The sequence below is a fragment of the Arthrospira sp. PCC 9901 genome (assembly GCF_059013425.1).
This window is the reverse complement of record NZ_CP102296.1, coordinates 1,211,100-1,326,442: the sequence shown is the minus strand read 5'-3', so window position 1 is coordinate 1,326,442 and position 115,343 is coordinate 1,211,100. Positions and strand designations below refer to the sequence as shown.

The window sequence follows — 115,343 nt, the reverse complement described above, 5'->3', positions numbered from 1 at the left end:
TCATGAATCACCATTAAAAAATGTACCTGGTCTCTTGATAAACCAAACCAACTTTTCCCCAATCGGTAAGCTACCCCCGTAAATACCGTCACAAATAGTGGTAGCATCACAATCGGAGCCATCGTGCTATGCAGTTTCCTAAAGTTCCCCAGATTCACAATATTAATAACCCACTGATACATTTACGCGACATTTATCCGGCTATTGCCGGACAATGCGACGATAGCACTATTACCCGTTAAGGTAACAGAGGCGGTATCCCGCAAAGCTTTTAGAAAGATTCCCAAAGCACCGTTCCAGTCCCTGGGTAGAGTGAACCCGCACTCAGGACATCGGAACACTTTTGAGCCACCTAGCTGGGAATGCACATGACCACAGTGAGTACAGGTTTTGCTGGTGTATTCTTCCGTCACATCTACAACTGTGGTTCCAGTTATTTCCCCTTGATGTCTCAGGGTTAGTTTGAATCGATAATGCGCCCATGTCAGCATGGTGCGGGCAGTCTTGGATTTGATTAGACGCTTCACCTTGGCAACCATGTTGGAAGTCTCGAAGGTCGGCAGAAAAATTATACTGTAGTTATGAGTCAAGTAGTGAGCAATTTGTTTGTGGGCTTCATCAACTAGATTGCGGATTTTGGTTCTCATTCGTTGAGCCGCTTGCCTCATCCGTCGCCTCCTTGAACGACAGGGTTCCTTGGCGATTCGGCTCATCAAATCATCCAAATGTTGACATAGCCTAGTAATGCGTCCTATATCCCCGGAGCCCAATTCCAGAAATCGTGAACCATCAAACCCAGTTATGAAAGTTCGCACACCCGGGTCTAATGCAATCACGCCAGTAGCGTCAGTTGGGGTAACGGCAACTGGTTCAGGGAAAATCGCCAACCATCGACCTTTGGTAAACACCAACTGAGTCCCTTGCCCGCAAGTTTTAGGGATGGGTTCGGAAACCATGAAAGTTAATCCTTTCGTTAGTCTTGGATAACAACTCCCTGAAGAGAAATTAGTATTATTGAACTTAATCCCTTGAGAGCTGTCACGACAACTTCTAAACCTGGCATCAGGACTGGCGGTCAAAGCCTGATAGGCATCAAAGATGGCATTTTGCCGAATGTGGCAGGGTGTTTCTTTGACCCATTCGGGTAAGTCACTCTGCATCACTTTATTGCGTAATTTCAGTTTACTTAGTCGTTTACCACTCCTAGATAATGCAATTGCTTGGTTGTAGCAATACCGACAAGCAGCCAGCCATTGGCGCCAGACTTGATTTAGCTCCGGGCTGGGGTAAATCCGGATCTTCTTTGACCTGAGTTTTGTATTTACTCCGTCCGTATAATCGGGAACTGAAGCAGTGGAGGATGGCGAGGATGTCCTCAACCATTTCTGGTTCTGGACTGAGACTTGTCTGGTTGAGAACCATGAGTGAACACCTGTTTTGCTCACAGAGCCATCGAAACAAGTCAAATCCCCATATTGCCAATCAGTCTTTGTGGGCAACGACAACCATGCCGACATCTCCTGACAAATGATGTCCCAGTAAGGCCAGCATTTTCTTTCCCTTGAAGTCGAGCCCGCCTCCGATTTCTGAGACGACTTCTGCTTCGGGGTAGAGGTTGGACAGTGCGGCCACCTGTCGGTTGAGGTCGGACTGCTGGGCGCGGCTACTAACTCTGGCATAGATAACGACTTTGCGTTTGTCACTGCCTGATTTGGCAGCAGTATATCACTCAACGTTTTATCGTCGTTGCCCAGCGGGGGTTCTGATGGTCTCGATTGAGCCATTGTCGTCCCATCTGCGGAGTGTTCTTTCATGGACTCCAAGGATTTGGGCGGCTTCCTTGGGTTTGACATATCTGGCAATAGGTTTATCCTCAACCCTTCTCGCTTATTATACCGTATTGCCCTAAAATATTAACCGAATTTGTGATTAAATCATGCTCCCTATTAATAATCTATACTAAGCCCCATTCGGCATTATTTACCCACAGATACGCACCTTACAGCCTGTTCAGAAATCATCTGATCACCTCTCAAAGTCCCTCTCCCTCTCTGGCAGAGGGATTTAGGGTGAGGGCAATGTATTAAGCGACTGGTGAACAAGCTGTAATGTTACCACAATATTTCTATATCACACTCATATACATATAATATCGATTTTGTCAATACCCTGTTGGTCTTTTCTTGAAAGGCCTGTAATAATTAACTTTTCAGAGTTCCCATGAATATGTCAAACTGTTGTGGTCTAAGATTTGATCAAAAGAACTATGCCCACTCTCGGTGTAAATATTGACCACATTGCCACAATTAGACAAGCCCGGCGGACAGTGGAACCGGATCCAGTAGCAGCGGCGGCGATCGCAGAACTAGCGGGAGCAGACGGGATTACAGTACATTTGCGCGAAGATCGCCGTCATATCCAAGATAGAGATGTGCGACTGTTACGGGAAACCGTGAGAACTCACCTAAACCTGGAAATGGCCGCCACAGATGAAATGGTAGCGATCGCCCTAGATATTAAACCCGACTACATAACCTTAGTACCCGAACGCCGGGAAGAAGTCACCACCGAAGGAGGATTAGATATCCTGGGTCAACTACAGCGGATGTCAGAAGTAGTCAGCACCCTGCAAAATGCAGGAATCCCCGTAAGTTTATTTATCGATCCTAACCCCGCCCAAATCGAAGCCTCAGCCACAGTTAAAGCCCAATTCATCGAACTACATACAGGTTGTTACTGCGAAGCCAAGGGAGTCCAACAGCAAAAGGAACTCGAGATTTTAGCCCAAGGATGTAAATTAGCCCTAGAAGCCGGACTGCGAGTTAATGCGGGTCACGGCTTGACTTATTGGAATGTGCAACCTGTAGCCCGCTTAGAAGGTATGGAAGAACTCAACATTGGTCATACAATAATAAGTCGGGCAGTTCTTGTCGGTTTAGATAAAGCCGTGCGGGAAATGAAACAGGCTATCCTGGGTTAACGGGAAAGTTACAGTCAGCCCAGTTGTTCTTTAGTTAATTGTAGGTGACAAACAAATGGCAACTTATTATTATCTCCTAGCTAGTAAAGACTTTGTGATCGAGGAACCTATTGAGGAAGTGCTCAAGGAACGTCGGCGCAATTATCAAGAACAGGAGAAAGAGATCGATTTTTGGTTAGTAATTGAGCCAGGATTTTTGGAAGCGCCCGAAATGGCCGAAGTCCAAGCTAAATGTCCTAAACCAGCGGCGGCGTTGGTTTCTACTAACCCTCAGTTTATTACTTGGCTGAAATTGCGACTTGAGCACGTGATTACCGGACAATTTGAAGCGCCTTCAGCTACTATCCCTGATGCGATCGCGTCTCTGGCTACTGCTGGCTAAAAATCCTGATTACCTGTGGTCGCTCAATATACTACTATTTCAGGCTATAGGGGCGGGTTCTCAGATCATGTGGTTGAAATCAGGATTGTCTAAAGAAACCGCCCCTACGCTCAGAAAATCTCAATTCGGGTACAATAGCTGCAAAATCGATCGCAAAAGTTGTTATAGCTATGGTTAAACTTAGGTTGAGGCGATGGTTAACTAGGATTAGTTCTGTAGGGGTGGTTCTGCTTACCATAGGTTTCAGTGCTAAACCCAGCTTTGGTCAAGCCTCCTGTGTTCCCCCTCGACCCGGTGAGTATTTGCTGTTAATCACCAGCAACACCCCCGAGACACAAGCACTAGCGCGTCAAGTCCTACCTAGCAACATAGAAAGCCAGGTGTGTCGCTATCTCAATGATATTGTCACCAGAGTTGGCGGTTTTGATGACGTCCTAATTGCCGAAGACTGGGCGGCTTATTTCAAGGAAACAGCCGGTTTATCCACCCATGTGGTTAAATCTGATGCAGCAGTAACTCCTAGACCCGAACCACGTCCCCCTGTCGGTCCTTCTGGTCCTAGCAGTGATTTGGGTAGCCAACCCCTAGGCATGGGTTATGCGATCATGGTAGACTATTTCAATCAGCCAGAAATTGCGGCTAGACTTGAGGCAACTATGGGGAGAAGAATTCCCATAGTTTCCTATAATCGGCGCTTCTATTTACTGGTAGAACATACCGCCGAGCCCAATAGTGCCATGGAAGTTTTCCGCCGTCTCAATGATCAGGGATTTTGGTCAATCATGGTTGATAGCAGTCGGGTGAAAATTGAGCGACCTAACTTAGCTATTGGAGATTAAAGTCCGATATGGCAGCTAATAGGTAAGTTCTGCTAAAGCTGCGATCGCTATTCCCAAACTCAAGCCCACAATCACCTGAAAGGGGGTATGTCCGAGTAATTCCTTGAGGCGGTCCTCATTAAATTGGGGATGCTCTTGGAATAACTCGTCCATAATCTGATTAAGAATGCGAGCCTGTTTCCCTGCTGCTTGTCGGACACCCGCCGCATCATACATAACAATAATAGCAAATACCACAGCGATCGCAAACTCCGGGCTACCCCACCCGATCACCTGACCAACACTGGCGGCTAAAGCACCCACAAAGGCTGAGTGAGAACTAGGCATTCCCCCAGTAGTCACCAGAACCCGCAGATTAATTTTTCCATGCTGTATCAATTCGATCGCCAGTTTAGACGCTTGGGCGAACAGACAAGCAAACAGTGCCACTAACAGCACCCGGTTGTCCAATATGTGACCAAATTCTTGCATGGGGTTGAACACCTCGCTTTAAAAGTTAGTGACTGCGATAGGTAATAAAATCAGCGATCGCCGCCAGAGCGCAACCACCGTCTCCAAAAGCCTTTAATTCAGCCTTAGCCTCCTCCACCAGTTGTTGAGCTTTCGCCCGTGACTTTTCCAAGCCCCATAAACTAGGATAGGTAGCCTTTTGAGCTTCCAGATCCTTGCCTGCGGTTTTACCCAACTCCGACGAGGGTACGGTAATATCGAGAATATCATCGACAATTTGAAACGCCAAGCCAATATTTTTAGCATAGCGAGAGAGTCTCTCCAGGTCAGTTTCATTAGCACCCGCCAAAATCGCACCAGAGACCACACAGGCTTCTAATAAAGCCCCAGTTTTGTGGGTATGGATAAAAGTTAGAGTTTCCTCAGATATATCTGATAAACCCTCCGATGCTAAATCTACCACCTGACCGCCCACCAATCCAGTCGCCCCCACCGCACGACCCAGGCGACCGATTACCTGTAGGACTCTTTCCGGGGGTACACCTTGAGTTTGGGTAGCCACGAACTCAAAAGCATAACTTAGCAATCCATCTCCCGCTAAAATAGCAATATCCTCGCCATAGACCTTGTGGTTAGTCAATTTCCCACGCCGATAATCATCATTATCCATTGCTGGTAGATCATCGTGAATTAAAGACATCGTATGAATCATCTCTAGGGCGCAGGCTGTCGGCATTGCCATTTCCACTGTACCCCCAAGCAGTTCACAGGTAGCCAAACATAAAGTAGGTCGCAGCCGTTTTCCCCCAGCCATGAGGGAATAGCGCATCGACTCATAAATTTTTTCGGGGTAGGTGACAGCAATAGCAGCATCTAGCGCCGCTTCCACTAATTCCTTTTTTTGGCTAAGATAAGTCGATAGGTCAAATGGTCTGTCTGACCCGGATAAATCCATGTTTTCTGTGACTACCATACCGTCGGTGTTGATATCTGTCATAATTAGGGGCAAACCCCACAGCCCAACCAGCCAAAGTCTGATAGCGGTTTATAGGGACAAGTAGGGCAGTAATCGGTGAACATCAGTTTTTATTGTACGGGTCTTTTGACACCATGCGCGATCGCGAATCCCGTTAATCACATCATCGAGTCGATCAGATGCGTTTTTGATAACTTTCCACCGTATTCTGTAACAGCATAGCCACAGTCATCGGACCGATACCACCCGGTACAGGGGTAATATATCCCGCTATGGGTTCAGCCGCCTGGAAGTCTACATCTCCTACTAACCGCGATTTTCCGTTAGCATCTTCTAAGCGGTTAATTCCCACATCAATCACTACCGCCCCCGGTTTGATACAATTCGCTCCCACCATCTCGGGACGACCTACCGCCGCGATCAGAATATCAGCTTCCGATGCGATCGCTTCTAGGTTTTCCGTCCGAGAGTGGGCTACAGTTACTGTACAATTAGCCTCTAGTAACATCAAAGCCATGGGTTTCCCCACTAAGATACTCCGTCCTAGCACTACCGCTCGTTTTCCCGCTAATGGGATTTGATATTCTTCTAATAGACGCATTACCCCCGCTGGAGTACAACTGCGTAACCCCTTTTCCCCTCTCACTAATCCCCCTAAGTTCATCGGGTGCAACCCGTCTGCGTCCTTGTGCGCTGCTATCTCATACAGCAAACTCACAGCGTCTAGGTGTTCTGGTAACGGCAGTTGTACTAGAATACCATCAACCCGATCATCTTCGTTTAAATTGGCGATCGCCTCTTTAAGTTCTTCCTGGCTTGTATCAGCCGGGAAATGTTGACCAAACGATGCTATTCCTACCCGTTCACAGGATTTCTCTTTGTTGCGGACATAAACGGCGCTGGCGGGGTTATCTCCTACCATTAACACTGCTAAACCTGGAGGTCGTCCCCTTTGCGGTTCTAGGGTTTTAATTTTTTCCCTCAATTGCGATTGAATTTTTTGGGCTGTTGTCTTACCGTCTAATAAATTAGCCATCACAATATATCCAACAATTCCAAGCCAGTATATCTTCCCAGAAATTTGTCCCCTTTTTATACAAAATGACTACATTTGCCATTCTCCTACCCCCACGCTTTGCTAACCGCTTCCATATTCTCTTGATTCTACTATCCCTAACACCAGGGATGATTGGCTGTCGCCAAATTATTGAGTCTACCACTCAATTTACTCGCCAAACTACTAAAATTGAGGCGATCGCACAACAGCGCCAAGTTGGGTCTAAAATCTACATAGAGGGGACTGTCGCTAACCTGGCTCCCTTTGTCGGCGCTGGTGCGTATCAGCTTCAAGACTCCACCGCCACTATCTGGGTTTTTACTACCCAACCTCTACCTTCTGTCGGTGAACAAATGTTCATCCGGGGTCAGGTTAATTATGAACAAATTACTGTCGAAGGACTCCCCGGTTTAGATATTGGTGATTTCTATATTCAAGAATTGGAAAGAATCACCGACAATCAATCAATCAATAATCCACCATCCAACTCCCTTATGTTAACTTTTGTAACGAAAAGTTAAGAATTGTTACAAAAATCGACTTCATTGGGGAGGGTGTAGCTTTTTTGCTCGGCTCATGATATCATTTTAGATAATGGGAATATACGCATTTTTAAAATTTGTGGATATATTTCCATTATTCAGCAATATGTCAATATAATACCATCAATTCCCGGAACTTGTCAACCCCCTCGGTTGGTCTGGGGGGACATTTTTAAAAATTGACTAAAAAATCAACTTAGTAGAAATGGAGAACCCCCCGTCAAAGGTAGGTTATAGGTTATAGGTCAACGGGGGGGAATCAGTTAAGGAACAACTAAGACAGGACAGGGAGAGAGATTAATCACACGGTTAGTGATACTGTCAGCAACACCTTCTTCTGTAAGTCCAGTGCCGCGACTACCCATCACAATCAGATCAGCATCAATCTCATCAGCCACATCACAGATAGTAAAAGCAGGTTTACCTTCACGTTCAATGAGTTTGGCATCAATCCCTAGCTTAGAGAAGATACCATGAGCCTCCTGTAAAAGTTGGCTCACCGTATCAGGGGAAGTCATCGGTTCAGAATGGGGAGGTTCCCCGTCTGGTTCTTTTGGTTCAACAACAGCGAGAAGATAGAGGTTAGACTGATAGGTTTGGACAATATTAATGACCCTTTCAGCCGCCTCGCGGGCTTCCCGACTTTGATCTATAGCAAATAAAACGGTCTTAAACATATCTCGCATCTCCAAGACGCGGACTTAGGTAGAATGTTTACGGTGAACGATTTGATGGCTGGTAGGCCAGCGGGTTGGTAACAACCTAGGGGCCATTTAACCAATAACCCTCACCGTTCCCATTTAATTTCGATTAAACCAGAATAAACGATCAACGAGGTTAATCCTGTGGCTAAAAAAACTGTAGCAAATCTGTCAGCATCAGAACTATCCGGTAAGAAAGTGCTGGTGCGTGCTGACTTTAACGTACCCCTTGATAATGGCTCTATTAGTGATGATACCAGGATTCGGGCGGCTCTGCCTACCATTCAAGATCTGACCTCTAAAGGGGCTAAAGTGATTCTGAGCAGCCACTTTGGCCGTCCCAAAGGTCAAGTAGTTGAATCAATGCGCTTAACTCCTGTGGCGGCGCGTTTGTCGGAACTTTTGGGCAAAACCGTTAAGAAATGTGACGATTGCATTGGAGAGGAAGTCGCCGTAGCAGTGGGGGCCATGAGTGATGGCGATGTGCTGTTACTGGAAAATGTTCGCTTCCATGCAGCCGAAGAGAAAAATGATCCGGAATTTGCCAAGCAGTTGGCTTCGGTAGCGGATCTGTATGTAAATGATGCTTTTGGTACTGCACACCGCGCCCATGCTTCCACTGAAGGGGTGACTAAATATCTGAGTCCCTGTGTGGCGGGTTATTTGATTGAGAAGGAATTGCAGTTCCTCCAAGGGGCGATTGAAAGCCCTCAACGTCCCCTAGCAGCGATTATTGGTGGTTCTAAGGTATCTAGCAAAATTGGTGTCATTGAAGCGTTACTTGACAAATGCGACAAGTTGTTGCTAGGTGGCGGCATGATTTTCACATTCTACAAAGCCAGGGGGCTGAGTGTGGGTAATTCCCTGGTGGAAGAAGATAAGCTGGAGTTGGCTAAGTCCCTGGAAGCGAAGGCGAAAGAAAAAGGGGTAACTATGTTGTTACCTACAGATGTGGTTCTGGCTGATAAGTTTGCGGCTGATGCTGATTCTCAAACTGTTAGCGTTGAAGCAATTCCTGATGGTTGGATGGGATTGGATATTGGCCCTGATTCGGTTAAGGTTTTCCAAGAAGCCTTGGGAGACTGCAAAACTGTCCTCTGGAATGGTCCCATGGGAGTGTTTGAGTTTGAGAAGTTTGCGGCGGGTACTCGGGCGATCGCTCAAACTTTGGCAGAACTAACCAGCACCGGTACTACTACAATTATCGGTGGCGGCGACTCGGTGGCTGCTGTGGAACAATTGAATTTGGGTGAAAAGATGAGCCACATTTCTACAGGTGGTGGGGCTAGTCTGGAACTCCTCGAAGGGAAGCAACTTCCCGGTATTGTGGCTTTAGATGATGCCTAATTGCCGTTGGTAAAAGGATTTTGGGGTAAGTCTGTAAGTGCGATCGCTTACCCCAACACACCTATTTAGAACTGACCCACCGCGTTGAAAATGCTTGTGGAGTCGGTAGTCGCGGGAGTTTCAAGAGTAATTGAGTGCTATAGTAAAGTTGAAAGAAGCAAGAATCCCCCGTTAGATGGCTCTAGCAATTAACGGCGGAAGTGTCAAACTATAAAATATCCCATTACTTCAACGAGGTGGGAAGTGGGTGTCTAATGGTCTAGCTGGGTTCGCTTACTGGGTGGATGAACTCAAAAGTAGGAAGCCAGAGACAGCGGTGGTGAGTTTGTGCAACTTGTCTTCAGATTCTAGGAAGTTTGAGGAAGTGCCCCAAGGAAGTCGCAAGACTTAGCGGCGGGTAGCTTAATACTGAGGATAATTTCTTTGAGTGTGGGGGAGAAGCAACGGAGGGGACTAAAATGCTTCAGTTCCATAACATCCTCAGATCGAAACTGGGACGCTACCTAACTATCAATATGGTTGCGCTTCTGGTCTATCTGGGGCTAATCTGGATCACCATTGAGACTTTAATGCTCAATGCCATGGAAGCCATTTTCTGGCCAGCCGCAGGGTGGTCTTTAGTGGTTTTAATCTGGTGGGGGGGTAAATGTTGGCCGGGAATTGTTCTCGGTGCTTTGTTTTCTAATTATTGGCTGACGGGTCACTCCGGTTATCTGGGATTAATTTGGACTCTGGGAACCCTCCTAGAAGCTGGCGCGGGTTGGTGGATGTTAAAAAGGATCGGTTTCTCTCCGGCTTTAGCCCGCCTCAAGGATGTACTGGGACTAGCTATTCTAGCTGGAGCCCTCTCGAGTCTGATTAATTCTACTATTACTCCGATCGCATTATTAATCGCTGGAGAAATTAAACCCGATACATTCGCTGATATTTGGGTAACATGGTGGCTGGGAGATACCATTGGCGTTCTGCTATTAGCCCCGGCACTTATGACTTGGGCCTATCGATTTCGGATTAAATATCAACAGACCAGAGACTTGCAGGAGTCAACTGGCAATTATTGGAGTTGGCTATTACCAGAAAGCTGGGAAATTCTCAAAAACCCCAAGCAACAGCTATGGCTGCCTAAATTATTGAGCTATCTGGAAATAGCCATCTGGTTCCTACTATTTTCGGCTTTGAATTGGTTTGTATTCTGTTCCAGAACCCGCGTTCTCACTATTCACTACCCCCTAGAGTACCTGCCATTTCCACTATTGGTCTGGGCTTCCCTGCGTTTTGGTCAGCGAGGAACTGCGATCGCTCACTTATTAACGGCAACATTTGCCGTCTGGGGTGTCCTACGGGGTAGCGGTCCTTTTATGAGCAACCTTAACGAAAATCCCCAGGTCTTTTCTCTACAAGCCTTTATTTTGGTGATGACTGTCACCGGTTTATTTTTGGCGGGTGCGGTGGAAGAACGACAAACTGTAGAAGCCTCTCTACGTTCGGGGGAAGCTAGTTTAGCTACCGCTCAACGTATTGCTAAGTTAGGACACTGGGAATTAGATATCCCACAACTAACCTGTACTTGGTCTGATCAGTTGTACCGCATTTTTGGCGTTAATCCTCAGCAAGTGACTCCCAGCATTGATAGCTTGATGCAATATATCCATCATCAGGATCGCCCACGGGTGGAAAATGCTATTTCTCAAGCTATCTCAGAGCAAGTTCCCTATTCTATAGATTATCGGATTGCACGCCCTGACGGCCAAGAACGATTTGTGGTTGAACAGGCGATCGTTACTCCTACCCATATTACTAGCACTGTTCAGGATATCACGGAACGCAAACGAGCGGAAATGGCTTTAAGAGCTAGTGAGGAAAGGTTTTCGCGGGTGTTTAAGGCTAGTCCCATTGGTATTAGTATTACTACTGTTGAAGAAGGCCGATTTGTGGATGTCAATGATAGTTTTCTTCAGCAATTGGGGTGGAGTCGAGAACAGGTCATTGACCGCACTTTTGAGGATTTGGAAATGTGGGATGCTGAACAGATTAACCCCATTTTACAAAGGATTACTAATGGCGATCGCCTCAGTAATTTAACCGTTCAAGTTCGCCATAAATCGGGAACAATTCGAGATTGGTTAATGGCTATTGAACCTATCCAACTAGAAAATACTCCCTGTTTGCTTATTCTGGCTAGTGATATCACTGAACATAAGCAGGCTGAGGAACTCCGTAGAGCTAAAGAAGCTGCTGAACAAGCTAACCAAGCTAAAAGCCTATTTTTAGCTAACATGAGTCATGAACTTCGCACTCCCTTAAATGCTATTCTCGGCTACAGTGAATTACTACAAGAAGACGCTGAAGACCTCGGCCAGGAGGAGTTTGTGGCGGACTTGAAAAATATCCACGTTGCTGGTCAACATCTCCTCACCTTAATTAGTGATATTCTCGACTTTTCCAAGATTGAAGCTGGTCGGATGAATTTTCACTTGGAAAAATGTCAAATTAATACCTTGCTTTGGGAAGTGGAAACTACGATCGCACCATTAGCAGACAAAAATCAAAATCAATTTATCCTAGAGGTTGCGCCCGGCCTTGACTTGATGTATACTGATTTAACTAAGGTGAGACAGTCACTGCTTAATCTGTTAAGTAATGCCTGTAAATTTACCGAACAAGGACAGGTGACTTTACGAGTATGGAAACAGTTAATTCCCGCTACAGATTTACCGGATTTGCCCATTTATCACTCCCGAGAATCTCCCCAAGAAGACCAAGAAGAACTCTCAGAAATTCCCTTTATCTTTTTTGAAGTTCAGGATACTGGAATTGGGATGAATGAGCGACAACTAGCAACTGTTTTTAGTCCCTTTACCCAAGCTGATGAAAGCACAACCCGTAAATATGGGGGGACCGGTTTAGGACTTTCTATCACCCATAAATTATGTCAGATGATGGGTGGTGATCTCTGGGTGGAAAGTCAGTCAAACAAAGGGTCAACCTTCACCATGCGATTGCCTCAATATATGTATCAGGGACAAAATAAAACTTGAACATTTCACTTAACTATTAATCCACTATTAACTATTTTCCCCGATTATGACAATTCAATGGTATCCTGGTCATATTGCTAAAGCCGAACGCACCCTCACAGAACAACTTAAACGAGTTGATGTGGTCCTAGAAGTTCGCGATGCTCGTATTCCCTTGGCTACTCACCATCCTAAAGTATCTCAATGGGTATCCCAAAAGCCACGATTATTGATTATTAACCGCCAAGATATGATTCCTCCCCATATACAACAACAATGGCAACAGTGGTTTGAGGAACACCAGGAAATCCCCTATTTTACCAATGCTCAACAGGGAGATGGGGTCGATGCGGTAGTACGCGCTACTAAACAAGCTGGGGAACAGTTGAATCAAAAACGTCAGCAACGGGGAATGTTACCCCGACCTGTCCGGGCTGGGGTGATTGGATTTCCTAATGTCGGTAAGTCGGCTTTGATTAATCGACTTTTGGGGCGGCGAGTTGTGGAAAGCGCTCGACGGGCTGGGGTGACACGAAAGTTACAGTGGGTCAGGATTTCTAAGCAAATTGAATTGTTGGATGCGCCGGGGGTCATTCCTAGCCGCATTGAAAATCAACAGGATGCCCTCAAGTTGGCGATTTGTGAGGATATTGGTGAGGCGGGTTATGATAACCAACGGGTGGCTGCGGGTATGGTCGATTTGTTTCAAGATCTCCAAATTCACGATAAACTGACCGATCGCTATTCTCTGCCGATCGCTTCGGAAACTGGAGAGTCTTATCTACAAGCCTTGGCTGATCAACGCTTTCAAGGAGATTTGGAACGCACCGCACGACAACTACTTAATGATTTTCGCAAGGGCTTATTAGGCGCGATCGCTTTGGAAATTCCACCATCTTGATTTTACTCAGTTTGACAGCACATACCATAAATCACCGGTTTTGTCAAGTCGCCGATTTTCGATCGCTCCGAATTTCCCCAAAACTCGTGCATCGCTAAACTTGAAATTCCTACTGCGATCGTCTAAAGCTCACCATATAATCGTCTTTTGGGGCTATATTTTGCTTAGTTCACGTAAAACTCCTGGGAGGGTTGGAAGCTCCGTGATTGATCGCGGAGAGGAAAACCGACTCAAGCGGCTGACCGCCGCCAGCACCCCCTTGCGGGGTGGAGGGGTATGGTTGCCCCTCCATGGAGCTATGGTTGGCTCCGACTCCCTTGCGGGGTAATGTTTGCGCTTGCGCTAACGCGCACGCTGCGCGAACGCTAATGTTCAGAGTCGGTACTTTCCAAATCGCACTGTCTTAACCCCTTAGGACTGTTTAACGATTTGGTTCATGAGCCGGGAACTAGCACGCATTCCAGGGTAGGAACTTTAACTCTTGCTCTGAACGTAGCCAGTTAAGGCTTAAGCTGGTCAGCTACCTGAAAGCGGGGGGCAGGAAGCCCCCGTGCTTCAGCCGGGGGTGCTGACATAAACCCCAGTCGATTTTCATTTACATAAATCTACCACAACCCCCATTCTGTCGTCAACTATTTGATAATCACTAGCAATAAAAATGTCATAAATATTTACAATCTTTTAAATATTAAAACTATTTGCAAATTTAAAATTAGCAAAACTTATCATCGCCCGGCTTTTTGGGGAAGGGGGGTTGACAATTTGGGGGAAAGTCGGATATACTTATATTATAATGGGAATCTATCCTCAAAAAAAATATATACAAATATTTTAATTGTATTATATATAACCTATAATATCAGAAAATAGAGGATAATGTCAACCCCTTTTGAATAGAAAAATCGGGTTATTATGAATGATAGTGTATGATAAGTACAATTTGCCCTAGTCGATAATTTGAGTGTGGTGTGATGAAACCGATTTACATTTTAGGTGCAGGTCCAGCGGGGTTAGCTGCGGCTTATACTCTCACCAGTCAGGGAATTCCTGTAGTAGTAGTAGAAAGAGATAAGCGGGTGGGGGGACTAGCGAAAAGTATCGAGTATGAAGGGTTTATTCTCGATTTCGGACCCCATCGATTTTTCACCAAATTATCGCCTGTGGTGAAACTCTGGAATCAAGTATTAGGAAAAGACCAGGTAACAGTTAATCGACTTACCCGCATTTATTACGGGGGAAAATACTTTAGTTATCCTCTCCAAGCCAAACAGGTGCTTTCCGCGTTGGGGTTATTAGAGACAGTTAAAATACTTTCGTCTTATGTGAAAGTGCGTTTATTTCCCAAACCCCAGCCAGAGAATTTTTCCGAGTGGGTGATTGGTAAATTTGGGAGACGGCTGTTTGAGATTTTCTTTGAAAGTTACACCGAGAAACTTTGGGGAATTCCTTGTACAGAAATTAGCGCCGACTGGGCGGCACAAAGAATTAAGGGTTTGTCCTTATATAAAGCGGTGGTTAATGCCTTATTGGGAAATGATGGTAAAGTCAAAACCTTGATTGACCAATTCCAATTTCCTCGGTTGGGTTCTGGTCAACTTTATGATAAAATAGCTGATTATTTAAATCAGCATCAGCAGCCTTTATTACTGAATACCGAAGTGATTGAGGTACATCATAATGATGGTGAGGCTACCCATGTGACTGTCCGCAACCGTGAGACTAAAGAAGTGCAAACTTTTCCCTGTGGGGGGGTGATTTCTTCTATTCCGTTAACTTTATTGGTGGAAGAGTTGAAAACAGCACCGCCTCAGCCAGTGATAGAATCAGCGCGATCGCTTAAATTTCGGAATACCATTTTAGTCTATTTAATTATTGATGATGGTCATTTATTCCCCGATAACTGGCTATATATTAACGACCCCAGGGTGAAATTAGGAAGGGTGACAAATTTTGCTAATTGGTCGCCGGAAATGTTACCCAATAATCATCAAACTCCCCTCTGTTGTGAGTATTGGTGTAACTTTGATGATCAGTTATGGAATTGTCCAGAGGAAGACCTGCGACAAATGGCGCAAGCCGACCTGATTAAAATTGGATTACTCCAAAAGCAGCAGGTTTCTGGGGGGTTTGTTGTGCGTTTACCTCGGACTTATCCGATATATGCCGGAAATTATAAAGCCTCTTTAGCAACCATTGAGGAGTATTTTAAAGGCTTCCAGAATTTGCAGTTGGTCGGTCGATATGGTGCATTTAAGTATAACAATCAAGACCATAGCCTCTTGATGGGAATTTTGGCGGCGGAAAATGTCATGACCCCCGGAAAACATAACCTCTGGAATGTCAATAGTGATAGTGAATATGTCGAGGAAGCCGAAGCCGACACCCCCACCACAGTGGCGGCGGTTTCCCGAAAATCTCGCCGTCGTCAGGCGATCGCTACTTTGCGACAGTTTGGCGGTTATTTACTCACCGGGGGAAGTGCGACAGTTGTAGATGTTTTGGTGTTTTCTCTTCTTACCCAGGCGGGAGTTTGGTATGTTTACGCCTTGGGAATTAGTTACTTTTTGGGATTAAGTACCAATTTCTGGTTAAGTCGTCGGTTTGTGTTTGGTATTTACTGGCGTAATTGGTTGATGCAATATGGGGTATTTGCGACAGTCGCCTTAAATAGCTTATTGGCGAATTTGGGGTTATTACAATTGTTGATTAATGAATTGGGATGGTCTCCTACCCCTGCTAGACTCGTAAGCGCCGCCTGTGTAGCCTTAATTAGTTTTACCGGACATAAGCTATATTCCTTTTCGTCTGGCGATCGCGTTTCCAGTTGGGAGTCTTAGGTAAAAATGAGCGATCGCAAATTTACCCCGTCACCAAGTTTAGCCGTAGTCCTGATAATTACCCTTACCAGTTGGATGATTTTTGTTCCCCTGGTCAACCCCATTGCTATCCCTCTCGGAAACAATACCACCGGGGTAATTTCCCAAGCCAGCATTGAGAATATCAGTCCCTATACAGATTATCTCAAATATCTGATTTTGCTATTTACTCCCCCCCTGCTAACTCTGATAGTTTCGCAATTCGGGAAAATATCGCTGGGAGAATATCTCCATTCTGTCATTAACATTACCGCCAAAACTCTCAGCCAAAATTGGTTTTTAGCAACCGTTACCGGAATTTTACTCTTAGCTTGGGTCATTAATATTCCTTTCAATCAGTTTCCAATTACCTCCCTTTTGCGGGACTCCTTCCACGAGGGAGAGTTTTTAGGATTTTGGCCGAATTTCTCCCAACTGGAAAAGCCATTTATTAATACCGTCTTAATTCATGGCTATGGTATGGATGTTTTACCCACAGAAATAGCCATGAGGTTGATTAGCAATGATAATGGAATTGTATTGACTCGGCTATTTGTTAATCTCCAAAATGCACTCACTGCTGTAGGCTATTTTTGGATTTTGTGGGAAATCACCGGGTTAGTAGGATTAAAAAAGTCAAAATTACCCATTTTTTTACTCTTCTGTTTATTCGCGTGTATTTTTGATGGCATTTTCTTCAAGTTTGACGGAAGGCGAGGGACTTGGTTTGTCTTTCAACTCGCCATCACTCTACGTTATTTTCGCCTATTTCTACCCTGGGAAAAGCCAGAAGAATTAAAATCTAATCATGTCCAAGATAACCGCCATTTTCATAGCCGACAAGCCATAATTTTATCCCTGTTGGTGGGGTTGTCTATTCCTGGGGGTTTTTTATATGTGTATGACCGCGCCATATATTTCCTAGCCGTTTATTTGATTACCTGTATCATCAGCCTATTTTTACCTTCCCCAATTCGCAAGACTTGGTTAACTGTAACTTCCACCGGGGTAGTAGTTTCCTTCACGGCGATCGCCATTTTTTTAGGACTAGATCAAGTCAATGCGATCGCCTCTCAAATCGCCTACTGGGGAAAATATGGTCGCTACATCTCCTTCATTCCCCTTCCCCCCTTCCAAATGACCTTTATCTCTCAAAAATTCTGGCTATCTATTCTCATTCAAGCCGGAGTTTTAACCTATCTCACCTGGGACTTAATCAGCCATAAATTCCAACTAAAACCCTTTGTCCGCAAACATTTATTTACCCTAATTCTCCTATCCGCCGCCGGCGTTTATATGAGAATAACCTTAGACCGCAGTGATTTAGGTCATGCTTATCACGGCGCAATGATGACAGCATTGTTAAGTGTATATTTATTACTCTTGGCTTATCGGCGATATCTGGAAAATCCCCTACATAAATTAACCCTAACTTTGCCGCAAAAGCTGAGTATAGGCGTGTTATTGATATTTATTCTGACCTCAGAATCTGGTTTTAATGTCCTGGAAGCATCCCAGAAACTCTCGCGCCTCCCAGCCGCTATCTCTATCCCTGATGCTGAATTACTCAAACCCGATTATTTAGAAGCCAAAAATGTCATGTCAGCCGAAATAGCCAATCAATCCTGTTTTTTTAATGTCACATCAGAGGGATTGTGGTATTATCTATATAATAAGCCATCCTGTTCTAAATATAGCTATGTTCTGTATGCCAAACCTACCGTCGCCCAAAACCGGGTAATTGAAGACTTGGAAACGACCCAACCGCCCATAATTTTATTAACTAATGATGTCTGGTTTCAAAACCCCTGGGATGAAGTCTTAAAAGCCGATTCAGCCTCTCTAATTTATCAATACATTTTACAACAATATCGCCCTCACAAATTCGTCCAATCCCATTGGTTTTGGCGACGGAGTGATATGCCCCCAACTTTCGCCACTACCAACCAATTTAATGGCGCAATTGATGTCATTCCAGAATCACCAATTCGGGTAGGTCAACCCTCAGTTTTAACCGGGTGGGGAGTAATTCCCGAAACCCGAAAACCTGCTGATGCTGTTTATCTCAGTGTCGGGGAGAATAACCAGTTAATTGCTGTGGGAGAAGTAAATATTCCTCGCTGGGATGTTGCTAGTGTTTTAGGAATTCGTGAATATGCACAATCTGGCTGGAGGCTAAGGATTCCCACCGCTAGTTTACCCTCTGGCGAAATATCTTTAAAGGTTTGGGCTTATAATTCCGAAAACCACCAGCTAACCCAAATTGGAGAAGCCATTGATATCATTAAACTGAGTCAGGATGGGGCGAGGACCTGATGAGTCCGGTCAATTACCCCATATCTATGGAAGATTCAGCCAATCAATTGACAAAAACTCCACATCTGGGGTTATAGTATAAATCCCCTAAATCCCAATTGATTGTATAGGCAGTGTGGGGTGTGCCTAATTTCCTGGAGATATAGTGAATCATCTGATAGAATGGAACGCAAGCTGCGTTGACCCAGAGCTAACTCAATTGAATGTTATCCCCCTAGAAGGCGATCGCCCTTTAGATTATCTGCTGTATGCCGACAACCTACCCAGACGCAATGGTGGTCGAGTATGCGATCGCATTCTTAAACGCTATAGTCATGTTAACCAAGGGGGCTGGTGGTGTTCAGGTGTCGATATCTTAACCGGAAACGAGGATCTGTGGGGATGCTTCAAACCCGCCAAACCTCGCCTTAGCAGTCACAGCAATAAACCCATAAAATACGAACATCCTCCCCAAACCGCCACCGGAATTTTCGCCTTGCGAGTCTCCCAATCAATTTGGGAAGCGATCGCCCATCGTCACAGTTTAACCATTTCCCCCGAAGCCATACAACCAGACCGCGCCGATTTAGGATTTTGGGAGTGGGTCATTGATCATCACGAAATTCCCATCTGTATCACCGAAGGCGCAAAAAAAGCCGGATCACTACTTACTGCTGGATACCCAGCCATAGCCCTTCCCGGTATTAACGGCGGCTATCGAGTCCCGCGAGACCAATGGGGAAACCGCATCGGAAAATCTCAGTTAATTCCAGAATTACAAAAACTAGCCAGCAAAGGTCGCCAAATCTATATTGTCTTTGATAGCGATACCAAACCTAACACCATCAAAGCCGTAGACGCAGCTATCCGCCAAATGGGATATCTTCTCAGCCGCAGAGGTTGCCATACTAAAGTCATTACCTGGAAACCCCAATTAGGGAAAGGTGTTGATGATCTCATTGCGACCCAAGGAGTAGAAGCCCTACATCAAGCCTATCAAGCCGCTACACCCCTGGAAACCTGGCGCGCCATCTCCCACTCACGCTTGACCTATTCCGCCGATTTAAACCTCAATTGTCCCTATCTCCCAGAGGATTTAGCTATCCCTCAAGCCTCCCAATTGGTGGCGATTAAATCCCCCAAAGGTAGCGGGAAAACTAGACTCCTAGAAAATCTCGTTAAACAAGCCAGCGATAAAGGTCAGTCTGTCCTGGTTATCGGTCATCGTATCCGCTTAGTAGAATCTCTCTGTCAGCGGTTTGGTTTAAACTATATGAAAGCCGGAATGGGGACGGTTATCAGTCGTCCTGGGGAGGGTTATGGATTATGTATTGATTCCCTGCATCCCTCTTCCTCCCTGGGTTTTAACCCCAATAATTGGTCTAATACTTTGGTGATTTTTGATGAAGTTGAACAGATAATTTGGCATGGTCTAAATTCCGACACCTGTCGCCAATATCGAGTCGCTATATTGCGATCGCTAAAAGTTTTATTGCAAAATGTCTTCATGTCCAATGGTCGGGTAGTTATCGCTGATGCTGACCTCAGTGATACTACTATTGATTATCTCAAAGCCTTATCGGGAATTCCCCTAACTCCCTTTATTATCGAAAACCATTTTCGACCTGCTGCTGATCAGGCTTGGAATGTTTATCACTATGGCGGTCATACTCCTAAACAATTAGTTAAAGACCTAGAAAATCATCTCGCTAATGGCGGTCGTCCCTTTGTGTGTTTGTCCGCCCAAAAGTTAGCTAGTAAGTGGGGGACTTCTACCTTAGAAGCCTATTTTAAAGCCCAATTTCCTCAACTGAAAATCCTCCGTATTGATTCCCAGTCTTTGGCTGACCCTCATCATCCCGCCTACGGTTGCATCAACCGACTTAATCATATTTTAGCAGATTATGATCTGGTTTTGGCTTCCCCTGCTATTGAAACTGGGGTGAGTATTGATTTAAAAGGTCATTTTACCTCCGTATGGGGTATCGCCCAAGGGGTTCAATCTGAAAATTCTGTGCGTCAGGCTTTGGCTAGAATTCGCGAAAATATACCTCGCCATTTGTGGATAGCTTCCCACGGTTTAAATAGGTTGGGAAATGGCGCTTTATCTATGGCTTCCCTGCTGAGTTGTAGCCATCGCTTAACTCAGTTAAACATTCGTTTATTACAACAGTCAGATTTTGATGATTTTGATGATTTGGAAATGGGGTTTCAAGCTGAGTCTTTAATGTGTTGGGCTAAAATTGCCGTCCGGTTTAATGCTACTATGACCCGCTATCGGGAATCTGTATTGGCTGGCTTGGAAGCTGAAGGTCATCAATTATCACCCGTTTCTCCCCCTTGCGAAACTTCTGATTCTGATTTGGTGGCTGACCATCACCTTAAACCTAGTTTAACTGATTTGATTGACGCTGTGCGCGATCGCAATTATCAGACCGAATGCTGGGCTATATCTAACGCTACAGATTTAAGTGATTTGGCATATCATGTTTTGCAAAAAAAAGTGTTTAAAACTCCTGCTGAAAGTCAATCTTTACGCAAACATCAGTTAAAATTGCGCTATGGTATTCCCGTTAATCCTGAATTGATAACTAAGGATGACCAGGGATGGTATGAAAAATTAAAATTGCATTATTTCTTAACTGTGGGTCGCCCTTTCCTGTCCGCGAGAGATGCGCGAATAGCACAGGATTTGGGACAACGAGGAAAAGGTAGTTTATTTGGTCCTGATTTTAACCGATCGCAATTAGGCGCGGTCGTCGCTACTCTGGAATTATTACGCTTTCCTACTTTATTACAACAGGAAAATCGGGAGTTTAAAAATACTGATCCTGATTTACAGCAAATGGCGAAGCTGGCTTTAGGCGATCGCACTGCTATTAAGTCTATTATCGGAATAGGGTTAGCACCACGATCTACCCCCATTATGGTATTAAGTCGCTTTCTTGATCAAATTGGCTATGGCTTAAAATGCGATCGTCTCGAAACTTATGCCAAAAAACGACATCGGGTCTATCAATTACTTATCCCTGATGATGACAGAAATCTTGTCTTTCAACAATGGTTGAATCATTCTGGGGGTTGACAACTGTTGTCGAGTCGTGATAAGCTATTGACATATAGTTTATAGCACAATGGATAATTTGCTAAAAAAATAAAATTCTCAATATTCCCATTATTAAAAATAATACCACGAGCCACCTACAAAATCAACCCCCCCAGTGCCAAAAAGCCGTTTTTTCTAACACTTCTTAATTTTTTGTTACATAAATTAACACAATAGCCGATATAGAGACAGGGGGTGGTTTGTGTATGGGGTGAGATCAACCGCCAATTCCCAAGCGACTGGCTAAGGTAGGGGTAAGGGGAAAGAGGGTAATAATCATCATAAAGATAGCCAGGAGTCCCCAAGCGGCGCGGGTGTCGTCGGGTTCAGTGAGTTCATTAAGGCTAGGACGTTCGAGGTTACGCTGTAAAATCAGGATAACCGCCGCCCAATACAAAGCCAGGGGATTGACCAAAGAAGCGATCGCCAAAACAATAAAAGTAGCAAAAGTAGACCTTCCAGCGACTTTGCGCCCAAAGATAGACTGGATAATGCGACCACCATCTAACTGTCCGGCTGGCATTAAATTAATAGCAGTAATCACCAAGCCTAGCCAACCAATAATAGTCAAGGGATGAACATCGACAATACTTTGTTTGAGGGCGTTTCCGAGAATCAATTTGGAAAGTAGCCCGACCAAAACAGAACCCTGGAAAAAGCTAGTGGGAACTTGAAACAAACTACCTTGGTGGGAAAGTATCAATCCAGCCAATAGCATAAGTAGTGATAACAAACCCCCGGCGGCGGGTCCAGCTAGGGCGACATCAAATAAAACCTTCCGGTTGGGAAGTAGAGACTCAAATCGGTTAAAAGCGCCAAAGGTCCGATTTGTACAGTAGGAATGAAAAAGGGGAGACTAAATTTAACCTGGTGGCGGTTGGCGATAACTTGATGGGCGATTTCATGGGCGGCGAGAACCGATCCTATACCGATCGCAATAGGTAAGACTTCCCCATAACGCATAGGTTCACCAAAGAAGTCGAAGCCCAAAAGTAGACCCCCGGCTTGAAAAATAGTGGCGACTGTAATCACCAGTAAAACCAGGGCGAGGATTTTTTGTCCATCTGTAGCGGGTTGGGGGTCTTTGCTACTGGGAAGGACAATGACAACAGGTTTACCGTCAGGATTTTCGATTAAAAATAAACGGAAGCGATCGCCCATTTTTTCTTGAAGGCTGCGGCTGAGACGACCATGGACCTCTTCCGGGTCACTGCGAAGGTTCCCCTTAAAAATCACTCCCTCTTGATAGGGGAAAGTTTCCGTGGCGAAAAAGGTATCAATGCCAAAAATACCTTGGATAACTTTTAGGTCTTCTGGGTTGATAGCTGTAGTTTCAGTTTGGGGAGTCTCTGAAGTTTCCCGGCTGGTGTCGCTGAGGTTAACAGCTTCTGGGGTAGGAGTTTCCCCCTCTTGAGGAATCTGTGGGTTGTTGTCATCTAATTCTTCAGCCAGCGATCGCAGTTTTCGCCCCAAGTAAATGTAAATACCCGTGGCCGCGACGAATAACAGCAGAATGCTGACAAAGTTAATATAGATGCCAAAGGCAGTTAGCCCAAAAAATAATAGCCAGGGTCCCATCAGAGATACTGACTGTAGCCATGAGAGAATGCCAGCTTTTCCATAAGGTCTAGCGCGGTAGTACCCCCAAGTCAGAATCCCTAGGGAAATTAGTAAGATAAAAATTGTAGTGTTGTCCGATGCAATAAACATTCTCTTCCTTTTTGTCGAGTCCCAAAAATCAGGCGATCGCGTCTTGTAGTTCCTTTTAATACAATAACCGTTCTGAGAAACAAGACGAGAACCCACAACAGTCTAATTTGCTTCCGAGTCAGCCTCCGGCGAAGGTTCACGAGCATTTTTTTCGGTAAGTTCCCTCGCTTGTACCATATCGCGCCGGGTGGCTTCCCGTAGTTGTTCCCGCAGGGCTGGCATTACCGCTAACGCCCTAGTCCAGTCAGGAATTTGCGCCCCGGCTGGGTTGCGGAAATATTCGTCCCCGGCTTCTGCGATCACCTGTTCAAAGATTTCTACAGTCATTTCTTCCTGGTGGCGATCGTAGTGTAGGTTATTAAATCGGGCATCAAGAAAATATTGTCTCGTGTAGTCTTGTGCTTCTCGCCGAAATTTTACCCGCAAAGTATGGATTTGTTCCCGGCTAATGGTAACTCTTTCCGTTTCTACTAGGGTTCTGAGAATTGAACGGAAAATATCCCGGCACATCTTCCGCAGGCCTTCATTGCTGGATCTTCCCAGGCTTTGATGTTTATGGTCGAAAATCCCTAAGTCGATTTGGGCGATACGTTTATCGGCAACATTGCGGTAGACTTCTGCTAATAACCCGATTTCTAACCCCCAGTTACCCGGAATGCGAGTATTAAGGGCCAGGTCATCGGTCAGGGCAAATTCTCCCGACAGGGGGTAACGATAGGCGCTAAGATACCGGAGGTAATTGTTATAACCAAATACATCCATCATTGCTGTCAGTAACGGTGTCACAAACAGACGTACTACCCGACCATGAAAACCTAGGGGTTCCCCTCCTATGCGCGCGTAGTAGGCTTTATTGAAGGCCAAGCCTAAGTCCTTCTCCACTAGGGGAAATAACAATTTGAGCGGATAGGATTTATCATAGGTGGTAATATCTGCATCATGGAGAGCGATCGCTTCCGCTTGCAGGGATGCTAAACCTAGTCCTAGCCACACCGCTTGACCTTTACCTTTAAAACTCAATAGATCTAGCCCCTTTTCCCTTAATTTGTTCAAAAGTTGAGTTACCCGGGGTCCATTTTCCCAGATTACTAGGGTCGGTTGGGGCATGATTTCAAAAAATTGAACCGTATTGGCATATTCTTCTAGGGTGGTTGCTCGTACACATATTACAACAATTCTGACAAATTCACAGTCTTTTAAGCAATCGCGAATTTGAGTCAGTGCCGGTCTTGCTAGTTCTTCATACAACGCCGGAATTAGAACTGCTGTTGGGGAAATTTCACTGAGTTGGGTTAAGCGACCTTCTAATAATTCGAGGTCACAGCCAAAATCGTGGATTGTCGTAATTAATTCTTGTTTATAATCCATAAAAAAAAGCCCAACTCTCCAACCATTAGATGCTACTATTGTAGAATAGATGGTAACATTTTTATCTCGATATGGCTAGAATTCAGCGATACATTTTGCCCAGATCATAATCATTAAATATTGTTTAAGTTTCCACTGCAAATTCTTCCGGGTCAATCCCCCAGTTCACCCACTTAATCGCCGCCCTAGCTGAGGTCATATCTGGGGGAACCCGCAGGACATGAATTGATTTGGTACTCCCACAGGTCATTTGTAATAATAAAATTGGCTCGTTTTCCTGAGAGTTATCAATTTTCAATAAAGTATATTCCCGCCAATTATCTAATTCTATCGAATCGAGTTCTTGGCAAATTCTGCCATAACCTATCCCCTGAATTAGCACCCTTCTAATTTCCGCATTTGGTTCCGTTAATAACCATTGTGATTGCCATTGATTTGGGTGCAGTTTTCCGTATTTTTCCGGTAACCTTACCCCCTGATTGAAGTAGCAGCAAAATCCATCGGAAAATTCGATGGCGGCTTCTCCTTCGGCGTGGAGGCGATCGCTTTCATCCACACTATGACGGATTAACTCAACCCCCCATAGATAATCTTCTCGGAAAATCCAACCGTGATGGGCGTAGACCTGATAACCGTCCTCAAATACCATAGCGGGTTTGGCGATCGCGTGCAAGCGAGACCTGTTATCTGTTAACCTCGTGAAAGAATGAGGCTGATTAGCTTTTTCCCTAGCCGAGGCGATCGCCGCCCAAAATCTTTCCGATTCTAAAGGTTTTCGTAAAAACTGACAATAGCCATAAAAATATTGCGGTATATGTTCATCAATTGTACTGGGTTTAACCTCCATTAATACCAAAGGAATTTTCTGCCAATCTCTATGGCCTTGAATTTGCCAAAATAGCTTCATACCACTAACTTTCGGCAACGTCCAATCCAACATAATTAGCGAAAAACTCGCCCCTTCAGCCGCTAAAATCTCACTAGCCACTTGACCATCACGCGCCTCAATCACCTCCCCCGTCATCCTTTTGAGTAATTCATCTTTAATCAGACATCTCATCACTATACTGTCATCAATGAGTAGAATTTTCTCATCAGTTGTATTCATAAATTTTCATCAATTTAATCAACTACCCGCCGCCATCCCCTCGGTTCATACTCCCGTTGAATCGTTACTAGCCAGTCTCCCCGGGGAATAGCAATAGGATGGTGTTCCTCATGGGTGAGTATAGCCGTTTGGGAATAAACCCGTAAGCAGAGATTTGTACCCCACTGATAAAGTTCAGCTTCCCCTTGTGTAATGCGGTGAGTGTGTCCCGTGACTTCCCCCCTCGCTAATACTAAATCACAAAGCTTTTCTACAGATATCAAACTCAGATCAGGTAAGTCCTGGGTAGCTTGTAGAATTACGTCTCCTTGTCGCATTGATTTAATTGGTTTCATATTCCCAGCCATTCGGTGAGACATATCACATAATTATTAAAAAAACTGTAATCAATTTTACAAAATTTGAAGATAGTTGGCAAGTTATCAAGTATAACTAAGATATTTTGTTCAAATCAGACTTGCCGAAAAATCCAATTTGTAGTATAGCCTGATGGAATTGTCTAATTATCCATTATATCAGTGTTTGGGAAAAACACAAAGAAATAGTTAAGAATTATTTACCGGGAAAATAATCTGGTCAAAAAATATAAAAAATGTCATTTTTACCTTACAATTTGACGCTAGAAGAAATATGATAATAAATCAAATGGTGTGATCGATTGGTGGTTCAACGTCGCCATAGCTTGTCATTTATACCAAAAAGGTTTGATGATTTTTGATGGTAGAAATAATCAGATATTTTAGGGAATCAGGCGAAGAGTCAGCCAATTGATCCAAAAAAGGAAGTAGTCAATACAGATGCTACCAAAAACTGAGGGAAACCCTTGTTAAGCTAAAGCGATCGCATCTGTGTGAGACCAGAGAAGCCGTCAACACTAATCAAACAACTTTGGAGGTATAAAGCCATGATTGCCGTTAGTCGCACCAAAAGCAAACGATCTAGATTAAGCCTAGCGACTACAGAAGAGACATTCCCCGTCAGTTACTCCACCCTAGCCTGTGACGCTTTAGTTTCCAAGGTACTACCTAAGTATAGACTCGAAGCAGTCCAGAGTTGTGAATTTTGGCATCGAGGCTTGAGTGATATATATGTAATCGAAACATCGATCAGATCCTATATTCTCAGAGTGTCCCATCATCATTGGCGGTCTAGGTCAGAAACCGAATTCGAGTTAGACCTGTTGGACTTTCTGCGGAAACGAGATATTCCCGTTTCCCACCCGTTAAGGACTTGGGAGAATCAACTGTTAGTAGAAATTAATGCACCGGAGGGAAAACGATATGCAGCCCTGTTCACCTACGCATCAGGACAAATTCCCCTAGGAGACTTAAACCCTAGCCAGAGTCGCCAACTAGGTCAAACTGTCGCCCGTCTTCATCAGGTTTCTCGTCACTTCCATACAGACCATTACCGATCGCCACTAACCCTAGAATACCTCTTAGATCGTTCCGTAGAAGCGATCGCCCCCTTCCTACAATTGCGATCGTCTGACCTATCAGACTTACATAATACAGCAGAGACAATCCGGGCTAAACTAGCTGATTTCCCCAAAAACGCTGACCTATGGGGAATTTGTTGGGGAGACCCCCACAGTGGAAACGCCCATTTTACCAACTCAGGAGAGATCACCCTATTCGACTTTGATCAATGTGGCTATGGTTGGCGCATTTTTGACATCGCCAAATTTTTACAAGTTTCCCTACAAGCCGGGTTAGGACGTAGTAGCCGAGACGCTTTTATACAAGGATATCAAGATATTTACCCCCTCACTGATTGGGAAAAATATACCTTACCCGCCTTCACCCAAGTTGCCCAAATTTGGTCCTGGGCGATTAGCTTACAAAGCGCCAAAATGTACGACTATAGCCGCTTAAATCATGGTTACTTTTCCCGTTACCTACAACAGCTAAAACGCTTAGAATCCAAAGATTGGCAGCCTGGTTTTTAATTAGCTAGTTCATCGAGAACACTCAGTAGTTTAGGGACTGTCGCATTGGGTTCAAGAAACGAAAATAAATGGCGATATTGTAAGATTCCCTCACCGTCTAAAATAAATTGAGCCGGAAGAGGTGCGCCCAAGGCTTGACCTACATGATAAAGTCGGAAAATACCACAGCTAGAATCACTTAACAATGGCATTTTTAGACCTAAATCTTTAACCACGGTCTGGCTTTGTGCTGTGTCTGTACTGGTAATCATCAATATTTCAGCGCCACGCTCCACAAAAGCTGCATAATTTTCATTGAGAGCTTTTATGTGGGGGTAGCATAGGGGACAATACTGCTTTTCCGTAAAAATTCGCGTAAACGCCAGAATAACAGGCGTATTACCTCGGTATTCAGACAGACGCACTTTCCCATTATTCGTGATGTCTGGTAATTCAAAGTCTGGGGTCTTTTTCCCTAAGTGTAAAGTCCCAGTCGCCGGAATGGGTAAAAAGTTTCGGAAAAATCTTTGATTCAGTAACCCACTAAAGTCATTGGAAGTTAGCATCATCTCAATCTCATATCTACTCTGCTTGATTAGCTATCAATGTAATTCATAATTATGTTAACTTTTGTAACAAAATCTTAAGAAATGTTGCGAAAAATTTTTGTCTGGGGGGGTTCCTTGCTTTTTTGGGAAACCTGGGCTATACTTTTAGATAATGGTAATATTGGCAATTTTTTTAAAAGGACATATATATTAATTATGAAACTGTACACAAATATAGTATCATGACTTCGCAGCACCTGTCAAGCCTAGCGGCACAAGAATTCCCAGACAGCAGCAGAGGGTTAATCCGGTGGAATCAAAAATCCCAGAAAACCATGACCCCAGACATCAGATTTCTAGGCGGTTTCTGGTAGAATCAGTCCATGAGTTAGACGGAGCAGGATATGGCGGTCAAAAAGACCCTCTATCGGCTGGGAGTATTTGGAGCCTGCTATGTTGCAACCTGCACATTCCCCCCAGCCTTGGGTGTAGTGGGGTTACTCTCAGACCCAGAGGCTCAAGAGTTTTTAGGGGAAACTTGCAAGGCTATTGGCTCAGTTATAGCCGGAAATGTGGCGAATGAGTTAGGGGATGCCACGACCGGACATCCTGGGGTTTCTTTGAGAAACCACGATTTAATTCAAGCGGTTGGGAAAGCGATCGCCGCCATTATTACCGATAAAGCGGTTCCTAAGTTTAAGCATGATAGAAAGACTCGCCACCATCTTCTGAAGATTGCCGAAATCACCCCCGACAAATGGGTAGATTTATGGAGTCGTTGGCTAAATGAAGATACAGGAGAATCGGAAAAATATCCAGAACTGGGTGAGGGTAAACTCCCAGATATCCTGATTCCAAAGGGTGATAAAATCCTGGAATTGGAAGATTGGCAAGATATTTTTGCTCGGCTGAAGATGGCAGCCTGTCCGGGGGGAGGATTTCAGTTTCCTGATGGAGTTTCTGCCAAAGTTTCCCAACTGCTTCATGATGAATTCCCCAAAGCCTTCCGTGAAACCCTCAAGGAAGATTTTGCCGAAGATGGTAAGGCTTTCGCGGGGTTAATGTTGGATTTACTGACCGGGTTGCGGAGTGACTTGGCTCGGCTCAATGAACAGCAAAATGCTCAGTTTGAAAGTGTTTTAAGCCAATTGCTAAAACTCAAAAATGACGGCGAAGCGAGTCAAGCCTATCAGATTCAAGAGTTTGCCAAAATCCAAACATATTTTGATGACTTACAGCGTCAACTTGAGGGAAGCCAAGAACAACAACGGCAAACCCTGCGAGATATTTCCGAAAGGCTTGAGTCGAGTTATGGCAGTATTCGAGAGATTTTACAAACCATTCCCTTGCAACTAGAAGAACTTCAAGCAGGGGTTGACCAAGCGAATCAAGGAATTGAAGAAATCAAAGCTCTATTAAAATCATCGACCATCCTACCCGTTCCTGGGATGTTTGAAGATAGAAAACCTATGAATTTTGAAGGGATATCCCAACAAATTCTTCAGATATTGCGGGGGATTGGGTATGATAAAGATGTCGTAGAGTTTGCCCAGACTGAATTACCAGACGATGCTATTGTAGAGGATACTTTTTTGCCCTCTGAACTCAGCAGTTTGACCCAGATTTTGCGGTATCAATGCTTAGATAAATTCTTAAACTTATTGGAAAATCAGACATCCCAGAAAGAAGCCGATAATTTACCCCATCCCTTAGAGTCTTATGTGCTGGTTACTGTGGAGTCCCAGAAAAAGTCTGAGCAATTCATCGTCAACGCTTGGCTAGTGGAGGATAATTCCTTAATCCAAAATGACCCCAATACCGCGTTTAAGCCGCTGTTAGATGAACCTGGGGAATATGGGTTAAGTTGTACTCAGGCGGAGATTCAGAGTGTGTTAAATCAATGTCTCATAAAAGCCTTAAAGTTGCTGAGAGGAAAGCGGTATCATTTAACTATTGAAGTGTTTTTGCCCAAAGAGTTTCTCAGTACCGAAGTTGACCAATGGCAATTAGAATTTGACCCCATTGATAGTGAATTTTGTTGGGGAATGAGGTACGGACTGCGAGTGCGATCGCTCGAACGATTAAATCTCGATTATCTTGACAATTACCTAAATCAGTGGTATGAAAACTGGGGGAAAGTCAGCCAGATTTTAGACCAATATCCCCCGTTAGAAAGTTTTGAGAGCCTAGAAGACCTCCACAGCTTCAACTCTCGGCAACTGCCCCACCAATTAACCCAGAAAATAGGCTTAAAGCTGACTTGTCCCACCGCCTCTGAGCAGTTCCAGGTTTTAGTCAAAGCCATGTTACAAGCCGCAACACCGATCGCCCTTTGGCCCCGATGCCCTGATGCCAATTCCAACTATGCTGAGAGTATCAATCAACTCCTCACCTGTCGCCCTTTGCGTCAGTTAACCGAGTCAGTCCAAGAACTCCGCTCCGCCTCCCAGGGAAATAGCCCCGACCATCTCGGATGTCATTTGGGATTTCTCTGGGAAGATCCTTATCGTCTCACCCCTGAGATGATGATTGAACTGATGCAACCGGGAGAATAACCCGCCTAACCCCATGAACACCTGGAAAATCTTTCAAGGAAATCGTCACCCCCATGATGGGATTGAGAACTTACCGCCACCTCCAAGTTGGCGACAGTTTACTGGAGTAGAAGAGAGTCTGGTGGAAGAAATTGCCAAGCGCTGGAACCATTTTTTGCAGACCTTAGACTCAGAAACTCGTGACCAAAAACGGGGGAAAAGTTTTCGGATTCATAGCCCTGAGACCCAGGAGCAAAATCGGGTGGTGAATATGGTTAATGCTGCCTTATATCTGAGGCGACCCCTGTTAGTAACCGGGAAACCGGGAACGGGGAAAACCTCCTTAGCCTATGCGGTGGCTTATGAATTGAAACTGGGTCCGGTGTTGCCGTGGTATATTACGGCTCGTTCCACCTTGCAAGATGGACTCTATCGTTATGATGCGATCGCCCGTCTCCAGGACGTTCAAATGGGCGACAAAAGTAAAGATATCGGTCGTTACATCAGCCTCGGTCCATTAGGAACCGCCCTCTTACCCGCTCATCGTCCCAGAGTCCTACTCATCGACGAAATTGATAAAAGTGACATCAACCTCCCCAACGACCTCCTCAACCTCTTTGAAGAAGGGGAATTTACCATTCCCGAACTCGCCCGAATTAGCCCAGAGCAAAATCAAGTGGAAGTCACCACCGCTGATGGGATTTCAGTTCCCGTCCAAAATGGAAAAATTCGCTGCTCTAACTTTCCCTTGATTATCCTCACCAACAATGGAGAACGGGATTTTCCCCCAGCCTTTCTCCGGCGTTGTTTAAGACTAACCATGCCCTATGAACCCGATTCTGCCGCCTTAAAAGAAATTGTCGCAGCCCATTTAGGGGAAGATAGCCTCACCCAAGACCCCGCCAAAATTAATCAACTCATCGATCAGTTTATCAACCGTCGCAGCCAGGGCGACCTTGCCACCGACCAACTTTTAAATGCCATTTATATGGTGACGCGAGAGTTAAAACCGGAAGTCAGCGAAGAGAAAGAACTCGTAGAAATCTTGATGAAGTACCTTAACAGTTCAGAAGACTAATGAATCCCAACTTGGTTCAAGCCTTACAACAGGAATTTCAACTTTCCGCCAAAGATATTGCGGATATCTTTTGGCTGGCTTGCCACATTGACCAATATTCTGAATCTGTAACTTCCCCAGAGGAAGCCAGTGCTTCTCCTGGGGCTGAACCCTCTGCGGACAGCAGCAGTTCATCCCAACCGCCCACCGAACCCGCCCCTCAAACCCCAACCCCAGAGGATTCCGCCACAACCCCTCCAGAGAATCTCCCAGAAAACCAACCCCCTGCCCCTGTTACCCCAGCAACCCCCCAACCGCCGCAAGGGGAAATTGTCCCCAAACCGGAACCGAGTCAAACCGCCCCTGGTGGAGGGGGTTTACCGATTCGAGTTTCCGATGCCCCCTCACTTCGGGAACCTCTGACCTTAGCCAGAGCCTTAAAACCCCTGATGCGTCGAGTTTCTGGGGGACGAGATTGGGTGATTGATGAAGTTGCCACTAGCGAACAAATTGCCAGCCAAGGGATTTGGATTCCGGTTTTAAAACCTCGCCTAGAACCTTGGTTAGACTTAGATTTAGTCATTGAGGATTGTGTCTCGATGTTGCTTTGGCGGCATACCCTCCGAGACTTAGAAAAACTCCTCAAGAACTATGGAATTTTCCGAGATGTCCGAGTTTGGAGTTTGCTCACGGATAACCCGGAAGCGGTCAAAATTCGGCGGGGGATTGGGGCAACGGCGAAACATCAAGCCCCTCGCAGTCCCAAGGAATTAATCGACCCCACTGGGCGACGGTTAGTGATTGTGGTGAGTGATTGTGTCTCGAAAGTGTGGCGAGAGGGGAAAATGACTCCCATTTTAGACCTGTGGGGGAAACGGGGGTTGATGGCTATTTTGCAGATGCTGCCTGAATGGATGTGGAAAAGAAGCGGTTTAGGTTGGGAAGCGTTGGTGAGGTTACAGGGACTTAATCCCGGAGATTGGAATCAGAATTTAAAGGTTGATGAATTCCCTTTGTGGTGGGATGAGGAAGTCACTCATTCGGTGGTGAAGGTGCCGATTTTCACGTTAGAACCGGAATCGGTAGGGACTTGGGCGCGATTATTGGCGGGGAAAGGTAAAGTTTGGGCAGCGGGATATCTATTTAAGTATGCAGAACATCAAAGACGGAGGCAAAGACCCAATTCTGGCGGCGAATTAACGGCAGAAAAGCGGGTAAACGGGTTTCGGGCAACGGCTTCTCGGGTAGGGCGGAAATTAGCGGGGTTGTTGGCGGCAGCCCCTGTGATTACCTTACCTGTGGTGCGGTTGATTCAGGAAAATTTGTTAAAAGAGTCGTTGCCAGTCCATGTAGCCGAGGTGTTTTTGGGTGGGTTATTGCAGCCGATATCGGAGATTAATATCGATACTGACCCAGAGTTGGTGCAATATGATTTTATGCCGGGAGTCCGGGAGTTATTGTTAGAGTCGGTCCGGTGGATGAGACGGTGAGTGTGATTGATGAAATTTCTAGTCGTGTAGCGGAGAATTTGGGCTTGTCGGTAAAAGATTTTGGGGCGATTCTGAAAAATCCGCAACAGTTAGGGGAAGGGGCAGTTCAGGAGAATGCGATCGCTTTTGCCCGGGTAACGGCTCAGATTTTAAGGTCATTGGGAGGAGCATATATAGAGTATGCGGAACAGTTGGAATCCTCCTCTGTGGTTGAGGAACCGCCACCGGAAACCGAAGATTCGGAGCCTGAAGAGAATCAGCAAACGGCATTACTGCAATTTTGGGCGCAACTGCTGCAAGCGGAAATGCAGGGTGATACCGCAGCCGTCCATCAGGTGATGCGGGAAAATATAGGATTGATTGTTCCTGAATTAGGAGACATTATTGCCCAGTCAATACCGGAGCTTGTGGCTGAGAATCCCTACCAAGAAGAAGGGATAACCAGGTTAGTAGAAAATACCTGCATCAGTATTCAAGAATTCCCCTATGGTCGGTATGTAGAAGTGCAAGAGATTGCTATCCGGGGCTATGATGTGCTGTTGGCACTAAAGCCTGATAATCCAGCAAAGGCGCGAACCCTGACTAACCTCGGCAATGCCTGCCGGACTCAGGCAGAATTGGGTATGAATCTGGCTGCCAATCTCGAAAGGGCGATCGCCTACTACGATGAAGCCGCCTCTATTCAGCGGCGGTTGGGGTTAGACCTAGACCTCTCCAGAACCCTGACTAACCTCGGACTTGCCCGCCTCACCCAAGCGGAGATGGGCATCAACCCCACCGCCAATCTCGAAAGTGCGATCGCTGCCCACGATGAAGCCGCCTCTATTCAGCGGCGGTTGGGGTTAGACCTAGACCTCTCCAGAACCCTGACTAACCTCGGACTTGCCCACAGCACCCAAGCTAATATGGGCATCAACCCCGCTGCCAATCTGGAAAGTGCGCTCGCCGCCTACGATGAAGCTGCCCATATTCGGCGGCGGTTGGGGTTAGATAAAGACCTCTCCTCTACTCTGGCTAACCTAGGGAATGCCTACCGGACTCAGGCAGAATTGGGTATGAATCCGGCAGCGAATCTCGAAAGTGCGATCGCTGCCCACGATGAAGCCGCCTCTATTCAGCGGCGGTTGGGTTTAGACCTAGACCTCTCCAGAACCCTGACTAATCTCGGACTTGCCCACAGCACCCAAGCTAATATGGGCATTAACCCCGCCGCCAATCTGGAAAGGGCGATCGCCGCCTACGATGAAGCAGCAGAGATTCTGCGGCGGTTAGGGTTAGACAAAGACCTCTCCGAAACCCTGACTAACCTAGGGAATGCCTACCGGACTCAGGCAGAATTGGGTATGAATCCGGCAGCGAATCTCGAAAGGGCGATCGCTGCCTACGATGAAGCAGCAGCCATTCGGCGGCGGTTGGGGTTAGACAAAGACCTCTCAGTAACTCTGACCAACCTAAAAAATGCCCTAGGGATGTTAGGAGAAATACAAAGGAAGGGGGGGCGCTCGGAGGAGGCGGAGATACTCTACTGGCAATCTTTGGAAGTTCAAACCGAATTGGGCGATCGCCAAGGCATGGCAACCTCTTGGGGACAGTTGGGAGATATCCAGCGAAATCGCGGCAATTTCAAGGAGGCGGAGCGTCTGTATCGGCAATGTTTGGCAATTGAAACCGAATTGGGCGATCGCGCCGGGATGGCAACCTCTTGGGGAAAGTTGGGAGATATCTGGCAAACTTGCGGCAACTGGGATGAGGCAGAGAGACTCTACCAGCAATCTTTGGCATTATTTACAGAATTGGACGATCGCCAAGGGATAGCAACCTCTTGGGGAAAGTTGGGAGATATCCAGCGAAATCGGGGCAACTGGGATGAGGCGGAGCGTCTGTATCAGCAATCTTTGGCAATTGAAACCGAATTGGACGATCGCCAAGGGATAGCAACCTCTTGGGGACAGTTGGGAGATATCCAGCGAAATCGGGGCAACTGGGATGAGGCGGAGACACTCTACCGGGAATCTTTGGCATTATTTACAGAATTGGGCGATCGCTTGATGGTGGCAATCTCTTGGGGACAGTTGGGTTCTATCGAGTTCAATCGCGGCAACTGGAATCAGGCGGAGCGTCTGTATCAGCAATCTTTGGCATTATTTACAGAATTGGGCGATCGCTTGATGGTGGCAATCTCTTGGGGACAGTTGGGTTCTATCGAGTTCAATCGCGGCAACTGGAATCAGGCGGAGCGTCTGTATCGGCAATCTTTGCAATTGAGAATCGAATTGGGCGATCGCGCCGGGATGGCAGCCGTTTGGGGACAGTTGGGAGATATAGAGTTCAATCGCGGCAACTGGAATGAGGCGGAGCGTCTGTATCAGCAATCTTTGGGATTGAGAACCGAATTGGGCGATCGCTCCGGGATGGCAACCTCTTGGGGACAGTTGGGAGATATCCAGCGAAATCTCGGCAATTGGGATGAGGCGGAGCGTCTGTATCGGCAATCTTTGCAATTGAGAGCCGAATTGGGCGATCGCTCCGGGATGGCAGCCGTTTGGGGACAGTTGGGAGATATCCAGAAACTTCGGGGCAACTGGGATGAGGCGGAGCTTCTGTATCAACAATGTTTGGAATTGAGAACCGAATTGGGCGATCGCTACGGGATGGCAGTCGTTTGGGGACAGTTGGGAGATATCCAGCGAAATCGCGGCAACTGGGATGAGGCGGAGCGTCTGTTTCAGCAATCTTTGGCATTGAGAACCGAATTGGGCGATAAATCGGGGATGGGCTATGTTTACAATGAGCTTGCAGTTGTCCATAAACACTTCCACCGAATCCCAGAAGCTCTCGCCACCTGGAGAGCGGGTTTAGCCATTTGTCCCCCAAACAAATTTCCCATAGAAGCCTTGGCACTCGGTAGCGGATTAGGCAATACCGCCTTTGACCTCCAAAACTGGGAAATTGCCATCGAAGGCTACAATCAAGCCATCCTTGCCATCGAACAAAGCCGCTACTGGGCCTCCTCCGAAGCCACCAAACGCGAACTCATCGCCAACTCCTTCGATATCTATCAAAAAATGGTGCAAGCCTGCATCAACCACCAAGACTACGCCCAAGCCTTGCTCACTGTGGAACGCCGTAAATCCCGCACCCTGGTTGAACTCCTCGTCAGCGCCGACCGCTCCTACCCCACAAATGCCACGGACGAACAAAAACAACGCATCAGCGACCTGCGTCGTCAAATCGTCATGTACCAACAACAACTCGCCTTCACCCCCAGGGACACTCTCACCTCCACCACCGAAAACAACCCCAACCAACCCTCACCTGAAACCCTCATCCGGCAACAACTCGAAGCCGCTAACCAGCAATTGCAAGCCCTGCTCACGGAACTCGACGACTCCTACTTTAGCCTCACCCAAACAGTTTCCCTCGACTTCTCGGACTTACGCCGCCTCATCCCGCCCCAAACCGCCCTCATCGAGTGGTATCTCCCAAGCGAAGCCGACTCCGGATTTTACGCCTTCCTCGTCTCTCGCCGCCGAGACGAGCAAATCCAGATTACCCCCCACCACTTTAGCGCCGAGGACCGCCAACACCTGGACCAAGCCCTACAGGACTACCGCAGCGACTACAGACAACCCTCCTGGAATCAGCAACTCCCCCAACGCCTGGAAACCCTCAGCGCCGCACTGCAATTCCCCCACCTTCTGGCTGAATTATCCCAGATTAAACAGCTTATCCTTATTCCCCACCGGGAACTGCACTTCATCCCTCTCCACGCTCTCCCGGTCTCATCTTCTCCCCTCTCCCCCTTTGATGCCGGGGCTAAGGGAGTCTTCTTGCAAGACCTCTTCCCAAAAGGTGTGAGTTATGCCCTTAATTGCCAACTGCTGGCACTAGCCCAAAACCGCTCTTCACGCCCACACTTTAACCGCCTCTTTGCCATCCAAAACCCTACCGAAGACCTCCCATTCACCGATTTGGAAGTGGAAGCCATCCAATCTCTATTTAACTCCCACCAAGTCCTCAAACATAAGCAAGCCGAAAAAGTCGCCATTGATGCAGAAATTCTGAAAAACGCCGACTGTACTCACTTCGCTTGTCACGGTTTATTTAACTTTCAAAACCCCCTCCAATCGAGCCTTATCCTCGCTAACCCATTTTCCCCCCCCGAAGCTCCAGAGTCCCAACTCCGAAACGGGAACACTCTCGACCCCAGCAAATGCCTAACCCTCGAAGACATTTTCTTGCTTGACTTGAGCAACTGTCACCTCGTCACCCTTTCCGGCTGCGAAACGGGCATCGGTATCACTAACGTCACCTCTACCAGTGATGAATATATCAGTTTCGCCAGTGGATTTCTTGCGGCGGGTTCTGCCAATGTGGTCTGCTCCCTGTGGAGTCCACATGATTTATCCACTGCCATTTTAATAATTCGCTTTTATGAAACTCTCCACCAGCAGCCTGACTCATCAGTGGCTCTGGCGTTGCAGCAAAGTCAGCAATGGCTGCGAAAAGCCACAGTGGCACATTTGTTAGTCTGGGCTGATAGCTGTCCACTGATTAGTGAGTATTGGCAGGAGCAAATGAAAGACGCACTCACCCCTACTTTTGGTAAAAATGGGCTGGATGTTAAACCCTTTGAGTCTCCTTACCATTGGGCGGCTTTTGTGGCGATCGCTGGCCTGTCAGGATAATTATAGCCCTGGGCGTTGGGGTAGTTACGGGTTATCAACTCCCCAGTGCCAAAATCCTGCTGCGTGTGCGAATACATTGGGGGCAATTTTCGCCTCGACCTCCCCGTTAATCTTTGCAGAAGCGATCGCTTTTCCCTGGGAAGCTAATCCAGGGGATAATTGGCTTATGGCATAGGGGTTATGGGATAGGGGTTATGGGTTATGGCCTATGGCATAGGGGTTATGGCATAGGGGTTATGGGATAGGGCGATCGCAGTTGTGCTGAGTTGCCCTTGTCTGATGAATAGTTAGATATCCCCCCTCTACCTGATTGGGAAACTGGTTAAGATTGACAAGCCAAGCGCGTCTGTACTATCATAATAACCACGGTTCATATACCTGGATGAACCCTACTATATAAGATGGTATGACTAGGTAACAACAGAGGAGCAGCATGGAGTTATTCAGTATCGGTCACTCTAATCATGAGATAGATGCTTTTATCTCCCTGCTCCAAAAGCATCAAGTAACCGCTGTTGCTGATGTACGTTCACATCCCTACAGCCGATTCTTGTCACATTTCAATCGCTCATCCCTACAAGAGTTTCTCGCTAAAGAGGGAATTCAATATGTTTTTCTGGGACGGGAACTGGGTGCAAGACCTAGTAACCCCGACTGCTATATCAATGGTAAAGCCGTATATGAAAGAATTGCCCTCACAGATGCGTTTCACCAAGGAATTAAGCGACTTCAGAAAGGTTTGAAAAAACATAAGATTTCGCTGATGTGTGCTGAAAAAGATCCATTAACCTGTCACAGAGCCATCTTGGTCTGTCAGCACTTACGGGATTTGGATATCCCTATAAATCACATCCTCAAGAATGGTGATTTAGAATCTCATGAGCATTTGGAAGATAGAATGCTTGTCAAGCATGGTTTTAGGGATTTTGGCGATTCACAAGAAGTTCAGCTTTCCCTATTTTCCCCCCAAATTTTACCGACAAGAGAAGAATGCTTGAGCCAAGCTTATCGACTTCAGGGGGATGAGATTGCTTATGTCGAACCGGATAATAGCCATGAAAAATAAGGTTGATTTATTCACCATAGGTTTCACTAAAAAGAGCGCACAAAATTTCTTTGAAACTCTTAAAAAAGCAGGTGTTAAGACAGTTATAGACACTCGCCTAAATAACGTATCTCAATTGGCGGGATTCGCTAAAAGAGCCGACTTAGAGTATTTCTTGAAAACTATCAACGATATTGATTATGTGCATATTTTAGACTTGGCTCCCACCAAAGATATTCTTGATGAGTACAAAAAGAAAAAAGGAGATTGGTCGATATACGAGCAGAAATTTTTAACGCTGATGGAGGAGCGTCAAATCGAAAAAAAACTGTCCCCAGATTTAGCTCATGGAGCCTGTTTGCTTTGCAGTGAGGCTAAACCTCATAACTGTCATCGTCGCTTAGTTGCTGAATACTTAAACCAAAAATGGGGAAATATAAACATTCATCACCTATAAGTCGTAAGGATGATGTCAAAATTAATTTGTCTTGCTAATTCTCGGAAGAACAATGACCGTTGTATTGCTGGGATAGAAATATCTACAGGTAAATGGGTTCGTCCTGTGACTAGATTGGATGATGGTCGCATTCCGGTAAATATGTCTCAGATTAATGGAAGGCTTATCCAACCTCTGGATATCGTTGATATACCTCTAAGTGATACAGGAAATGGATATGAATACGAGAATAGACTGATTTTAAGGGGTTCCTGGAAGCACATTGGCAGAGTTAGCCCTATGGACGTAGTTTGTTATTGTGATGATGAAATTATTCATAGTCATTGTCATGATTGGCTGAATGCTATCCCCTATTCATACATATCTTCATTGCCTCGCCATCAAAGACGTACATTACAAATAGTCAAGGTTGACGGGTTTAAAACTTGGTGCAATAATTACGGGAAGTGGAAAGGGGAAATTCCTTTAGAGGGCGGTAACAGCTTGGTCTTAAACGTGACTGATCCAGAGCTTTGTACTAAACTAGACAATGACTATATTTTAAGTCCTGAATGTCTGGTGGTTCTTAGCCTTGCTCAACCTTGGCAAAAACCTAATTCTGATGATGAACTTCTATGTTACAGGCTAGTGGTTGCTGTTCTGGAACTGTAAATAAACCCGCCCCGGCAAAAACCAACTTTTTCCTCGCAGACAACATAGCCCAAGTCCGATGGACTCAGGCTATGCTTTGATCATATAGGCCAGCGATTTTATAAAAGGGGTGCTGGCGGTTTACTAAAGTAGTTAATTCTCATCAAACCATGAGATTGTGAAGATCTTGTGGAGGAAATCAAGAAATTTTCACCAAAATTTTGGCTATGGATCTGACGAAAATCACACGGGATGCCCGCAAGCCCTCGTCTTTCAAGGGAGGGTTAGGGCGACTCGCGGGTTTTAACCCGCGTTTATTTTTTAGGCTATAATGGCTGATACCAGCGCGTACAGTGTCAAAATGTTGGTGATCGAATACAAAGTCCAACCCAAGCCACATCAAGTCGAAGCCATTGATGAAGCAATACGGACAGCACAGTTTGTCGGCAATAAGGTGCTTCGTTATTGGATGGACAATCGTGGCATAGGTAAGGTTGACTTATTTCGATGCAACACAGCACTGCGGAAGGTGTTTGATTTGGTCAAGGATTTAAACTATCATGCTTGTCAAACGGCAGTTGAAAGGGTTCTCGGTGCCATTACTCGTTTTTACGAGAATTGCCAAAACCAGGTCAAGGGGAAGAAGGGGTATCCAAGATTCAAAAAACATTCTCGTTCGGTAGAATATAAAGTCTCTGGATGGAAACTATCAGACAATAAACGGCAGATCACTTTTACCGACCAAAAAGGTATTGGTAAGCTCAAGCTGATCGGCTCTAGGGATATTAATTACTATCAGCCTGAACAGATTAAGCGAGTGAGGATTATTAGACAAGCAGATGGATATTATGTTCAATTCTCCATCAAATTAGATCCTAGAGATACCATAACCCCTTTAACTCCTTAGGCCCAAAAACATTTAAGAGTAAGCAGACAGCGAGAAGAGTTTGTCAAAAGCGTGGCACTCCGTTTAGTCCAATCTAACGGTTTGGTAGTTTGTGAAGACTTGAATGTTCGAGGTATGGTTAGAAATCATCGTTTAGCCAAGTCGATAACCGATGCAGGATGGGCTACTTTTAAACGATGGCGAGGGTATTTTGGGGATAAGTATGGCAAATTGGTTATTGCTGTTCCACCCCATAATACTTCTCAGAATTGTTCTAATTGTGACCAAAGGGTAGAAAAGTCGTTATCTACTCGCACTCATGTCTGCCCTCATTGCAGATATACAGACTTCCGTGATAGAAACGCTGCTTTAAACATATTGCCAAAAGGATTAAGTATGGTGGGGCGCACCAAATCTCAAGCTTCAGAGATTTGCCCTCTAGTTTGGTTGGAGAAATCCTGCTAAATTATGGCAAGTCTATGAATGAAGAATCCCCGTCTATTTAGAGCGGGGAGCGTCAAAACAAGGGTAGTTGCTCAGGGAATTTTTGGGTAAGATTTGTTTGGGTTATGCCTAAACCCGCTGTGGGGACTGCGGATAAGTCATCATACCGGACGATTGATTCTGTGGGTTGCACCACGGCTACTGCTGGAAGTTTTAAGATCTCAACACGCTGAAAGCTCGGTGGCTTGGTAGCCCCGTCTCTTTAACGGGGAGGAAAAGCGACAGGCGTGCTTACGCCGGCGGGTGCTATGGTATCATATAACTGCCTTCTCTAAGACCCGAATGAAAGGGGCTTAACATCCCGTGAGGGCAGACTTGCATAATGCAGAAATGTCGGTAGCAAAGTGGTTTCATCGGCGAGAGGCAAAAGGGACATCGAAAAAAAGTAAAGGGAAGCCTTATGGCTACCTATAGGGGCGCTTTGACTACGCCTGTGAGAACTTTTGGTTCATTCCCGAATCTCCGTTGCTTTAGCGTGGAGAGAGTCAAATATTCACAAGAAGGATGGTTATTCGTATGCCAACTAAGTGCTGCCCCTCGTTTACTCCGGCAGCCAGCCCAGCTGAATACAGCTATGGCGGGGGTCTCTAGGAGGGAAAAAAGATGACGAATTTGAGTCTAATTAATTCCAACGGACAATCTGCATCTATCCCGTCAGACCAAAACGGGTGCTGTGACGATCGCACTTTAGAGCAACTGGATCTCGATAGCATTAACGATCGCCTCAAAAATGCTAATGCTACTGATATTGTGAAATGGGCTGCGGAAACTTTTGGGTCAGGGTTGTTGATGAGTACCAGTTTCGGTATCCAATCGGCTGTGATGCTACATCTAGTTACCCAGGTAGTTCCAGATATTCCGGTGATTTGGGTCGATACGGGTTATCTTCCCATTGAAACCTACCGCTTTGCTGAAGAATTGACTCAGCGCCTCCAACTCAATCTGAAAGTCTATCAATCTTCCCTGTCTCCGGCTAGGATGGAAGCACTTTATGGTCGTCTGTGGGAACAAAATGATCTCGAAGCCTTTAACCGCTATGACCAAATCCGCAAGGTTGAACCTATGCAACGGGCTTTAAATGAACTTGGGGCTACGGCTTGGTTGGCGGGACTTAGGGCTGATCAGACCGCACACCGCCAAACTTTGCGTTCTATTGATTACCAATCGGGTCGTTATAAGGTTTACCCGATTCTTAATTGGCATTCCCGCGATGTCTATCAATATCTAACCGCCCACGACCTCCCCTATCATCCCTATTTTGACCTCGGTTACACTACTGTTGGTGATTGGCATTCCAGTCGCCCGGTGACGGATAGTGATGAAAGCGATCGTGATACCCGGTTCCGGGGACTTAAACAAGAGTGCGGCTTACACCTTCCCCAAAGCGACGAAGAAGCCAAGAGCTTGGATTCTAGTTCCCTCTAACATAGTCCCGCCTGTTATGGTTACACCCAGGGCGATTCCCCGGTATCGGTCTATTCTGATAATTAGATTAACTTTTGTAACAAAAAATTAATAATTGTTACAAAAATTTCTGGTTGGGGGTCGCGTCTTGATTTTGGGGTGAGGCTGTGGTATTATTTATATAATGGGCAAATATACATTTTTTTTTTGACTAAAACATTCCAATTATGAAAAAAGAATATGTCAATATTATATGATGAGTCGCCAAAACTTGTCAACCCCCAGCGGTTAACGGGGAGCAATGGGGATTTGTACTTCACTATATTTTAAATAGGGGGGAGTCATGGGGGAATTATAAAACAAGCGTCTTGGGGGTCCAAAAATTTGATATTCGGGATGCTGTTGTAACCAGTCTTTCAATTTATCCAAATGTATTTGGTAGCTTTCCCAGGTATAAGGACCTTGAATCCCAATGCTAACGACGATCATTTCTGGGGTATCTGTTACGGTGACATCAGAATCAACAGTTTGGGGATTAATTTCGGGTTGAGAATATAAAAAAGACACATCAGCCGCCGATGTTTCTTCCCAGGAATCTTCCTGTAAATATCGCGCCTCGACGGGGGTTGTCATGGCGATATTATTAGTGCTAATATGTTGAAATAGGGGGTTGAATGCCATGCGGGTGGCGATGGTTAAATCTCCCTGATGACGGTAGGTAACAGCCCGATAATGGGGGTATTTTTTAACTTCAATAGTTCCAATGGCTGTGGGTTCTGGGAACCCTTTTGGTAAATCGGCTGGCATTTTTCTTAACTCCTAGATTCAACAATTATCTTTGATTGTACACGATCAGGCTCCCCAAGTGCTATCAATTGCTGTAAGTGATGTGGTGTAGGACAAAAATCAGATAATTGCTGTGGGTGATTTATGGTGATTTCGGGTTTATCTCGATACATAATAACCCGACCAGTAATATAAACATATCCTCGACCGAGACCAGCATATCGACGATTAATCAATCGGACAATGGGTGCATTTTTCTCGCTTTTGGCTTCTGGTATCCATAGCTTGATAATATGGTCTTTTGATCCGGTATGAATTAAGGCACTATTACCAATCCATTTGGTGATACCATCTTGTAAGTCACAAAATACAGTAATCCATTGTTGACTAGCGGCGGCGGCTAGAATTTCGGGATAATCAAAACGGACAGAAAGCACTCCGGCTGTTTTGCCATGATGGCGATAATCTTGAATGATACTATCCCTTAATGACCACCAACAGCTTAATAGTTCATAATCACGAAATGGCTTATTTTGAGGTAAATTACGATTCCAAATGATGAGATTATGGGATTGAGCGATCGCTTCTGCTTCCATCATTTGGCGGTGATAAAATTGCGATCGCCCATATTTAATATAATAGGGACTCCAACCTTCTTGAATTAGTCGCAAGTTATAATTATCATCGCCTTTATGAACATAACAAATCAAGCGACCATAGGTATCTCGGTATTTGTCTAAACAGACTTCTAAGGAATCATGACTATCAAATTCCAAATCAACTTGGGTTAAGGTTCCATCAGCTTCGGTGAAGTATTTTTTAGCCATAGCTGAAGCCTCTATTCCGGTTTGCGTGACAGGTTTAGAACCTTTAGCAAATGATTCCTCGGTATCAACACAATGCAATCGCAGAGGTTCTCGGCGACCATTTAGCAAGACTTTGATAGTATCTCCATCTACAACTTTAGTAACTTGTAGGTTGTTAATTCTAGTTCCCACTTTTCTATAAGTATACTGGTAATTTACAAGAGTCTTCTATAGCAGTTATTAACCTAGCTGAATTATGAAGTATTAAGGGATTGTTTCATGGGTATTAATCAGATTTTAACTTATCTAATCCCTCACTGCTAACCCCTCTCCCAATAGGGTAAGGGGAGTTTAGATGTAGATCAATCAGGAATTGCTATAGATTTTGTGTCCCTCCCAAATAAGCAAGCGATCGCCTCAGTTGGGGATACCAAAATGAGGTAAAGCTACTATTGAAGATAAACAATGATATCATAGATATGGGAAGGTTAAATCTTGAACAATGCAAAGTTTTATCACATAATTGTCAGATGTCCTTTCCCCAGTGTATATAGGTTTCCCTGGGTCTCTAGTTGATTCGGGGATGACCTGTAGGAAGCCCAACCCCTGTGATTAACGCTTAACCATGATTTAACTATGATATCCGCAACATTAGCTAATTTTGGTATTGTATTTGTCGGAAGTGTATTTTTACTAACAGCGATCGCCAAAATTATTGAACCTTGGAAATTCGCCCAACACATCGCCCAACTGAGGCTATTTACTTCTGGGTTAATTGAACCGATAACCATCACTTTTATAGGTGTTGAAGCGACCATAGGAACCGCGTTAATTTTCGGGGCGACACCCGCCATTATGATCCCGTTGAGTATCATAATTTTAATGGGTCTGTCGTGGTTAACTTATTGGAGTACATCGACGGGAAAAACGGAAAATTGTGGCTGTTATAATGGCTGTCTAAAAATCACCCCCAATCAAAGTTTACTGCTGAATTTATTATATATTATTTTCCTAGGTGTAGGTTTAATTGGCAACTATAACACAGGGACTATTTTATGGCGGTGGATGATTGTTATAGCGACGTTTTTAGTTAGCTATACAGCCGCCTCAGCTTCCCTAGCGTATTTAGATAGTCATGGCTATCCATTAATTGATTTAGCGCCGATTCAAGCTAACCGACCCTGGCAAAATCAATGGTTAGGAGAAGCGGTCGATTTAGACCTAAGTTTTGGTTCAAAATTAATCGTTTTTATGAGTCCCCGCTGTCCTCAGTGTAAGGACTGGTTACAGGTGTTAAAAATTGTCCATGATTGCCCGGAATTGCCTGATGTTTTAGGGGTTGTCGCGTTTACTAATTATGATGAAATGCGGTGGTTTGTTGATAGTTATCAACTCAATTTTTCGGTGGTCGCTTTAGATAGCGTAGCATACGATCGCCTAAAAATTGATACTGTCCCCACCGCTGTAATAGTGGAAGATGGTATCATCCGAGAAAAATGGGTGGCGGGAATGCCTGCATCATTTGTTCAACGCATTAAACAGGCGCTATCTGTAGCTTAAATAGGGAAAGCCACAGACTTAAGAATAGTTAAGGGTTGTTGTTGCTTTAGTTGTGCCAATTGTTGATGATTACCAACCAGTAGCGCCCCCGCAAACCCTAAAGAATTAACGGATATTTCGTCAAAACTTTCTTGCGATCGCGGTATAATTAACAGCCAATTTCGAGTCGCTAATAAGTTATAAGGTGTGGCGGGTTTCCCCTGATCATTAATTGAGATGTTCAGAAAATCCAAGGATTTTAAATACTCTGCCAAAGTCACTTGGGCGGCTAATTTATAATCAGTGACTAAACCGGGTTCAAATAATGATAAAGTATGGCGAAACTCAAAGGGGGGTATTTTACCGATTGAACCGGAAAAAATACTAGATGCGATCGCCTTTTCAATCGGTACATTTAAACCATTAGGAATTAGGGGAAACGGCACAAGTTGAAGGTGTTTATGGCGTTGACTAGCCCCCGCCTCTCGACCACCATTATAGAAGGCTAAACCGTCAATTTCGGTCAAAGCCAGCCACATAGCCTCAAAATCTTCTAAGGTTAGCAAACTATCCTGTTCTTGAAAATCCCGCGTTACTATCAACAGATGATAATCGACGACATTAAACTTATTAAGTAAACCCACATGAGTAGCTGATAAATTCTCGACAAATAAATCAGGGTCATAAGGTAAAAAAGGATTAAATTCTACCCCGGTGGCGGTCTGGGTTTTTTCCTGCTTTTCCTGGGCTGTAGCCTTACGTTGCAGATTATCTATCACCCTGACCAAAAAAGGGATTTCCGCCTGTTCAATGAGCTGATAATGGGTGCTAATAGGCTGTAATGCACCGACCTCTAAAGCCCGTGCGGTTTGCTGTTGAAGTTTTAACAGTAATGTCCCTGGTTCTAGCATGGTTAATTATGGACTCAGTAAGTAATCAGTAAGCCCACTAATTATATCAAGTTTTACCTGTAATTTTTTGCCTAATCACGGGTTGATTAATATCGATGATGTCATGGGGGAAGATATGGCGCAGAGTGATGAGTTAATCCGGGCTGAACATTGAGCAGTTGGTGAGTATTGATCAGATATTTGGGCGGAATGGTTGGGGGGAAAGATTGCCATAAAAATTAGTCATGGTATACTATTATTAGATAGTCTTAGATACTCTAATTATAGTATAGTCTATGATTTTAAACATGACAGCTATCAGTCCACAACTGAGGTTAAGTGAGGACAATTATCAAAGTCATATCCTGAGTATTGCACCCATGATGGATAGGACCGATCGCCATTTTCGTTACTTCATGCGACAAATTACCCGCCGTCCCCTACTGTATACAGAAATGGTGACAAGTGCTGCAATTATTAACGGCGATCGCCACAAATTACTGGACTTTTCACCAGAAGAAAAACCCCTCGCCTTACAGGTTGGGGGAGATGATCCTAATGAACTGGCGACCTGTGCTAAAATCGCCGAAGATTGGGGTTATGATGAGATTAACCTCAACGTAGGTTGTCCGAGTGCGCGGGTGCAAAATGGTAACTTTGGCGCTTGTTTAATGGCGGAACCGGAAAGAGTTGCTGAAGCTATCTCAGCCATGAAAAAAGCAGTTAATATTCCAGTAACAGTTAAGCATCGTATTGGTATCGATAATCGCGATCGCTATGAAGATATGGCCGCATTTGTGCGGGTGGTCGCCGCCTCTGGGTGTCAGCGTTTTACCGTTCACGCGCGCAAAGCATGGCTACAAGGATTAAGCCCCAAAGATAACCGAAATATACCCCCCCTGCGTTATGGAGATGTTCACCGTCTCAAGGCAGAATTTCCCGATTTGACAATTGAAATTAATGGAGGATTTACTACCCTTGAACAGGTGAAACAACAACTCACAAAAGTTGATGCGGTAATGATTGGTCGCGCCGCCTATGATAATCCCTATTTATTTGCGATCGCTGACCGAGAAATTTACGGCGAAAATATCAACCCACCCACCCGTCATCAAGTAGTAGAACAAATGCTTCCCTATATCGAAAATTGGTTAAGTCAGGGAGGGCGACTTAACAGCGTTGTCCGCCATATCCTACAACTTTTCGCTGGACAACCAGGGACTAAAGCCTGGAAGCGATATTTAAGCGAAAACGCACACCTTCCCGGCACTGGCGTGGAAGTAGTTAAAGCCGCTTTAGCCGAGGTTCCCTGACTCCCAAAAGCGATCGCACTTTTCAGTCAATATAAAAAGGCGATCGCCTCTTAAAAACAAATCTCACTGACCACTAGATCAACCTAGAAAAAACTGAAGATATTGCTATCTTCTAAACTCACATCAATCACCTGGTCTATGATACCAACCAGTCGGTCAGAACCCGCTATATAAATAGCTGTGCCATTATTAACCTCCGTTGGTGTCACCTCAAGTCGATAGTCATCAGGATTACCGATTAAAACAATGATATCTTGATTGATCTCGAAGTCACTTACTATGCTGTAACCTTCCCCCGGAAGCATTACAAAAGTATCATTTCCTTCCCCTCCCACGAGAGTATCAGCACCTTTTGCTCCTCCATATAGGATATCATTACCCTTGTCTCCAAACAAGATATTATTACCATCACCTGCTATCAAGGTATCATTACCCTGACCGCCATAAAGGGAATCATTACTGTTTCCTCCAAATAGCAGATCATCATCCTTATTTCCTAATAGGATATCATCACCACTACCAGCCACTAGGGTATCATTACCCCGACCACCAAACAGAGTATTATTTCCCTCGACACTATTCAGTAAATCATCACCTTGAAAGCCTAGTAAAGTTTCATCTGATGCTGTCCCAATAATTACATCATTATTGTCACTACCAAACCACTGATTGGGGAAAGGTTGAGTAATCGACCCATCATTACCTCCTGGTAAAACTTCCGGGATTTCTGGGATGAAATTATCCAAATTAATCAATTGATTAATTGCTTCTATCCCCAGTTGTCCTGTTTGTGTTGGTATTGACGTATCGTCAAAAGTCGGAAGTTGAATCGGAAAGAAAAGAGATTCTTCAAATGCTACAGGTTCCTGAAAAAACAGTCCCGGTTCTGGTTCCGGTTGCGGTTCTAATGCAATAGGTTCTGGTTCCGGTTCCGGTTGCGGTTCTAATGCAATAGGTTCCGGTTCTGGTTCCGGTTGCGGTTCTAATGCAATAGGTTCCGGTTCTGGTTCCGGTTGCGGTTCTAATGCAATAGGCTCGGTTTCCGGTTCCTCTTCTGTTCCCGAATCATCAACAATAGGCTCGGTTTCCGGTTCCTCTTCTGTTTCCGAATCATCAACAATAGGCTCGGTTTCCGGTTCCTCTTCTGTTTCCTCTTCTGTTTCCGAATCATCAACAATAGGCTCGGTTTCCGGTTCCTCTTCTGTTTCCTCTTCTGTTCCCGAATCATCAACAATAGGCTCGGTTTCCGGTTCCTCTTCTGTTTCCTCTTCTGTTCCCGAATCATCAACAATAGGCTCGGTTTCCGGTTCCTCTTCTGTTTCCTCTTCTGTTCCCGAATCATCAACAATAGGCTCGGTTTCCGGTTCCTCTTCTGTTTCCTCTTCTGTTCCCGAATCATCAACAATAGGCTCGGTTTCCGGTTCCTCTTCTGTTTCCTCTTCTGTTCCCGAATCATCAACAATAGGCTCGGTTTCCGGTTCCTCTTCTGTTTCCTCTTCTGTTCCCGAATCATCAACAATAGGCTCGGTTTCCGGTTCCTCTTCTGTTTCCTCTTCTGTTCCCGAATCATCAACAATAGGCTCGGTTTCCGGTTCCTCTTCTGTTTCCTCTTCTGTTCCCGAATCATCAACAATAGGCTCGGTTTCCGGTTCCTCTTCTGTTTCCTCTTCTGTTCCCGAATCATCAACAATAGGCTCGGTTTCCGGTTCCTCTTCTGTTTCCTCTTCTGTTCCCGAATCATCAACAATAGGCTCGGTTTCCGGTTCCTCTTCTGTTTCCTCTTCTGTTCCCGAATCATCAACAATAGGCTCGGTTTCCGGTTCCTCTTCTGTTTCCTCTTCTGTTCCCGAATCATCAACAATAGGCTCGGTTTCTAGTTCCGAATCGGGTTCGGTTTCTGTTTCCGAATCAGGAGCTAGTTGAGATTCATCAAAATCGGAAAATTCATCATCCATTGTAACTGTTCCTCCAAATTAATATAAAACTCCCGGTAGTACACTCGGGCTGAGGGTATTTGAATCGTCCATGCTATTTATATGGCCCAAATTTTACGATCGCACCCATACTAAAACCCCCAGAGACTAACCTGATTGATTCATAATCAGGTGTCTGCTTCTCAATTCAATTATAGAGCAGGGTTTCTGATGAGCTGGAAACTTTATCAAAAATTAACATATTGCCTAGATTTATTGCTATAATTGAGGGGCGATAGTTAACGGGACTGGCTCTGATTATGGGTGGGACTATAGGCACAAGGTTAGGGGTTTAAAAGGTTATGAATCAGGTTTGATAAATGTTTTAATTTAATCGGTTGAGTTAGATATTCATTGGCTCCCGCTTCTCGTAATTTTTCCGGTTCGCCAGTGTTTTCTACAGCAGTTAAGGCAATAATTGGTAAGTTAGTTAACTTGAGATTTTGGCGAATATATTTAATGGATGCTAAACCATCAAGCACAGGGATTTGAATATCCATTAAAATTAATTGGGGAGATTGGGATTTGATTAAAGCGATCGCCTCCTGTCCATTTCTAGCTATCAATAAACTATAGCCTTTAGCTTCCAGATAACTAGACAGTGTAATCAAATGAGCCTCGTTATCTACCGCCAGCATAATTAACGGAGATTTGGGATAATTAATCGCAGAATAAATCGGCAATTTTAAGTTATAATTATCATCTGTTTTGGAGATGATATTATTTGATGCTTCTTTAAAGGGCAAATAAACCGTAAAGCAGCTACCTTTACCCAGTTGACTGATCACCTGAACACAACCGCCATGTAATTCTATGATTTGTTTAACCAAAGCTAATCCCAGTCCGGTTCCACTATATTGACGATTGAGACTACTATCAATTTGGGTGAAAGGTAAAAACAGTGTATCTAAGTCATCGGGAGCAATCCCAATTCCGTTATCTATGACTGAGAAATAGATAGATTGAGGAGTGGAAATTGCCGGATTAGGAGATGGTTTTATGCCAACATTTAAGTTAATTTTACCAGCTTTATGGGTAAATTTTACCGCATTACTTAGCAAGTTAATCAGGACTTGACGCAGCCGCCGATTATCTACTTTGATGAAAGTTTTTTGTAATTGCTGGGGTATGTTACTCTCTATATTAATTTGTTTGGTAAATGCCAAGTGATTGACCAAAGTTAAACTAGAGTTACATAGTTCCTGCACTGATACTTCCGTTAGATATAGTTCGAGTTTCCCCGCCTCTATTTTGGAGAGATCCAGAATATCGCTAATTAATTCTAGTAAGTGTTTACCACTTTTTTCAATCATGGCGATCGCATGATGTTGATTAGGGTTCAATGTCCCTAATAGGCCTTCTTTTAACGCTTCCGACATCCCCAAAATCCCATTAAGAGGGGTACGCAGTTCATGGCTCATATTTGCCAAAAACTCATCTTTAAGGCGGGTAGCCCGGTCTAACTCGGCTACAGTTTTTTGCAATTGAATTTCCATCAATTTACGTTCACTGATGTCTACAACTACCCCATCCCAAAGAATATCGCCATTCGGTTGTTGTTCCGGTTGAGAAATTCCCTGTATCCATTTATTTTTACCAGATGGGGTAATCAATTTACCTTCCCAAGACCAGGTGTTTAAGGTGCTTGCAGATAGCAAAATTGAGGATTTAAGAGAGATAAAATCTTCCGGTTCAAACAGGTTAAATAACTCATTGGCATCTTGGATAATCCTATCAGCATCTAAACCAAAAATTTGTTGGCAGCGTTCACTCATATAGATAAAATCATGGGAGCCATCAGGATGCAAAACATATTGATATAAAACCCCCGGCATATTATTGGCAATGCGTGCAAATCTGTCCTCACTTTTCTTGATCGTGGCGGCGGATTTTTGGCGTTCACGAACTGCTGCTTGCTGTTCGCTAATATCCCGAATGACAAAAACTACCTCATGGTCACCACAGGGAGCCACCCGGACTTCTTCATGACGCAAAACCCCATCAATCACTACATCTTGTTCATAGGTTTGTAGGGTTTTGGTGGCTAGGGCTGTTTGCGTAACCTGACTATATTTCGCCGCAATAGGAGGGGGTAATAGTTCCATGATTGAGCGACCAATGGCTAATTTTATGTCAACTAAATTTCCGACATATTCGGAAGGATAAATAGCCATATATTCCCCTTTAATGCTCAGTCGAAATACTAGGTCAGGAATGGCTTGCAAAGTTGCCTTTAGTTGTTCTTGACTGCGTTGGAGGGCATTGTAGAAAGCCTTGCGCTGGGTAATATCATTGGAAATACCACAGAGGGCGTAGGGTTGCTGATTTTGGTCAAACAGGATAAACTTATGGGAGAGGAAAGTATAATTTTGGTCATGGATGGTCACCTCTTCCTCGATCTGATGGAAGTGACAAGATTCAATTACTATGCGGTCATGTTTTTCAAAAACATCAGCGACTTCGGGGAGATAAAAATCATGGTTAACTTTGCCAATGATATCTGCTAGAGTACAGTTAAATAATTTCAGAAATGCCCTGTTAACAAAGGTATGTCGTCCTTGTAAGTCTTTGACATAAATTACCGCCGGAGCAAAATTAAGCATTGCTTCTAACTTAGCTTCACTTTCTCTGAGGGCGGCGGTACGTTCTTCCACCCGCACTTCTAACTGTTGATTTAAGTCGGCTAAGGCTTGGGTAGTCCGATCGCGTTCAATAGCAATGGAGGCAATATGAGCGCTAAGGCTGAGAATTTCTAACTCTTGATTTTGGGGAGTGCGACAGGTCTTGAAATAAACGGTAAAAGTTCCTAAAACTTGCTGATCACTACCGATCGCCGGAGCCGACCAACAAGCACGCAATTGATGTTCTAGGGCTAAATGTCTGAAGTTTTGCCATAGGGGGTCTGTCGCAATATCAGCAACGATGACAATATCCCGACAAAAAGCAGCTTTTCCACAGGAACCAGCTTCGGGACCAATGATCATCCCATCTAAAGCCTGGGAGTAAGCCTTGGGCAAATTAGGGGCTGCGCCGTGGTGTAGTTTCCCGTGGCGATCGCATAGTAAAATCGAACAGAGTCCCCCCTGGAATTGCTTTTCCATTGACCGGGCTAGGGCATCAAGAATTTCGGGAAGCGGGTCTAACTTAGCCATGATAACTTCTGCTTTCTTGCTAAAGATGCTACGGTGAAATGGTGATTGTGCAAGCCTAGACCCCCTCCCTTATTTTAAGATAAACTGGCAATTTCTGCCAACTCCATCCATCTTTCTGTCGCCTGATCAATTTCCACTGTCAAGGACTCAACTTGCTGGTGTAACTCCTGCACCCGACTGACAGAAGTTGATGAGGCTTGGTAAAGTTCCGCCTCTAACTGCTGTTTTTTCTCCTCTAACTTAGCGATTTCTTTTTCCAGATTTTCATACTCTCGCTTTTCCTTAGAGGAAAGTTTGCGCCGCCCGTCTTTCCCCCAGGAATAGCGGGGGGATTTTTCCGGTTCTGGTTGGCTGGGGGTAGCCTCGACCTGCATTTGCTGTGACTGTGCTTTGGCGACTTCTTCCGCTTGTTTATAGTCCAAATAAACGGAATAATTACCGGGATATTGACGCAGGACTCCCTGAGACTCAAAGGCGAAAATCATATCGACGGTGCGATCTAAAAAATAGCGATCGTGAGACACGACGATCGCGCATCCATTAAACTCCTCTAAATACTCTTCCAACACCGAAAGAGTCTGCACATCTAAATCATTAGTCGGTTCATCTAAAATCAGAACATTGGGTGCTTCCATTAATACCCGTAACAGAAACAAACGCCGTTTTTCGCCGCCAGATAGCTTATTTAAGGGAGCATATTGTTGGGCGGGAGGAAATAGAAACCTCTCCAACATTTGGGAAGCGGTAATTTGGGTTCCGTCAGCGGTAGTCACATATTCTGCGACCTCTTTTAAATAATCAATAACCCGCTGATTTTCATTCATCGCTTCCAGCAGGTTATCACAATGTTGGTCAAAATAGCCAATATGAATAGTGCTGCCAATTTCCACAGTTCCCGAGTCCGGTTCAACCCGACCCGTAATTAAATCTAAAAGGGTAGATTTTCCGACTCCATTACTGCCAATAATTCCCACGCGGTCTTGGGGGTTAAATGTATAGGTAAAATCTTTAATTAAAGTTTTGTCATCATAGGATTTAGCAATATTCTTTAACTCAATTACCTTCTTACCAATGCGGCGACCGGGGGTCGAAATTTCGACTTTCCCGATGGTTGATTTAAACTCAACATCCTGCATTTCTTCAACTCGTTGAATCCGGGCTTTTTGCTTAGTGCTTCTGGCTTTGGGTCCTCGCTTTAACCATTCCAATTCTCGGCGCAAAACTCCTTTATGTTTATGTTGTTGGCTGACCGCTACATCTTCCATTTCGGCTTTTTTTTCCAAGTAATAGGAATAATTGCCGGAGTAGGTATATAAATCACCGCGATCGATTTCAATAATGCGGTTAGTGACCTTATCTAAAAAATAGCGATCGTGAGTAATTAAAAACAAAGCGCCCCGATAACTATTCAAATAATCCTGTAACCATTCCACAGACATAGCATCGAGATGGTTAGTCGGTTCATCCATTAATAAAACATCTGGTTCTCGCAATAGCGCCGCCGCCAAAGCAATACGTTTGCGATATCCTCCCGAAAGGCTGCCAATTTTGGCATCAAAATCCTCGATTCCCAATTTAGTTAAAATAATTTTTGCCTGAGTTTCCAATTCCCAAGCATTACTAGCATCCATGCGCTGCATAATTTCGGAAAAGCGAGTCATGAGGCTTTCATCATCGGGAAATTTAGCAATTTTTAAGGAAAGTTCCTCATATTCCTGAATCAGATGCAGTTTATCACCACTATCAGCAAAAACCTGTTCTAAAACGGTGTTATTTTCATCAAGTTCTGGTTGTTGCGGCAAATATATTAGTTTAATTTTCGGGTTAACCCAGAGTTGACCGCCATCAATATGTTCGCTACCTACAATCATTTTTAGTAGGGTGGATTTTCCAGAACCATTAGTTCCAATTAAACCCACTTTATCCATAACTCCTAAATTCAGGTTAGCATCCCTAAGAATTTCTTTAGTTCCGAAGTCTTTTTGAACTGATTGTAGAGTTAATATATTCATCTTTTAGCTAAGGGCTTTATTGGCAAATCTTAATAGTTGAAATAGGGGCGGATGCCCCTACTAGGAAATAACAACTGGGTGACAATGATTAGGATTTAGTTAGGTCGCCGACGTTAAATAAGAAGGGAACCTTACTTTTAGAATCACCCAAAATCAGGACTTTAGGCATTTGAGAACCCCCTTGTCGCCAAGCCTCGATCGCCTCTTTTTGCAGTACCAACTCACCGCCTTGAGCCTTGAGAGTTTCGGCTAATAAGCGTTGAGCTTCCGCCCGACCCTTAGCGCGGTTAATGTCGGCTTGGGCTTGTTGTTCAGCTTCTTTAGCGACATAGACAGCCCGCCGCGCCCGTTGTTCAGCGATTTGTTTTTCTTCAACGGCGCGAGCAAATTCAGGGGAGAAAGTCAGATCGACAACACTGGTATCTAAAACAATAATGCCATATTTATCTAATCGTGACACCAGAGCCTCGTCAAAATCTGCTTTCAGTTCCTCCCGTTGTGTAATTGCTTCCTCAATGGTACGTTTAGCGGCGGCAATTTTAAAAGATTCCTGAGTTTGGGGGGCGACAATTTTAGATACCACATTTTGCAGAGTACCTTGTTCCCGGCGGATCTGCACGACATTTACGGGGTCGAGGCGGAAGTTAATGGCAAAACTAGCGGAAAGTTGCTGTAGATCCTTGGTGGAACTTTGGGCGGGAACTTCAAACTTCTGGACGGTGACATCATAAATATCGACGGCGGAAATTATGGGAGGCTTAAAGTGTAACCCCTCTAGTAGTGCGCCATCCTGGGCTTTTCCGAGAATACTTAACACGGCGGCTTGACCAGGATTAATAATTACAAAAGAATTAAGCCCAATCAGAATAGCCAGTGCGACGATAATTCCCAGAACAATGGCTGGTAAACCCTGTTGGGGTTGTGCGCTTTTCAAAGTTATAACTCCTTAGTTATGAACGACAGTATAGAAGAGGCTGGAAAGCATCATCTTCTAGTTTAAAGGTTTTGCCGATTACCGACATGATTGACGATCGCGTGTAAGTTGTGGTTCTTGCCAATCGTAGGAATAATGGCTGATCGACTGAATTTGGGGAATAGCATTGATAATGTCGCGCATCTGATGTTCTAGGGGGGGGCGGTTTTTAATGGATTTGCCCCAGTCTCCGGCGATCGCTGGGATAATTTTAGTTCCCGGTTGGGCTTGGTTAGCAACAGTTTCCACTTGTTCAACTATACAGCTTGTGGTGCCACAAACTCCATAGGCCATGGGATGCCATTCGATCGCACTAGGGAACCGATCCCAAGGTTGCAGCCGGGAATCAAAACCCTGTTCCCCAACGCGACGGTTAGCCTCGGGGAAAAACACCGCCCCAGCCGGAATGCCGCGTGATTGTACTGGCTGGCTAAACATATTTAAAAAGTCCAGAATCCCCTGTTGGGCGTGAGCCACACTCAACCGCCACAATTGTTGATTAAAGGTATTTCCCAGGCTGGGAATACCACTGAGAGCGGGGAGGGTGGTTTCATCATGCCACAGGGGTGGTTTTTCTGGTGGCTGTGGTTCCTGTGGCTCTGCTGGTGTTGGCTCCGTTGGCTCAGGATACTTTTGATTGATCTGATTAACATCATTTTCGGTGACAAAACCCTGGCTAACATAGCGTTGTAGCAGTTCCCGTCCCCGGTCGTTGTTGGCTCGTTGCAGCAAGGCGGACAGGGAAGCATCCCCATAAATCCATAAATCCTTAACCCGGCTGGCTACTGATTGAGGTCCCAAACCCCTGGGATAGCGAACATAGTCAAACAGAACACCACTGGGGCGACGGCTAAGGACGGCATTCAGGAGGGTATTAAAATCTTGTCGTGCGGTGGGATTATAGGGGTCAACGAAACCCTGATTGATGTAGCTTTCCCCAAAATCGTTGCTGGCGGTGCCGTCTAAATTCGCGGTGACGGTGGTTTCCCCACTACCATTGACCGCAAGGACTCCGGCGCGGTTAGGTAGTAGGGTGTAGGTATAACCAAAGTTGAGCATAAACATCCAGGCGTAAACCTGTAGCCCCCGTTGTCTGCCTTTTTCGATGGTTTGCGCGAGGAGGTCTACTTGTTCCAAGCCAGGCGATCGCATCACTGACGGCCAAGGGGTGGGGTTATTGGCTGCGGGAAGTAACACCTGACCGTCATAAAATACTTCTAGGTAAACTTGGTTATAGCCTTTGTTGATGATGTCATCTAACAGCTTTTCGATGGCTCCGGGTTGGGCATCACAGCTATATAGTCTTAACCATAAGGCCTGATTTTGGGGGCGGCTTTGCTGACGACAGCGATATACAGCTTGGGCGTGTTGAATCAGGATCTGGTTATATTGCTGTTGGGCGTTGCTATCCCCCGATAGAGCGCTTTGGCGCAGGCTTTCTTTTTCGGCGATCGCCTCTGGGGAGAGGCGACAAAAGGCTATGGTTTGCGATCGCCCTGGGCTAGTGGCCAACAGGCTTAATAATATAGCCCCTAACATGGGTTTATAGAGACTCAGCAGACAGTGAAGCCAATTTAAGGCGATCGGTGATTTAGCCATAGCACATATACCACATAAAAGCAACTCTTAATCATTACAGATCAGATTGAGTTGCCTCGGTTAATTTCCCCATCAGGTTAGCCGGAGTTAAGCGCCCCGTTTCACAGCCGCTTCTACTTGTTTAAACTCCTGTTCTAGTCTTTGCTTGAGTTTATCAGGAACGGGACGGTTAGGGTAGGAACTGTAATGACCTGCTAGGGCATTTAAGGCAGTCCGCATAGTAGTAAAGGAACTGGAAGTAGAAACCGCTGGGTCTCGACGGTAGCGGGAAGCGAAACTATTAATCAGGGTCCGGGCTTCCGCCTGGGCGGCGGGCTTTTCTGGGGCATCTTCCGGTAAAGCGATCGCAGTTCTCAAACTATTGACAACTGCTAAGGTATCCTGGCTATAATTTCCTGTGAGGCCATCGGGTGAGTTACCACAGCCCACCAGGGCAACGGTAACGACCATCAGTAGGGCAACCAGACGAGAAACAAAGTATTTCATAAAAAGACTGTCAAAATAACCTAACTACAATCCTACCCTGAATTGCCAACAGCCACCCACATAGGTTACAAAGTGCAGGTACAGATACAACCGATAATGTCAGGTTGTGTTACCTAGAATAGCTATCACACCCTCGGCTTTCTTAGTTTTGTTTCCGGCTATTCGCCCATGGGATAATGTATTTGATGCCAGTGCCACAGAATCAATCCCTATTCACCATCTCCTAACTAAGCTAATGATTAGCCAAGACCTATTGTTCTCGAATTTGTCGTTATATAAGGCAATTGATCGACACCCGCTGACGGCTTCTCCTGAAACTCCCTTAATGGGGGTCATCTCCATGATCAGCCCACAGCCAAAAAGTGACTCTGACAGGGAAACCCAGCCACAGCGGAAAAGTTGCCTCCTAGCCGTAGAACAGGGAAAACTGGTCGGTTTAATTACGGAAAGGGATCTCGTGCGCCTGGCTACCCAATATCGCAGCTTTGACCATTTAACCTTAGCGGCGGTGATGACTCGTGATCTAGTCACCCTATCAATAGAACCCCATCAAGACATTTTTACTGCTATTACCCTGATGCGTCAACATCAGATTCGCCATCTTCCGGTTTTGTCGAAAACTGGTGAACTGCTGGGATTAATTTCCACACAAACCCTGCGCGAGTGTTTGCAGCCAGGGGATTTGTTCAAATTACGTCAAGTCGCCGAAGCCATGACGCGAGACGTGATCCATGCTACCCCTAACGCTTCTATTTTACATCTGGCTCAATTGATGGCGGAATATCGGGTTAGTTGTGTGGTCATTGCTGAACCCAAAATCGGGGATAGTTTCCTATGGCATCCTGTGGGAATAGTCACAGAAAGAGATATTGTCAAGTGTTCAGCCCTGCATCTTAATTTTGATCGGATGATGGCGGCTGACATTATGAGTAGCCCCCTATGGTGTTTGCACCCCACAGAAAATTTATGGGTAGCCCATGAACAAATGCAGCAACGGGGAGTCCGTCGGTTAGTGGTGTGTGATGAACAACAGCAGTTAGTGGGTATTTTGACTCAAACCAGTTTACTGCAAACTCTTAATCCCCTGGAACTTTATAATACCATTGAAGCCCTACAACAGCAGGTTAATAAATTACAATTTGAACGGATTAAACAGATGCAGAATGACCACAATCATACTCACCAAGAACTGCAAAAACAGCGAGATTTTACGGCGACTATATTAGATACTGTTCCGGCTTTAATTGTGGTTTGCAATACCCAAGGTTACATCGTTAAATTTAATCAAGCCTGTCGGACAATTACCGGATATTCTTGGCAAGAAGTTCAAGATAGACCGTTTTGGGAGATTTTATTAGTTCCTGAAGAAGTGAACAGCGTAAAAAAGGCGTTTGCGGATTTAACAGCGGGGAATTTTCCCAGTTATCATGAAAATTATTGGGTGACGAAAACAGGCGATCGCCGTTTAATTGCCTGGTCTAATACAATTTTATGTGATGATGATGGGCAAGTGGAATATATTATCGGCACGGGAAAAGATATTACGGAACGGAGACGGGCAGAAATTGAGTTAGAATCCCAGAAGGAAGCCTATCGTAAATTAGCATCATCCCTGGAAAAACAAGTAGAGTCAAAAACCGCTGAACTTTCCGGAATAAATGCTCAACTTAAAATCGAGATTAATCAGGGAAATCATATTCAAAAAAAGCTGATATCTGCCCAACAAAGATTAAATGATTTACTCAATTCAAGTTTGGCAATTATCTATAGCTGTGACCCGGAAACTATGCGGGTGACATTCATTAGTAGTAATGTGCAAAATGTCCTGGGATACACTCAGAAAGAATTCCAAGAAAGTGTCGAGTTTTGGGAAGAGAGAATTCATCCAGAAGACCGAGATTTTGCCTGGTCTAAAGTTCGTGAGGTTTTGACGAAAGGGACATCTTTTTATGAATATCGTTTTCGCCATGGGGATGGTAGCTATCGCTGGATGCAAGAACATCTAAGGTTAGTATTAGATGCGGCGGGAAAACCCAGAGAAGTGGTGGGCTATGGTTTTGATATTAGCGATCGCAAACAAGCAGAAATAGCAGCAGCGGAACGAGAGGCGATCTTGTCTAGTTTCTATAATAGCACCAGCATGATGATGGGTGTAGTAGAACTCCTAGATGGGGATATTATCCACATTTTTAGTAATAATGCAACGGCTGAATTTTGGGGTGTGAGTCCTGATGCTCTGAAAAATGCCCGGTGTAGTGAAATGGGTGTACCCGCCTCAATTATTGAGTTGTGGTGTCAACATTATCGGGAAAGTCAACAGCTTGGGAAACCGATTAAATTTGAGTATATTCACACCCTAAATGATGGGGAACATCACTTATCGGTTACGATTTCGCCTATCCTCAATTCGGGCTTAGACAAGTTGAGGTTTTGCTACATTGCTGAGGATATTACCCAAGCCAAAAAAACCGAATATCAATTATATAAAATTACTCAAGATTTGCTCAACTCTCAAAAAATAGCGGGTATTGGTACTTGGGAATATAATGTAAGTTCGGGTAAAATTACTTGGTCAGAAGAGGTGTTCCGGATTTATGGCATGGACCCGACCCAAGGGGAACCTACTTTAGCAGAATTACGAGAAAAAATGCACCCGGATGATCGCGATCGCCACGCGGAAGATGCCGAGCGATCGTTGACTTCTGGAGAACCTTTTTATACAGAATATCGTCTGGTTCGTCCCAGTGGAGAAATTCGTTATATTCAAGGTATGGGAGGGGTTGAATATGATGCAGAAGGGCAACCATTACGGTTATTTGGCTCGGTAATTGATATCACCGAAAAAAGACAAGCAGAGATGGCTTTAAGTGCTTCTGAGGCTAAATATCGCCGTCTGATTGAACAAATGCCAGCGGCTACCTATACGGCTAATTTAGATGACAAATTGAGCATACTTTATATTAGTCCTCAAATTGAGCGTTTGCTGGGTATTTCAGCCAGTGAGTGGTTAAAAAATAGTAAGGATTGGCTGGAGTTAGTGCATCCAGAAGATCGCGATCGCGTGTTGGAGGAAATCCGTCAAGGTATCGAAGAAAATCAAGGCTTTAGTGTTGAATATCGGATGTTTTCGCGATCGGGAAATGTGGTCTGGGTGCGTGATAACGGCAAAGTCGTCCTGGATAACCAAGGCAACCCCACATTCCTCCAGGGAATTATGATTGATATTAGTGACAAGAAAGAGGCAGAAATTGCCCTCCAAGAAAGCGAGGAAAAATTCCGTCAAATTGCTGAAACAGTCCGAGAAGTGTTTTTTATGACATCTTTTGATGGTAAAAAAATGCTGTATATTAATCCCGCTTACGAGAAAATTTGGGGGAAAAGTTGCGCCAGTCTCTACCAAAACCCTCAACATTGGATTAATTCCGTACATCCAGAAGATCTACAGCGCGTGATAGAAGCATATCAGCGCCAAGTTCAGGATAAGTTTGTTTTTGATGAGGAATACAGAATTATTCGCCCTGATAGTACAATTAGATGGGTAGCAGCGCGGGTTTTTCCAGTCACTGATAAATCAGGTACAATCTATCGTTTTGCGGGAATTGCCGAAGATATTACCTCCCGAAAACTGATGGTTGAACAAGTCAAAAACAGCGAGAAATTTATTCAGAAAGTTACTGATTATATTCCCAATGTTTTGTACATATTCGACATCATCAAAAAGCGCAATGTTTATATCAACCGCAATATTCAAGATATCCTAGGATACACCTACCAACAAATTCAAGAAACCGGAGGAACTTTACTCTATGAAATTCTCCATCCTGAAGATTTACCCATCATCGAAAAACACTTTCAAGATATGTCCAAAGCACAAGATGGTCAAATATATACCGTAGAATATCGCGTTCAAAAAGCCAATGGAGAATGGCGGTGGTTACTGAGTCGGGATCTCGTTTTTAGTCGCCATTCAGATGGACGGGTTCAAGAAATTTTAGGGACGGCGACAGATTTAACCGATCGCAAAGAAACCGAAGAAATATTACACACTACTTATCAGCATCTCAAGCAAAAAAATCGGGAAATGGAAATTGTCCGAAAAATGATTGAATTTCTGCAAGCCTGCGATGCAGTTGAGGAGGGATATGGGGCGATTGCGGAATTTCTCAAACAGCTTTTTCCCGATTTTTCTGGGGCGGTATTGGTAATAGATCCTGATAGCCCGGAATCGGATTTAGAAGTGGTTTCTACATTTGGTGAACTCCCACATCAGGAGATAAAATTTACTTTCAAAGACTGTTGGGCGTTACGAAGAGGAAAAATTCATACCGCCAGTGACCAGCAATCGGGTTTATTTTGTAATCATATAAATTCTGAACTGCTACCTAAATATTCTTTATGTATTCCCCTAATTGCCAAAACCAAAATTTGGGGATTATTATACATGATTACTGAATCGTCTTTCGTTAATATGGAGTCTTCCGAACAACTAGGGCGCACTGTTGCTGATCAGTTATCTTTGGCTTTATTCAACTTGAAACTTCAGGAACAATTACGCCTAGAAAGTATCCGAGATCCTTTGACTGGACTCTTTAACCGTCGCTATCTGCAAGAAACGCTCAATCAAGCCTTAGCCAAGGCTAACCGCAAAAATGAACCCTTATGTATTATCATGATAGATATTGACCATTTTAAACACTTTAATGATACGTTTGGTCATGAAGCTGGGGACTTAGTTTTGCAAGAAATTGCTCATTTTATCCAAACAAATATCAGAAGTTCTGATACGGCTTGCCGTTATGGGGGGGAAGAAATGACGTTAATTTTGCCAGAAACTACCCTAGAAATAGCGAGCGATCGCGCCCAGTTTTTATGTGAGGGAATTCGCGGATTAAAACTGCAACACCAAAACCGAGATCTCGGTCAAATTACGGCTTCTTTTGGGGTGGCTAGTTTCCCAGAACACGCCCAAACTTTAGATGATTTACTGAGACTAGCTGATGATGCTTTATATCTGGCAAAAAACCAAGGACGCGATCGCGTAGTAGTATGGGAGTTTCTCTAATCAAATAGCTGATAATCAGACCCTAACAACAACTTGATGGAGAACAACAAGACTCGTCGTTATTAATATTAGTGACGTGGTAATTCTCACCTTTAGTTAGTTTAGGGTCGCGGATGGCATTTTGCCGACAATCAAATTCTTTAGCATCCTTTAGATCAATATTTTGATAGGGAGGAATGGGGATAATATCGTCACTGTAGGGACTCCTAGTATAGATGTTAAAGGTTTTATCACAAACTGCCATAGGTTGACCTCGATAAAGGGTATGACCATCATCATCAACTACCTGTTTCCAAGGTCCTTTATAAATTACTGCTTGATGGCGTTCTAAACAAGGACGCTTCTTTCCCTTTGTAGGCGCAAACTGTTACAGACCGAAATTCAATGCCATCAATTACCTGCCAAGGTTCGGTCTGACGGGTTAAGATTTCGACCCCATAAAATCCGGCATTTTCAAACATTTGTAAAAATTCGTGTTCTTGAAAAGCGCCAGCAATGCAACCACTCCACAATTCTGGGTCGTTGATAATTGTTTCGGTGGGGGGTTCGTCACACACAATATCAGAAATAACCGCCCTTCCTCCGACTTTTAAGACTCGGTAAATCTCGGCAAATAGTTTCACTTTATCCTGAGATTTAACTAGGTTCAGCACGCAGTTAGACACGACTACATCCACAGTTTCATCAGGGATTAAGGGCTGGTCTTGGCGGAGGCGATCGCACATTGCCTCAAACCGGGATACATCTTCTATGGAGGTAATAGGATTATCATTTAACCAGGTTTGCGCTATAGCCAAATTTAGCCCCAAATCCTGGATTTTTCCCTTAACAAACTCAGTATTTTTATAGCCCAACTTATCGGAAATTTCATCTTGATACTTACAAGAAAGCGCCAGCATATCATCATTAAAATCAACCCCAATTACTCGCCCATCTTTGCCGACTTTTTGGGCGATAATATAGCAATTTTTACCAGCGCCAGACCCCAAATCTACCACCACTTCCCCAGAATTAATATATTGGGTGGGGTCGCCACAGCCATAGTCTTTCTCAACAATTTCTGATGGCAAAATCTCCAGATAATTACCATTATATGATGTCGGACAACACAGGGAAGGCTGAACATCTTTCGCCCCGGCTTTATAGCGTTCTAAAACTTCATTTTCTATATCATAGTTAACAGCAGTATTTGCCGATTTAGCTGGAGTCATGATTTAAGCATCCTTAGGTTGATGATATGGATCTATACACAGATAGGCTGTAATTCATGCCATAGCTTGATTATACTAGATCCGGTTAATTTCTGGGTTGGGGGGAATGCGCCAGCCACTATAGGTCTGACGCAGGAAATCAGAGTTATTTAATTCCCGAAAATGTCGAGATATCTAGGGAGTCGATACCTTGGAAAAACCCTAATAAACGGTTAGCAATTTTCGCCACGCCACCGACCACATTTGATTCAATATTTAACGGTAAAACCGGATCATGAAGGGATAGGCGCAATAAAAACCAGCCATCCTCGTCGGGGGACCCACAGGAAACCCGAACCCCCTCGTAGTTTTTGGGGACAATTTCCCAGTCGGTTTGTTGGGAGACAAACTGATTGAGTTTTTCAATGACGTTATTACCTAATGATTGAAAATCATCATTTTGAATAGTGATCCGCACTTCTTCACTCTCGGCGGGTTCCTGTAAATTGGCAATTAAATCGGTGAGAGATTTACCTTTTAGGTGGGTTTTAGCTAGTTCAATTAACAGCTTGCTAACTAAATATGCACCATCATCTAAAAAGTAGTTCTCTTTCATAGCACCATGACCGGAAGTTTCAATAGCCAGCCAAGATTCCTGTCCGCTTTCATTAAGTCGTATGGCTTCATTAATTACATTTTTGTAACCGCGCTTAAAGCGATGATGAACCCCTTTTAATTCCTGCTCGATAAAATGAGTTAAGCCATCGGAAGTAATGGAATCAGTGACGATCGCAGAACCGGGATGTTCTCGTAAAACTATCGCCGAAATTAAGGCAATTAGGCGATTTCGGTTAAGTTCTTTCCCCAACTGATCAACGGCTGCACCCCGATCTACATCGGTATCAAAAATAATCCCAAAATCGGCTTTATTGTCAATAACCGCTTGACAAATTGACTGCATAGCCGCTTGATTTTCCGGGTTGGGAACATGATTAGGGAATGTGCCATCAGGGTCTAAAAATTGGCTCCCTGTGGTATCAGCCCCTAGGGGTTTTAAGACTTTTTCGGCATAAAATCCCCCCGCACCATTGCCAGCATCAACGATTATTTTTAATCCAGTTAAAGGCTGTTCCAAGTTGGTGGGATGATTGACACCTTGGCGAATGGTATTAACTAATCCTTCGGCATAGACAGAAATAAAATCATGTTGTATAATAGAACCAGGGGTGGGAGAGTTGGCAAAATCGTTGAGTTTCGCTAACTCCAAAATCTCGGAAATATCCGACTTTCCTAGGCCTCCTTGGGGGGTAAAAAACTTTAAGCCATTACGGTTAAAGGGGAGGTGGCTGGCGGTTAACATAATTGCGCCATCACATTCCCAGCCGGGGGTAACGGTACTCATAAACATGGCGGGAGTTGAGGCGATCGCCAAATCATAAACCTGAGCCCCAGTTGATATAATTCCCTCCATAACTGCTTGACTTAGCACAGGTCCAGATAGACGACTATCTCTACCTACCGCCATAGTTAATTCTGCGGTATTTTTACCCAGTTTTTGGCTGACCCAACTCGCGAAGGCTTTACCTAAGATAGTGGCAATTTCAGGAGTTAGGTTAACTGGTTCATTGGCTACACCTGCTATGGCGACTCCTCGAATATCCGAGCCATTTTGTAGCTTTTTCCAGTCCCAATTAGCAACTTGAGCCATAGTTAATTTATCCGGAATTGATGACTATACTAGATGATCATACTATAACTAGCAAGTGGTTATCAAAAAGTTAATGAATAATTAACAATTAGCCCCGTTCCATTTTCCAGACCATATAAGTATTGCGGCTTTTTTCTTTAGCTTGATATAGGGCGGAATCTGCGGATTTTAACAGTTGTTCTGGGGAGGTATTAATAGATGGAATTATGCTAGAAATACCCTGGCTAACAGTAATGCGATCGCTCACCATAGAAGCACTATGGGGAATATTTAATTGTTGAATTGCCACCTGGATTCGCATAGCCACTTGTATAGCACCTTCGCAGTTAGTATTTGATAAAATAATGGCAAACTCTTCCCCCCCATAACGAGCCACTAAATCCCCCGGACGCATAGCTGATTCTTGGATAGCTTGAGCCACTCTAATTAAGCAATTATCACCCGCTAAATGTCCGTAAGTATCGTTATACTTTTTAAAGTAATCGACATCACACAGAATCAAGGATAAAGGCAACTTTTCCCGCTGCATACGCCGCCACTCCAGCCACAAAAATTCATTAAAATGGCGACGGTTTGCCACCTGAGTTAATCCATCTAAGCGCGCCAAACGGTCTAGTTTAAAATTAGCTTGTTTAAGTTGTTGATAAAGACCAGCCTGTTGCAGGGGAAAACTAAGTTGAGTAGCCACCGCTTGCATTAATTCCAAAATGCGGATTTGACAATGAGTAGTTTTCGTGGTATAAAATACGAGAATCGCCAAAACTTCATTAGATACTAAAATCGGTATACCAAACATAGATTTTAAACCCGCTTGCGTGGCTAAATCTGCCCGGTCATAAACCTGACGAGAACAAGTAGAAATTTCTGGCAGCCATTCCGGTTGTTTAGAGAGCCATATTTTGCCAGGGAAACCTTGTCCCATAGTAAATACACGCTGACTAGATACCTGTTGAAAGTGGCTAAATTCTGGTTGAATTTCTCCCAAAATTGGCACATACTCTAAGGTATGATTTTTATGATTAGGTATCCAGGCTTCTCCATACTCCCATAAAGTGTTATCACAGACAGTATCAATAACCGCACCGATCGCCTCTTTGAGAGTAGTAGATCGCCCAATTGCCCAAGTAGCCCTCAGCAATAGGCGCGTTTCCCTTTCCGATTCTTTTAGTTGTTGATTTTGCTCAATTAGAGTCTGATTTTTAGCTTCTAATTGTTTCTGAAGATAACGAAGAGTCAATTGATTATGAATGCGGGCGAGTGCCTCTTCAACCTGAAAGGGTTTAGTAATATAATCCACCCCGCCAACTTGAAAGGCTTTTAACTTATCAATTCCCTCATTTAAAGCCGTTAAAAAAATCACAGGGATATCCTGAGTTTCCGGGTTATTTTTGATAGACTGACACACCTGATAACCGTCCATTTCTGGCATCATAATATCAAGTATAATCAGGTCAGGTCGAAACCGAGTTAGGCTTCGCAGTGCCAATTTACCACTGGTAGCCAGTCGAACATCATACCCCTGTTGGCGGAGTATATTTTGCAGTAAACGCAGATTATCTGGAACATCATCAACCACTAAAATAGTGATTGGTATTGAATTAAGGTCAGAATTAATACTATTCATCTGAGATTTAAATCAGTCTGTACTTCCAGCATTTCCCAAATGCTTTCATAATCAAAATTTACCGCACATTGACGAAGTGCGATCGCCAATTCGGAAGCCTGGGGGGAAATTTCTTCAATCAGGCTATTGATTTCCGGTTCATTTAGAGTCATGACTGCATCAGCCAAAGCTGTCCGCCACCCCAAAGGCATTTCTGCCAGTTGATTAGCTATTTTATCAACATTTTTATCAATATTAGGGGAAATAGACTCAACCCCCTCGATAGTTTCCGTTGATTGATAGTCATTGCCGAAAAATTTAGTGATATATGCCATAATTTTAGGAACTTCTATAGGTTTATGAACAAACTCATCACAACCCGCCTCGATCGCCTCCCACCTTTCCTCTGCAAAAGCACTAGCAGTTAAGGCAATAATGATAGTTTTCTCCTGACTATCGGGAGATATACCTAGGTTTTGTTCCTGTCGGCGGATTTCCCTTGTCACCTCATAGCCATCAATTAGGGGTATTCTCAGATCCATCCAAATTAGATGGGGGCGAAAATTTTGCCAGATAGCGATCGCTTCTTCTCCATTGGTAGCCTGTTGAATTTCAAACCCCAGAGGTGATAGAATCTGGTGGAGTAATTGCCGATTATAATAATTATCCTCAACCATCAAAATCCGATGTTGACCACGCCGATTATTTACCCGAGGATAATCGTCTAATTTGGGCTGATGATTTTGATAAGTTTTAGCACCATTTTCCCGATGGTGATGTTCTCGGACTAGCACATTTAATTTAAATTTAAAAGTAGTGCCATTGCCGACCTCCGAGAAAATTTCCATCTCCGAACCCATTAGCTGTAGATATTTTTGACAAATAGTTAACCCCAATCCCGTACCTTCCTGGGAATCAATACCCGCCTTCGCTTGAAAAAATGGTTGATACAATTGCGCTATTTCCTCTGGAGTAATCCCCACCCCACTATCAGTCACAGCTATTTGCAAACGACAAATTTGTGGTGATGAAGAACTAAATTGATGGTCAGCCGTGATCACAATTCTACCCTGGCTGGTAAACTTAATAGCATTACCAATCAGATTAATCATGATTTGTCGCAATTTCAGGCGATCGCCACGAATATATCGGGGTAAATCGGGGGGATGCACAAAATCCAAATAGAGATTTTTCTGACTAGCTTTGAGGCTAAATAAATCTTTAAGTTCATCCAGCATTCGCCACAAATCAAAATCATCATTAGATACCGTAATCCGTCCGGCTTCAATTTTCGACAAATCTAGTATATCATTAATTAAACTCAGTAAATGTTCACCGCTACGCTGAATAATATTGAGATTATTATGCTGATGTTCCGTGAGATTATCACCATAATTAAGCAGTTGAGTAAATCCTAAAATTGCATTTAAGGGAGTCCTTAACTCATGACTCATATTAGTTAAAAAAGTAGTCTTAGCTTTGTTCGCCGCCTCAGCCACTTCTTTCGCCCTCACCAATTCTTCCTCAGCCTGTTTGCGATCGCTGATATCTAAAACCACTCCCTGCCATAAAATATCCCCATTGGGGCGTTTTTCCGGTCTAGCATTACCCAAAATCCAGCGAGTTTTTCCCGAGGGAAGAATATGTCGCCATTCATGGGAAAAAGAACTTAAATCCGCCAAACTATCCATAATCTTTTGAGAATAAGTCCGCACATCATCTGGATGAATTTGTTTAAGTAAAATTAAAGCATCAGCTAAAACCTGTTCCGGTTCCAGTTCAAATAATTCTCGACAGCCTTCGCTAATATATTCAAACCAGAATGAATTATCAGCACTAGCCACATAGCTATAAATAGCGCCAGGAATATTAGTAGCAATACTTTCTAATCTAGCCTGACTCGATTTCAGAGCTTCTTCCGTGCGACGGCGATCGCCAATATCAAGCACAATAGCCAGATGAGAAATAGCCTGACCCTGAGAATTATAAATTAGGGAAAAACTCCCCTGGGTCCAAATAGCCGTGCCATTTTTATGAAGGTAACGTTTTTCCAGAGAAACCGACTCAATTTCTCCTCGGTGTAATTGTTCTATTAAGGGGCGACATTTTGGTAAATCTTCAGGATGAGTCACCTGTTCAAAAGTTTTGTGATATAGTTCCTGTTGGCTATAACCTAATAAGTCACAAAAGCATTGATTAGCCCTAACAAATAAACCTGATTTAATATCAGCTTGATTAATTCCCACCGCCGCCTGTTCAAAAATAGCCCGCAGTTGAGTTTCCCGCTGCGCCAAACCTTGTTCAACTTGTTTAATGTCTATGAGATCCATTAACATCTTAGGATTAGCCATAATTTCCTCTGGCTTCACCCCAATTAACTCCTGAATTATGCCACTAATATCCGAAAAATCAGCAGCAACCTGATGTTTTTCCAAAGTAGTTTTAGGGTGATTATCAGTTACTTGCTCTAGCTGTATTTGTAGCGATCGCCACTTGAGTTGATGTTGAATTTTAGCTATAATTTCCACAGGTTCCAGGGGGTAAGTCATATAATCCGCCCCTCCCACCGTAAACACTTGCACCCGATTACTCAAATCATCTAAAATAAAAATAACCGGAATATTACAGGTAGCATCATCATTTTTTAACTGTTCACAAAGCTGATAGCTATTAACATCAGGAATATTGGCATCAAGTAAAATCAGATCAGGGGAATTAGCCGGTAACTGTAGCCACTCCCTCGCTAGATTGCCAGAGTTTAGCACCTGTACTTTATACCCCTGCGGTGCTAAAATTTGGGAGAAAATACCTATATCTTTCGGTATAGCATCCACCACTAAAATACAGCTTAGGGATGCAGCGGATAACTCTGAACTCATTGTTTCCCCCAGACTTCAACTAATTTTCTCATCAGTTAGTATAATCAAGTCTGATTAAACTGGTGGGGTGAGTCCATTCGATGGGGCTGCTACCATTAACGCGAATACCCTAGGGACAAAACCCCTAGGGCGATCGCATCATCGCAGAAACCATGGTAAAAACTTAATCAATCCTCAATTCTGGGGGGACAGTCTCCAGAGGAAGTTCTTGTTCTTTTTTGGCTACACACATCAAAGACAAAGCCGCCTCCGGGGTATTCCGATTAATCCCCGACAGTCGCTGACCTAAAGCGTAACGCCAATGGGGAGGTTGACCGCAGTTACCCCCAACAACTTCAGCCCCCACAGTATTATTATGGGGATAAAGTTTAACCGTAAATCCCAACGGACGCAGATTCTGATAAAATAAAGCCGAGGTAACTCCATCCCCTGGTCGATGATGGGCTTCTGTTTTTAAGGCTGCTAATCTTTCCGAGTATTTGATATGCAGATTGCGGAAAATTAGCCGATATAAAGGTAATCTAATTTGGTACAATACCATAGCTAAACCTCGGTAATTCCAGGCTGATAATTGCGGATCATGATCCACAATTAAAGTACCCCCAGGACGCAGCAAACGTGCCGCTTCTACTAGCACTTTCACCATATCATCGCAATGATGCACCGTAGCATTTAAAGCCACAATATCAGCAAAACTAGAGATAAAAGGGAGATAATGGGCATCAGCCAACACAGGATTATAGCCAATTTTTTTAGCCATTTTTAGGGAACCGAGAGCCACATCTACACCAATTAAGAGTTTAGGTTTGCCACCAATAGAAGCGTAAAGATTCCCCGGACCGCAACCAATATCTACCACAATTTTATCATCCCAAGTTCCACTCACCGCGTCCCAGCGTTGTTTAAATTTGGGGTAACGATGACAAGCATCAAAATAGGTTTTTGCCCATTCTGGATGGCTGAAAAACTCAGCATTGGCTTGTAAAAATGCTGTATGATTAACAATCGGAAATATGGGGATACCTTGGTCATAGGAGACTATCGGAAATTTGGGATCAAGAAAATCCCCTAGTCCGGGGATGGTTTTAGGCTGAATTGTCATAATTTTTGACGGGGCGAAAGTGACTGAAACTTCCCCACACCTGATTTTTCTGAATTATGACGATCGCGACTAAGCCACTACCATATAAATCATCAGGCGCGGCGATGGTATTGATTTAAAGATAATTTATTTGTTTGAGAAAAAAAAAGATTTTAGCCCGGCTTTGTAAAACTTATGTAAAGATTCAATCAAGATGCGATTAATTATTTAGTGATTGTTAAATTTTCATTAAGTTTAGGGCTATGCTTCCCCAATTGTGGAAATTTCTATGATAGAATAGTAAATTGTCTAATAACCCCATGGGCGGAAATTTTGGTTATATATGGTATCTGTAACCCTGGTCGATCGCATTAGTCAACGAATTGGCAACCATCCCCAAAATCGGATTACTTTTGCGGAGTATATGGAGATGGCACTCTATGACCCCAAACAGGGCTACTATAACCATAACTCCCCCCAAATTGGCGCACAGGGGGACTTTTTCACTTCCCCTCACCTAGGTTCAGATTTTGGCGAGTTACTAGCTGAACAGTTAGTAGAAATGTGGGAAATTTTGGGAAAGCCGGAACCGTTTACCTTAGTGGAAATGGGGGCGGGTCAAGGAATTTTGGCTGCGGATATTATCGGCTATCTGCAACGACAATATCCCCAAGTTGTCGGGGTATTAGATTATGCGATCGCCGAAAAATCCACCCGACTAAAAACCGAACAACAGCGGCGCTTTCAGCAATTGGGCGCACCCTTTACCCAAATCCGTTGGTGTGATTTAGATGAAATTGCCAACCATTCAATTACCGGATGTTTTTTCTCCAATGAATTAATCGACGCTTTCCCCGTGCATTTAGTCACCCGCCAGAATAATCAATTACAGGAAATTTATCTAACCACTACCGGGTCAAAATCCGATTACCAATTAGCCGAAGTAGTCGGGGAACTTTCCACCCCCCAACTAGCTGACTATTTTCGGTTAGTCGGTATTGATTTATTATCGGAGGCTTACCCCGAAGGCTACCGAACCGAGGTTAATCTAGCCGCTTTGGGGTGGGTAGAAACTGTGGCTAGAAAATTGCGGCGGGGATTTGTGCTAACTATTGATTATGGCTATAGTGCCGATCGCCTTTATAGTCCGACCCGCCGGGAAGGAACCCTACAATGTTACTATCAACATCGCCATCATAATAACCCCTATATATACATAGGTGAACAGGATATAACCGCCCATGTGGATTTTACCGCCTTACAGCAAAAAGGGCGATCGCTCGGACTCCAAACCATCGGCTTTACCCAACAGGCTTTATTTCTGATGGCTTTGGGATTAGGCGATCGTATAGCCACCGTTTCCGAAGGCCCAAAAATTTCCCAAGTATTACGGCGGCGGGAGGCTTTACATTCCCTCATTGACCCCATGGGATTAGGTAACTTTGGCGTTCTGATCCAGGGTACTTTCTCCCATGATGTAAAACTGAGGGGGTTAAGTTCACCTCAATGGTAGAAAATCGGACCATATCTAGCTACTCTCACTAAAATTTCCCCCGCAAAAAAAAATCGCATCTAATCAAAAACAGTCAATTCTTAATTACTTTTTGTCTACAGCTAACAATATTTTATCATCTTGGGTTAATTTTCCTAAAGTCATAAAGCCAATGTAAACCTTATGTAAAGATACTGTAAATCCGTAGAAACACTGAAGACATAATGGGTCATCTCGTGTACAATAATTACTATATTGAAAGACCTAGCCTCGTGTTTAGTGCTTAGTTAAATTTATATTTTGGGAGGACGGAAATGAAAGTTAGATTTTTAAATATTGCCACAGCCACAGTTTTAGCCACTGGCTTAGTATCCACCTTTGCACCCGATGCCATGGCCCAACCTGGCAACCCCGCTGTTTGTCAAGATAATATTTTTAGTGGCTTGTTTGAAGAGTGTAAGGCAGTGTCTGGTGGACGCGAGGGAAATGACAATGCTACTGCCATTGCAGACCTGTTTGGCAAAGAAGTAGTTGGCGATTACAAAGTTGATGCCAGCAGTGGTTCTACCGACTTTTTCACCATCACCAGCACTGGAGAAGGTGTCGGAACCCTCGACTTACTCGATCCCGCACTCGCTAATAAAACCTTTGCCTTTGTGATCAAAGGTGGTAACGGCTATGCAGCTTATATGTTCAACGGTATTAGCCAACTAAGTGATTTAGACTGGTCAACTGGTGGCCCTGGTCTGTCTCACGCCACTCTTTATGTGTTCGATAGCCCAACTCCCTCAATACCTGTTCCTGAACCCGGAGCCCTGTTAGGTGTAGCCGCCATTGGTGGTTTACTGGTAGGCCATAAATTGATGTCTCGCAAAAGCTAGATAAATTAGCATCCCTACTCAGCTTCAGAAATTAGACATAATAACCCGGTGATCTGGTCTTTAATAATTGCCGGGTTATCTCCTTTTCCGGGTTCTGCTTAGGGCCAGAGAAAATAGGACCATGCTGTAGTTAACTACCCGGCTATTTTATAAGTCAAAATAATCTGACATTATATATATAAGTCAATGATTCCATGTTTTTTGTATAAAGCTAATAGTGTTTTATGGGTGGTGTTGGCAGCGGATATAATTTAAAGCCAATGTAAGCCTTATGTAAAGATACCGTAAAATCCTTAAACAACTATAGACAGCCCTAGTTAGGTCAGATATGATAGTTAACAGTAAAGGAAAGCAACACCTTGCTTCCTACCCCGCCCAACCTAGATTTTTGGAGAGCAGCAGATGAAAGTTAAATTTTTAAATATCACCACAGCCGCAGTTTTAGCCACTGGCTTAGTATCCACCTTTGCACCGGATGCCATGGCCCAACCTGGCAACCCCGCTGTTTGTCAAGATAATATTTTTGGTGGCTTGTTTGTAGAGTGTCAGCAAGTATCTGGTGGTGGACCCGCTGGAAATGACAATGCTACTCGCATTGCAGCGCTATTTGACCGAGAAGTAATTGCCGATTTCAAAGTTGATGCCAGCAGTGGCCAGGTCGCAAATGTTTTCGACATCACCAGCACTGGAGAAGGTGTCGGGACTATGAACTTCCTCGACTCCACACTGGCTAATTCTAACTTTGCCTTTGTGCTGAAAGGTGGTAACGGCTATGCAGCTTATCTGTTCAACGGTATTAGCCAACTAACTGATTTAAGCTGGGCAACTGGTGGCCCTGGTCTGTCTCACGCGACTCTGTATGTATTCGACACCCCGACTACTCCCGGAACACAAGTTCCCGAACCTGCAACCCTGTTAGGTTTAGTAGCCCTTGGTGGTGTGATGGTTGGTCAAAAAGCCATCTCTCGCAAAAGCTAGATGAATTAGCATCTCTACTCAACTTCAAAAACTAGGGACAATAACCCGGTGCTATGGTCTTTAAGACTAATTGCCGGGTTATCTCCTTTTCGGGGTTCTGTGGAGAGTCAGGCTCTAGGGGTTAAGTTCACGGGAATCATAGAAAATACGACTATAGTTAGTTAGGATAACTAGAATTTCCGCAATTAAAGAAGTTTAAATAAACTGATAATATCTATTAGCGTCAATTATTAACTGTATTGCATCCATAAATGATAGGATTGGATAGCGGATACTTTACTTAACAGAAACTTAAAGTAAGTGTGAGCATTATGTAAAGATCCTGTAAATCAGTACAAACACTGAGGACGGTTCTGGTGGTGTTGGGTATAATGGTGAACAGATAGGGAAACAAGCGCCATGTTTCCAGCCTAGTCCCACCTAGATTTTTGGAGAGCCAAGATGAAAGTTAAATTATTAAATATAGTAACTTCCGTAGTTTTAGCCGCTGGCTTAGTGTCCACCTTGGCACCGGATGCCATGGCCCAAAAACCTCGCAACGTTGCCACTTGCCAAGAAAATTTGTTTGCGGGATTAACTTACATTTGCCAAGATAGTGGTGGAAATGACAATGTTTCTGCCATTGAATCTATGTTTGGTCAAACAGTAATCGATGGTTTTAGACTAGACGACTACAAAGTTGATAGAAGCACTGGTGAGAACGCCTTTTTCACCATCGCCAGCACCAGTAAAGGTAAAGGGACTCTGACGTTTTTTGATGATAGCCTCAAAGATTCCACTTTTGCCTTTGTGCTGAAAGGGGGTCAAGGTTTTGCGGCTTATCTGTTTGACGGGATCGACCAGTTAGAGGATTTAAACTGGGAAACAGGAAGACCTGGCTTGTCTCACGCGACTCTGTATGTGTTCGACACCCCCAGCAGCAGACCAGACGGCCGGACAGAAATTCCCGAACCGGGAATGCTGTTAGGTTTGGTAGCCGTTGGCGGTATGATGATTGGTCAAAAAGCCGTCTCTGGCAAAAACTAGACGTTAGGTCTAGTAGGAACAATTTAGATCTTGACTGAGCTTCTCAAACTAGGCGATAGATTAGATATCAGGGTTGATTATTGTATTCGCCAAATCACTTGTCACATTGAGGCTGTGTGGGGGCAGGTTCTAAGATCAGTTTTGGGTTCGGAGGGGGTTTTGTAAACTGACCCCCACAGGAAAAAATAGGCATCTACTAAAAATCACTAGGCATATTAAGGGTTATTGATAACTCAAGCCTTTCTCGATTATTCATATTGGCGTACCAACCCGGTGGTGAGTCTATGGGACCTCATCACCGGGTTTTTGACTGCAAATGGCGCTATAATCGCTAGATACTGTGCTGAGTGTGTAACGATCGCAATGGAAGTGGCAGACATTAAACGAGAAATCGAATTGTTGGCAGACCGCCTGGGTAAAACCCAGGAGTATCTTTGACGTACCCGCCATTGAAGCCAAAATTCAAGACTTGGAACAATTAGCAGCCCAACCGAACTTTTGGGATGATCAAACCCAGGCACAAAAGACGCTCCAGACTTTGAGTGACCTTAAATCGGTTTTGCAACAACAGCAGGACTGGCGAAAGACGCTGGAAGATACTGGGGCGATCGCAGAGTTACTAGAGTTAGAGGATGATGAGTCCCTACGACAGGAGGCTGAGTCTAATGTAGTCCATCTCGGTCGGGATATCGATCGCTGGGAGTTACAGCAACTGCTATCGGGTCCCTACGATCGCAGTGGGGCGGTTTTGACCATTAACGCTGGGGCGGGGGGTACGGATGCCCAAGACTGGGCGGAAATGCTATTACGAATGTACACCCGTTGGGGGGAAGCCCAAGGCTATAAGGTCCACCTGGCGGAAATTTCGGAAGGAGACGAGGCGGGGATTAAATCTGCTACTTTGGAAATGGAGGGACCCTACGCCTATGGCTATTTAAAGGCAGAAAAAGGAACCCATCGCCTGGTCAGAATTTCCCCATTTAACGCCAATGGTAAACGCCAGACCAGTTTCGCGGGAGTGGAAATCATGCCGATTCTGGATGAAGGGGCTATAAATTTAGATATCCCGGAAAAGGACCTGGAAATTACCACGTCTCGCGCTGGGGGAAAGGGTGGTCAGAATGTCAATAAGGTGGAAACGGCGGTCCGCATAGTTCATATTCCGACGGGGATAGCGGTTCGTTGTACGCAGGAACGTAGCCAACTACAAAACCGGGAAAAAGCCATGGCTTTACTGAAAGCTAAGTTATTGGTCGTGGCGCAGGAACAAAGGGCGCAGGCGATCGCAGAAATTCGCGGCGACCTGGTAGAGGCGGCTTGGGGAAATCAAATCCGCAACTATGTATTTCATCCCTATCAGATGGTTAAAGATTTGCGGACTGGTGAGGAAACGACGGCTATTAATGATGTGATGAATGGTGAATTGGATGGGTTTATTCAAGCCTATCTACGCCAAGAAAATCAGGTGATTGATAATCAGTCTGCTTAGTAAATCAGGAGTTACGGGAGGAGTCAATTAATAGTTAATTACTAATTGTTATGGGCTGCCTCCCGCTGCCTTTTAGGGGATAGTTTCCATGTCCAAAGTTTATACTACACAGGAACTGCTACACATTTTGCAAGAGGAGAAAAGGGCTTGTTTAAACGGTAAAAGACTGAATTTAAAGGCGACTCCTGGGGTGGGAAATCCGGTGATTGATCACTTTTTGAAACCTGATGCTATTCAGAAGTTTACCGCCTATCAGGATTTTAAGGCGGCGGTTCATGAATATCAACGGGAAAATCAGGTTTCTGGGATTGTGTGGCGACAGATACAAGTGGCAGAAATTAGCCTAGATTATCCGATGATTGGAGAACAACTGATTGCTTTACCAGAAGATTTGGCAATTCTCAAACAGGCTAAGGATAGGTTGATTGATTTCTGGTATCGGGTGACGCAAAATATGGATTTATATTTGAGTCTGAATGGGGGGAAAAATCACCGCAAAATTAAGGGTTCTGATATAGATGCGATCGCCCAAAGGACTGAGTGGGCTTGTGTTTGGAAGTGGGAAAAATCCCATTTCTTAGAGATGTTGTTACAATTGGGTTGGGGACAGCCAGGAGAAGCCTCGGATCGGCGGGGATGGCCGGATTCTGGTAGTGAATATATACACGCTGTGCGATCGGGTAAATTACCTATTTGCTAATTCATGAAGCGGTATTATCCGGCTATCATAGCTATAATAAATAATAGACTTTAATGGTTAGGTGATGTTATGAATTATACTCCATCAGTTTCTCAAACAATTCTCCCAACTTTGGAAAATGGCGATCGCTTATCGATGATAGAATTTGAGCGGCGCTATAGTTTGCTACCGGACATAAAAAAGGCTGAATTAGTGGAAGGAGTAGTTTATATGACATCCCCTGTTAGGGTCCGACAACACGCCGACCCTCACGCCAAAATCATCACTTGGTTACAAGTTTATGCAGCTTCTACACCAGAGACTCAAGTGGCGGATAACGCAAGTGTTCGCCTAGACATGGATAATGAACCGCAACCAGACGCTTTATTGCGTATCGAAGAGGCGGCGGGGGGACAGTCGCGCATTAGTGAGGATGATTATATAGAAGGACCCCCAGAATTGATTGTAGAAATTGCAGCCAGTAGCGTCTCAAAAGACCTCCACGATAAGCTACACGCCTATCGCCGTAATGGTGTAAGGGAATATTTAGTCTGGCTGGTTGATGGGTCAGAATTTCGCTGGTATGTACTCTGTGAAGGACGCTATCAGCTACAACAGATAGATAATTCTGGTTGTCTGAAAAGTACATTTTTCCCAGGTTTATGGTTAGATGTAAATGCGCTATTATCGGGTAATATGGCGCAGGTTTTAGCTAAGTTACAGGAAGGAATAGCTACCCCAGAATATCAGGAATTTGTACAAAGATTGTCAATCAATCCCTAAAATGGCGGAAGTGGCTGGAAAGGCGATCGCTGATAGCTATAATAAATAATAGACTTTAATGGTTAGGTGATGTTATGAATTATACTCCATCAGGTTCTCAAACAATTCTCCCAACTTTGGAAAATGGCGATCGCTTATCGATGATAGAATTTGAGCGGCGCTATAGTTTGCTACCGGATATAAAAAAGGCTGAATTAGTGGAAGGAGTCGTTTATATGACATCCCCTGTTAGAGTCCGACAACACGGAAAACCTCATAGTGATGTTATGGGTTGGCTGGTTTTTTACCGCAGTTTTACGCCTAACATTATGGTTTGTGACAACACCAGTGTTCGCCTAGACATGGATAATGAACCGCAACCAGACGCTTTATTGCGTATCGAAGAGGCGGCGGGGGGACAGTCGCGCATTAGTGAGGATGATTATATAGAAGGACCCCCAGAATTGATTGTAGAAATTGCAGCCAGTAGCGTCTCAAAAGACCTCCACGATAAGCTACACGCCTATCGCCGTAATGGTGTAAGGGAATATTTAGTCTGGCTGGTTGATGGGTCAGAATTTCGCTGGTATGTACTCTGTGAAGGACGCTATCAGCTACAACAGATAGATAATTCTGGTTGTCTGAAAAGTACATTTTTCCCAGGTTTATGGTTAGATGTAAATGCGCTATTATCGGGTAATATGGCGCAGGTTTTAGCTAAGTTACAGGAAGGAATAGCTACCCCAGAATATCAGGAATTTGTACAAAGATTGTCAATGAATCCCTAAAATGGCGGAAGTGGTTGGAAAGGCGATCGCTTCTCGGTGCTACAATGGCGACTATCCGGGGAAACTATAAATTGATTTGAGTTGACTCATTCTACAGGTAGCCTGGATGGTTTTTAGGGAAACTTCACAGAAATATTGGCGGGTAAATTGTTCTTCTTCAATGGTGGCAAAAAAGATATCTAGTAACGATGCAAAATCCTGGTTATCTTCAGAGATGTCTCCCCGGTCAGCAGTAGTCTGGGAGGTAATATATAACTGCTTATTTGATGGGGTATCCTCAGCTAATTCTATCTGGTAGCCTAGGGATTTTAAACAATCTAAACCCCTACTTAAAGCTATATCCCCAATTCCCAAGATTTCTCGTAATTCCTGGGGACTAATCCCTTGGTGATTATGGCTTAAATTATCGGCGATTTCGGTGAGTTTTTCCCACACTTCTGGGGGTGATATTCTGGGAGGGAGAGAATAGGCGATCGCCAATTTTTTCTCAGCGTTGAAAGCCTCAATAAACTTGGCTGTTAATTCCTCCCAACTGGTCGGACAATTACTCACCACCAAATAACTACTTTCTATGGGGTTATTCTCACCAGGGAAAACTGTACTTTCCCCATGTTCACGATTCCGAAAATCCACTATCTCAACAGTAATTAATGGCGGGTTAATCTCAGCTTCTGATAAGGCTGGACACACAGCTAATAATCGCACTTCGCAGTTACTTCTATTAGCATTAAAATCCAACTCGACTATCGCATCATATCGACCGGGGGGTAATTCTTCTTTATAGTGACCCCACCACACCCCAGGAAAACCTGATTCCGTAGAATCATCAAATAGCTGATAGGTAGTCTTAATATACTTAACTTGTTTACGCCGTAAATCCACAATATTTTTATTCCAAACATCCTCAAACCAACAATTCTTAATTAATAACTTGGGGACTGGATTTCCTATTCCAAAGGGTTCGAGGAATTTTAGTTCTTGGAATAAATTATAACCCAATTCTGCCACAGTACAAACCAAATCGATTATAATGGGAGATTTAGGGAGTAATATTTCCCCCATACGTTGTCGGAGTTGCTGGTCTATGACTTGTTTAAATATGGGGATATTCTCAATGGGTAAACTCAAACTGGCGGCGAAAGGATGACCCCCAAAACTATGCAATAGATGCCGTTGACTATATACTAAATCATAGAGGTCAATAGGATTAATTGAACTGGCTGACCCCCTAGCTAGTCCGGTTTCGGTCCCGCCTTCGGTAGTCAGTAAAATAGTGGGGCGACGATATTCTTGGGCGATTTGACCCGCGACTAATCCTAATAATCCCACATACCATTGAGAGTCACTCAGGACGATCGCATAAGTAGTAGATAAGTCGATTTTTTGCAGCTTTTTCCGCACATCATAGGCGAGATTTTTCTGCAACTCTCGGCGGCGACTGTTGGCTATTTCGGTATTCCAGGCTAATTTGTACGCCTGTTGTTTGTCGCGGGTGGTGAGTAATTCCACGACACAACTAACGTCCCCATAAATGCGACTAACTGCATTAATTCTCGGACCGATACCAAAGGATATATCCGTAGGGCGATCGCCATTGTTTTTGCATAATTTCAGCAATTGGGAAACTCCCGGACGGGTGGGGTTTTTCTGTTGTTTTTGGAGTTGTTGAATCCCCCGTTTGGCTAAGTAGCGACAGTCTCCGGTAATTTCAACCAAATCCGCAATTAAACCAATAGCCACTAAGTCGAGTAAATTCTCTAAAGGCTGTTGAGAAACGCCTGGTAAAGCCATATATAATGCTTCTACTAACTTATAAGCGATCGCTACTCCTGAGAGATGATAAAGGGGATGGTCTGAGGGTAAATTGCGGGGATTAATAATCGCCACCACGGGGGGGCGTGTGGGTGGTAAGGTATGGTGGTCTGTGATAATGACATCAATACCCAAATTTTGCGCGAGTTGTAATTCGGCTAAGTTTGTGCTTCCCGTATCGCAGGTAATAATCAGACTACAACCTTGCGCCGCCAACGTTTCAATTCCCCGTTGGTTTAGTCCGTGGGAGTCGGTCAAACGGTTAGGAATAGTGTAGGAAACAGAGGACTCAAAAAAATGTCGCAACCCTTCCCACAAAACGGCGGTCGCGGTGATACCGTCTGCGTCAAAGTCTCCCCAAATCACGATTTTTTCAGGGTTATTGTCGCTGATACATCTCTGATAAGCGAGAGTTAATCGAGCGATCGCCTGCTGCATTTCCGCCCCAAATTCAGCGGGACTGGCGGGTTGATAGCTGTCAATTTCCAGAAATCTAGTCAACTTTTCCGGTGTATAAATTCCCCGAGAGAGTAACAGTTGAGACAAGTATTTCCCGGAAATATTAGGGTGATGTCGCCGGATTTCTGCTATCATCCAATCAGGAATTTTTCGGGATGGTTGCACCTGCCACATAGTTTAATTATCAGTTAATTATATCTAGTTAATTCGACTCGATAGCGCTGTTTTTTGGTGACAGAAACCTCCCCGATTTCCAATCTGCCTTTCCCGCGAATAGCGATTAAATCTCCGGTTTTAATAGCAATGCTGGCTTGTTTAACTTCTTTCCAATTAACTCGCACATCACCACCATCAATGAGGTTGACCATTTTACTCCGAGACATCCCAAACCCCGCAGAAGCGATCGCATCTAAACGCAAAGAAGCCTCAACCGTAGTCATGGCTTTTTTCTTAGGTTCTCGAACTTTCAACTCGCTTAAATAAATCGGTTGCACCTTAACGGGAACTGTCCGCACTTGGGTTAGGTTCATCTCCAGATATTCGACCAATTCAGGAATCACAATAGCCTGGGCTCCCCGTTCTCCTAACACTATTAAATCCCCAGTTTTTTCCCGGACAATTCCGGTACCTAATAAGGAACCCAAAAAATCCCGGTGAGTCGCGGTATCAAATAAAAAGTTCCCGGAAATGTCGATCGCTGCGATTTCTACATGGCTTGAGTCGAGGGGGATTTCTGATCGTGCGATCGCCATTCGCTGACGTTCTGCTTGCGGATAACCCCCCCAGGAGAAGGCTTGTACTTCTGTCAGTCGCCGAAAAATTCCTTGTGCTTCTGCGATTTCTGGGGGTGAGAGAAACTCGGTTTGGGTAATTTCCCAGGTTTTCAATGCTTGTTCCGCCAGGTCGATAATTCTGGCGATACAATCTCGATTTTCAATTCCGTTAAGTAGTTCTTGCCTTGGCAGCATCAGTTTTTGGGTTCTAGGTCGATGCAAAATTATCGTTTTCCATTCTAACAGATTTTGTGCGATCGTCACATTTTCTTTTCCCAAATCCGCCCATATCTTGCTGACTGGTTATTTTGTTATCTAGTCGTGGGACTAGGTGGGTCTAGGGTAGGTTAGGATTATTTCACCTCACCAAATCCACAGATATACAGTTTCCCCCCCATCAAATCACCACCTACAAAATCGGGGTTTTTTATAATAATTAATCCTTGTGGCGCACTCAAGGTTAAAAATGGTATAATCTCCGTGGGTACACCCCAACCCAAATGCACGAGTATAAATCTGATGTATAGCCAGCACCTAAAAAATGCACTATGGGCGTATAATCAGATATAATTGATAGTGCCATCCCCAGCAGATATCTACTCTGGGATAGGCTCAAAACCACATCTACCAGGACTAACTGAAAATGAAACCACAAGAATTGGTTGACAGATACAAACAAGGTGAACGCGACTTCCCCGGAGTCGATTTATCTTATACTACTTGGCAAGGATCTGATTTTAGTGACATTAACCTAGAAGGTGCTGATTTCAGCAACTCTGACTTTAAAAATATGGTTTTTAATAGGGCTAATCTCAAGAATTGTAACTTTAGGGGGTCAAATTTCCAATCCGTAAAATTTGTTAATGCCGATTTAACTAATGCCTGTTTTATCAAGTCTGATTTGCACATCATAGATTTTGCTTGGGCAGATTTAACCGGAGCGCAATTCGGAGAATGTCGTCGATTTAGTTCTTGTGAAATCGCTCGAGCCACCACAAAAAATGTCAATTTTGACAAACTTAACCTTTATAACGTAAACTGGTCTTTTTTAGACTTAGAAGGATGTAGCTTTTATAAAGCTAATTTAAGCGGCGGAAGTAATTGGACAGAAACTAACTGCAAAAACTGTAATTTTAAACTGGCCAACCTCGAAAATGCCATCTTCAGAGAGACTTGTTTAGAGGGGGCTAATTTAAAGCAAGCTAACCTCAAAAAAGCTAATCTGATGAAAGCCAAACTTAAAAATGCTAGTTTTATCGGAGCCGATTTAACTGATGTCAATTTTTACCTAACTAACTATCAAGAAGCTCAAATAATTGGCGCAATTATGCCAGACGGTGAAGTTTACGACCCTGATGATTATTCGATTGTGGAAGGGGGGGAGTCTGGGGGAAACTCGACTAAGGCAGAATTTATTAGTACAGAAAACGCGCCGAAATCTCCTAATAGTCCTCACCAAGCGGTTATCATTAATGACTGTATATATATTGCGGGTCAAATAGCCATAGACCCCCGCTTAAATATTATGTTATGTGATGACGAAATTACCGACCAGACGCGGCGAGTTATGGATAATATTGGCGCGATTTTAACGGCGGCGGGAGTAGGTTGGTCTAAGGTGGTGAAAACGACGATTTTTATGGTAGACTTGCAGGAAAGCGATCGCATGAATAGCGTTTACTCTACCTATTTCACCGATGAAAATATGCCAATTTGTACCTGTGTAGCCGTGTCGCAACTCCCGGAAAATACACGAGTGCAAATAGAATGTATAGCCACCTTATAGCATAAACCAGCCCCCCCAGTGGTGGGGGGTTTTGGGGTGAGGTAAAACTCAGTTAATCACCAAGGGACTAAACCTGAGAATTAATCAACATTAGTCCATTCAGTATGGAAAAACTGCCTCCGGGGTTTATCGATACGCTCATAAGTATGAGCGCCAAAATAGTCTCGTTGTGCTTGAGTTAAATTTTGAGGTAAACTCACGCGGCGATAACTATCAAAATAATCCAAAGAAGCACTAAAAGCCGGGACGGGAATACCCATAGTATTGGCAGTGACGAGAACTTCCCGCCAAGCGGACTGACGGTCAAGAATAGTCTGCTTAAACTCGGGCGCAAGTAGCAAATTAGGCAATTGTGGATTTTGGTCATAAGCCTGCTTAATTTTATTCAAAAATCCCGCCCGAATAATGCAGCCACCCTTCCAAATGCGGGCAATTTCGCCCAAATTCAGATGATAATTAAACTCCTGAGAAGCCTTACCCATAAGCGCCATACCCTGAGCATAAGAACAGATTTTAGAGCAGTACAAGGCATCACGAACCTTATTAATAAAAGCGCTAACATCGCCATCAAAATTAGCACTAGGTCCCGGCAATTGCTGAGAGGCGGCTACTCGTTCATCCTTATAGGAAGAAATAATCCGGCTATTAACAGCAGCAGTAATGGTAGGGATAGAAACGCCCAACTCCAAAGCACTAACGACAGTCCAGCGTCCGGTTCCTTTTTGTCCAGCCGAGTCCAAAATCAAGTCAACCAGAGGCTTGCCAGTTTCGGGGTCTTTTTGCTTAAAAATATCGGCAGTAATTTCAACCAGAAAAGAGTTTAACTCATCGGTGGTGTTCCACTCAGCAAAGACCTCATAAAGCTGTTGTTCATTCAAGCCAATGACATTACGCAGGAGGTCATAGGCTTCTGCGATAAGCTGCATATCGCCATATTCAATGCCGTTGTGAACCATTTTGACATAGTGACCGGCACCGCCAGGACCAATATAAGTGACACAGGGGCCGTCATCAACTTGAGCGGCAATTTTAGTTAAAATGGGTTCAAGTGCCTGATAGGAATTCTCAGTTCCTCCGGGCATTAAACTAGGACCCCATAACGCGCCTTCCTCGCCACCACTGACACCCATACCCATAAACCCTAAACCAGTAGCTTCGAGTTCCTTGGTGCGCCTCTCTGTGTCCTCATAGAGAGAATTTCCCCCGTCGATAATCATATCATCCTGATCCAACAGGGGTTTTAATTGGTCAATGACGGCATCGACAGGTTTACCGGCTTTGACCATGACGAGGATACGCCGGGGACGTTCCAGGGACTGGACAAATTCTTCGAGGCTGTAGGCGGGTTTGACATTTTTTCCTGGGGCGCGTTTTTGCATAAACTCATCGGTTTTGGCACTGGTGCGGTTATAAACAGCGACAGGAAAGCCATTGCGTTCGACATTTAGGGCGAGGTTTTCACCCATGACCGCTAGACCAATGACACCAAATTTTTGCTCTGACATAAACTTCCCTATAATGGTTGGCTGATTTGTACTTTAGACTGTATCGTTAATTTTTATAGCAGACTAAGGCGATCGCTTTTTTTTAAAACTCTGGTGCTAATTCTCCCAGCGACTACACAGACAAGAAGGCAACCAGGGGAGTGATATGGACTTTCAGCAGTGGGACATAATTTAAGGCGGCGATAGTTAGGAATTGTCTAGTTAAAAACTCTGTGAATGAAAAAAGGGCGACTTATAGCCGCCCCAAACACCTACGAGAATGTAGTTATTTACCGAGATTCAAACCAGCATTTTCTTGGCTGTATTCTTCCATCTCAATAGGTACAGGCTGCACATTCCAGATTTCATTACAATACTCTCGAATAGTGCGATCGCTAGAAAACTTAGCCATCCGCAGTGCATTCAAAATAGACATCCGAGTCCACTTATCCTGATCACTGTAAGTTTTGGAGACCTGTTTCTGGCAGTCCACATAAGCCTGATAATCAGCAAAAAGCATATACTGATCATGGTACATCAGAGAATCAAGCAAAGGCTTAAACAGCTCTTTATCACCGTGGGAGAAATAGCCAGCAGCAATGCGATCGATTACGGCTTTCAGGGACGGATTACTGCTATAATAATCCCAGGGATTATAACCTTTCGCCTTAGTATCAGCCACTTCCTGTGCAGTCAAACCAAACAGGAAGAAATTTTCCTCGCCTGCTTCTTCGCGGATTTCAATATTAGCACCATCCAAGGTCGCCAATAGTCATCGCGCCATTCATAGCAAACTTCATGTTTCCGGTTCCAGAGGCTTCTTTTCCAGCGGTAGAAACTTGTTCAGACAAATCCGCGGCCGGATAGATACGCTGACCCAAAGAAACATTAAAATTGTTGAGGAAAACAACTTTTAAGCGACCTCGAACATCAGGATCATGGTTAATGACATCAGCCACGGAATTAGTGAGCTTGATAATCAACTTCGCCATAAAATAACCAGGGGCAGCCTTACCACCAAAGATAAAAGTACAGGGTACAATATGCTGGTCAGGATTCTGCTTAATCTGATTATACAGGGTGATAATATGCAGCAAATTCAAATGCTGACGCTTGTACTCATGAATCCGTTTCACCTGTATATCAAACATCGAATGGGGGTCAACTTCGATGCCGTTATGTTCCCAGATATATTGGGCTAACTGTCGCTTATTGTGTAGCTTAATTTCTCGCCACTGCTGACAGAAATCGGGGTCATCAACATATTTTTCCAACTGCTTGAGTTGACTAAGGTCTTTTAACCAACCCTCACCGATTTTCGAGTTGTAAAGTTCAGCGAGTTTAGGATTACACATCAAAATCCAGCGTCGGGGAGTGACACCATTAGTCTTATTAATGAACTTTCCGGGCCACAACTTATAGAAATCCCGGAGAGTGTCTTGTTTAAGGAGTTGGGTATGCAATGCAGCCACGCCATTAACAGCATGACTACCGACGCAAGCCAAATGCGCCATACGGACATACTTTTCGCCGGACTCATCAATCAGAGAAAGACGGCTGATCAAATTATCATCACCAGGATACCAGCGTTTAACGTCCTCCAAGAAGCGGCGGTTAATTTCATAGATAATCTCTAGGTGGCGGGGAAGTAGATATTCAAACAAACCCACAGACCATTTTTCCAGAGCTTCTGGCAGTAAGGTATGGTTGGTATAGGAGAAGGTCTTTTGAGTCACCCGCCAAGCGGTATTCCAGTCCATCTCATGTTCATCCATTAACAATCGCATCATTTCAGCGATCGCTACTGCCGGGTGAGTATCATTAAGTTGGATAGCGGCGGTATCATGAAGATTATGCAGGCTAGGATGTCGCAGTAGGTGAGTGCGGATAATATCCTGTAGGGAACAAGAAACAAAGAAAAACTGTTGTTCTAGTCGCAATTGCTTACCTTGGGGGGTGTTATCGTTGGGGTATAACACCTTAGAGATAGTTTCCGATCGCATTTTTTCAGCGACCGCGCCATCATAGTTGCCAGCATTGAAGGCATCAAAATTGAAATCATCAGAAGCCTCAGCCCGCCACAGACGCAGGGGATTAACCGTATTAGTATCATAACCGGGAACGGGAGTATCATAGGGAATCCCTACTACCCGGTTAGCGGGAATCCAACGAACCTTATACTCTCCCTTTTCATTATGGTACATTTCGGTATGGCCCCCCAATTTCACCTCAACGGCTTGGTCAGGGTGGGCAATTTCCCAAGGATTACCAAAGCGCAACCATTTATCAGGGACTTCTGCTTGCCATCCATCGCGAATCGCCTGGGTAAAAATCCCAAATTCGTATCGAATACCATAACCCACAGCGGGAATTTCCAGAGTAGCCAAGGAATCGACGAAGCAAGCGGCTAACCGCCCCAAACCGCCATTACCCAAGCCGGGGTCGGGTTCATGTTCGAGGATTTCATCCAAGTCTAACCCAGACTCTTCGACGGCCTGACGTACCCGATCATAAAGATGGAGGTTAATCAGACTATTACCCATGTGGCGACCCATGAGAAACTCAGCGGAGAGGTAGTAAACTACCTTAACATCTTTCTCCATGTAAGTTTTCATGGTCTTTAGCCAACGACTCAGGAGGCGATCGCGCAAAGTGTAAGCCAAAGCCATATAAAAGTCATCCTGGGTAGCCAGGGACTCATACTTACCCTGAAGATAAAACAGGTTATCTGCAAAAGCCCGTTTGAGAGTTTCCACATTTGTACCTGTGCGATCGTCCTCAATCTGAATCGGACATTGATCGATAGGGATAAGAGGCTGCGTCATAAATTCTCCTTTTCCTGTCTGATACATTTACGCGACATTTTTCCGGTTGTTCCCGGATAATGCGACGATAGCACTATTACCCGTAAAGGTAACAGAGGCGGTATCCCGCAAAGCTTTTAGAAAGATTCCAAAAGCACCGTTCCAGTCCCGTGGTAGAGTGAACCCGCACTCAGGACATCGGAACACTTTTGAGCCACCTAACTGGGAATGGACATGACCACAGTGAGTACAGGTTTTGCTGGTGTATTCTTCGGTCACATCTACAACTCTTGATAAGTATGGATCAACTCGGCACTAATTCATAGTAATGACCAAAAACCTTCTGGAAACCCCCCAGACCCCCAGAGTTAATCAATCCACCATGGGAACCCTTGACCCGGTGGACAGTCCCATCAATCCAACCATCTGGAAACCCTGACAAACTCTTCCCAACTATTATCAATTGCGGATTCCCCGACCCACCGCTATAGTTAGCAGTAGGTCTTAGCAGCGAAATTATGAGTACAATTCCCAAAATCGAATATCTCAAAGTTATAAATTACCGCGCCTTACAAAATCTCGAATTAAAAAGAATTACTCCCCTCACCGTATTTTTAGGTCCCAATGGCAGTGGCAAATCCACAATTTTTGATGTGTTTGCCTTTCTATCTGAATGCTTTACCGAAAGCCTCAGTAAAGCCTGGGATAGACGGGGGAGATTTCGAGAACTCCGCACCCGAGATAGTCAAGGCTGCATTGTGATTGAATTAAAATACCGAGAAACCTCCGACTCACCTTTAATTACCTATCATCTCGCCATCAATGAAGAAAATAATCGCCCTTTTATCGCCGAAGAATGGCTGCATTGGCGACGAGGAGGACAAGGTAAACCCTTCCGTTTTTTGGACTTTAAAAATGGGGAAGGACAAGTCATCAGTGGGGAAATGCCAGACCCACAAGACGAAAGAATCACGGAACAACTTGACTCCCCGGAATTATTAGCGGTTAATACTTTGGGGCAATTTGCCAAACATCCCCGGGTTAGTGCTTTAAGGCGGTTCATCACCGGATGGTATTTATCCTATTTAACCGCCGACAATACCCGCAGCATTCCCGAAGCAGGAACCCAAGAAAGATTATCCACAACGGGGAATAATTTACCCAATGTTATCCAATATTTAAAAGAACAACATCCCCAGCGTTTAGAGGAAATCTTAAAAACTTTATCTTCCCGAATTCCTCGCTTAGAAAAAGTAGAAGCATCAATTATGCCAGATGGTCGTCTGTTATTACAAATAAAAGACGCACCTTTTTCTCATCCAATTCTCGCTAAATTCGCCTCAGACGGAACTTTAAAACTCTTGGCATATTTAACTGTATTATATGACCCAAAACCTCCTCAATTAGTCGGCATTGAAGAACCCGAAAATCACTTACACCCGGTTTTATTGCCACAACTGGCTGAAGAATGCCGGACAGCTTCTGCTAATACTCAATTAATGGTAACTACCCATTCTCCATTTTTTGTAAATAGTCTAAAGCCAGAAGAGTTATGGGTACTTTATCGAGATAGCCAGGGTTTTACTCAAGCTAAAAGAACCGCAGATATGCAGGGAGTCAAAGAGTTTATAAATCAAGGTGCCTTGCTTGGTTCTCTCTGGATGGAAGATTTTTTTGACGTGGGAAATCCTCTCATAAATTTGTGATTTTTTTAACTATACTTAATCCCCCAATTCGCCCCGGAGGTTTACATTTTATCCGGCGAGTTTTTGGGATAAATTACTATGATAATATGATAATATATAAATTAGGCGATCGCCTTTAATTAATTCCCGCAATCATCAGACAATGAGTTGGTCAAATCAACCCCCAAACCCCTCCCCTCAACGATTAGAGATTTTCATTAATCCCGCCAGCGGTAAAGGTAAATCCTTACAGATATTTGAGCAAATAAAACCCATTTTAGCACACCATAACACCGCCTTTAATGTCACCTGCACCCGTCATGCTGGCGACCTCCAAAACCGCGTCAAAAATATGGATTTATCCTCAATTGATGGCTTAGTAGTTGTGGGGGGAGATGGTAGCATTCATGAGGTAATTAACGGCTTAATGAACCGTCAAGACTGGGAAAAAGCCATTAAAACACCTCTGGGAATCATCCCCGCCGGTACCAGTAATGGCTTATGTAAAACCCTGCTAGAAGAAGCTGGAGAAACCTATAATCATATCAATGCTACAATTGCCATCACCAGAGGCAATATTCAACCCCTGGATATCCTGGGAGTCCAACAAAGCGAAGGCGAAAGCGATCGCTTTTATTATAGCATTCTCTCCATAGCCTGGGGATTAATTGCTGCCGTCGATATCAAATCGGATAATCTGCGGTTTTTGGGTTCTTTAAAAACCGACATTTATGCACTATGGGAAATCTGGAAACTGCGTCATTATCGAGGCAAATTATCGCTAATTACTGCCGACTGTGAATCTCCCCTTATAATTGAGGATGATTATATACTGTTATGGGCGATGAATGTTCCCTGGGCGGCTTATAATCTTAATCCCGCACCTCACTCTCACCCCACAGATGGAAATATAGATGTCTTATTAGTGCGGCGTGGTATCTCTAAATTCAACTTAATCAAGGCTTTTTTATTGTGCAATAAAGGACAGCATCTAGCCATACCGGGAATCGAATATTATAAGCTGCGAGGTTTTCACCTAGACCCCCAAGATGGAGAATTTTTAGCCATAGACGGGGAACCTATTTCCTCAGCCCCCATTAAAGTTGAAGTCCTACCCAATTTGGCGCGTGTCTTTCATCCTTAAATACCTAGCCATGTCTGAGTCAGTGTCTGATTATGATTGACTTCTGCCAACTAATGTGATACTTATTGGCTGATAACAAAACATTTATCAACCATCAAAATATGTCAGATACCGTCTACGAAAAAACCTCGGAACTTCCCGAAAATTCCATCGTTTCCCCTCAATCTCCCCTAGACAAAATCCTGCAATTTTTCACGCTCAAAATCGCCAAAGTCTTGATTAATGTGTCTTGGATAACCCCCAACGGCATCACCTGGACTTCTTTATTGATTGGCGGCGGGTTGGCAGGTTTTTTAATCTTAAAACATTACTATATTTGGGCAGTTGTAGCCATAGTAATTAGTGGGTTACTAGACTGTTTGGATGGAGACCTAGCCCGGAGTAGGGGTATCGCTTCCGATACGGGAAACTTACTGGATAGTGTCTTAGATCGCTATGTGGATTTTTTGATAATATCAGCCCTAATCTTAGATAACCCTAGGGATAACTTAGTCGTGGGATTAATAGCACTTTTGGGAACTACAATGGTTCCCTATATCCGCGCCAAAAGTGAATCATTAGGTCGCAGCAGTATCGCTAGTATTGGTAGCCGGGCTGTGCGAACAGTTTTGATTATTGTAGGATTATTAACCGGGCAAATTTTCCCCCTACTGATAGCTTTGGCGGTAATATCTAATGTGGCGGCTATACATAGATTTGCTCACGCCCTGAACCCAGGGAACGAATAAACCCAACAACTCAATCGGGGTGAGTCTCCCAAATGGGTGGATTGATCAATTCATGGCGATCGCCTTTAGTTGTAGAATGAATCAGGATTTCTCTTCCCCATTACGGGGGATAATCGCCCTGACTTAGGGTTTCTGGGGGTGTAACTACATAAACAACCTATCTCGATTGCGATCGGATTTTCGCTCCATACAATAACCAACTACTTAACAGCCCATGGCATCTTCCCGAAAGTACCCACTCACAGCCATTCTGACTGGTATTATAATTAATCTCTCCGCCTGGTTTCCTGGACCAGTGAAAGCCGAAACAATTTTGGGAGTAGTACGTTCCCCATTACCGACAGCAGACTGGAATAGTGTAGAAAGCCGACTACAAAGCAGTCGCATCAACTATCAAACCATTGATATAGATAATCTCAATAGCGCGGAAGCATTACGGGGACTGCGAGTATTATTTCTTCCCAATGTGGAAGTAATGACCACAGACCAAATTCGTATATTAGAACAATGGGTACAACAGGGAGGGCGCTTAATAGCCAGTGGGACAGTGGGGAACCGTTCAACTCCCTTAGCGCGTGAAAGACTAAGAACCCTAATCGGGTCTTATTGGGCTTTTCCCCTGAGTAACCCAGCCACGCCGATTTCTCAAAGCGATCGCTGTCAAGATCAGATTTGTCGTAATATAACAGAGTGGGCCGCCACAGTGAACACCAGTGGAACCGTAGCAGGTGGGGTATTAATTCCCGCCACCCAAGAAAGCTACACCGCCGGAGTTTGGCAGGGTAGCAGCGCTTCCGCCGCCGCTATTGCAACCACCCAGGCTATTTATTTAGGATGGCATTGGGGACGCGGAGAGTCACCAGAAGTAGATACAGCTTGGTTACAGGCTGCTATTAATCGTGACACTGGGGCTAGCAGTCCCCCACAATCCTCTGTAGCCCGCCAAAATCACACCATACAAACCCCCCCTCAGCAGTCAAATACAGCGTCTCAGACAACTATTCAAACCCCCCCTCAGCGGTCAAATACAGGGTCTCAGACAACTATTCAAACCCCCCCACCAGCTAATCGAGTTAGTAACCCCAACCTAGCCTCAGTCAACCCCCGTCCTTCTTTGCTGCAATTATTTACAGACCCCTCGGAACAATCAGCGCCAGCAGGGTTAGAGGTCAAACCGGGTAACGACCCCATTGATAACACTACCGCCATTTTGATGAGGGAAGAATTAGAGAATCTGTTGGGTAGGTTTGAAAATGCTGTTATAGCTTCGGCTTCTGGTAGTACCCCCATTAACTTGCAGATAGCTTCGGCTGAACCGAAAAATCCAGTGACTACAATTGCTAGACACGCCACATCTTCTATACCATCAAGGACACAAAATGCGATCGCCCTAGCCCAACAAGCGATTAAACAGTTTCCCGAATTGGTAGCCGCCCAAAATTGGATAGCTGCCAGAAGATTATGGTTAGATGCCCGTCAAAAATTGTGGGAAAATTACCCCACCGACGGAGAGCGATCGGGTGCAGAAATTCGGGCAGTTTGGCTAGATCGTGGTACAATCGTCGCGGCCAGAGGAGAAGCCGGACTCGCCCAAATATTTGACCGTTTGGCAGATGCCGGAATTAATACCGTATTTTTTGAAACTGTCAACGCCGGATATACTATCTACCCCTCGCGAGTTGCACCCTCCCAGAATCCTTTGACCGTCGGTTGGGACCCTTTAGCTGCGGCGGTGAAACTAGCAAAAGCTAGGGGTATGGAATTACACGCCTGGGTTTGGGTATTTGCGATCGCTAATCAGCGACACAATGCCCTCTTGCGACAACCTGACAGTTATTTAGGTCCTGTGTTGTCCGCTTACCCGGAATGGGCTAATTTGGATAACCAGGGTCGGACTTGGCATGAAAACGATCGCAAGGCTTACCTAGATCCAGCTAACCGGGAAGTCCGCAGTTATCTATTACGTTTGGTCGGAGAAATAGCCCACAATTATCAGGTTGATGGCATTCATCTCGACTATATCCGCTATCCTTTTCAGGATGCTAACCGGAATTTTAATTTTGGCTATGGTACAGCCTCCAGAACCCAGTTTAGAGATTTAACTGGAGTTGACCCCATTTCTCTGACTCCCCGTGATGGGGTATTATGGCAACAGTGGACACAATTTCGCTCTGATCAGGTGACATCTTTTGTCCGCGATGTCCGACAACTGTTAAGCACTAATTATCCGAATGTCATTCTCTCGGCGGCGGTGTTTCCACACCCGGAAACTGAACGCATTGCCAAAATTCAACAACATTGGGAAGTTTGGGCGCGTCAAGGATATCTTGATTTGCTAGTCCCTATGACTTATTCCCTCGATACTAATCGCCTACAGCGCATTACTCAACCTCTCACCGGACCACAACAGTTAGGGCTTACTTTAATCGCCCCCTCCGTCAAACTTTTGGATATTCCTAATGTGGTGGCGATCGACCAAATTCAAGCCCTCCGAGATTTACCTAGTGGCGGCTATTCCATTTTTGCCGTGGAAACTATTGATAGCAACTTGCAGGGATTTTTGCGTCGCACTCAAAATAATGGCGGAAACCAGAGCGCCATTATACCCTACCGTCAGCCTCTCCAGGCTGCCAGCGATCGCTATTTAGCCCTCAAGCGAGAGTGGAGTTTTCTCCTCGCTAATGACCAACTCTGGATCAGGGAATCTCAACTAAACAGCTTTAGAAACCAAGCAGAGGTTTTAGCACAGGCTTTGCAAAATTTGGCTGAGTCCCCCAATCCTCAAGCCTTGAGTCGCGCTCAACGAGAATTAGCTACTTTTCAATCTCAATTTAACGGTTATATGACCCTCCATGCTAGGGAAAAACCCTACCAAGTCCAAAGTTGGCAAAATCGATTGGCTAGTTTAGATATGCTGTTACGATACGGCGCACACAGACTCAACTGATAATAGATGCGATCGCGCGCGGGGTGGGTTCCACCACTAATCACATCTAAGGGCGAGAAGATTTATCAACTCGCCCTCTGACTCTGACCACAGTAGCTATGAATCCTAACCGGACAATTTTCGGTATATTTAATTTAAGCCGATTCGTGCTGGCGTCGCCAAGCCGGATGCCAGAGAACCTCTGCAGTTGACCGTTTTTCCACCATTTCCTTAGTAATCACACAGCGGTTAACATCCTTGCGGGAGGGTAACTCATACATTACCTCTAACATTAGTTCTTCCAAAATCCCGCGCAACGCACGAGCCCCTGTTTTACGTCGGTAGGCTTCTTTAGCGATCGCAATTAAAGCATCAGGTTCAAACTCCAAAGAGACATTATCCATTTTCAGCAGTTGTTTATACTGCTTAACCAAAGCATTATGAGGCTCAGTCAAGATTTTCACCAGCGCCTCCTCATCCAGAGGAGAAATCACAGTCAGGACTGGAACCCGACCGATAAACTCAGGAATCAAGCCAAATTTCACCAAATCTTGAGGTTCCACATTTTGGAGAACTTCCGTCGTGTCCACAGATGTTTTCAGCCCCTCTTCTCCTGGCTTAACACCTGGTTGAATAAAGCCCAGGGACTTTTTACCCATCCGTTGTTCAACCAGCTTATCGAGACCCACAAAAGCACCGCCGCAGATAAACAGAATCTTGCTCGTATCAATTTGGATAAAATCTTGATAGGGGTGCTTCCTTCCCCCTTGGGGTGGCACATTAACCACAGTTCCTTCTAAGATTTTCAACAGAGCTTGTTGTACCCCTTCCCCAGAAACATCTCGCGTGATAGAGGTATTTTCACTTTTGCGGGCAATTTTATCAATTTCGTCTATATAGATAATTCCCTGCTGTGCTGCTTCGATATCGAAATCAGCTACCTGTAGCAACCGCAGTAGGATATTTTCTACATCATCTCCCACATAGCCAGCTTCTGTCAGCGTAGTAGCATCAGCCACCGCAAACGGAACATCCAGGAGTTTAGCCAGAGATTCTGCTAGGAGAGTTTTACCACATCCAGTCGGTCCCATTAGTAGAATATTCGATTTCTGTAATTCTACCTGCTCGTCGTTATAGCCTTGTGTTTCGTCAAAGTCTTGATTGCTCATGTTTCCCGCATCTACACTAAGACGCTTGTAGTGGTTGTAGACTGCCACTGATAAGACTTTTTTGGTATTGTTTTGGCCAATGACGTGCTGATCCAGGTACTGTTTGATTTCCACTGGCTTAGGAAGTTCTGTTAGGGGTGTTAGTCTAGGCTGGGAAGGAGATGGTCTAGTTTCTACATCTAGACCCGGTTGTGGTTTATTTCCAGCCCTTTCTGAAAACTCTTCTTCCAGGATTTCATTACAAAGTTCCACACACTCATCGCAGATATAGACCCCAGGGCACTGCGATTAACTTGCGAACTTGTTCCTGAGATTTGCCACAAAAAGAACACCGTAAATGGGAATCATACCTGGACATATTTAACCTTATTGTCGATAGTTTCTAGCTTTTCTGGGGGAAAAAAAATCTTTAAGTAAATCTAAAGATTCAGTCATTTCGCCCCTGTTGGGTTTTCTAGCCGTGTTTTGCTCTACCTTAAACTTAACATTTAATCATGCTAATGTGGTAGCTAATACTGTTAAAAGATGTTGCTAACTATTTGACCAGCCAACAACCAAGATCAACAGGGATGGGTTGACAGGTGGGGGTAAATTATGATATATTTCAAAACCCCGATCATCTTTCATGATAACAGAGGTCAATTGAAAAAGCAACCCACCCCCGGCTCCCAGGGTCAGATTGATAATTAACGATCGCGTAAAACTTTTAATAGAGTCGTCATGGTGTGAGGTAGGGGGGCGATCGCTTCTATTAATTCCCCTGAAGTGGGATGCTGTAGCGTCAGTTTCCAGGCGTGGAGGGCTTGTCCGGGGAGGTTGACTCCTACGGAACGACCTTTTCCATAGACGCGATCGCCCACGATAGGATGACCCATGCTGGCGCTGTGAACGCGAATTTGGTGGGTGCGACCTGTCTCTAGTTCAAATTCTATCAAAGTATAGTTTCCCAGGCGTTCCTTGACTTTCCAGTGCGTGATAGCGCTACGTCCGCCTTGGTGTTGGGGTACAATTGCCATTTTTTGGCGATCGCTTGGGTGGCGACCTATAGGCTGGTCAATGACACCGGAGGTAGTTTTCGGGACACCATAGATGATCCCTAAATATTGGCGGCGGGCGGTTTTGGCTTGAATTTGCGCTTGTAGGTGTTGGTGGGCGTGGTCAGTTTTGGCGATCGCGATCGCTCCTGTGGTATCTTTATCTAGGCGATGAACTATACCCGGACGCTGTACGCCGCCAATACCAGCTAAGGTTTCACAATGGGCTAATAGGGCGTTGACTAGCGTATCATTTTCGTGTCCTGGGGCGGGATGAACTACCAAGCCAGCCGGTTTATTTATGATGAGTAGTTCTTCATCTTCATAGAGTATATCTAGGGGGATATTAGTAGCCTTTAATTCTAACGGAATGGCTGGCGGGATTTCCACTTGAATGCGATCGCCAATTTGAACTGTAGCCTTTTTCGACGTACAGGGCGAATTATTTACCCAAACATGACCCGACGAAATTAAGGCTTGCAGACGGGACCTAGATAACTGGTCTACCCTTTCTGATAACCACTTATCCAGGCGTTGATTTTCCCCATCTTTATCTTCGCAAATTAATTCAATAACCATAGATTTTTACAAGGGAGTTTCTGTTTCCACAATAATATCCCATCTTTCTAATGTTGTGCCTAAAATTCGGTCTAATTCAGTTAACGAGTTGAGGTAGTCAATTTTGGCATTTAATTCCGCATTTTGGGCGTTGACTAAATCATCTTGAAACCGGACTAAATCGACTACAGAAGTATTCCCTACACCTAGCCTAATCTTTTCTTCCTCATTATTGAGTTCCTGTCTCCTCAATTCTGTCAACTCTTGAGCCAACTCTAATTTTTGATAATTATCCCGAACATCACGCACAGCATTGACTACATTAATATCAATTTGTTGTCTTTCTTCTACCAAATCATTTTGGGCTTGTATTAGATTAATACGACGGCGTTCAAACTCTTGTTCTATAGTGCGATCGCCCAATTCTTTACTAAACACAATTCCCGCCCTTAATTCCGTTCTCTCTTCCACCAGATTGGGGGAGGGGTTGTAGCGAAGCCCTGTATCAAAATCAATTTGCCATCTTCGATTATTTTCAGCTATAATTAAATCAGTTTCTGCCTTTTCAATTTCTAGTTGAGCCTGTAAATAATCTGGTCTATTTACTAAGGCGATTTCTCTAATTTCCTGCAATTCTGGCATTTCTAGTTCATCCAAATCAATTTGGACAGCCACCGGAATAATATCTTGTTCTAAATCCAGAATATTCAATAATGCTAATTGTTGTCTTTTCAGGTTATTTTTAACATCTAAAAGGCTAATTTCATTATTTTTAACTCCGCGTTGGGCGGGAATTAACTCAATAGCAGGAAGACGACCTACATTGATTAAAAATTGAGTATTTTCTACTTGTTGTTGAGAGGAAACTAAAGACTGCACTTGAATTTTGACCCTTTCCTGGGCTTGGATTAAATTTCTATAGGCTAAAATTACCTCGGTGATTTCGTCAATCAAAGTATTTTTTAGGTTTAAAATATTAATAGCTTCATCAAGGCGCGCTATTCTAATCGAGGCTTGATTTACTTCGATTCCACCATCTCTTAAAAGGGGTTGTCGGAAGGATAATTCTAAATTCTGTCTTAATCTATTTTCCGTATTAAGGCCGCTTCCTTCTCTCTCGCCGCGACCTGTCCAGCCCATATTTAACTCTCCCCCTGTGGGAATTTTTATCACCATTTGAGCATCTAAAACTAACCCTGATGTCATAGAAATACTTTGTCCCCCCTGTCGAATATCTTGCCATTCAATTGATAAATTGGGGGTAAACTCTGGAGAAAATTTATCCTCCGCTACTTGTAAATCTCGCCGCTGTATAATTCTTTCTAGGTACTGATTTTTAATACTACGATTATTTTCAAGCGTCAAAAATACTACATCTTGTAGGGTTAATTGCACAGCATTATCTTGATTCTCTGGGATAAACTGGGGAATTTCTGGGGAGGGTGTACCTTCATTTGTGGGGGAGTTAATCAGGGGTTGAGATTGGCTAAATTGGGGTGCGATTTCTATGCCATCTAACCAATTATCTAAGCTATTATTGACGCGGTATTCTGCTGATTCGGGGAGGGTTGCGGCAATGGTTGGTCGGGGTTGGGGGTTAGCGATCGCCTTTTGACTCCTAGGATTTTGACTCCTAGGATTTTGACTCCTAGGATTTTGACTCCTAGGATTTTGACTCCTAGGATTTTGACTCCTAGGATTTTGATTGCTATCTCTTTCTAACGAAGATTCTGGCGAGATAATCTGTAAATTGGGTTCAGTTGGCGAGGGTTCATTTTCTAGTTTGAAGGGAGAGAACCTGGCTATATTCCCCATAATTTGGGGGAGTTTAACCCGAGTTTTTTCTGTCCTATGATTATCTAAATTAATGCTGGGATTGGGTGACGTTTGGGGAAGGTCGGGAGGGGTTAGTAATGGCGTGTTACGGGAGGCGTTAGCTTGGGTAACTGGAGGAGTTTCTAAGCTGACAGCCAGGGTAATACATAAACCTGATGTGGCGATCGCAATTAGTAAAAATCTCAGCCACCAAAGGCGATCGCTCATCGTGAATGGTTCGCGATTTTTAGCCATAATTATTGTCCCTTTAATGCTTTCACTGGGTCTAGTTTACTGGCGCGGAGCGCCGGAAAGAACGCCGCCCCTACCCCCACTAATACCGAGGAACTCAGGGCGATTATAGCAGTTTCGTGGTCAAATTCGTATGGTAAGTTAAACTGTTCTGTAACTACTATAGTCGCGCCGTGAACAGTGGCGATCGCTATAGTTCCACCCATTAAACTCAAAATCCCCGCCTCTACAATAAACTGTAGCATAACATCGAGTTGTGTAGCTCCAATAGCTCGTCTTAATCCAATTTCTGGGGTACGTTCAATCACAGAAGCAATCGTCACATTAGCAATTCCCACCCCTCCCACAATTAAAGATATTGCACCTACAACTAGCAACGCTTGGGAAACTGATTCCAGAGTTTTCTGTTGTTCTAAAATATCGTTAATATTTTGCCAACCTCGATATTCTTGGGTGGGAATTCGTTGTTGTAAAAGGGCGATCGCTTGCTGTTGTATTTTATCTATTTCTTCTAGGCGTTCTACTCCCACAGTGATATTATGTAAATGACGCGCTCCCGTCGCCGCCGCGTCTAATGGTAGAGGTATCAGCAATAAACCCTGTTGACCAGACCGTGATGATATTTCTCTAGTTTCAGTAACCCCCACTATGGTATAAGGTCGATTTTGAATATACACTGATTGGTTAATCGGGTCAATATTTCCAAATAATTCAGTTGCCAAAATTTCATCAACGATAACCACAGGTCGATATTGCACAAAGTCAGTCCTATTAAAAAAACGACCTTTAATCATGCGCCTACCAGAGGTTATTTGATATTCCAAAGAAACAGCTAATTTCGATTCTGGATTAACACTGCGATCCTGAAATACAACCGCATTTATCCACCAAGCACTTCTTTGACCAGCAATGGCAGTTACACCCGTTAACCTACTCTGCAAAAACTCTAAATCACTAAGTGTCAAACCCTGAAATTCTACTCCCCGTCTCCAAGCCGGAGATAATCTAATTACTGGCGCTTCTCTGGCTGCAATTTGTTGAGCAATTACTGACTCCGAAATATTCCTAACTTGTAGAGTCGCCGTAACTGCTGCCACTCCCATAAATACCCCTACCGCTGACAGAGTAGACCGGAGAGGATTACCGATTAAGGACTGACAACTTAAACCCAATAAATTGAATGTAGATAAACTCATGCTAATCTCCTTTTAAGGCTTGTACTGGTTCAATTTTGCTGGCGCGAATCGCGGGAAATAGGGCTGAACTTACACCAATTATTAGTGATGATGTTAGGGATAATTTAGCGGTATTATAGTCAATTGTATAGGGTAAATTAAATCGTTGACTCACCATAATAGTGACTCCGTGAACTGTGGCTATAGCTAAAATACCAGCCCCTAAACTGATGATAACTACTTCTAGAATAAATTGTAGCATAATCTCAAAACGAGTCGCTCCTATGGCTCGTTTTAAACCGATTTCAGGTGTTCTTTGAATAACTGCAGCAATCGTCACATTAGCGATACCCACCCCACCCACTAATAGGGCGATGATACTGACCACTAATAATGCTTGGGAAATAGATGCTAAAGTTTCTCTTTGTTCTAGAATGTCTGTAATGTTTACCCAATCTCCATATTGTTGAGTGGGTATACGTTTTTGTAAAATAGAAATCGCTTGTGTCTTGATTTGATCAACATTGTCTAAATCTTGAATACCAATCATCAACTCGTCAAGCTGTAAATTTCCGGTAATTGCTATATCTAAAGAAAGAGGAATAATTAATAAGCCTTGTATTTCCATCACTGGAAAAATATCTTTGCTTTCAATCACTCCCACAATTGTATAGGGTCGATTTTCAATATAAACTTTTTGATTAATAGGGTCGAGATAATCAAACAATTGATTGGCTAAGACTTCATCTACAATAGCTACTGATAAATATTGATCTAAATCAGTTGAATTAAAAAAGCGTCCCTTGATAATTTTACGCCCGGAAACTTGCTGATATTCTGGGGTAACAGCAATTGTCATGTCAGGATGTCCCGTGCGGTCTTGAAATTGCACAGAATCTATCCACCAAACAAACCTTAATGTCATCACTTTGGTGATACCTTGTAAATTATTATTAAGAAACTCTACATCATCCATAGTAAAAGATTGTACTTTACCACTTTGATGGTCAGATATCCACAGGTATAAAATCGGAGATTCCCGTTCATTCATCTGTTGTTCAATGACCGCTTCCGAAATATTCCTAACTTGCATAGTTGCTGTGACTACAGCGACTCCCATAAATACCCCTACCGCTGACAGAGTAGACCGGAGAGGATTACCCATTAAAGACTGACAACTTAAACCCAATAAATTAAAGATAGATAAACTCATGGAATTATTTGATGATAATGATTAGGTATAATCCTTAATTAACGATGATAAATTTATTGAGGTTCATGGACAATAACTTTACCGGGTTCTAAGCTTTGGTTAAAGGGAGGCGAAATCACTAAATCTCCTGAATTTAAACCGGAAGTAATTTCTACCTCTATTAATCCTTCTAGACCGAGGGTTACAGGCTGCTTTTGAGCCGTATTATTATCGTCTAATACCCATACATAGCGAGAGTCTCTATCTCTTTGGATTAATTCGGTATTCAGCACCACAACATTTTCTCGTTGATTTAAGACAATTTCTACACTAACTGGACTCCCTGGAATTAAACGTCCAGTGGGTCTATCTAATTTAACAGTAGCAAAAACCGACGCTTGTCCTGAACCTGAGTCTTGATTTCCTTCCGACTGTCTGGTGGCGAGATCAACCTGGTCTACTCGTCCTATAAATACTTCAGGATTAGGCCCTATTTCCGTAATCCGGGCTAGTTGATTTTGTCTAACTTGAACAGCGTTAAGGGTTGATAATTGCAGCCTAACGATTTCCTGATTAGGGTCGCCTAATGTGATTAAATCGTGACCGCGATTCAGTCCATCTCCCGCTTTAACATTGATATTAAGTACCACTCCATTAATAGGAGATGTAATCACAAAATTTTGTAATTTCAGTGCTTCCTCTTGATATTCTATTTGTAGGCGTTCTAGTTCACTGAGGCTTTGTCTCAAAGTGGTTTTAGCCTGTCTTAGCCTAATCTCAGACTCTACCACGGGGGAAGTGTTAACTGTAGTAGAAACCGTGATTAATTCCGCTTTAGCTGATGCCAATTCCATTAAGGTAGTATTAAGGTCATGTTTGGCGTTTCTTAACGCGGTGGTTTGCTGACGAACACTTTCTTCTCCCCGTTCAATTTCTTGTTGTGCCACAAATCCTCTTTCGAGTAGTTCTCGGCTGCTGGCTAATTTCTCCTCAGCCGCCGCTAATTCTATCTCCGCCTCTTCCACTTTTTGGCGATTCCGATTAACCTGGGATTCAAGTCTCTGAATTGTTAAATCTTTGACGGCTTTTTTGGAGGCTAATTCTTGCTGATATTGTGCTTGGTCAATTTGTAACTGGCGTTGGGCGGCGGCTAGTTGTTCTTCGGCTTCGGTTACTTCTTGGCGATGGCGTTCTACAATAATTTCCTGTTTTTGGATGTCTAGCTGTTTTTTCTGTAAAATCGTTTGTTGGTTGGGGTTGCGTAAACTCATCAGTTGTTGACCCTGGGTGACGCGATCGCCTACTTGTACGAAAATATTTTCAACCGCACCATCTTCAGGAGATTTAATGCTACGCTGTCCGCCTAGTTCTAAAATTCCCCCTTCATTAATGCGGTTTTCTACATCTCCGAGTTTTACAGGAATTACCTCGGCAGAAATGGGCGCTGGTGGTCGATTTTGGATGAGATCATAACCCAAAACTCCACCCACTCCGACCACAGCCAAGACAGCGGAACCCACGAGCCATTTGAGACCCCGCTGATAGGCTTGTTTGGCAGGATAATCTACAATAGACACGGTATAAAAGTTGCTATTTCAGCTAACCTATAGTAGTTGGCAATCGCTTTTGAGGTGTTTTCCAGCATCATCGATGTAACCATTAGCTCATCGATAGCCTAATTAAGATATGATAGCAAACTAACACTGTCTGCCCCAAAGAAAACCGGGTTATGTCCCCGACACACTGTAGTATATAGCAGTTAATATAGCCGTTAGGCGTCCTCTCGCGTCAGGTTAACTTGTCCACCAGGAGTAGTCTGAGGGGACTGTGTTATCAGTGGTTAAGGCTCCTACCTGCTTTTTTTGTGATTTTGTTCAACGGGATCAATATGTACAAGAACTTGGACAATGTTCCGCCCATGACCAGCGAAGATATCCCGGAAGCGATTCGAGATACTCCCAACTCCGATCATAGTACCCTTGGTAAGTCTCAGCGATCGCCAAAATTTTGGCAGTGGTTAGCCCTGGGTATAGTGGCCTTTGTAGTGGCTCTCGCCCTTAACTACCAATTTGGGATTTTGGTCGTCGATCGCACCTCTGTTAACCTGTCAGCATCAGAAACAACTGATGCTATGCAACCCCCACCAACAACTAACCCACTACCCACACCATCCGTCATCCCTAACCAAGTTTCCCAACTACCAGTTAACCTTCTGGGACATCTTCCCTATGAGGAAGCCCCCGAGAGTGAACTGAAAAATATTACCGCTGATGGTGTGATCAGGTTACGTCGCGCCGCCGCTTATGCCTTTTTGGACATGACTGATGCAGCCAGAAGAAGCGGAATTATTTTGGTTCCCATATCTGGGTTTCGGGGTTTGGAAGATCAGGAATTTTTGTTTTTTGACATCAAAGCCCAAAGGGGACAAGTCCCCAGTCAACGCGCCCAAGTAAGCGCCCCTCCTGGCTACAGTGAACATCACACCGGCTATGCTATTGATGTGGGCGATGCTAACTTTCCCGATACCGATCTGAGAGAGACTTTTGATCAAACTCCCGCTTTTAAATGGCTAGTCGATAATGCCGCTTTCTATAGTTTTGAGCTATCATTTCCCAAAGATAACCCCCTCGGGGTGAGTTATGAACCGTGGCACTGGCGTTATGTGGGCGATCGCCATAGTTTGGAAACCTTCTATAAAGCGCGGTCTATAGATGTTGCGTCTCCCTCTGACCTAGTGAACGGTGACAATTGATAATAAGTCAGCACCCCCGGCTGAAGCACGGGGGCTTCGTGCCCCCCGCTTTCAGGTAGCTGACCAGCTTAAGCCTTAACTGGCTACGTTCAGAGCAAGAGTTAAAGTTCCTACCCTGGAATGCGTGCTAGTTCCAGGCCCTAGAACCGAATCGTTAAACATCTCTAAGGGGTTAAGGACGTGCGATTTGGATAGTACCGACTCTGAACATTGGCGAAGCAAACATTACCCCGCAAGGGAGTCGGAGCCAACCATAGCTCCATGGAGGGGCAACCATACCCCTCCACCCCGCAAGGGGGTGCTGGCGGCGGTCAGCCGCTTGAGTCGGTTTTCCTCTCCGTGATCAATCACGGAGCTTCCAACCCTCCCAGGAGTTTTACGTGATAAATGCGGGATACTTCTTTAAATCTGATTGCGATTACTATTTTTACCCTGACTTTAACTACCCTGGTAGCGCCTCTGTTTCACATATCCGCCGCCGTCCCAGCCGGAATGGTGTTTGTATTATTGGGATTGGCTACTCTGGATACTTTTAGCCTACAGGGTCAAGGCTCCACTATTTTAGTGGATTGGTTCGCCGGTTCTTCTGGTTCCCGGCGCGATCGCATTGTCCACCACGAAGCTGGTCACTTTTTAATGGCTTATTTATTGGGTGTTCCCGTGGAAGGATATGCGCTGACCGCTTGGGAAGCCTTTAGACAAGGACAAAAAGCCCAAGGAGGAGTCCGCTTTAATGATGTCGAGTTGATGGAACAACTTGACCATGGCGTGATTTCCTCAGAAGCGATCGATAAATACTGTAAGGTTTGGATGGCGGGTATTGCTGCCGAAATTTTGGTTTATGATCAGGCTCTGGGGGGACTTTCCGATCGCCAAAATATTAGGCGCTTATGGACTCAATTAGGGCGCTCACCTCAAGATGCTGAAATTAAGGAACGCTGGGCTATCTTACAGGCTAAAACTTTGCTCAAGCAAAACTGGTCAGCATTAGAAGCCTTGGCGGCTGCTATGGCTGAGGGTGCTTCTGTGGCTGAGTGTTATCAGTTAATTGGCGATCGCAAAGCCAGTTAGTCAAAATATCCTCAAATAGTGATTTCATTGACCAAACGCTGGTTGAAAAACGCGATAAATTAGATGTCAAAAGTCAATGGACACCCCTTGCTGTTTTCATAAACAGGTAAGGATAAGGATGTGGAGTGGGACAGGCTGATGACCTTTGAGGATATCTATCGATTTTTTCAAGACCCGCCGCCGATTTATCTCAATCGGGAGTTAGCGGTTTGCTATGTCTTATCGGTCTTTTTGGGTGAGGACTCCTATGGAACTGAGTTGATTAAACGCTTGGAGCAAGAATATAGGATCTATCGTCTCTCAGATACCGTTCTCTATAGCGCTTTGAAGTTTTTGGAACGGGAGGGAACTATTAGCGGATATTGGCAAAAAGTTGACGGTCGAGGAAGACCCCGCCGAATGTACCAAGTTTTACCCGAGTGTCGTCCCCTAGCAGGAGAACTGGCTCAACTTTGGTATGACTACACCAATGGCCGTAAAATAATATAGTGTCCGCTAGTCGTTCCCGAAATTTATGACCATTCCTGTTATTCCATCCACCTTTTTTCTGACCCTGTTATTGGCTGTCGGTCTGTTTTTCTTTATCAAGGCTTCGGTTAAGGAGCGAACTGAGCAGCAAACTATCTGTGTCCCCCAAGACGCGGACACTCTCCTAGAGCAAATTCAGAATTATTTTCACTCGCGAGCCTACCGTGCGATCGCTATTGATCGCCAGGAAAATTCGATCACCTATGAAGGCTTAGTCCGCCCCAGTTGGTTCATGGCCATTTTTCTCACCCTGTTAACCGCTATTGGTAGCCTGTGTTTGGGTTTGGTGATGTCAATGGCTATCCCCGCTTCTGGCTATGGTTTTCTCGCCCTGGTGCTGTTTTCTCCTCTCGCTGGCTTTTTTTATTGGCAAAAGGCCAAGCGACCAGAGCAGGTGTTCCTACAACTGGAAGCCGTTAAAAGTTCTGAGAGCAGAACCGAGAGTATGATTCGGGTTACAGCCCATAGGGATGAACTGGCTACCTTAAAACAAGCTCTCGCTTCTAAACAATCAGAGAACATTTAAGGCTAATAGCAACCCGCTCTAACTTTTGGCACCCACTCTCCTAGCACGACCAATAATTAGCCGCCTAGTTTCCCGCCCTCTCCCCAAGCCAAGCGCGAGGGAGGGTTTTCATACCCAGTTGGCGGCATCTTCCTCCCGTTAACTTCTGGTATAACGGGAGACTCCTGCCGACATTAAGTTAATCCGATGACAAACCAATGTCTGGTTAATCTCCCTGTTCGGAACAGTTTGATCTCCCAAAATATGGCGGAATCCTGACAAAAAAAATGATGTTGTCAGTTACAACATCCACAATTAAACTCTCGCGGTTGTCGTCACCAGGTTATTGTTTTTTTCAGCAATATGCTTTAGGCTGGGGAACAAAAAATGGTTTTCTTCGACATACTGAGCACCAAATAGACCTTTTTCGGCCCAGAAATAGCGATCGGTCGTGTGTTCGTTTCTTTTGACCAGTAGCAAAGCCGGAGGAATTATGCCCTCAGAGTGAATATACTTGCGGGCGGCGGTTACCGGTTTATCTTCGCCACTGGAAATGCTATATTGAGGCACGCACTCAAGAATGCGCCGTCCTTCTTGTCTGCGACGGCTCTTGCGCTTACGTCTTCTAGCCAATTTCTTTACCTCCTCTTTGAGCAGATGGGTGTAAATCTAGCTACCAAATACGAGTGAATTATATATCTTCTGGCCAGAAATTTCAATAGATTTTAATACATTGATACAAATAAAAAATAATCGCCCAGTTTTGGGAACTCAAGGGATTATCCCTAGATGGTTTGACCCCCAAGTTGAGTTGATTAGGGTCCCATTCCTCAAAAGGCAAAAGTGGACAGCCATGGCCTGTGAAATCCAGACTACTATATAATCGGGATAGCGCCGTTGAGATCAAGTTTGATGGTTTCTGGGTCGAGTTAGTTTACCATACCACGGGGCAAATTAGTTATCCCCTGGTAGGGAGGGATCTCGTTGTGAGGGCTAAAGGGTATCAAATTAATTGTTAATAAACCTTGCTCATGGCTACCAGTTCGGAATTTATCACCCTTTGTCAAGCTCAAGTTTCCCTAATCACGGGTTGGGGAGCCTCTTTAAGTGTGGTATATCTGGCGGAAGATTGGGCGGCGGGTCAGCCAGGAAAACTGATCCCGATCGCTGCTTATCCAGAAATACCTCGGTCATGGTCTGATGATCAAGTTCTGATCCAACTACCCCAGTTGGATTTTACCTGGTCTGTTAAACCTAGTCTCCTCCCCAGGTTAGCTCCCCCATCAGAAAATATTGCGAGGACAGAGACAGAAGAAGTGGAATCATTCGGGGACCCACCCCCAGAGTCGGACTGGCAAAATGTTGATTCTCCTCAAAAACAGGTCCTCCCCCTAATTCACGATCGCATGGTGATGGGTTTTTTGGTGACAGGTCGCGATGACCGACCCTGGAATTCCCAGGAACAGCGACAACTGAGGGCGATCGCTCATACTCTTACTACTGCGTGTATTTTGGATCGACGTTCTCAATGGCTACAACAGGAAGTTAGACAACAATATCAGCTACAAAGCCAAGAATACCAAACTCTACAGGGGTTATTGCATCAGCTAAAAAGTCCCCTGACTGCTTTGCGGACTTTTGGGAAACTTTTGCTAAAGCGCCTCAGTCCCGATGACCGTAACTATAAACTCGCTGATAATATCCTCAGCCAAAGCGATCGCATTGAGGAACTACTCCAACAGGTCGATCGCACTGCGGAAAGAGGAGAAAATCTCCTCAGTCTCCCCTTTTCCTCCATTGGAGATAGCCAAACAGCTACAGTAGAATATGTAAACACTAGCCGCGAACCTCCGACACCAGTGGCTAAGTCCCCGGTTTTGCTACCTGCTACTGATATTATTGAACCGATTAAGGTTCAGGAGATTATTAACCCCCTATGGACGGCCACTTGTGCGATCGCCGATGAACGACAACTTATATGTATTGCGGAAATTCCCCCAAAAGTCCCTACAGTCAGAGGAAATGCTAAGGCGCTGCGGGAGGTGATTAGCAATCTTTTCGATAATGCACTTAAATATACTCCCCCCGGCGGCGAGATTTATCTGAAAGTGGCCGAGAATTATGCGATCGACCATTGGCCGGCTCCCGGTGTGGCTATTGCTATCAGTGACACCGGACCGGGAATTCCACCAGGCGATCGCGATCGTCTATTTGAAAGAGGATATCGGGGTATTCAGGCTCAAGGGAATATCCCTGGTACTGGCCTGGGTTTGGCGATCGTCCAAGATTTACTCAAGCCAATGCAAGGGGAAATAATGGTCTATTCTCCCTGTCTTCCTGAATGGCTACCCCAGGGAGTCACTCCCAAAACTGAAGCCGGAACAACTTTTATGATCGGCTTACCCGTCACTTCCGGTCGCGCTCCTGTTTCATAGCCTCACATAATATCGTATAATTTTTGAGCGCAGTTACCACCTGAAACATCAACCCCACTGCTCGAAAAATACTAGGGACATCTATAGTATGAATGAATTGGTTAAACGAGAGGATATTCTCGCTAGAGCCGAAGATAGAAGAAATTTATGTAGAATTATGTCTTGGGCGCATCTTTATGTGTCAATTCGTTGGTCTCACACTAATTTATATATCGGTATTCCCAGCACCGTTTTAGCCGCCGCTGCTAGTGTACAAGCGATCGCAGATTTGCAAGCCGAAAATGGCGCAAGCTATGGATTATATATTATCTTGTCAGTTATGGTTGCTAGTTTGGCTCCTTTATTGACTTTTCTTAATCCTATGGATAGGGCGAATAACCACTTAGCCGCTTCTCGTGTCTATGAACAAATGGGAGATGCCTATGATAAATTCTTGCTCTATTGTCGCGTTAATCCCCAGGATCTGATCCTTGAACTGGAAAAATTAGTATCCTTAAATGAGCAGTATAATGAACTTAAAAAACCTCTGCCAATTACCCCAGAATGGGCTTATCAAAAATCTGTAAAACAGTCTAAAGAGAAAAATTTAGTAGCCACTTTGGCTGAGAATTATGATGGAAAAGTCAAGGTAAAATAAGCCGGAAAACTCACCCATGACACCCGATTTACAGGGATTGGAAATTAGCCGAGGAGAACTGAAACACCTCAGCGGACTAGGTATCAACCGAGTCTATCGACCTGCTACTGTCAAAAAGTTGTTGCAGGAGGGATTAAAAACTTTGCTGGCTATGGGTTTAGTCTTACTCAGTTATGGGATACTAATTGGGATTTTTCCAGCCTCTCAAACGGTTTTGGTAGTCATTCATGCGATCGCCTGTTTCGGCTTAATTGTTGATGAGACCCTCAAAATTATCACGACTTGGCGACATAAATCTTTAATAGCTATTTGGATGCAAGTTGAGCGATATAATAGAATTATTCATGCGATCGCTTTTTGTGATCAACTGGAAAATGCCGGAAATTCTACCGCTAAAGTCCCTGACCGTTCCCAAATTCTTAGCGCCTTGAAAATGATTAGGAAAGAATTAGTTAGAACCCTCAATACAGAGGTCATGATTCGCCGGAATCGTTGCTTAATTAAAGAATCCTCCCATCTGTTTCCCTGTGATGTTTCTAATTTGACTATACCTCAATGGCAAGATTATACTACCCCGGAGCATAAAATTTTAGCAGAAGCCTGGGATATTGCGATCGCTGTGGAAGCTATAGTGATCAAATCTGTGAAGCTACGGGACAAGTATCTTTAACATTAACCATCAAACCAACAGCCAAATTAAGATGAAATCACCTACTGCTACTTTACTGGTTTTCTGTCCTGACCGTCGTGGACTGGTGGCTAAAATTGCCAATTTTATCTACTCTAATGGTGGCAATATTATTCACGCTGATCAACATACTGATGCTTCAGCCCAATTATTTTTAACTAGGATTGAATGGGAGTTAAAAGACTTTAATTTGCCCAGAGATGTGATTGCGCCTGCTTTTAGTGCGATCGCCAAACCTTTAGAGGCTAATTGGCAACTACATTTTTCCGATACTATTCCCCGAATTGCCATCTGGGTGACTAAGCAAGACCATTGTTTATTAGACCTGTTATGGCGATGGCAAGCTAAAGAAATGCCGGCGGAAATTCCCCTAATTATTAGTAATCATCCCGACCTTAAACCTCTGGCGGATCAGTTGGCGATCGCCTTTCATCATATCCCCATTACTCCCGACAACAAAAGCGATCAAGAAACCCAGCAGTTGGAGTTATTAAGACAACACAAAATAGATTTAGTAGTTTTAGCTAAATATATGCAAATTCTCAGCCCTCAATTTGTTAGTAGTTTCCCTTCAATCATTAATATTCATCACTCTTTTTTACCTGCTTTTCCGGGGGCTAATCCCTATCAGCGCGCCTATGATCGCGGCGTTAAAATTATCGGTGCCACCGCCCATTATGTCACTGCCGATCTCGATGAAGGACCTATAATAGAACAAGATGTTGTTCGTGTCAGCCACCGAGATACAGTTGCTGACTTGGTTCGCAAAGGAAAAGATTTAGAACGATTAGTCTTATCTCGCGCTGTCCGTCTTCACCTCCAACATCGTGTTTTAGCTTATGGTAATCGCACCGTAGTTTTTGCTTAAAATTAGCCGAATTTTGTCAGATTTTATCTGGTATGCTAACTGGGAAAGTTTCCCCGTTAAAAGTTACGCGATCGCCTTCTATTAATTTCCGTCCCCGTCTAGTTTCTATTTGTCCATTAACCATCACATAACCCGACTGAATAAAAGCCTTAGCCTGTCCGCCACTTTCCACTAACCCCGACAGTTTCAAAAACTTATCTAGTTTGATGTTTTGTTCTGTAACTTTCACCACCATTTCCTCAATTTAATTTATCAATCCACTCAGGAATTACCTCAATTGAACCATACCACTTTCCTGGGGAACTGGGGGAATGCCAAACATTATCTAACGTGATATTTTCTGCCCCTTCTAAATGGGCAGCCTCAACAGGTGTAATGCCATCACCCCAAGTATTTCCCACCCCCACAGTGATTTTATAGCTATTATAAGCTAGTAGTTGTCCTCGCTTACGTCCCCCCATAATCGCTTTACCAGCTAGACAAATATACCTAATATCTTCATAGAATGCACCCGGATAATTAAACTTAACAAAATCCAAATTTTTGCGAGTCCATTGTTCCTGACTAATATGGGGAGTTCCCAAGGTGATGAGACTCTTTATATATGGTCGCGCATTCCACAAACCCTGAGTATCTTCATTAACATCATTATGAATAGTATAGGGTTTTTCTCCAATATAAATTCTGGCAATCCAACCCCCAGCCGAATGACCAATCAAGTTAACTTGATCCGAACTATACTGAAGCCGAGTTTGCTGTACTGTCGTATTAATTTTACGCAAAATTGGCACCATTGACCTACCGCCAACTGTCGGCAACCAATCGCGTTTTTTGATGGGAACAATAAGGGTCTGTATCCCCTCCTTTTCCAGGGATTTGGCTAACTCCTGATAGTCTTTGAATGAGGCAAAATAGCCGGGAATAATCACAGTAGGTCTGGGCATTTTTCAGAAATTTAATCCTTTTGAGTCCGTTTAGCCGTTGGCAAATCTTGGCGATCGCCTCCAAGACTTAAATCAAATGATACAATGAAATTATCAGATCATACATACCCAGAACTAATGGCAAAGGTAGATTTGCGATCGCGCCTATTTTTATCCCACCTCCTGGTTATGCTGATCGGGGTCACATCCCTCGTGATTATCGGCAAAATTTCCTCTCCTCGGTTCTTTGTCCGTAGTTTGGAACAACTAGAAGGTCCTGGCTTTCGCTTACAATATGTACGAACTCGCCTAGTAGAAGGCTTTGAAATTGCTTGGAATCGTAGCACTTTTTGGTCCGTTTTAGCCGGAACAACTGCTGCTGTCTGTTTAAGTTATTGGGTGACTAAACGCATTACTCAGCCTCTCACCGAGATGGAAGAAATTACCCATAAATTTGCCAAGGGTAATCTTTCTGAAAGGATGTCATCTAGTGAAATTCATGAATTAAATCAACTGGCTATGAGTTTTAATCAGATGGCAAGTAGTCTTCAAGATGTTGAACAAAAACGGCGGGAATTAATTAGTGATTTAACCCATGAATTGCGAACTCCGATCACTGTGGTTCGCGGATACTTAGAAGAAATGGCAGAAGGCCGAATTTCGCCATCACCAGATATTTATCAGCAGTTAACCAAGGAAACTAAACGCCTGGAACGACTGATAAATAACTTACAAGAACTGTCTAAGGTTGAATCTGGATATTTACCCATTAACCCCCAACCTTTAGCATTACGGCCTTTATTAGAGTCTTTGGTGCAGCGTTTTTCTGATCAACTCCTAGAAGAAGGACCGATTTTAGAATTAGATTGTTCTGAAGAATTACCCCTGGCTTTAGCTGATGTCGATCGCACTGAACAAATTTTAGTTAATTTATTAGGAAATGCCATCAGATACACTAAACAGGGTCTAATTAGAATAGAAGTTTATACTCATGGTGGTTATTTGTTTATCGATGTCAGCGATACCGGAATTGGTATTTCTGAGGTCGATTTACCCCATGTTTTTGAAAGATTTTGGCGTGCTGATAGATCGCGATCGCGCAATTATGGAGGTACCGGAATTGGTTTAGCTATTACCCGGCGTTTGGTAGAACTTCAAGGCGGGGAAATTTTCGTTAGTAGTCAGTTAGGTAAAGGTAGCACCTTTACATTTTCCTTACCAATAGCCACTTCCAAAATCATCTAATAACCGCAAAACCGCAGCCACCCCCACCCTAGTTCACCAGAACTAGAATAGGAGTTTTGTTCGCGGTTATATCGGGTTATGAAGCGCTTTAGAACATCCGCTTTTTACGGAAAGCTCGTCTCTGACGCTGATTAGCGATCGCCTTGCGCTTGCGTTTTTCTGGAGGGGTTTCAAAGTGACGTTTTTTGCGAACATCAGCCAGGATGCCAGCTTTAGACACTTCTCGCTTAAATCTACGCAGGGCGGATTCTAATTGTTCGTTTTCACCCAGAATAACTTGGGTCATGTTTTATCCTTCACCTCTCTAAAAAATAATAACTTGACTTGAGGTCATCCCGTCCCCTCCTATACGAAAGAGACTTGAGAAGACATGAACGCGACCACGACCGATTGCGAGGCAATAGAATCGTAGTTTCCCAATCCTGCTACCAGAGAGGGAGGCGGCGTTCTCGCCAACTGTCAGGAAGTTTCACCTGAGCAGTTCCCCAGGCCATTTCTGCCTGTAGTTTGAAGCTCAATAAACAACACTGTCCCCTTAAAAATCCGATTGATGCCATTTGGAATCAGTGAGTCCGTGGCACACAACCTAGATTTGAGGAAGCGCTTTGTTTTAGGGCATTTACCATTATAGTCCAACTCAAGCCAATTCGTCTATATTGCTGACGGAATAATTATCAAAACCATCTATCGAGCCACCCTAGACAGAACCCCCATAGCGATGGTTGACAGCAACAACACCCAGATGATCAATCCAGGGACAAACCCCAGAACCCTTAACCCCCTAAGAATCCAAACCAGCAAAGTTAACCCAATCAAGATCCCAAACAACAGAGAAAAGAAACGCTGCTCGATTCTTTGATATGGAGCCACAAACACCCCTCCATTCAACTTTAACCAGGAACCGATCTCCCCACAGCACAAACCGTGAGGAGTAGTCCCACCTA

Annotated in this window: 86 protein-coding genes and 5 pseudogenes (1 of these 91 only partly in view); 47 read left to right on the top strand and 44 right to left on the bottom strand. The window is 44.3% G+C overall.

Annotation, left to right across the window (positions count from 1 at the left end; all coding sequences use genetic code 11):
- From NLZ44_RS05775 to NLZ44_RS05755, 5 genes are all read right to left on the bottom strand, one after another.
- Positions 1–122, bottom strand: partial view of a hypothetical protein gene (locus tag NLZ44_RS05775; RefSeq protein ID WP_006626252.1) — the beginning only. 172 nt of this gene lie to the left of the window's left edge; 122 of the gene's 294 nt are visible here — the first part of the coding sequence; it begins with the start codon at positions 120–122; its stop codon lies off the left edge, out of view.
- Positions 123–182: 60 nt separating this feature from the next.
- Complete coding sequence (locus tag NLZ44_RS05770) at positions 183–1,292, bottom strand: RNA-guided endonuclease InsQ/TnpB family protein (RefSeq protein WP_493752955.1); 1,110 nt, start codon at positions 1,290–1,292, stop codon at positions 183–185.
- Positions 1,204–1,422 carry a hypothetical protein gene (locus tag NLZ44_RS05765; protein WP_006668023.1) on the bottom strand — a complete coding sequence of 73 codons (219 nt, stop codon included), beginning with the start codon at positions 1,420–1,422 and terminating at the stop codon, positions 1,204–1,206. Before NLZ44_RS05765 ends, NLZ44_RS05770 begins: the two co-directional genes overlap by 89 nt.
- Positions 1,423–1,482: 60 nt before the next feature.
- Positions 1,483–1,632, bottom strand: a complete 150-nt coding sequence (locus tag NLZ44_RS05760) for a hypothetical protein (RefSeq protein ID WP_493752142.1) — start codon at positions 1,630–1,632, stop codon at positions 1,483–1,485.
- Positions 1,633–1,737: 105 nt separating this feature from the next.
- The gene (locus tag NLZ44_RS05755; protein ID WP_071776830.1) at positions 1,738–1,827 is read right to left on the bottom strand and encodes a MerR family DNA-binding transcriptional regulator; all 90 of its coding nucleotides are present in this window, start codon (positions 1,825–1,827) and stop codon (positions 1,738–1,740) included.
- Positions 1,828–2,266: 439 nt separating this feature from the next.
- Between NLZ44_RS05755 and NLZ44_RS05750 the strand changes: the two genes are divergently transcribed.
- From NLZ44_RS05750 to NLZ44_RS05740, 3 genes are all read left to right on the top strand, one after another.
- Positions 2,267–2,980: a pyridoxine 5'-phosphate synthase gene (locus tag NLZ44_RS05750; protein ID WP_006626251.1), complete on the top strand. Its 714-nt coding sequence runs from the start codon at positions 2,267–2,269 to the stop codon at positions 2,978–2,980.
- A gap of 55 nt (positions 2,981–3,035) precedes the next feature.
- Positions 3,036–3,362: an MgPME-cyclase complex family protein gene (locus NLZ44_RS05745; RefSeq protein ID WP_493752141.1), complete on the top strand. Its 327-nt coding sequence runs from the start codon at positions 3,036–3,038 to the stop codon at positions 3,360–3,362.
- Between the two features lie 170 nt (positions 3,363–3,532).
- Positions 3,533–4,201 carry a hypothetical protein gene (locus tag NLZ44_RS05740; RefSeq protein ID WP_493752140.1) on the top strand — a complete coding sequence of 223 codons (669 nt, stop codon included), beginning with the start codon at positions 3,533–3,535 and terminating at the stop codon, positions 4,199–4,201.
- Positions 4,202–4,216: 15 nt separating this feature from the next.
- Here NLZ44_RS05740 and NLZ44_RS05735 read toward each other — a convergent pair whose 3' ends face one another.
- From NLZ44_RS05735 to folD, 3 genes are all read right to left on the bottom strand, one after another.
- Complete coding sequence (locus tag NLZ44_RS05735; protein WP_006619999.1) at positions 4,217–4,672, bottom strand: divergent PAP2 family protein; 456 nt, start codon at positions 4,670–4,672, stop codon at positions 4,217–4,219.
- A gap of 25 nt (positions 4,673–4,697) precedes the next feature.
- Positions 4,698–5,648: a geranylgeranyl diphosphate synthase CrtE gene (gene crtE / locus NLZ44_RS05730; protein ID WP_493752139.1), complete on the bottom strand. Its 951-nt coding sequence runs from the start codon at positions 5,646–5,648 to the stop codon at positions 4,698–4,700.
- Between the two features lie 154 nt (positions 5,649–5,802).
- Positions 5,803–6,663 carry a bifunctional methylenetetrahydrofolate dehydrogenase/methenyltetrahydrofolate cyclohydrolase FolD gene (folD, locus tag NLZ44_RS05725; RefSeq protein WP_493752138.1) on the bottom strand — a complete coding sequence of 287 codons (861 nt, stop codon included), beginning with the start codon at positions 6,661–6,663 and terminating at the stop codon, positions 5,803–5,805.
- A gap of 65 nt (positions 6,664–6,728) precedes the next feature.
- Between folD and NLZ44_RS05720 the strand changes: the two genes are divergently transcribed.
- Positions 6,729–7,205, top strand: coding sequence for a hypothetical protein (locus tag NLZ44_RS05720; RefSeq protein ID WP_493752137.1), 477 nt, complete (start codon positions 6,729–6,731; stop codon positions 7,203–7,205).
- A 284-nt stretch (positions 7,206–7,489) separates the two neighbouring features.
- On the opposite strand, the gene NLZ44_RS05715 is transcribed toward NLZ44_RS05720, so the two are convergent.
- The gene (locus tag NLZ44_RS05715) at positions 7,490–7,903 is read right to left on the bottom strand and encodes a universal stress protein (RefSeq protein WP_006626245.1); all 414 of its coding nucleotides are present in this window, start codon (positions 7,901–7,903) and stop codon (positions 7,490–7,492) included.
- 168 nt (positions 7,904–8,071) lie between these two features.
- Here NLZ44_RS05715 and NLZ44_RS05710 point away from each other — a divergent pair, with 168 nt between their 5' ends.
- On the top strand, positions 8,072–9,274 hold the full coding sequence (locus tag NLZ44_RS05710; RefSeq protein ID WP_493752136.1) for a phosphoglycerate kinase: 1,203 nt from the start codon (positions 8,072–8,074) through the stop codon (positions 9,272–9,274).
- 347 nt (positions 9,275–9,621) lie between these two features.
- Here the strand turns inward: NLZ44_RS05710 and NLZ44_RS05705 are convergent, their stop codons facing one another.
- Complete coding sequence (locus NLZ44_RS05705) at positions 9,622–9,747, bottom strand: hypothetical protein (protein WP_493752135.1); 126 nt, start codon at positions 9,745–9,747, stop codon at positions 9,622–9,624.
- A 42-nt stretch (positions 9,748–9,789) separates the two neighbouring features.
- Between NLZ44_RS05705 and NLZ44_RS05700 the strand changes: the two genes are divergently transcribed.
- The 6 genes from NLZ44_RS05700 to NLZ44_RS05675 all read left to right on the top strand — a co-directional run bounded on the left by NLZ44_RS05700 (position 9,790) and on the right by NLZ44_RS05675 (position 21,427).
- Positions 9,790–12,312, top strand: a complete 2,523-nt coding sequence (locus NLZ44_RS05700; protein ID WP_493752134.1) for an MASE1 domain-containing protein — start codon at positions 9,790–9,792, stop codon at positions 12,310–12,312.
- A 46-nt stretch (positions 12,313–12,358) separates the two neighbouring features.
- The gene (ylqF, locus tag NLZ44_RS05695) at positions 12,359–13,192 is read left to right on the top strand and encodes a ribosome biogenesis GTPase YlqF (protein WP_111891954.1); all 834 of its coding nucleotides are present in this window, start codon (positions 12,359–12,361) and stop codon (positions 13,190–13,192) included.
- 139 nt (positions 13,193–13,331) lie between these two features.
- Positions 13,332–13,520 (top strand): hypothetical protein, encoded by a 189-nt coding sequence (locus NLZ44_RS05690; protein ID WP_071776849.1) that lies wholly within the window; start codon positions 13,332–13,334, stop codon positions 13,518–13,520.
- Between the two features lie 643 nt (positions 13,521–14,163).
- Positions 14,164–16,029 (top strand): GtrA family protein, encoded by a 1,866-nt coding sequence (locus NLZ44_RS05685; protein WP_493752133.1) that lies wholly within the window; start codon positions 14,164–14,166, stop codon positions 16,027–16,029.
- Positions 16,030–16,035: 6 nt separating this feature from the next.
- On the top strand, positions 16,036–18,363 hold the full coding sequence (locus tag NLZ44_RS05680) for a hypothetical protein (protein WP_493752132.1): 2,328 nt from the start codon (positions 16,036–16,038) through the stop codon (positions 18,361–18,363).
- Positions 18,364–18,508: 145 nt separating this feature from the next.
- On the top strand, positions 18,509–21,427 hold the full coding sequence (locus NLZ44_RS05675; protein ID WP_493752131.1) for a plasmid replication protein, CyRepA1 family: 2,919 nt from the start codon (positions 18,509–18,511) through the stop codon (positions 21,425–21,427).
- 238 nt (positions 21,428–21,665) lie between these two features.
- Here the strand turns inward: NLZ44_RS05675 and NLZ44_RS05670 are convergent.
- The 4 genes and pseudogenes from NLZ44_RS05670 to NLZ44_RS05655 form a co-directional block, all read right to left on the bottom strand.
- Positions 21,666–23,158, bottom strand: a pseudogene (locus tag NLZ44_RS05670) (site-2 protease family protein).
- A 102-nt stretch (positions 23,159–23,260) separates the two neighbouring features.
- Complete coding sequence (locus NLZ44_RS05665) at positions 23,261–24,526, bottom strand: glycosyltransferase family protein (protein WP_493752130.1); 1,266 nt, start codon at positions 24,524–24,526, stop codon at positions 23,261–23,263.
- Positions 24,527–24,650: 124 nt separating this feature from the next.
- Positions 24,651–25,634, bottom strand: coding sequence for a DUF6745 domain-containing protein (locus tag NLZ44_RS05660; protein WP_493752129.1), 984 nt, complete (start codon positions 25,632–25,634; stop codon positions 24,651–24,653).
- Positions 25,635–25,648: 14 nt separating this feature from the next.
- Entirely contained in the window at positions 25,649–25,969 is a 321-nt protein-coding gene (locus NLZ44_RS05655) for a DUF8820 family protein (RefSeq protein WP_493752128.1), read from the bottom strand.
- 569 nt (positions 25,970–26,538) lie between these two features.
- Between NLZ44_RS05655 and NLZ44_RS05650 the strand changes: the two genes are divergently transcribed.
- The gene (locus NLZ44_RS05650) at positions 26,539–27,582 is read left to right on the top strand and encodes a phosphotransferase (RefSeq protein WP_493752127.1); all 1,044 of its coding nucleotides are present in this window, start codon (positions 26,539–26,541) and stop codon (positions 27,580–27,582) included.
- Here the strand turns inward: NLZ44_RS05650 and NLZ44_RS05645 are convergent.
- Complete coding sequence (locus NLZ44_RS05645) at positions 27,579–28,130, bottom strand: peroxiredoxin family protein (RefSeq protein ID WP_493752126.1); 552 nt, start codon at positions 28,128–28,130, stop codon at positions 27,579–27,581. The genes NLZ44_RS05650 and NLZ44_RS05645 overlap by 4 nt on opposite strands.
- 383 nt (positions 28,131–28,513) lie before the next feature.
- Between NLZ44_RS05645 and NLZ44_RS05640 the strand changes: the two genes are divergently transcribed.
- The 10 genes from NLZ44_RS05640 (at position 28,514) to cysH (ending at position 42,825) form a co-directional block, all read left to right on the top strand.
- A complete protein-coding gene (locus tag NLZ44_RS05640; RefSeq protein WP_493752125.1) occupies positions 28,514–30,664 on the top strand; it encodes a VMAP-C domain-containing protein in 2,151 nt (716 codons plus the stop codon).
- 13 nt (positions 30,665–30,677) lie between these two features.
- A complete protein-coding gene (locus NLZ44_RS05635) occupies positions 30,678–31,721 on the top strand; it encodes an AAA family ATPase (RefSeq protein WP_493752124.1) in 1,044 nt (347 codons plus the stop codon).
- Positions 31,721–33,190, top strand: a complete 1,470-nt coding sequence (locus NLZ44_RS05630) for an SAV_2336 N-terminal domain-related protein (protein ID WP_493752123.1) — start codon at positions 31,721–31,723, stop codon at positions 33,188–33,190. The genes NLZ44_RS05635 and NLZ44_RS05630 overlap by 1 nt, the downstream gene beginning before the upstream one ends.
- Positions 33,191–33,495: 305 nt before the next feature.
- The gene (locus NLZ44_RS05625; RefSeq protein ID WP_493752954.1) at positions 33,496–37,878 is read left to right on the top strand and encodes a tetratricopeptide repeat protein; all 4,383 of its coding nucleotides are present in this window, start codon (positions 33,496–33,498) and stop codon (positions 37,876–37,878) included.
- Positions 37,879–38,311: 433 nt separating this feature from the next.
- The gene (locus NLZ44_RS05620; protein ID WP_006626224.1) at positions 38,312–38,944 is read left to right on the top strand and encodes a DUF488 domain-containing protein; all 633 of its coding nucleotides are present in this window, start codon (positions 38,312–38,314) and stop codon (positions 38,942–38,944) included.
- Positions 38,934–39,380, top strand: coding sequence for a DUF488 domain-containing protein (locus NLZ44_RS05615; RefSeq protein WP_006626223.1), 447 nt, complete (start codon positions 38,934–38,936; stop codon positions 39,378–39,380). The genes NLZ44_RS05620 and NLZ44_RS05615 overlap by 11 nt, the downstream gene beginning before the upstream one ends.
- A gap of 9 nt (positions 39,381–39,389) precedes the next feature.
- Positions 39,390–40,031, top strand: coding sequence for a dual OB domain-containing protein (locus tag NLZ44_RS05610; protein ID WP_368663711.1), 642 nt, complete (start codon positions 39,390–39,392; stop codon positions 40,029–40,031).
- Positions 40,032–40,341: 310 nt separating this feature from the next.
- The gene (locus tag NLZ44_RS05605; RefSeq protein ID WP_008050082.1) at positions 40,342–40,917 is read left to right on the top strand and encodes an RNA-guided endonuclease InsQ/TnpB family protein; all 576 of its coding nucleotides are present in this window, start codon (positions 40,342–40,344) and stop codon (positions 40,915–40,917) included.
- A gap of 51 nt (positions 40,918–40,968) precedes the next feature.
- A complete protein-coding gene (locus NLZ44_RS05600; RefSeq protein ID WP_008050085.1) occupies positions 40,969–41,361 on the top strand; it encodes an RNA-guided endonuclease InsQ/TnpB family protein in 393 nt (130 codons plus the stop codon).
- A gap of 642 nt (positions 41,362–42,003) precedes the next feature.
- On the top strand, positions 42,004–42,825 hold the full coding sequence (gene cysH / locus NLZ44_RS05595) for a phosphoadenosine phosphosulfate reductase (protein WP_111892933.1): 822 nt from the start codon (positions 42,004–42,006) through the stop codon (positions 42,823–42,825).
- A 267-nt stretch (positions 42,826–43,092) separates the two neighbouring features.
- Here the strand turns inward: cysH and NLZ44_RS05590 are convergent, their stop codons facing one another.
- Together NLZ44_RS05590 and NLZ44_RS05585 are read right to left on the bottom strand one after the other, a co-directional pair.
- On the bottom strand, positions 43,093–43,611 hold the full coding sequence (locus NLZ44_RS05590) for a heme-binding protein (RefSeq protein WP_493752122.1): 519 nt from the start codon (positions 43,609–43,611) through the stop codon (positions 43,093–43,095).
- Positions 43,612–43,616: 5 nt separating this feature from the next.
- Positions 43,617–44,588, bottom strand: coding sequence for a thermonuclease family protein (locus NLZ44_RS05585; RefSeq protein WP_493752121.1), 972 nt, complete (start codon positions 44,586–44,588; stop codon positions 43,617–43,619).
- Between the two features lie 444 nt (positions 44,589–45,032).
- On the opposite strand from NLZ44_RS05585, the gene NLZ44_RS05580 reads away from it, so the two are divergent.
- Positions 45,033–45,956 (top strand): MauE/DoxX family redox-associated membrane protein, encoded by a 924-nt coding sequence (locus tag NLZ44_RS05580; protein ID WP_111891265.1) that lies wholly within the window; start codon positions 45,033–45,035, stop codon positions 45,954–45,956.
- Here the strand turns inward: NLZ44_RS05580 and NLZ44_RS05575 are convergent.
- Positions 45,953–46,846: an ATP adenylyltransferase family protein gene (locus tag NLZ44_RS05575; protein ID WP_493752120.1), complete on the bottom strand. Its 894-nt coding sequence runs from the start codon at positions 46,844–46,846 to the stop codon at positions 45,953–45,955. The genes NLZ44_RS05580 and NLZ44_RS05575 overlap by 4 nt on opposite strands.
- 287 nt (positions 46,847–47,133) lie before the next feature.
- Here NLZ44_RS05575 and dusA point away from each other — a divergent pair, with 287 nt between their 5' ends.
- On the top strand, positions 47,134–48,138 hold the full coding sequence (dusA, locus tag NLZ44_RS05570; RefSeq protein WP_008050096.1) for a tRNA dihydrouridine(20/20a) synthase DusA: 1,005 nt from the start codon (positions 47,134–47,136) through the stop codon (positions 48,136–48,138).
- 83 nt (positions 48,139–48,221) lie between these two features.
- Here the strand turns inward: dusA and NLZ44_RS05565 are convergent, their stop codons facing one another.
- The 6 genes from NLZ44_RS05565 to psb27 all read right to left on the bottom strand — a co-directional run bounded on the left by NLZ44_RS05565 (position 48,222) and on the right by psb27 (position 58,333).
- A complete protein-coding gene (locus tag NLZ44_RS05565; RefSeq protein ID WP_493752119.1) occupies positions 48,222–50,093 on the bottom strand; it encodes a calcium-binding protein in 1,872 nt (623 codons plus the stop codon).
- Positions 50,094–50,395: 302 nt separating this feature from the next.
- Positions 50,396–53,263, bottom strand: coding sequence for a hybrid sensor histidine kinase/response regulator (locus NLZ44_RS05560; RefSeq protein ID WP_493752118.1), 2,868 nt, complete (start codon positions 53,261–53,263; stop codon positions 50,396–50,398).
- 74 nt (positions 53,264–53,337) lie between these two features.
- Positions 53,338–55,275, bottom strand: a complete 1,938-nt coding sequence (locus tag NLZ44_RS05555) for an ABC-F family ATP-binding cassette domain-containing protein (RefSeq protein ID WP_315638938.1) — start codon at positions 55,273–55,275, stop codon at positions 53,338–53,340.
- 88 nt (positions 55,276–55,363) lie between these two features.
- Entirely contained in the window at positions 55,364–56,209 is an 846-nt protein-coding gene (locus NLZ44_RS05550; RefSeq protein ID WP_493752117.1) for a prohibitin family protein, read from the bottom strand.
- Between the two features lie 78 nt (positions 56,210–56,287).
- Positions 56,288–57,847: a family 10 glycosylhydrolase gene (locus NLZ44_RS05545; protein WP_493752116.1), complete on the bottom strand. Its 1,560-nt coding sequence runs from the start codon at positions 57,845–57,847 to the stop codon at positions 56,288–56,290.
- A gap of 87 nt (positions 57,848–57,934) precedes the next feature.
- The gene (gene psb27 / locus NLZ44_RS05540; RefSeq protein ID WP_111890931.1) at positions 57,935–58,333 is read right to left on the bottom strand and encodes a photosystem II protein Psb27; all 399 of its coding nucleotides are present in this window, start codon (positions 58,331–58,333) and stop codon (positions 57,935–57,937) included.
- Between the two features lie 106 nt (positions 58,334–58,439).
- Here psb27 and NLZ44_RS05535 point away from each other — a divergent pair, with 106 nt between their 5' ends.
- On the top strand, positions 58,440–63,395 hold the full coding sequence (locus NLZ44_RS05535) for a PAS domain-containing protein (protein ID WP_493752115.1): 4,956 nt from the start codon (positions 58,440–58,442) through the stop codon (positions 63,393–63,395).
- Between the two features lie 22 nt (positions 63,396–63,417).
- Here NLZ44_RS05535 and NLZ44_RS05530 read toward each other — a convergent pair.
- The 5 genes and pseudogenes from NLZ44_RS05530 to NLZ44_RS05510 all read right to left on the bottom strand — a co-directional run bounded on the left by NLZ44_RS05530 (position 63,418) and on the right by NLZ44_RS05510 (position 71,877).
- Positions 63,418–64,606: pseudogene (locus tag NLZ44_RS05530) on the bottom strand (DUF8838 domain-containing protein).
- 145 nt (positions 64,607–64,751) lie between these two features.
- Positions 64,752–66,293 (bottom strand): phosphomannomutase/phosphoglucomutase, encoded by a 1,542-nt coding sequence (locus NLZ44_RS05525; protein ID WP_493752114.1) that lies wholly within the window; start codon positions 66,291–66,293, stop codon positions 64,752–64,754.
- 88 nt (positions 66,294–66,381) lie between these two features.
- Positions 66,382–67,917, bottom strand: a complete 1,536-nt coding sequence (locus NLZ44_RS05520) for a diguanylate cyclase domain-containing protein (protein ID WP_493752113.1) — start codon at positions 67,915–67,917, stop codon at positions 66,382–66,384.
- Positions 67,914–70,775 (bottom strand): response regulator, encoded by a 2,862-nt coding sequence (locus tag NLZ44_RS05515; protein WP_493752112.1) that lies wholly within the window; start codon positions 70,773–70,775, stop codon positions 67,914–67,916. Before NLZ44_RS05515 ends, NLZ44_RS05520 begins: the two co-directional genes overlap by 4 nt.
- Before the next feature lie 163 nt (positions 70,776–70,938).
- Entirely contained in the window at positions 70,939–71,877 is a 939-nt protein-coding gene (locus tag NLZ44_RS05510) for a class I SAM-dependent methyltransferase (RefSeq protein ID WP_493752111.1), read from the bottom strand.
- A 322-nt stretch (positions 71,878–72,199) separates the two neighbouring features.
- Between NLZ44_RS05510 and NLZ44_RS05505 the strand changes: the two genes are divergently transcribed.
- The 8 genes from NLZ44_RS05505 (at position 72,200) to NLZ44_RS05470 (ending at position 79,951) form a co-directional block, all read left to right on the top strand.
- Positions 72,200–73,369: a class I SAM-dependent methyltransferase gene (locus NLZ44_RS05505; RefSeq protein WP_493752110.1), complete on the top strand. Its 1,170-nt coding sequence runs from the start codon at positions 72,200–72,202 to the stop codon at positions 73,367–73,369.
- Between the two features lie 293 nt (positions 73,370–73,662).
- On the top strand, positions 73,663–74,229 hold the full coding sequence (locus NLZ44_RS05500; RefSeq protein ID WP_493752109.1) for a PEP-CTERM sorting domain-containing protein: 567 nt from the start codon (positions 73,663–73,665) through the stop codon (positions 74,227–74,229).
- A gap of 402 nt (positions 74,230–74,631) precedes the next feature.
- Complete coding sequence (locus NLZ44_RS05495; protein ID WP_493752108.1) at positions 74,632–75,207, top strand: PEP-CTERM sorting domain-containing protein; 576 nt, start codon at positions 74,632–74,634, stop codon at positions 75,205–75,207.
- A 441-nt stretch (positions 75,208–75,648) separates the two neighbouring features.
- On the top strand, positions 75,649–76,233 hold the full coding sequence (locus tag NLZ44_RS05490) for a PEP-CTERM sorting domain-containing protein (protein WP_493752107.1): 585 nt from the start codon (positions 75,649–75,651) through the stop codon (positions 76,231–76,233).
- Positions 76,234–76,596: 363 nt separating this feature from the next.
- A protein-coding gene (prfB, locus tag NLZ44_RS05485) for a peptide chain release factor 2 (protein ID WP_150105369.1) occupies positions 76,597–77,722 on the top strand; the annotation gives its coding sequence in 2 pieces (ribosomal slippage) (positions 76,597–76,668 and positions 76,670–77,722; 1,125 coding nt in all).
- A gap of 88 nt (positions 77,723–77,810) precedes the next feature.
- On the top strand, positions 77,811–78,422 hold the full coding sequence (locus tag NLZ44_RS05480) for a hypothetical protein (RefSeq protein ID WP_006626196.1): 612 nt from the start codon (positions 77,811–77,813) through the stop codon (positions 78,420–78,422).
- A gap of 69 nt (positions 78,423–78,491) precedes the next feature.
- On the top strand, positions 78,492–79,184 hold the full coding sequence (locus tag NLZ44_RS05475; protein WP_493752106.1) for a Uma2 family endonuclease: 693 nt from the start codon (positions 78,492–78,494) through the stop codon (positions 79,182–79,184).
- A 74-nt stretch (positions 79,185–79,258) separates the two neighbouring features.
- Complete coding sequence (locus tag NLZ44_RS05470) at positions 79,259–79,951, top strand: Uma2 family endonuclease (RefSeq protein WP_008050118.1); 693 nt, start codon at positions 79,259–79,261, stop codon at positions 79,949–79,951.
- A 51-nt stretch (positions 79,952–80,002) separates the two neighbouring features.
- On the opposite strand, the gene recJ is transcribed toward NLZ44_RS05470, so the two are convergent.
- Together recJ and NLZ44_RS05460 are read right to left on the bottom strand one after the other, a co-directional pair.
- Positions 80,003–82,396 (bottom strand): single-stranded-DNA-specific exonuclease RecJ, encoded by a 2,394-nt coding sequence (gene recJ / locus NLZ44_RS05465; RefSeq protein ID WP_493752105.1) that lies wholly within the window; start codon positions 82,394–82,396, stop codon positions 80,003–80,005.
- Between the two features lie 14 nt (positions 82,397–82,410).
- Positions 82,411–83,190 (bottom strand): photosystem II electron transport protein, Sll1252 family, encoded by a 780-nt coding sequence (locus NLZ44_RS05460; RefSeq protein ID WP_493752953.1) that lies wholly within the window; start codon positions 83,188–83,190, stop codon positions 82,411–82,413.
- A 448-nt stretch (positions 83,191–83,638) separates the two neighbouring features.
- Between NLZ44_RS05460 and NLZ44_RS05455 the strand changes: the two genes are divergently transcribed.
- On the top strand, positions 83,639–84,781 hold the full coding sequence (locus tag NLZ44_RS05455) for a Rid family detoxifying hydrolase (RefSeq protein ID WP_493752104.1): 1,143 nt from the start codon (positions 83,639–83,641) through the stop codon (positions 84,779–84,781).
- A gap of 80 nt (positions 84,782–84,861) precedes the next feature.
- Here NLZ44_RS05455 and gnd read toward each other — a convergent pair whose 3' ends face one another.
- The 3 genes and pseudogenes from gnd to NLZ44_RS05440 all read right to left on the bottom strand — a co-directional run.
- Positions 84,862–86,286 (bottom strand): decarboxylating NADP(+)-dependent phosphogluconate dehydrogenase, encoded by a 1,425-nt coding sequence (gnd, locus tag NLZ44_RS05450; RefSeq protein WP_493752103.1) that lies wholly within the window; start codon positions 86,284–86,286, stop codon positions 84,862–84,864.
- Positions 86,287–86,551: 265 nt separating this feature from the next.
- Positions 86,552–89,090, bottom strand: a pseudogene (locus tag NLZ44_RS05445) (glycogen/starch/alpha-glucan phosphorylase).
- Between the two features lie 27 nt (positions 89,091–89,117).
- A pseudogene (locus NLZ44_RS05440) lies at positions 89,118–89,357 on the bottom strand (zinc ribbon domain-containing protein); the annotation flags it as partial.
- Between the two features lie 230 nt (positions 89,358–89,587).
- On the opposite strand from NLZ44_RS05440, the gene NLZ44_RS05435 reads away from it, so the two are divergent.
- From NLZ44_RS05435 to NLZ44_RS05420, 4 genes are all read left to right on the top strand, one after another.
- Positions 89,588–90,775: an AAA family ATPase gene (locus NLZ44_RS05435; RefSeq protein WP_493752102.1), complete on the top strand. Its 1,188-nt coding sequence runs from the start codon at positions 89,588–89,590 to the stop codon at positions 90,773–90,775.
- A 142-nt stretch (positions 90,776–90,917) separates the two neighbouring features.
- Positions 90,918–91,898: a diacylglycerol kinase family protein gene (locus tag NLZ44_RS05430; RefSeq protein ID WP_046321273.1), complete on the top strand. Its 981-nt coding sequence runs from the start codon at positions 90,918–90,920 to the stop codon at positions 91,896–91,898.
- Positions 91,899–91,999: 101 nt separating this feature from the next.
- On the top strand, positions 92,000–92,626 hold the full coding sequence (locus NLZ44_RS05425) for a CDP-alcohol phosphatidyltransferase family protein (protein ID WP_493752101.1): 627 nt from the start codon (positions 92,000–92,002) through the stop codon (positions 92,624–92,626).
- Between the two features lie 214 nt (positions 92,627–92,840).
- Positions 92,841–95,573, top strand: a complete 2,733-nt coding sequence (locus tag NLZ44_RS05420; RefSeq protein WP_493752100.1) for a glycoside hydrolase family 10-like protein — start codon at positions 92,841–92,843, stop codon at positions 95,571–95,573.
- A 134-nt stretch (positions 95,574–95,707) separates the two neighbouring features.
- Here the strand turns inward: NLZ44_RS05420 and clpX are convergent.
- The 6 genes and pseudogenes from clpX to NLZ44_RS05390 all read right to left on the bottom strand — a co-directional run bounded on the left by clpX (position 95,708) and on the right by NLZ44_RS05390 (position 104,324).
- Positions 95,708–97,079: pseudogene (clpX, locus tag NLZ44_RS05415) on the bottom strand (ATP-dependent protease ATP-binding subunit ClpX).
- 328 nt (positions 97,080–97,407) lie between these two features.
- A complete protein-coding gene (locus NLZ44_RS05410; RefSeq protein WP_493752099.1) occupies positions 97,408–98,334 on the bottom strand; it encodes an RluA family pseudouridine synthase in 927 nt (308 codons plus the stop codon).
- A gap of 6 nt (positions 98,335–98,340) precedes the next feature.
- On the bottom strand, positions 98,341–100,383 hold the full coding sequence (locus NLZ44_RS05405; protein WP_493752098.1) for a TolC family protein: 2,043 nt from the start codon (positions 100,381–100,383) through the stop codon (positions 98,341–98,343).
- 2 nt (positions 100,384–100,385) lie between these two features.
- Positions 100,386–101,576 carry an ABC transporter permease gene (locus tag NLZ44_RS05400; protein ID WP_493752097.1) on the bottom strand — a complete coding sequence of 397 codons (1,191 nt, stop codon included), beginning with the start codon at positions 101,574–101,576 and terminating at the stop codon, positions 100,386–100,388.
- 1 nt (position 101,577) lies between these two features.
- The gene (locus NLZ44_RS05395; RefSeq protein WP_111891195.1) at positions 101,578–102,768 is read right to left on the bottom strand and encodes an ABC transporter permease; all 1,191 of its coding nucleotides are present in this window, start codon (positions 102,766–102,768) and stop codon (positions 101,578–101,580) included.
- Between the two features lie 53 nt (positions 102,769–102,821).
- Positions 102,822–104,324, bottom strand: coding sequence for an efflux RND transporter periplasmic adaptor subunit (locus NLZ44_RS05390; protein ID WP_493752096.1), 1,503 nt, complete (start codon positions 104,322–104,324; stop codon positions 102,822–102,824).
- 341 nt (positions 104,325–104,665) lie between these two features.
- Between NLZ44_RS05390 and NLZ44_RS05385 the strand changes: the two genes are divergently transcribed.
- The 4 genes from NLZ44_RS05385 to NLZ44_RS05370 all read left to right on the top strand — a co-directional run bounded on the left by NLZ44_RS05385 (position 104,666) and on the right by NLZ44_RS05370 (position 107,624).
- Positions 104,666–105,499: a M15 family metallopeptidase gene (locus NLZ44_RS05385; RefSeq protein WP_008050154.1), complete on the top strand. Its 834-nt coding sequence runs from the start codon at positions 104,666–104,668 to the stop codon at positions 105,497–105,499.
- A gap of 387 nt (positions 105,500–105,886) precedes the next feature.
- Positions 105,887–106,570, top strand: coding sequence for a hypothetical protein (locus NLZ44_RS05380; RefSeq protein ID WP_006626173.1), 684 nt, complete (start codon positions 105,887–105,889; stop codon positions 106,568–106,570).
- Between the two features lie 138 nt (positions 106,571–106,708).
- Positions 106,709–107,059: a PadR family transcriptional regulator gene (locus NLZ44_RS05375; protein WP_315640990.1), complete on the top strand. Its 351-nt coding sequence runs from the start codon at positions 106,709–106,711 to the stop codon at positions 107,057–107,059.
- Positions 107,060–107,084: 25 nt separating this feature from the next.
- Positions 107,085–107,624: a cofactor assembly of complex C subunit B gene (locus tag NLZ44_RS05370; RefSeq protein WP_315640989.1), complete on the top strand. Its 540-nt coding sequence runs from the start codon at positions 107,085–107,087 to the stop codon at positions 107,622–107,624.
- Positions 107,625–107,918: 294 nt separating this feature from the next.
- On the opposite strand, the gene NLZ44_RS05365 is transcribed toward NLZ44_RS05370, so the two are convergent.
- Positions 107,919–108,236, bottom strand: coding sequence for a DUF3155 domain-containing protein (locus tag NLZ44_RS05365; RefSeq protein ID WP_006669290.1), 318 nt, complete (start codon positions 108,234–108,236; stop codon positions 107,919–107,921).
- 398 nt (positions 108,237–108,634) lie between these two features.
- Between NLZ44_RS05365 and NLZ44_RS05360 the strand changes: the two genes are divergently transcribed.
- From NLZ44_RS05360 to purU, 4 genes are all read left to right on the top strand, one after another.
- Positions 108,635–110,038: a sensor histidine kinase gene (locus NLZ44_RS05360; RefSeq protein WP_493752095.1), complete on the top strand. Its 1,404-nt coding sequence runs from the start codon at positions 108,635–108,637 to the stop codon at positions 110,036–110,038.
- A gap of 88 nt (positions 110,039–110,126) precedes the next feature.
- Complete coding sequence (locus NLZ44_RS05355) at positions 110,127–110,675, top strand: SLATT domain-containing protein (RefSeq protein WP_008050176.1); 549 nt, start codon at positions 110,127–110,129, stop codon at positions 110,673–110,675.
- Positions 110,676–110,691: 16 nt separating this feature from the next.
- The gene (locus NLZ44_RS05350; protein ID WP_008050177.1) at positions 110,692–111,345 is read left to right on the top strand and encodes a hypothetical protein; all 654 of its coding nucleotides are present in this window, start codon (positions 110,692–110,694) and stop codon (positions 111,343–111,345) included.
- 31 nt (positions 111,346–111,376) lie between these two features.
- The gene (gene purU / locus NLZ44_RS05345; protein ID WP_111893224.1) at positions 111,377–112,231 is read left to right on the top strand and encodes a formyltetrahydrofolate deformylase; all 855 of its coding nucleotides are present in this window, start codon (positions 111,377–111,379) and stop codon (positions 112,229–112,231) included.
- Positions 112,232–112,247: 16 nt separating this feature from the next.
- Here the strand turns inward: purU and NLZ44_RS05340 are convergent, their stop codons facing one another.
- Positions 112,248–112,466, bottom strand: coding sequence for an RNA-binding S4 domain-containing protein (locus NLZ44_RS05340; protein ID WP_111893222.1), 219 nt, complete (start codon positions 112,464–112,466; stop codon positions 112,248–112,250).
- A 4-nt stretch (positions 112,467–112,470) separates the two neighbouring features.
- Entirely contained in the window at positions 112,471–113,175 is a 705-nt protein-coding gene (locus NLZ44_RS05335; RefSeq protein WP_493752094.1) for an esterase/lipase family protein, read from the bottom strand.
- A 117-nt stretch (positions 113,176–113,292) separates the two neighbouring features.
- On the opposite strand from NLZ44_RS05335, the gene NLZ44_RS05330 reads away from it, so the two are divergent.
- Entirely contained in the window at positions 113,293–114,399 is a 1,107-nt protein-coding gene (locus NLZ44_RS05330) for a HAMP domain-containing sensor histidine kinase (RefSeq protein ID WP_493752952.1), read from the top strand.
- A gap of 88 nt (positions 114,400–114,487) precedes the next feature.
- Here NLZ44_RS05330 and rpsU read toward each other — a convergent pair whose 3' ends face one another.
- Entirely contained in the window at positions 114,488–114,685 is a 198-nt protein-coding gene (rpsU, locus tag NLZ44_RS05325) for a 30S ribosomal protein S21 (RefSeq protein WP_006616180.1), read from the bottom strand.
- Positions 114,686–115,343: the final 658 nt, after the last annotated feature.

Coding starts and splice junctions, on each gene's coding strand:
- NLZ44_RS05505 (WP_493752110.1), top strand. CDS start 72,200: ATGGTATCTGTAACCCTGGTCGATCGCATTAGTCAACGAATTGGCAAC.
- NLZ44_RS05640 (WP_493752125.1), top strand. CDS start 28,514: ATGGCGGTCAAAAAGACCCTCTATCGGCTGGGAGTATTTGGAGCCTGC.
- NLZ44_RS05685 (WP_493752133.1), top strand. CDS start 14,164: ATGAAACCGATTTACATTTTAGGTGCAGGTCCAGCGGGGTTAGCTGCG.
- NLZ44_RS05630 (WP_493752123.1), top strand. CDS start 31,721: ATGAATCCCAACTTGGTTCAAGCCTTACAACAGGAATTTCAACTTTCC.
- NLZ44_RS05650 (WP_493752127.1), top strand. CDS start 26,539: ATGATTGCCGTTAGTCGCACCAAAAGCAAACGATCTAGATTAAGCCTA.
- NLZ44_RS05655 (WP_493752128.1), bottom strand. CDS start 25,969: ATGAAACCAATTAAATCAATGCGACAAGGAGACGTAATTCTACAAGCT.
- NLZ44_RS05510 (WP_493752111.1), bottom strand. CDS start 71,877: ATGACAATTCAGCCTAAAACCATCCCCGGACTAGGGGATTTTCTTGAT.
- NLZ44_RS05580 (WP_111891265.1), top strand. CDS start 45,033: ATGATATCCGCAACATTAGCTAATTTTGGTATTGTATTTGTCGGAAGT.
- NLZ44_RS05705 (WP_493752135.1), bottom strand. CDS start 9,747: ATGGAACTGAAGCATTTTAGTCCCCTCCGTTGCTTCTCCCCCACACTC.
- NLZ44_RS05490 (WP_493752107.1), top strand. CDS start 75,649: ATGAAAGTTAAATTATTAAATATAGTAACTTCCGTAGTTTTAGCCGCT.
- NLZ44_RS05405 (WP_493752098.1), bottom strand. CDS start 100,383: ATGGCTAAAAATCGCGAACCATTCACGATGAGCGATCGCCTTTGGTGG.
- dusA (WP_008050096.1), top strand. CDS start 47,134: ATGACAGCTATCAGTCCACAACTGAGGTTAAGTGAGGACAATTATCAA.
- folD (WP_493752138.1), bottom strand. CDS start 6,663: ATGGCTAATTTATTAGACGGTAAGACAACAGCCCAAAAAATTCAATCG.
- NLZ44_RS05615 (WP_006626223.1), top strand. CDS start 38,934: ATGAAAAATAAGGTTGATTTATTCACCATAGGTTTCACTAAAAAGAGC.
- NLZ44_RS05355 (WP_008050176.1), top strand. CDS start 110,127: ATGAATGAATTGGTTAAACGAGAGGATATTCTCGCTAGAGCCGAAGAT.
- NLZ44_RS05620 (WP_006626224.1), top strand. CDS start 38,312: ATGGAGTTATTCAGTATCGGTCACTCTAATCATGAGATAGATGCTTTT.
- NLZ44_RS05635 (WP_493752124.1), top strand. CDS start 30,678: ATGAACACCTGGAAAATCTTTCAAGGAAATCGTCACCCCCATGATGGG.
- NLZ44_RS05700 (WP_493752134.1), top strand. CDS start 9,790: ATGGTTGCGCTTCTGGTCTATCTGGGGCTAATCTGGATCACCATTGAG.
- NLZ44_RS05545 (WP_493752116.1), bottom strand. CDS start 57,847: ATGGCTAAATCACCGATCGCCTTAAATTGGCTTCACTGTCTGCTGAGT.
- NLZ44_RS05665 (WP_493752130.1), bottom strand. CDS start 24,526: ATGGATTATAAACAAGAATTAATTACGACAATCCACGATTTTGGCTGT.
- NLZ44_RS05515 (WP_493752112.1), bottom strand. CDS start 70,775: ATGAGTTCAGAGTTATCCGCTGCATCCCTAAGCTGTATTTTAGTGGTG.
- NLZ44_RS05425 (WP_493752101.1), top strand. CDS start 92,000: ATGTCAGATACCGTCTACGAAAAAACCTCGGAACTTCCCGAAAATTCC.
- psb27 (WP_111890931.1), bottom strand. CDS start 58,333: ATGAAATACTTTGTTTCTCGTCTGGTTGCCCTACTGATGGTCGTTACC.
- NLZ44_RS05370 (WP_315640989.1), top strand. CDS start 107,085: ATGACCATTCCTGTTATTCCATCCACCTTTTTTCTGACCCTGTTATTG.
- NLZ44_RS05470 (WP_008050118.1), top strand. CDS start 79,259: ATGAATTATACTCCATCAGGTTCTCAAACAATTCTCCCAACTTTGGAA.
- gnd (WP_493752103.1), bottom strand. CDS start 86,286: ATGTCAGAGCAAAAATTTGGTGTCATTGGTCTAGCGGTCATGGGTGAA.
- NLZ44_RS05475 (WP_493752106.1), top strand. CDS start 78,492: ATGAATTATACTCCATCAGTTTCTCAAACAATTCTCCCAACTTTGGAA.
- NLZ44_RS05525 (WP_493752114.1), bottom strand. CDS start 66,293: ATGGCTCAAGTTGCTAATTGGGACTGGAAAAAGCTACAAAATGGCTCG.
- NLZ44_RS05680 (WP_493752132.1), top strand. CDS start 16,036: ATGAGCGATCGCAAATTTACCCCGTCACCAAGTTTAGCCGTAGTCCTG.
- NLZ44_RS05565 (WP_493752119.1), bottom strand. CDS start 50,093: ATGGATGATGAATTTTCCGATTTTGATGAATCTCAACTAGCTCCTGAT.
- NLZ44_RS05340 (WP_111893222.1), bottom strand. CDS start 112,466: ATGGTGGTGAAAGTTACAGAACAAAACATCAAACTAGATAAGTTTTTG.
- NLZ44_RS05380 (WP_006626173.1), top strand. CDS start 105,887: ATGCGGGATACTTCTTTAAATCTGATTGCGATTACTATTTTTACCCTG.
- NLZ44_RS05460 (WP_493752953.1), bottom strand. CDS start 83,190: ATGCTGCCAAGGCAAGAACTACTTAACGGAATTGAAAATCGAGATTGT.
- NLZ44_RS05430 (WP_046321273.1), top strand. CDS start 90,918: ATGAGTTGGTCAAATCAACCCCCAAACCCCTCCCCTCAACGATTAGAG.
- NLZ44_RS05495 (WP_493752108.1), top strand. CDS start 74,632: ATGAAAGTTAAATTTTTAAATATCACCACAGCCGCAGTTTTAGCCACT.
- crtE (WP_493752139.1), bottom strand. CDS start 5,648: ATGACAGATATCAACACCGACGGTATGGTAGTCACAGAAAACATGGAT.
- NLZ44_RS05610 (WP_368663711.1), top strand. CDS start 39,390: ATGATGTCAAAATTAATTTGTCTTGCTAATTCTCGGAAGAACAATGAC.
- NLZ44_RS05715 (WP_006626245.1), bottom strand. CDS start 7,903: ATGTTTAAGACCGTTTTATTTGCTATAGATCAAAGTCGGGAAGCCCGC.
- NLZ44_RS05555 (WP_315638938.1), bottom strand. CDS start 55,275: ATGAATATATTAACTCTACAATCAGTTCAAAAAGACTTCGGAACTAAA.
- NLZ44_RS05745 (WP_493752141.1), top strand. CDS start 3,036: ATGGCAACTTATTATTATCTCCTAGCTAGTAAAGACTTTGTGATCGAG.
- NLZ44_RS05335 (WP_493752094.1), bottom strand. CDS start 113,175: ATGCCCAGACCTACTGTGATTATTCCCGGCTATTTTGCCTCATTCAAA.
- NLZ44_RS05420 (WP_493752100.1), top strand. CDS start 92,841: ATGGCATCTTCCCGAAAGTACCCACTCACAGCCATTCTGACTGGTATT.
- cysH (WP_111892933.1), top strand. CDS start 42,004: ATGACGAATTTGAGTCTAATTAATTCCAACGGACAATCTGCATCTATC.
- recJ (WP_493752105.1), bottom strand. CDS start 82,396: ATGTGGCAGGTGCAACCATCCCGAAAAATTCCTGATTGGATGATAGCA.
- NLZ44_RS05375 (WP_315640990.1), top strand. CDS start 106,709: ATGACCTTTGAGGATATCTATCGATTTTTTCAAGACCCGCCGCCGATT.
- purU (WP_111893224.1), top strand. CDS start 111,377: ATGAAATCACCTACTGCTACTTTACTGGTTTTCTGTCCTGACCGTCGT.
- NLZ44_RS05385 (WP_008050154.1), top strand. CDS start 104,666: ATGACCAGCGAAGATATCCCGGAAGCGATTCGAGATACTCCCAACTCC.
- NLZ44_RS05350 (WP_008050177.1), top strand. CDS start 110,692: ATGACACCCGATTTACAGGGATTGGAAATTAGCCGAGGAGAACTGAAA.
- NLZ44_RS05330 (WP_493752952.1), top strand. CDS start 113,293: ATGGCAAAGGTAGATTTGCGATCGCGCCTATTTTTATCCCACCTCCTG.
- NLZ44_RS05560 (WP_493752118.1), bottom strand. CDS start 53,263: ATGGCTAAGTTAGACCCGCTTCCCGAAATTCTTGATGCCCTAGCCCGG.
- NLZ44_RS05455 (WP_493752104.1), top strand. CDS start 83,639: ATGAAACCACAAGAATTGGTTGACAGATACAAACAAGGTGAACGCGAC.
- NLZ44_RS05435 (WP_493752102.1), top strand. CDS start 89,588: ATGAGTACAATTCCCAAAATCGAATATCTCAAAGTTATAAATTACCGC.
- NLZ44_RS05605 (WP_008050082.1), top strand. CDS start 40,342: ATGGCTGATACCAGCGCGTACAGTGTCAAAATGTTGGTGATCGAATAC.
- NLZ44_RS05625 (WP_493752954.1), top strand. CDS start 33,496: ATGCAGGGTGATACCGCAGCCGTCCATCAGGTGATGCGGGAAAATATA.
- NLZ44_RS05740 (WP_493752140.1), top strand. CDS start 3,533: ATGGTTAAACTTAGGTTGAGGCGATGGTTAACTAGGATTAGTTCTGTA.
- NLZ44_RS05750 (WP_006626251.1), top strand. CDS start 2,267: ATGCCCACTCTCGGTGTAAATATTGACCACATTGCCACAATTAGACAA.
- NLZ44_RS05645 (WP_493752126.1), bottom strand. CDS start 28,130: ATGATGCTAACTTCCAATGACTTTAGTGGGTTACTGAATCAAAGATTT.
- rpsU (WP_006616180.1), bottom strand. CDS start 114,685: ATGACCCAAGTTATTCTGGGTGAAAACGAACAATTAGAATCCGCCCTG.
- NLZ44_RS05410 (WP_493752099.1), bottom strand. CDS start 98,334: ATGGTTATTGAATTAATTTGCGAAGATAAAGATGGGGAAAATCAACGC.
- NLZ44_RS05500 (WP_493752109.1), top strand. CDS start 73,663: ATGAAAGTTAGATTTTTAAATATTGCCACAGCCACAGTTTTAGCCACT.
- ylqF (WP_111891954.1), top strand. CDS start 12,359: ATGACAATTCAATGGTATCCTGGTCATATTGCTAAAGCCGAACGCACC.
- NLZ44_RS05480 (WP_006626196.1), top strand. CDS start 77,811: ATGTCCAAAGTTTATACTACACAGGAACTGCTACACATTTTGCAAGAG.
- NLZ44_RS05575 (WP_493752120.1), bottom strand. CDS start 46,846: ATGCTAGAACCAGGGACATTACTGTTAAAACTTCAACAGCAAACCGCA.
- NLZ44_RS05520 (WP_493752113.1), bottom strand. CDS start 67,917: ATGAATAGTATTAATTCTGACCTTAATTCAATACCAATCACTATTTTA.
- NLZ44_RS05735 (WP_006619999.1), bottom strand. CDS start 4,672: ATGCAAGAATTTGGTCACATATTGGACAACCGGGTGCTGTTAGTGGCA.
- NLZ44_RS05765 (WP_006668023.1), bottom strand. CDS start 1,422: ATGGTTCTCAACCAGACAAGTCTCAGTCCAGAACCAGAAATGGTTGAG.
- NLZ44_RS05720 (WP_493752137.1), top strand. CDS start 6,729: ATGACTACATTTGCCATTCTCCTACCCCCACGCTTTGCTAACCGCTTC.
- NLZ44_RS05660 (WP_493752129.1), bottom strand. CDS start 25,634: ATGAATACAACTGATGAGAAAATTCTACTCATTGATGACAGTATAGTG.
- NLZ44_RS05360 (WP_493752095.1), top strand. CDS start 108,635: ATGGCTACCAGTTCGGAATTTATCACCCTTTGTCAAGCTCAAGTTTCC.
- NLZ44_RS05590 (WP_493752122.1), bottom strand. CDS start 43,611: ATGCCAGCCGATTTACCAAAAGGGTTCCCAGAACCCACAGCCATTGGA.
- NLZ44_RS05395 (WP_111891195.1), bottom strand. CDS start 102,768: ATGAGTTTATCTATCTTTAATTTATTGGGTTTAAGTTGTCAGTCTTTA.
- NLZ44_RS05400 (WP_493752097.1), bottom strand. CDS start 101,576: ATGAGTTTATCTACATTCAATTTATTGGGTTTAAGTTGTCAGTCCTTA.